The organism is Comamonas granuli NBRC 101663 (assembly GCF_000739995.1).
Lineage (GTDB): Bacteria > Pseudomonadota > Gammaproteobacteria > Burkholderiales > Burkholderiaceae_C > Simplicispira > Simplicispira granuli.
In genome coordinates, this window is the sequence record NZ_BBJX01000001.1 from 53,032 (window position 1) to 165,432 (window position 112,401).

Below are 112,401 nucleotides of genomic sequence, written 5' to 3' on the forward strand. Positions count from 1 at the left end.
CGAGGATGGGCTGGTGCAGCTCCAGGCGCATGGGCGGGTTGACCTGGTTGATGTCCAGCAGGTTGGGCTTGGGGCCCACGAAGGACACTAGGCTCATGACGATGGCCTCGCGGATCGGGTCGATCGGCGGGTTGGTCACCTGCGCGAACATCTGGCGGAAGTAGTTGTACAGCGGCTTGTTCTTGTCCGAGAGCACGGCCAGCGGGCTGTCGTTGCCCATGGAGCCCACGCCCTCCTCGCCGTTCTTCGCCATGGGCGCGAGCAGGAACTTGATGTCCTCCTGCGTGAAGCCGAAGGCCTGCTGGCGGTCCAGCAGCGGCAGCTCGGATGCCGCCGGCGGCACAGCCGGCTCGCCCACCTTCACGTCGTCGAGCTTGATGCGCAGGTTCTCGATCCACTGCTTGTAGGGCTTGGTGTTGACGATGTTGGCCTTGAGCTCGTCGTCCTCGATCAAGCGGCCCTGCTCCAGGTCGATGAGCAGCATCTTGCCCGGCTGCAGGCGCCATTTGCGCACGATCTTGCCGTCCGGCACGGGCAGCACGCCGGCCTCGGAGGCCAGGATCACCAGGTCATCGTCCGTCACCACGTAGCGCGAGGGGCGCAGGCCGTTGCGGTCCAGCGTGGCGCCGATCTGGCGGCCGTCGGTGAACACTATTGAAGCGGGCCCGTCCCAGGGCTCGATCATGGCGGCGTGGTATTCGTAGAACGCACGGCGGCGCTCGTCCATGGCCTCGTGCTGCTCCCAGGGCTCGGGGATCATCATCATCACCGCCTGGCTGATGGGGTAGCCGGCCATGGTGAGCAGCTCCAGGCAGTTGTCGAAGGTAGCCGTGTCGGACTGGCCGGCGAAGCTGATGGGGTAGAGCTTCTTGAGGTCCTCGCCCAGCACGGGCGAGGCCATCACGCCCTCGCGCGCCAGCATCCAGTTGTAGTTGCCGCGCACGGTGTTGATCTCGCCGTTGTGCGCCACGTAGCGGTAGGGGTGGGCGAGCGGCCACTCGGGGAAGGTGTTGGTCGAGAAGCGCTGGTGCACCAGACCAATGGCCGAGACGCAGCGCTCGTCCGCCAGGTCCTTGTAGTACACACCGACCTGGTTGGCCAGCAGCAGCCCCTTGTAGACCACGGTGCGGCTGCTCATGCTGGGCACGTAATACTCTTTGCTGTGCTTGAGCTTGAGCGCCTGGATGGCGGCGCTGGCGGTCTTGCGGATCACGTAGAGCTTGCGCTCGAGCGCATCCTGCACGATCACGTCGGTGCCGCGGCCGATGAACACCTGGCGCAGGATGGGCTCCTTCTCGCGCACGGTGGGCGACATGGGCATGTCGCGGTTCACCGGCACGTCGCGCCAGCCCAGCAGCACCTGGCCTTCGGCCTTGATGGCGCGCTCCATCTCCTGCTCGCAAGCCAGGCGGCTGGCGTGCTCCTTGGGCAGGAAGATCATGCCCACACCGTATTCGCCGGCCGGAGGCAGCTCCACGCCTTGGCGGGCCATCTCCTCGCGGTAGAGCTGGTCGGGGATCTGGATCAGGATGCCCGCGCCGTCGCCCATGAGCTTGTCGGCGCCCACGGCGCCGCGGTGGTCCAGGTTCTCCAGGATCTTGAGCGCGCCGGTGACGATGTCGTGCCGCTTCAGGCCCTTGATATGGGCCACGAAGCCCAGGCCACAGGCGTCGTGTTCATGGCTGGATGCATACAGGCCGTGCTGTTGCAGGTGCTGGATTTCGGCTGCCTGGGTCATGGCGCGCTTCCTCAAAAATTCGCAGGGAAGCGAAGATTAATGCATTACGTCATGCACCGCAAGCATAGCTACATGTTTTTAATTGGGGTCAGATACAAATTTCAATCTCTATTTTTCACAAATTCATTAATTAGGGACATATTAAATTGATAGCTGCTGACGCTTGTCGGACTGCGCCTGGAGCGCTATTTCATTCGGCTTTTTCAACCTGCGCGGTGACAGATGGCCTGCCAGGGCGCCCCCGGCTCATGCGGCGGCCGGTACGCGCCTGCAGCGCGGCGATGAAGTCCGGCTCGCCCAGCGCCCAGCCGGTGTGGGTGTGGTGGCCCAGTTGCACGCTCTCCTGGGTACCTATGCCGGCCTGAACCAGCGCGGCATAGGCCGACTCGCGTGCAAACGGGGTATTGCCCAGGGCCCAGTACAGCGCATGCGGGGTCACCAGCGCATCGGCCTGCTGCCCCACGCTGCACAGATGGCTGGACCAGCGGTACTGCGCCGGCAGCGCCACCATGCCCGCACGCACGGGGTTGAGGTCGATGTAGACCATGCAGGCCAGCAGATAGCGCTCGGACTGCACGATGGCCGAGCGGTAGCGCCCCTCCCACAGCGTGCCCGTGCGCCCATGGCGCCGGTTGAAGTAGCGCACATAGGCGCGCCCCACGGCCTGCATCATCTGCGGCAGGCCGGTTTCTGTCTCGGGCGTGACCAGCAGGTGGAAGTGGTTGTCCATCAGCACGTAGGCATGGACGGCAACCCGCTGTGCCCGCGCATGCTCGGCCAGCAGCTCCCGCATGCGCTCGAAATCCTGCGCATCGATAAAGATACGCTGCCGGTTGGTGCCGCGCTGGATCACATGGTGCGGAAAACCGGGGATCGTGAGGCGCGGCAGGCGGGCCATGGTCAAGCTCCTTGGGGTGCAGGCGGCCGACGGGCCGGGCCCTCATTCTGTGGGACAGGGTCCCACGCGGGCCGGGTCGCATTATGGTGCACGCCTGTCCACAGGCGCCGCAGCGGATGCTATGCTGCAGACCTTTCCAACCCGTTCGACCGGACTCCTTTATGCCCTCCTCTCGCATCTTGTTGGCCGCCGGTATGCTGGCCTTGACCGGGCTCACCGCATGCACCAGCCATGGCATGTATGGCACGACCCAACACCGCCAGCACCAGGCGTTCAAGATCGACGGAGATACGGCGGCCCGGGTGCAGGCGCGCATACAGGCGGACAACCGCCTGCCACTGCGCTACACCGTCGCAGTGAACGCGAAAGACGGCATGGTCGAATTGCTCGGTGAGGCGCGCAGCGCCGAAGAACGCCAGCAGGCGGAGGCCATCGCCTCCAGCACATATGGCGTCACCCAGGTCAAGAACCTGATGACCCTGCGCCGCTAGAGGCGCTTTCGGGTTCCGCGCGCAGGCCAAAGCGCTGGCCCAGCGCCTGCTCCAGGCCGAACTCGCGCAGGATGGCCTGCAGGCGCTCTGCGGCGCTGCGCTTTTTCTGGCCGGTGTAGCGCGCGAGGATCAGCTCGTTCTTCAGGCTGTGCTCCCAGCCCACGAGTTCGGTCACCGTCACCTGGTAGCCCTGGGCCTCCAGATAAAGGCAGCGCAGCACATTGGTGATCTGGCTGCCCAGTTCGCGCGTGTGGATAGGATGGCGCCACAGCTCGGCCAGCGGCGTGCGCGCCAGTTGCAGGGCCTTGTTCTGGCGCAGGCAGGCCGCCACTTCGGCCTGGCAGCAGGGCACCAGCACCATGGCCCGGGCCTGCTTTTGCAGACCAAAGGCAATGGCATCGTCCGTGGCCGTGTCGCAGGCGTGCAGGGCCGTGACCATGTCAAAGCGCTCCGGCAGCTCCTGGGCCTGGGCGGCCTGGGCGGCCGAGAGGTGGAGAAAGCTCATCCGCTCAAACTGCAGTTGCCGGGCCAGCGCACGCGAGCGTTCCACCAGTTCCGCCCGGGTCTCGATGCCGTAGATATGCCCGCGCCCCAGGTCTTTGAAGAACAGGTCGTAGAGGATGAAGCCCAGGTACGACTTGCCCGCCCCATGGTCTGCCAGCAGCGGCGCATGGCCCTGGGCGGCAAATTCCTGCAGCAGGGGTTCGATGAACTGGTAAAGGTGGTAGACCTGCTTGAGCTTGCGGCGCGAATCCTGGTTCAGGCGCCCATCGCGGGTCAGGATGTGCAGCTCCTGGAGCAAAGGCACCGATTGCCCGGGCCGCAGTTGCGGCAGTTGTTCGTGCAGGTCCGGCCGGGCGGTGTCGCCGGTGGCGGGTGAATGCTTGCGCAGCGCTTTTTTCATGGTGGTGGGTCCTGGCGGGAGGTCTTCAGCCCGCGCCCAGCAGACGCTGGCCGGTGAGCGCCTCGTGCTCCTTGGCGGCGAAGCGGTCGGTCATGCCCGCAATGAAGTCTGCCACGGCGCGGGCGCGCGCCTCCTGGCTGGGGGCTTGCGCCCAGCGCTCGGCGAACTCCGGTTTCATGCTCTGCGGCTGCTGCATGTAGGCCGCAAACAATTCCTGCACCACCTGGCGCGCGCCGTCGGTGGTCTGCACCACCTGCGGGTGGCGGTAGAGGTTGGCAAAGAGAAAACGCTTGAGCCCCTGGGACTGCTGCTGCATCTGCGGGCTGAAGCGCACGAGCACGGGCATCTGGCGCACCGCGTCCACATGCGCTGGCGCGTGCTCGTCCAGGGCCTGCCGGGTGGCATCGATCACGTCATAGACCTGGTCGCTGAGCATGCGCCGTATGGTCTCGTAGAGCAGGCGGCGCCGCTCCCCGGCTCCCGCCAGCGCCGGATACTCGGCCAGCGCCTGGACCCGGTAGCGCTCGAACAGGGGCACGTCCTGCAACTGCTCCAGGCGCAGCAGACCGGAGCGCACGCCGTCGTCGATGTCGTGCGCGTTGTAGGCAATCTCGTCGGCCAGATTGCACAACTGTGCCTCCAGGCTGGGTTGGCGGCGCTGCAGAAAGCGCGCGCCCACCCCGCCGGGCTCCTGCGCCTCCAGCTGCGCGGCGTGGGCGGCGGAGCAGTGCTTGAGTATGCCCTCGCGCGTTTCGAAGCAGAGGTTCAAGCCGTCGTACTGCGGATAGCGCTGCTCCAGGTGGTCCACCACCCGCAGGCTTTGCAGGTTGTGCTCGAAGCCGCCGTACCCAGCCATGCAGGCGTTCAGGGCGTCCTGCCCGGCATGGCCAAACGGGGTATGCCCCAGGTCATGGGCCAGGGCGATGGTCTCGACCAGGTCCTCGTTCAGGCGCAAGGAGCGCGCCACGGAGCGCGCCAACTGCGCCACTTCCAGCGAGTGCGTGAGCCGGGTACGGAACAGGTCGCCCTCATGGTTGAGGAACACCTGGGTCTTGTACACCAGCCGCCGAAACGCCGTGGAATGCACGATGCGGTCGCGGTCGCGCTGGAACGGCGTGCGTGTGGGCGCAGGAGGCTCGGCAAAGCGGCGCCCGCGCGAGCGCTCTGGGGCGCAGGCGTAGGGCGCGAAACAGCTTTCAGACATCAAAAACGCAGCGAACAAGCATCTGACAATCGCCAGTAGCTATATTTTAGATAGCAATCAGGCGCAACACGCATCGATGACCTCGCGCACCAGGGCATCGGCCACCGGCCTGAGCACGGCCTTGCCCGGACCGTCGATGAGCACGAAGCGGATCTCGCCCGCCTCGGCTTTCTTGTCCACACGCATGAGCTCCAGGTAGCGCCCGGCGTTGTCCCGGGCGTCGAGCACGGCGCCGCGTACCGGCAGCCCGGCGCGCGCGATCAGGCGGCGCAGGCGCTGCACCAAGGCGGCATCGGCCATGCCCAGCCGCTGCGACAGTTCGGCGGCCATGACCATGCCCGCCCCGACAGCCTCGCCGTGCAGCCAGGCACCGTAGCCCAAACCCGCCTCGATCGCGTGCCCGAAGGTGTGGCCGAAGTTCAGGATCGCACGCAGCCCCGCTTCGCGCTCGTCTTGGCTCACCACCCAGGCCTTGATCTCGCAACTGCGCCGCACGGCATGCGCCAGGGCGCCGTGCTCACGCGCCAGCAGCGCGTCCATGGAGGCCTCAAGCCAGGCCATGAATTCCATGTCGGCGATCGGACCGTACTTGATGACCTCGGCCAAACCCGCCGACAGCTCCCGCTGCGGCAGGGTATCGAGCGTCGCCAGATCACAGACCACCAGGCGCGGCTGGTAGAACGCGCCAATCATGTTCTTGCCCAGCGGATGGTTGATGCCCGTCTTGCCCCCCACGCTGGAATCCACCTGCGATAGCAGCGTGGTCGGCACCTGCACAAACGGGACGCCGCGCATGTAGCACGCCGCGGCAAACCCCGTCATGTCGCCCACCACGCCGCCGCCCAGGGCAAACAGCACCGTCTTGCGATCACAGCCGTGCTGCAGCAGGGCATCGAAGATGAGGTTCAGGGTTTGCCAGTTTTTGTGCTCTTCGCCGTCGGGGAGTTCAAGAACATGCACCTTGGGGTAGCGCTTGGCTAAACCGCGCACCCAGTTCTCCGCATAGAGTGGTCCGACCACCCGGTTGGTGACGATCAGCGCGCTGGATGCCTCTGGCAACGCAGGATGGCTGTGCACGACCTCCAACATCCGGGGAAGAACCAGAATGTCATAAGAACGTGCACCAAGATCAATGGAAACAGTATCTGGATGATTCATTGCTCAGACGGGTGATGGCATGACATGGCTTCACAGAAAACAGCAAACCCCGGTATCCCGGGGTTTGCTGCTCAGATACCAGCACTGCAGCGGCAGTGCTGGTGGGTCACCTGACCGTGACCGTCACATCGGCAGAGAGGGTGGGGTTATTGGCATCCCGCACCGTCACCGTGACTGTGACCGGCGCTCCCAGCGGAGCTGCCACTGTACCACCCTTGATCGTCAAGACATTGCCAGCGACCGTGGCCGTTGCAAGCTGCGGATCGGAAGATGTCACGACATACGTGCCAGAGCCGCCCGTGATCACCACGTTGTTGGACGTCGCTGTGTTCACGCCATCCTCGACATTGACTGCAACCGCCGCCGGAGTGACTGCCAAACCCGCATTGCCACAAGCCGGACCGTTGTCCTTGATGACGACTTGAGCCGTGCCCGTGGAGCGCATGGAGTCGACGACCGTCACCGTGATCTCTGTGTCACCCGGCACGCAGCGTGTCCCACCCGTTCCAGTGACGAGGCGCACCTTGGGGTTGGTAGTGCATCCGGCCGTTTCGGGGCGCAGGTATGTTGGATCAGATGTAAAGATACACACTTCCCCGACCGCACCAAAAATAGTGAAATCGATGGGCTGCGTGTCATTCTCCGAAATGACGATGGCGCTGGGCGAGAAACGGATACCCGTGGTCGCCGTATTGACTTCCACTTCAATCTTCACCGTCTGCCCCGTAGCGTCTGCCACTGTGACATCCAGTTTCGATGCCAGCAGCCCCTCAATTTCCAACTCATCGCCGCGAATCGTCGCTTTGATAGCCGCAGGTATTCCACCCGCGACCTTGTAAGGAGGCTGGCCACCGGAAATCTTTCCAATCGCTTTGAGCCCAACAGGAACCGTCAGCTTATCCGGAGATATTCTCAACTCTGGGGCACCCACATTCACGGCAATACCTTTGGTCCTCCCAGCCGCATCGCGAATGACGACAGCAGTTTCCCCGATCGCGACACCGGTGATCTTCCATTGCTTGGCAGAGACCATTTCTACACGGGCCACGTTGGTGTCCGCTATGGTCACCGTATAAGGTGCACTGCCACCGCCAAGGTCAAAAGTACGCGCCGCATCTGCACCAACGCCAAGGGTCAGCGCATCGGGAGCCGATGTGTACAAATCGACAGGTTCAGGCGGATCTGTCCGGACGTAGAAAGTGATCTGCTTGTCATCTGCGTCGCGGACCGTGATTTTCGTTTGCTTGGGCCCGTCAACCCAAGAAACCACGAAGAGATCCGAAGCCTCCGTGTCACCCACCTTGGCCCAAGTCAACCCCACGACACCTGTTTCTTCCACATTCACCAGATAGCTGCGTTTCTCCGTGCCGCTGGCACCGCCTTGAGTACGCCCCCCAGTGATCTTGAAGAGCCGCCCCTGATTGGCCCGGATTCTCACCGGATTGGCGAGAGTGCCTTCGCCCGCCGGCACGTCCACACTGAACGGTAGCGTCCCTATGGGCTCGCCACCCGAGCCGCCCCCGCCACCGCAAGCGGTAAGAAATGCCACCATCAGCAGCGTCAGAAATTTGAATAGTATCCGCATTGCTTTTCCTATCACTATCTAAAAATCATCGCACGGATACACGGTCCGTGATCACCTTGGGGGTAATAAAAACCAGCATTTCCCTCTTCTTGCTTTCCTTGTTGGTGGTCTTAAACAAATTTCCTAGAACAGGCACATCTCCCAGAAATGGCACTTTTGTTTCTCCGTCGGTCTCTTCAATTTCAAAAATACCACCAATCACCACCGTACCGCCATTCTCTACCAACACCTGTGTTTTCACTCGCTTGGTATTAATGGCACGAACGTTCTGCAATATCTCTCCCGGACTATCCTTATTTACCGTCAAATCCATGATGATATTTCCCTCAGGTGTAATCTGGGGAAGAACTTCCAATTTCAACACGGCTTTCTTGAATGCAATGACCGTGGCCCCGTTGGGCGCAGTCACCGGATACGGAAACTCCGTTCCTTGCTCGATCTCTGCCTTGGTTTGATCGGCAGTCACCACCCGTGGGCTCGATACCACCTTGCCTTTGCCATCCGCCTCCAAAGCAGAAATTTCCAGATTCAAAAATCGATTGGCTGCGGAATTAAAAATGGAAATCGCAAAACTTCCCGGGTCATAGCCTCCGATAGCCTGGGCCGGCATATTGATAAAATTGCCCAGCGGATTAACCGCACCTCCAGCGCCAGTGCTTGCCACTACATTGCTGTAGCTGGTTCCAAAGCCGATCCGATTTCCACCGGTGGCACCATATCCACCATCACCCCCGCGATTGGCACGCAAGTCCGTCGCACCCAGCCTGACCCCCAGCGACCGCCCGAACGTATCCGAGGCCTCCACGATACGCGCCTCGATCATCACCTGGCGCACCGCCACGTCCAGCGACGCAAGCAGTTTGGTAACCTCTTCCAGCTTGCTGGGCGTATCGGTCACGAAAATCTGGTTGGTGCGGGGCTCGGCAATCGCCGTGCCGCGCTCGGAGAGAAAGCGGTTGCTGGTACTGCCCGTGCCACCGCTGCTGGTGGTGAGCTGGGTCACCATGTCCACTGCCTTGGCATAGTTGAGCTGGAAGGCCTGCGTACGCAGGGGCTCCAGCTTCTGGATGGTCTGCGCCGCTTCGAAATCCTTCTTGGTGCGCTCGTCGATTTCATCCTTGGGGGCGATCCAGAGCACGTTGCCCGTCTTGCGCATGCCCAGGCCTTTGGCATCCATGATGATTTGCAGGGCCTGGTCCCAGGGCACGTCCTGCAGGCGCAGGGTCATGGCACCGGTGACCGTGTCGGAGGTCACGATATTGGTGTTGGTGAAATCGGCGAACACCGCCAGCAGCGAGCGCAGCTCGATGCTCTGGAAGTTGAGCGACAGCTTCTCGGTGCTGTAGCCTGGCCCCTGGCTGAGCTTGTTCAGATCCACCTTCTTCTGACGCACCTCGACCACGAACTGGTTGTCGCTCTGGTAGGCGCTGTGCTCCCATTCACCCACAGGCTCGATGACCATGCGCACCTTGTCGCCCTGCTGGGTGGTGGTCACCATCTGTACCGGGGTGCCGAAATCGGCCACGTCAAGTTTGCGGCGCAACCCCTCGGGCAGCGAAGAGCGGATGAACTCCACCGTCAGGCCCTTGCCCTGCTGGCGCAGGTCCACGCCGACCTGGTTGCTGGCCAGGCCCACCACGATGCGCCCGGCGCCATCGGGCCCGCGTCGGAAATCCACATCCTTGATCGGCATGATGTCGGTAGTGCCGCTCTCAGCAAACACCGCGGGCTGAGCTGCCTGTGCGGCCGCAACCGCCGCCACGGGGTCGAGCTGGATGAGCACGGATTTGCCTTGCAGCTCCGCGCGGTAGGAGGTCGGCTGCTTGAGATTGAGCACCACACGCGACCGCCCACCCGCCTGCACCACATTGATGGACTTCAGGTTGCCCTGGTTCACCTCCACCGCCGACCGGCCCATGGCATTGGTCGCTCCAGGGAAATCCAGGGCGATGCGTGCAGGGGCCTGGGTGGCAAAACCGTTGGGAACGGCAGCCAGGGGCTCGGACAAATCGATGCGCACCACTTCAGCGCCCGCCTGCAGCGAGCCCATGACGGACTGGATGGCCGTCTCTGCCCAGGCCGCCGTGGCGTGCAGGGTACAGGCGGCCACCAGGGCGCCGCCTTTCATCCATTGCATGATTGCCATTTTGTTGTGCTTCATTTCTTCGCCTCCTCCTGCAACTCGAGCGATGTGGTGCGTTCAATCCAGTCCCCCGAAGGGTCCTGCACAATTTCGCGCAGTTGGATGGACGTTTCAGTGATGGCGGTGATCCGCCCAAAATTCTGGCCGAGGTAATTCCCCGCCTGGACCTGGTAAAGCAGCTTGTCCACCTTGAGCAGCGCCGTGGGCTTGCCCTCCTTGTTCAGGCTGCCCACCATGGCCATGGCGTCGAGCGGAAAGGCTTCCAGCGGCTCCTTGCGCCGTGCCAGTTCGGGAGCGATGAGCGCGGCGTTCGACGCCATCTGCGTCGATTCACGGCGCAACGCCTGCGTCAAACGCTGCGGGTCAAAAGGGTCCATGGCCGAATCCACGCCATAGCCCACCGGCTCGAAGGGCTTGGGCTCGGTCAGCGGCGTGACGCGGGGCCGGGCTTCGGCACGCTCACTGGCCATCCATTGCCGCAGGTCGTCCTGGTCGGAGGCGCCGCAGCCCCAAAGTGGCAATGCCGCGAGCGCAACCCATGCGATGTGGCGCATCCTCATTTCTTCGCTCCCTTCGCTGCGTCGCGCTGTGCCTGGATTTCTTCGTTATCCAGGTAGCGGAAGGTGCGCGCCGTCACGTCCATGACCAGGCCGCCGCCGCCCGCCTTGTCCTTGGACGGAACCGTAATGGCAATATCATTGAGCGTGACGATGCGCGAGAGGTGCGCGACGTCGGAGGCAAAGGCGCCCATGTCGTGGTAACGGCCCGTGACGCGGATGGCAATGGGCAGCTCGGCGTAGTATTCGCGCACCACCACCTGGCCGGGTCGGAACAAGTCGAACTGCAGGCTGCGGCCCAGGCCCGCCTGGTTGATGTCCGACAGCAGCGCCGACATTTCCGCCTTGCTGGGGAGCTGCTTTTCCATCTGCAGCACATACTGCTGCACCTGCTCGCGCTGCTTCTTCAGCAGGTCCAGGCTCACGGCCTTCTGCAGCTTCTTCTTGTAGTCCTCTTTCAGCGTCAGCTCCTGGGCGCGCGCTGCCTCCAGCTCGGCCTCGTAATCAGTGAGTTTGACATACCACAGCGCCACGGCCACGGCCGCCGCGATGAAGAGGCACAGCAGGACGCGCGGCAGCAGCGGCCACAGCGAGGGATCCTTGGTGTCGAGGTTGCTGAACTGGCGCTGGAGCTGCTGCTGCAGTTGCACCATGTCGATCTTGGGGGCTTTTTTCTTGGCCATCGCTTACTTCCCTGCTGCGCTGGCGGCTTCCAGGGCCTTCTTGGCCTGGCTCGAACGAACCAGTTGAAAGCGCAGGTTGAACTCCGAGGCGCGGCGCTGGTCGCGCGGCGACAGGGCCACGTTCTTGGCGACGATTTCCACGAGCTCGGGTTTGGACAGCCAGGGCGTGTTGTTCGACAGGTTGCGCAACAACTCCGAGACACGCTCGTTCGATTGCGCCATGCCCTGCATCACCACCGTCTGGTTGGTCTGCTTGAGGGTGGTGATGAAGACGCCATCGGGCAACTGCGCCACCAGTTCGCTCAGCAGGTGCACGGGCAGGTTGCGGTCGGCCTGCAGATCTTCCACGGCCTTTTGCCGCGCACGCAAGGCGGCGATTTCTTCCTCAATCGTGGCGATTTCCTTGATCTGGTTTTCCAGTACCTTGATTTCGCTGCCGAGGAAGGCATTCTTGGCCTGCTGATTCTCGATCATGGCCTGGAACCAGAAATAAATCGCGGCCGCGATCAGCAAACCCGCCATGGCCGACCCCAGCATGGCCGCCTGATAGACCTCACGGCGGCGTTTGCGGGCAGCCTCCCGGTGGGGGAGAAGGTTGATGAGTATCACTGCAGGAACCTCCGCATCGCCAGACCGCAGGATGTGAGATACGACGGTGCCTCACGCGCCATTTTTTTCATCCGCACGGAACTTCCGATTTCCATGCCCTCAAACGGATTGACCACGCTGCAGGCAAACCCCGTGTGCTGCGTGACGGCTTCCGTCAAGCCCGGCAGGGGCGCCGAGCCGCCGGCGAGCATGATGTGGTCGACCTTGTTGTGCGGCGTGCTGGTGAAGAAAAATTGCAATGCCCTGCCGATTTCCTGCGAGAGACTGTCCACGAAAGGCCGCAGCACGGCCGATGTGTAGTCGTCGGGCAGATCGCCGCTGCGTTTCTTGCTCTCGGCCTCCTCGGGCGAGAAGCCGTACTGGCGCACGATCAGTTGCGTCAACTGCGCCCCGCCAAAGGCCTGGTCGCGGTCGTAAAGCACTTCCTCGTTGCGTATGACCTGCATGCTGGTGGTGAGCGCACCCACCTCGAAAAGGGCCACCATGGTGTCCACCCCCTTGTTGGGCAGCCCCTCGATGAGCCGGCTGGCGGCCAGCCGCGAGGCATAGGACTCCACGTCGATGATGGTGGCCTTGAGGCCCGCAGCCTCCGCCAGGCCCTGGCGGTCCTGCACTTTTTCGCGGCGTGAGGCGGCGATCAGCACATCCACGTCGCCGGGCGAAGTCTTGCACGGGCCGATCACGCAGAAGTCCAGGCTGACTTCGTCCAGTGAGAAGGGGATGTACTGGTTGGCCTCGGACTCGACCTGGACTTCGAGCTCCTGGTCGGTCATGCCGGCGGGCAGAACGATTTTCTTGGTGATGACAGCCGAGGGCGGCAGGGCCATGGCCACGTTCTTGGTCTTGGCCCCGCTTTTCTTGACCACCCGGCGCACGGCCTCGGCGACCTCATCGAATTTCTCGATGTTGCCGTCCGTGATCCAACCACGCTCCAGCGGTTCGATGGCGCAGCGCTCCAGCACCAGCGCTCCCGCCTTGTCACGCCCGAGTTCGACCAGCTTGACACTAGAGGAACTGATGTCGATTCCCAGCAGCGGCGCAGGCTGGCGACTGAACAGAGATCCCGTGGAGATCAAGATAGCCCCCTGAAAATTGTCATTCCGATACAACAATACTTAACATTTCACATGAATGCTATCAGTAAGATACTTCTCCAGCAAAGGCTTTTCCGGCTTTGCGCAATGCCGAACGTTGTCAAAAGCAGACGTTTGCGCTGCCTTTCCCATGCCCCATCGGCGCTCTTGCGCTGAGCGTCCCCGGATGCCGCGGACAGGCCATCCCGCTGCGGTTTGCGCCCTGTCGGCATTTTTATAATCGGTCCCTTTGCCCGCCCCGGAGCGATATGCCGCGTCCCGCTTCCCCCCCACCTGCCCACAACCCGCCCGCGGCTACCGCGCCGGGCTCCTCCTGGCTGCGCTGGCCGCTGCGCCTGCTGGGCTGGGCCCTGGGCCTGGCCGTCGCCGGTGCGCTGGCGCTGGCGCTGGTCATCGGCATGGCGCTGGCCATGGCCTATCCCAATCTGCCGGACATCTCGGACCTGGCCGACTACCGCCCCAAGCTGCCGCTGCGCGTGTACTCGGCCGAGGGCGCCCTGCTGGGCGAGTTCGGCGAAGAGCGCCGCAACCTCACGCCCATCGCCGAGATCCCCAAGGTGATGAAGGACGCGGTGCTGGCCATCGAGGACGCACGCTTTTTCCAGCATGGCGGCGTGGACTACAAGGGCATGCTGCGCGCGGGCCTCGCCAACCTGGGCAAGGTCAAGAGCCAGGGCGCATCGACGATCACCATGCAGGTGGCGCGCAATGTTTATCTTTCTTCCGAGAAAACATATACGCGCAAAATTTACGAAATATTACTAACTTTCAAGCTCGAGCATTATTTGACCAAGGATCAGATTCTGGAGATTTACATGAATCAGATCTTCCTGGGTAATCGTGCCTACGGGTTTGCCGCCGCCTCGGAAATCTATTTTGGCAAGCCGCTGAAAAGCATCACCGTGGCCGAGGCGGCGATGCTCGCCGGCCTGCCCAAGGCGCCGTCGGCCTACAACCCGATCAGCAACTACAAGCGCGCACGGGCGCGGCAGATGCACATCATCGATCGCATGGAGGAGAACGGCTTCATCACCGCCGCGCAGGCCGAGGAGGCGCGGCAGGAAAAGCTGCGGCTGCGCACCCATTCGGACAGCAGCCGCATCCACGCCGAGTACCTTGCCGAGATGGCGCGCCAACTCGTGTTTGCCCAGTACGGCAACGAGGCCTACACCCGCGGGCTCAACGTCTACACCACGGTCAATGCCGCCGAGCAGGACGCCGCCTACCAGGCCCTGCGCCAGGGCATCATGACCTACGAGCGGCGGCAGCACTACCGCGGCCCGGAGAAGTTCGTCACCCTGCCGGGCAACCCGGCCGAGCTGGAGGAGAACATCGACGACCTGCTGGCCGACCACCCCGACAACGGCGACGTGCTCGCGGCCATGGTGCTCGAAGCCAGCGCCAAGAAGATCGTGGCCATGCGCCCCAGCGGCGAGACGATAGAAATCACGGGCGATGGCCTCAAGCCCGTGCAGTCGGGTCTCTCGGACAAGGCCCCGCCCAACATCAAGATCCGGCGCGGCGCCATCATCCGCGTGGTCGCCACGCCCAAGAAGACCTGGGAAGCCACCCAGCTGCCCGAGGTGGAGGGCGCCTTCGTGGCCATAGACCCGCGCAACGGAGCCATCCGGGCGCTGGTGGGGGGCTTCGACTTCGACAAGAACAAGTTCAACCATGCCACCCAGGCCTGGCGCCAGCCGGGCTCCAGCTTCAAGCCCTTCATCTATTCCGCGGCGCTGGAGAAGGGCTTCACCCCCGCCACCATCGTCAACGACGCGCCGCTGTTCTTCGACGCCGGCTTCACCGGCGGCAAGCCCTGGGAGCCCAAGAACTACGACGGCAAGTTCGACGGCCCCATGACGCTGCGCACGGCGCTGGCCAAGTCCAAGAACATGGTCTCCATCCGCGTGCTGCAGGCCGTGGGTGCGCGCAACGGGCAGGAGTGGGCCACGCGCTTTGGCTTCGAGGCCGACAAGCACCCGGCCTACCTCACCATGGCGCTGGGCGCAGGCTCCGTCACGCCCATGCAGATGGCGGTCGGCTACTCGGTGTTCGCCAATGGGGGCTACCGCGTCAACCCCTGGCTGATCGCGCGCGTGACCGACCACAAGGGCAAGGTGCTGACCGAGTTCACCCCGCCGCCGACTGAAGAGAACGAGCGCGCCATCGACGCGCGCAACGCCTTCGTGATGGACAGCCTGCTCAACGAGGTGACGCGCTCGGGCACGGCCGCGCGCGCGCAGGCAACCCTGAAGCGCCCCGACCTGTACGGCAAGACCGGCACCACCAACGACGCCTGGGACGCCTGGTTCTGCGGCTTCCAGCCGACCATCGCCGCCGTCACCTGGATAGGCTACGACACGCCGCGCAACCTGGGCAGCCGCGAAACGGGCGGCGGCCTGAGCCTGCCGGTGTGGATCAGCTTCATGGAAAAGGCCCTCAAGGGCGTGCCGGTGATGGAGCCTACCGTGCCCCCGGGCGTGGTCAACGTGGCTGGCGAGTGGTACTACGAAGAGTACGCACGCAACGCCGGCGTCTCCAGCCTGGGCATGGAGGCGGGCCGCCCGGACGCTCCCGCCCAGGCCCCGGCGCCCGAGGAGCGCAGCAAGATCCTGGATCTGTTCCGCAATTGAATCAGGGCGCGAACACCAGCGCCTGCCCGGCCTGGGCGCTGGCCTCGCGGCTCAGGCAGGCGAAGAACTCGCCCGCGCCCTTGCTGTCCTGCCAGGCCTGCCCGTCGAAACGGTAGTGGTAGCCGCCCGAGCGCGCCGCCATCCAGACTTCGTGCAGGGGTTTTTGCAGGTTGATGATGATCTGGCTGCGGTTGGCAAACACCAGGGTGACCATGCCGCCCGAGCGCTGGTTGTCCACGTCGGCGTCGGTCTCGTCGTTGATGCGGTCACAACTGCGCTCCACGGCCAGCAGCAGTTGCTCGGCTCGGTCCAGGAATTCAAGGTCGGTCATTACAATTTCCGCATGTCACAAGCGCTCAGCATTCTAGTGAGGACGGCCGTCCTTGCCGCCGGTGTGGCCAGCCTCGGGGCCTGCGGCCAGCGCGGCCCCCTGTACCTGCCCGAGGCCCGCCCCCCCGCAACCGCCGCCCCCGCGCCCACTCCCCCCGCAGCCCCGGCCTCCGCCGCTACACCCTCCCGACCATGACCCTTGCCCCCTTGCCCGGACACCCCCACATCGCCTACCGGGATGGCGAACTTTGCGTTGAAGGCGTGCGCGTGCGCGACCTGGCGCAGCAGCACGGCACGCCGCTGTTCGTGTATTCGCAGGCCGCCATGCGCGACGCACTGGCCGCCTACCAGCGCGGCCTGGCCGGGCGCAGGCACCAGATCTGCTACGCCATGAAGGCCAACTCCACGCTGGCGGTGCTGCAGTTCTTTGCGCGCCAGGGCTGCGGGTTCGACATCGTCTCGGGCGGCGAGCTCGAGCGCGTGCTCGCCGCCGGCGGCGACCCGGCCAAGGTGATCTTCTCTGGCGTCGGCAAGACGCGCGCGGAGATGCGCCGCGCCCTGCAGGCCGGCATTGGCTGCTTCAACGTCGAGAGCGAGGCCGAGCTGGAGGTGCTGGACGCCGTGGCCGTGGAGCTGGGCGTGCAGGCGCCCGTGAGCATCCGCGTGAACCCCAACGTCGATGCCAAGACCCACCCCTACATCTCCACCGGCCTCAAGGGCAACAAGTTCGGCGTGGCGCACGAGCGCACGCTCGCCACGTACCAGCGCGCCGCCCAACTGCCGGGGCTGCGCGTGGTGGGCATCGACTGCCACATCGGCTCGCAGATCACCGAGGTGGCGCCCTACCTGGACGCCGTGGACCGCGTGCTCGACCTGGTGCAGGAGATCGAGGCCCACGGCATCGCCATCGACCATGTGGACTTTGGCGGCGGCCTGGGCATCAACTACCAGGGCGACACCCCGCCCGCCGCCGACGCCCTGTGGCAGCAGCTGCTCGCGCGCATGGACGCGCGCGGCCATGGGCAGCGCAAGATCCTCATCGAGCCCGGACGCTCGCTCGTGGGCAACGCGGGCCTGTGCGTGACCGAGGTGCTGTACCTCAAGCCGGGCGAGCAGAAGAACTTCTGCATCGTCGATGCCGCCATGAACGACCTGCCCCGGCCCGCGATGTACCAGGCCTACCATGCCATCGTGCCGGTGCAGGGACGCGCGGGCGCGGCCACGCAGGTCTACGACGTGGTCGGCCCGGTGTGCGAGAGCGGCGACTGGCTGGGCCGCGAGCGCGCCCTGGCGGTGCAGCCCGGCGAGCACCTGGCGGTGCTCTCGGCCGGGGCGTACTGCATGTCCATGTCGAGCAACTACAACACCCGCGGCCGGGCGGCCGAGGTGCTGGTCGATGGCACGCGCGCCACCCTCATCCGCCAGCGCGAGAGCGCGGCCGACACCTTTCGCGCCGAAATTCTGCCCAAATAAGCCTGCAGCGCTTGCCCGGCAAGCGCCAACAGCTATCAAATTCAGAGCGCCTGAGCGCTCTGCCGCGTGCGCTGGGCGCGCTGCAGCGCGCGCACCAGGCGCCAGGCAAGCAAAGCGCCCAGCACCAGGGCGTACCACAGCACCTCGGCAAAATTGTTCTTGCCCGCGCGCAGCCAGGCGAAATGCAGCAGGGCCAGCAGGGCCGCGGCGTAGACGCTGCGGTGCAGGGCCTGCCAGCGCCGCCCGCCCAGCCAGCGCACGGCGCGCTGCGGGGAGGTGGCGGCCAGCACCGCAAGCACCAGGCCCGTGAGCATGCCCACGGTGATGAAGGGGCGCTTGACCACGTCGCGCACCAGGGCGGCGCCGTCCAGGCCCTGATCGAGCCAGGCATAGGCCAGCAGGTGCAGCAGGGCGTAAAACGCCGCAAACAGGCCCAGCATGCGCCGGTAGCGCGCCAGCGCCGTCAGGCCCGCCGACACGCGCAGCGGCGTGAGCGCCAGCGTGGCGCACAGCAGGCGCAGGGCCCAGTCGCCCAGGCCGCGGATCAGCGCCTCGGCCGGGTTGGCGCCCAGGCCGTCCAGCACGGCCAGCGCCACCAGCCAGCCCAGGGGCAGCAGCGCCAGGCAGAACACCAGGGGCTTGGCGGCCGGGTGCAGCAGCCCGGCGTTCACGCCGGAACGCAGAGGAAGCATGGCGGCGTCAGAAGTATTTCTTCAGGTCCATGCCGGCATACAACTGGCCGACCTGCGCCTCGTAGCCGTTGAACGGCAGCGTCTTGCGCTTCTTGGCGAACAGCCCGTCCTCGCCGATGCGCCGCTCGGTCGCCTGGCTCCAGCGCGGGTGGTCCACCAGGGGATTGACGTTGGAATAAAAGCCGTACTCCTGCGGCACGGCCTTGGCCCAGGCCGTGGCGGGCTCGTGCTCCACGAAGCGGATGCGCACAATGCTCTTGGCGCTCTTGAAACCGTACTTCCAGGGCACGACCAGACGCACGGGTGCGCCGTTCTGGTTGGGCAGCACCTGCCCGTACATGCCCAGGCCCAGCAGGGTCAGCGGGTGCAGGGCTTCGTCCAGGCGCAGGCCCTCCACGTAGGGCCAGTCGAGCACGCCCGCGGACAGGCCCGGCATGCGCGCCTTGTCGGCCAGGGTGGTGAACTCCACGTACTTGGCGCTGCCCAGCGGCTCCACGCGCCGCACCAGCTCGGCCAGCGAATAGCCCACCCAGGGGATGACCATGGACCAGCCCTCGACGCAGCGCAGGCGGTAGATGCGCTCCTCCAGCGGCGCCAGGCGCAGCAGCTCGTCGAGGTCGAAGCGCCGGGGCTTGCGCACCAGGCCATCGACTTCCACCGTCCAGGGGCGCGGGGCCAGGGTCTGGGCGCGGCGCGCGGGGTCGGCCTTGTCGGTGCCGAATTCGTAGAAATTGTTGTAGCTGGTGGCGTCCTGGTAGGCCGTGGGCTTTTCCAGGGTCACGGCGCCGGGCACGGTCGAGCGCGCCGCCGCCAGGGCCGCCAGGCCGGGGGCCGCGGCGGCGTGTGCGCCACCGGCGGGCAGCGCCAGCGCCGTGGCGCCAGCGCCGGCCAGGCGCAGGATGTCGCGCCGCCGGGCATAGACGGCGAGCGGGGTGATGTCACTGGCATGCGGATGTTGGAATCCGCTGCCCTGCGTACGAATGAGCATGGCGAACCTCCATGGAATGGGCTGGCCGAAGTCTGCACCAGGCACGCCGCCCGCGCAGGGACGAGGTTATTTTTTGCTTCAAAAAGAATAGCGCCTTGCGCTTGATACGCGCCACTCTCAAACAAAAAAAGGAACTGGAAGCGCCTGAAACCAAGCGCCATCAGCTCCTTCTTTTAGAGCACCGGCGGCTGCCGGGGCCCAGGGCTCAATACATGGGGACGCGCTCAGAGCGCGCCGTAGCTGTGCAGGCCCGAGAGGAACATGTTCACGCCCAGGAAGGCGAAGGTAGTGACCACCAGCCCCACCAGCGCCCACCAGGCCGAGACGGTGCCGCGCAGGCCCTTCATCAGGCGCATGTGCAGCCAGGCGGCGTAGTTGAGCCAGACGATGAGCGCCCAGGTCTCCTTGGGGTCCCAGCTCCAGTAGCCGCCCCAGGCCTCGGCCGCCCACAGCGCGCCCAGCACCGTGGCAATGGTGAAAAAGGCAAAGCCCACGGCGATGGACTTGTACATCACGTCGTCCAGCACCTCCAGGGCGGGCAGGCGCGCGCCAATGCGCCGGCGCCCGAACAGAATGCCGCCCACGATCAGCGCCGAAATGCCGAAGTACACCATCCAGTAGCTGCTGCCGCCCTGCACGCCCCCCTGGCGGAATACCAGCGGCTCGAAGCACAGCACCACGCCCAGCAGCCACAGCGGCGCGAGCTTGTACCAGCGCGTCTCCTGCGCCTGCTGCTTGATGAGATAGGCGAACGCCACCATGGCGGCCAGGGCGAAGGTGCCGTAGCCGATGAAGTTGGCCGGCACGTGCAGCTTCATCCACCAGCTCTGCAGCGCGGGCACCAGGGGCTGGATCTCGTGCGCCCCGCGCACCACCGAGTACCACAGCAGAAAGCCCACCGCGGCGCTGACCACCAGCATCACGAAGCCGCCCAGGGCGCGGGTCTGGTACTGCTGCTCGTAGTAGAGGTAGAACACGGCCGTCATCCAGCAGAACATGACGAAGACCTCGTAGAGGTTGCTCACCGGGATGTGGCCCACGTCCGGGCCGAGCAGGTAGCTCTCGTACCAGCGCACCATGGTGCCGGTCAGCGCCATGGCGATGGCCACCCACACCAGGCGCGAGCCCAGCAGCGCGGCCACGCGGCCCTCGCCGCGCGCGAACAGCGCGGCCCAGTAGAACACCGTGCTCATGAAGAACATCACGCCCATCCAGAGGATGGCCGACTGGCTCGACAGGAAGTACTTGAGCCCGAACACCGTCTCGGCGCGCGCCAGGCTGCCCGCGCCGTCCTGCTGGTACAGGGCGATGGCCAGCAGCGACAGGCCTGCCACCACCAGCATGAGAGCGCGCAAGGGGCGCCAGAACCAGCCCAGCCCGATGAGCGCGGGCACGGCGCAGATCAGGATGCCCTTCTCGTAGCCGTCCATGTAGGCGCCGTAGCGCTGCAGGGTGAACAGCCCGCCCGCCAGCGCCATGGCGGCGAACAGCCAGTCCAGCACGTTGCGGCGGGCCAGAAAGCCCTCGTTGAGGGTGATCGTGGTGTTGTGGGCGGCAGTGGTCATGCGGAGCCTCCGGGGGTGCTGCGCGGCGCCATAGGCGCCGCGGCGATGAGTTTGTCGGCCAGGCGGGCGAACTCGCGGTCGCCGTCCATGGTCTTGCGGTTGGTGGACAGCGCCATCATCGCGTGGGTCACGCCGTCGCGCGGCGCCACCCAGACCCAGACGCGGCGCTCGCGGATGTAGAGCATGGCGAACACGCCCAGGATGAGCAAGGCGCAGCCGAGGTAGACGACGTTCTTGCCCGGCGCGCGCGCCACCTGGAACACGCTGGCCTGTACCTGCTCGAAGTCCTGCAGCCCGAGCAGCAGCGGCGCCGGGTAGAACTGCACGTCGCTGAGCGCCAGCACGGCCTGGGTCATGAAACCCAGGGTCTGCTCGTTGTTCGGCAGGGGCGGCAGTTGCGCCTGCGCGCGTGTGAGCTGCGCCAGCTCGAACAGCACGCCATTGAGCACGCGCATCAGCACCTCGCCGGCGCGGTCGCGCTCGGCCTCGGGCACGCCGGCCTCCAGGAACTGCGCCACCGCGGCCAGGCCGCCCTCGCGCTGGCCCTGCGCATTGGCGTGCCCGGCATAGAGCTGCAGCACGCGCTCGGCCGACTGGGTGAGCTGCTGCGCCAGCTCGGGGCGCGCCGGATCGACGGCGCGCGCCACGTAGCGCTGCACGGCGGCAGCGCGCTGCGCCGGGCTGGCCAGGGCGCGGTACAGGCGCATGAAGCCGTCCATGCCGCCCTGCTCGTCCACGGGGATGCGCAGGTAGCGGAAGGGCTCGGAGGGCTTGTCGCGCACGCCGTAGAGGAACATGGGCGGGCCGCCCTCGCCCAGGTCCACGGGCAGCATGTAGTTGTGGAACTCGCGCGCCTGGCCCGAGGCGTCGCGCAGCTTGTAGCCCACGCTGGGGCCCACGTTGCGCAGGCTCTTGTTCTCCACCGTCTTGTTCGCCGCGCCCAAGGCACCGTCCAGCGAGGAGCGCAGATCGACCTTGCGCACGTCCGCCCCCGAGGCGCTGGCGTCCGCACCGATGTTCTCGACGTTGATCACGCGCAGTGCGCTCAGCTCCAGGGTGAGCGGCGGCTCGCCCGCGGTGCTGGCCAGTTGCGCCTTGCCGCCGATGGTGCCCTTGACCTCGAAGGGCGCGGCGGCGTCCGTGCCCAGCGGCAGCGCCCGCAGCGTGACGGCCGAGCCGCCGTCGTCGAAGCTGGACTGGTAGATCTCAATGCCCTGGTAGTGCGCAGGCTTGTTGACCTCGATGCGCGCGGGCGTGGCGGCACCGGTGGCCAGGTCGTGGATCACGACCTCGCTGGCGAACAGCTTGGGCATGCCGGTGGAGTAGTGCTCGATGATGAACTTCTTGAGCTCCACGGCAAAGGGCAGCTCCTGCAGCAGCACGCCGTCGGACTGGCTCAGGATGGCGGTGCTCGCGCGCGCGCCCTCGGTCACCACGAGGTTGCCGCGAAACGCCGGGTTGCGTGCGCTCAGGCGGTGCTCGGGCCCCACGTCGGCAATCATGCCGCCGCCGGCAAACGGCGTCTTGCCGCCCAGCCACATCTGTGCGCGCACGATGAGGTCGCCGTCGAGCAGGCCGCCCAGGCACACCAACACGATGGCGCTGTGCGCGGCGATGTAGCCGATCTTGTGCGCCGCTCCGGCGCGCGCCGCCACCATCCAGCCTGTGCCCGGGCCGGCGGCCGTGTCGCGCTGCTGCAGTTTGACCTTCCAGCCGCCGCCCGCCAGCATCTGGCCGATGCGCTGCGCCTCGGTGGCAGCGTCCTGCGCCAGGTCGGCCTCGGCCTTGTGGTGGAAGGAGCGCAGGTTCTGCTCGCGGATGTTCTCCTTGAAGGTGCGCAGGTCCACGAGGATCTTGGGCGTGTGGCGCGCGATGCACAGCGAGGTGCTGATGACCAGGAACGCGAGGATCAGCAAGAACCACCACGCGCTGTACACCGCGTTGAGCTGCAGCCGTCCGAACAGGTCGGCCCAGAACGGCCCGAACTGGTTGACGTAGTTGACCGCCGGTTCGCTCTGCTTGACTACGGTGCCGATCACCGAGGCGATGCAGATCACCGTGAGCAGGGCGATGGCAAAGCGCATCGAGGAGAGCAGCTCGACGCCGGCACGCAGCGCCTGCGAGCCGGAACGTATGCGCATGCCGTGGGTGGATTCGGACATGGAGGTGGAGTATGCAGCGCGAAAAGGAAACGGGCGGGGCCATCGTTCGATGGGCCCGCCCGCGTTGGGGTTAGTTTCTGGCCAAGGGTTCCCGTCCGTGGCCTTCACTGGAGGCCGCGCCGTGCGATCAGCGCAGGCCGGCGATGTAGTCGGCCACCGCCTTGATCTCGCGGTCGTTCATCTTGGCGGCCACGCCGGCCATTTGCAGGTTGTTCTTGCGCGTGCCGTCGCGGAAGGCCTTGAGCTGCAGCTCGGTGTAGGCGGCGTGCTGGCCCGACAGGCGCGGGTACTGCGCCGGGATGCCGGCGCCATTGGGGCTGTGGCAGGCCGCGCAGGCGGCGATGTTGCGGTCGGCGATGCCGCCGCGGTAGATCTTCTCGCCCAGCGCCACGAGGGCCTTGTCGGTGGCCTCGCCGGGCTTGGCGGGCTTGGAGTGCAGCCAGGCGGCGATGTTCTTCATGTCCTGCTCTTCGAGCATGGCGGCAAAGCCCTGCATCACGGGGCTTTCGCGCTTGCCGCTCTTGAACTCCAGCAACTGCTTGACCAGGTACTCGGGGTGCTGCTGGGCCAGCTTGGGGTTCTCGACGATGGCGGAGTTGCCATCCTCGGCATGGCAGGCCACGCAGACGGTCGCGTAGCTGGCGCCGCCTTTTTCCAGATCAGGCTTGGCCTGTGCGGGTGCCGGACCAGCAGCCTGGGCCACGGTGACGGACGCTGCCAACGCGGCAGCCATGAGCAGGGGAGCGAGCAACTTCATAGCGAGGGTCTTGTGGATGTTGGCGCAAAACCCCGCGATTCTACAATGAGGCTCCGCGCCCACCATTTGATCCATGACACGCTCTGTAACCGCGCCCCCACCCGAACCCAGCCCCAGCGGCACCGACGCCCGCACCGCCCTGGGCTGGATGCACACGGCGCGCTTTCTCACCACGGCCGCACAACTGCACCAGTTGCCAGCGGTCGAGGTGCCCGAAATCGCCTTCGTGGGCCGCTCCAACGCGGGCAAATCCACCTGCATCAACACGCTCACGCAGCAAAAGCAGCTCGCCTTTGCCTCCAAGAAACCCGGGCGCACGCAGCACATCAACCTGTTCGCCCTGGGCCGCCAGGGCAGCACCGACGCCGTGCTGGCCGACCTGCCCGGCTACGGCTACGCCGCTGTCTCGCGCTCGGACAAGGTGCGCTGGCAGCAGGTCATGGTGAACTACCTCGTCAGCCGCACCAGCCTCACGGGCATCGTGCTGTTGTGCGACCCGCGCCTGGGCCTGACCGAACTCGACGAGGCCCTGCTCGAAGTGGTGCGCCCGCGTGTGGAGCAGGGCCTCAAATTCCTGGTGCTGCTGACCAAGGCCGACAAGCTCACGCGCTCGGAGCAGGCCAGGGCGCTGTCGATTGCGCGACTGCAGGCGGGCGGCGGAGAGGTCAAGATGTTCTCCGCGCTCAAGAAACAGGGCGTGGAGGAAACCGCCCAGCTCCTGTGGCACTGGGCGCACGCCGAGCCCGCCAGCCCGGCCAGCGCCGACGCAGACCCCGCGGCCAGCCCCGTGCCCGAGGCCGGCGCGGACTGAGCCCACGCCCCGGCGGGTGCCGCGGTTTCATAGTCAAACCGGCCTCCAGCGCTCATGAAGCAAGCGCTGGCAGCTATTACTTTTGAAGCACCATGATCGCCCGCACCGACATCACCCTGCCGCACGGCATCACCCTGCACTGCCACACCGCCGGCGAGCGCGGCCGCCCCGTGCTGCTGTTCCTGCACGGTTTTCCGGAAGGCGCCTTCATCTGGGAGGGCCTGCTGGAGCATTTCGCCCAGCCCGCGCACGGCGGCTACCGCTGCGTGGCACCGTACCTGCGCGGTTTTGGCGCCTCCAGCAGCCCGGCCGAGGCGGCGGCCTACCGCCCCAAATTCCTGGTGCAGGACCTGGTGGCGCTGATCGCCGCCGAATGCGGCGCTGGCGGCGCGCTGGAATGCCTGGTGGCGCACGACTGGGGCGGCGCCGTGGCCTGGAACCTGGCCAACCAGCACCCCGAACTGCTGCGCCGCCTGGCCATCGTCAACTCGCCGCACCCCGGCGCCTTCGTGCGCGAGCTGCAGCACAGCCCGGCACAGCAGGCGGCCAGCCAGTACATGCACTTCCTCTGCCGCCCCGACGCCGAGGCGCTGCTCGCCGAGGATGATTTCCGCCGCCTGTTCGCCTTCTTCCACGCGCCCGACGGCACGCCGCCCGCCTGGCTGAGCGCGCAGGTGCGCCAGCAGTACCGCGCCCTGTGGCAGCAGGGCCTCACGGGCGCCTGCAACTACTACCGCGCCAGCCCGCTGCGCCCGCCGCGCGACGGCGACCCTGGCGCCAGCGCGGTGACCCTGCCCGCCTCCATGCTCACCGTGAGCGTGCCCACACTGGTGCTCTGGGGCCTGGAGGACCCGGCCCTGCTGCCCGGCCTGCTCGACGGGCTGGCGGACTGGGTGCCGCGGCTGCAACTGCAGCGCGTGCCGGGCGCCTCGCACTGGCTGGTGCACGAGATGCCCGAGCGCCTGCAGCAGGCGCTGGGGTCATTTTTGCTATCCGATTGATAGCTGCTTGCGCTTGACTGGCAAGCGCCGCAGGCCGTTTTTACTGATACACCGAAGGCGTACCCTCGGGCCGCGTCTTGAAACGCCTGTGCACCCAGTAGTACTGCCCGGGCATGGTGGCAATGGCGGCCTCGAGCTCGCGGTTCATGCGCGCGGTGTCGGCGGGTACGTCGTCGGTGGGGAAGTGCTGCCACGCCGGAGTGATCTCGGCGACATAGCCCGTGGGCGTCATGCGCGTGTACATGCCCAGCACTTTGGCGCGGCCCAGGCGGGCAAAGCGCGAGAGCGAGGGCACAGTGGCCGCCGGCACGCCGAAAAAGGGCACGAAGATGGACTCGCCCGGGCCGAAATCCATGTCCGACAGCAGGTACAGCAGGCCGCCCTTGCGCAGGTTGGAGAGGATGGGCTTGACGCCGTCGGCGCGGTTGAGCATGCGCACGTCACCAAAGCGCTGGCGCCCGGCCATGAACCAGGCATCGACCACCGGGTCGGGGTGCGTCGAGAAAATGGACGTGAACGCCCGCGCCGTGCGCAGCGGCAGCGCCAGGCCGCCGGCGTCCATGCCGTAGAAATGCGGCGCGAAGATGATGGTGGGCGTATCGCCTTCGAGCTCGTGCAGCGCACCGGTGAGCTGCACGCGCCGCTCGACCACTGCGCGCGGCGCGGCCCACAGCCAGCCACGGTCCAGCCAGGCCTGGCAGAACACCACGAAGGTCTCGCGCGCCCAGGCGCGGCGCTGGGCCGGCGTGGCCTGCGGAAAGCACAGCGCCAGGTTGCGCAGCGCCACCTTGCGGCGCGGTGCCGCCAGCACGTAGAGCACCTGGCCCAGGCCCCAGCCCAGGGCGCGCAGCACGCGCAGCGGCAGGCGTGCCAGCACCTGCTGCATGAACCAGACTCCCAGGCGCGCGCTCATGCCGCGCCCTCCGCCTGCGGCAAGGAGCGCGGTTGCTTGTAGCGCGCATAGCCCCACAGGTACTGCTGTGGAGCCTGGCGGATCAAGCCCTCCATGGCGGCGTTGAGCCGGGCCACGGCGGCATCCAGCGCCTGCGGCAAGGGCTGGGCCAGCGGCTCCAGGTGCAGGGTATAGCCCCGGCCCCAGGGCTCCCGGGTGCAGCGCGCCAGCACCACGGCCGCGCCCGTCTGTTGCGCCAAGCGCGCCGCCAGCGTCATGGTGTAGGCCGGACGGCCGAAAAACGGCGCCCACAGGCCCTGCCCCTCGGGCGGCACCTGGTCCGGCAGCAGGCCCACGGCCTGACCGCGGCGCAGGGCCTTGATCATCTGGCGCACGCCCTGCAGTTCCGTGGGCACGGCCTGCACCCCCGGACGGTTGCGCGCGGTGCGCATCACCTCGGCCAGCCAGCGCTGGCGCGCCGGGCGGTACAGAATGGTGATGGGGCCATGCGCCGCGCTCCAGCGCTGCGCCGCGGCCTGCACCGACATCTCGAAGCAGCCCAGGTGCGGCGTGAGGAACACGATGCCCCGGCCCGCGGCCCAGGCGCGCTCCACGCACTCGGCGTTCTCCAGGCGGCAGGCGGGCAGTGCCCCCAGCCACAGCCGCGGCAGCTCGGCCACCATGCGCCCGGCATGGGCCACGGCGGCGCGCACCTGGGCAAAGCCGTAGCCCGCCAGCTGCGCGTTGGCCAGAAAGCGGCGCCGGTAGGTGGCCGACAGCACAAACGCCGCCCAGCCCAGGAGCGCGCCCAGGCCGTGGAGCAGCCACAAGGGCCACAGGGAAAAAAACCGGAAGATCAAAGGCATTAAAATACAGGCACGGTCGCCGAGTTAAATGAGCAACTTGCAGGGCGACGGTAAACAAGACTGCTAAAGCGTTCGCCAGGCTCCCAGAGCGCGGGCAACGCCCAAAATGCTGCAACCTGTGGAGTTTATTCAAATGGCGAACGACTTTCTCTTCACCTCCGAATCGGTCTCTGAGGGCCACCCCGACAAGGTGGCCGACCAGATCTCGGACGCCATCCTGGACGCAATTTTCGAACAGGACCCGCGCTCGCGCGTGGCCGCCGAGACGCTGTGCAACACCGGCCTGGTGGTGCTGGCCGGCGAGATCACGACCAACGCCCATGTGGACTACATCCAGGTGGCGCGCGACACCATCAAGCGCATCGGTTATGACAACACCGAATACGGCATCGACTACAAGGGCTGCGCCGTGCTCGTCGCCTACGACAAGCAGAGCAACGACATCGCCCAGGGCGTGGACCACGCCTCCGACGACCACCTCAACACCGGCGCCGGCGACCAGGGCCTGATGTTCGGCTACGCCTGCGACGAGACGCCCGAGCTCATGCCCGCGCCCATCTACTACGCGCACCGCCTCGTCGAGCGCCAGGCGCAGTTGCGCAAGGACGGCCGCCTGCCCTTCCTGCGCCCCGACGCCAAGAGCCAGGTGACCATGCGCTACGTGGACGGCAAGCCCCACAGCATCGACACCGTGGTGCTCTCCAGCCAGCACAGCCCCGAAATGAGCGACGGCCACCACATGAAGAGCGCCTTCGTCGAGGCCGTGATCGAGGACATCATCAAGCCCGTGCTGCCCAAGGAGTGGATCACGGCCGACACCAAGTACCTGATCAACCCCACGGGCCGCTTCGTCATCGGCGGCCCGCAGGGCGACTGCGGCCTCACGGGCCGCAAGATCATCGTGGACACCTACGGCGGCGCCTGCCCGCACGGCGGCGGTGCCTTCTCGGGCAAGGACCCGACCAAGGTGGACCGCAGCGCCGCCTACGCCGCGCGCTACGTGGCCAAGAACATCGTCGCCGCGGGCCTGGCGCGCCAGTGCCAGATCCAGGTGGCCTACGCCATCGGCGTGGCCCGACCGATGAACGTGACGGTCTACACCGAAGGCACGGGCGTGATCCCCGACCACGAAATCGCCAAGCTGGTGCAGGAACACTTCGACCTGCGCCCCAAGGGCATCATCCAGATGCTCGACCTGCTGCGCCCCATCTACGCCAAGACCGCCGCCTACGGCCACTTCGGCCGCGAAGAACCCGAGTTCACCTGGGAACGCACGGACAAGGCGGCGACGCTGCGTGCAGCGGCGGGGCGGTAAGCCCATGGGGACGCGCAGCGACCACATGCAGCCTTGCGCTACAAGGCGGCGGCGCTGCGTGCAGCGGCGGGGCGCTAAGCCCATGGGGACGCGCAGCGACCACATGCAGCCTTGCGCCACAAGGCGGCGGCGCTGCGTGCAGCGGCGGGGCGGTAAGCCCATGGGGATGCGCCCATGCTCGACGCTGCCGTCCTGATCGGGCGCTTTCAGCCCGTGCACCAGGGCCACCTGGCCCTGCTGCACCATGCGCTGGCACAGGCACGGCAGGTGGTCGTGGTGGTGGGCTCGGCCCACCAGGCGCGCAGCGCGAAAAACCCCTTCACCTGGCAGGAGCGCGCCGACCTGCTGCGTGCCGTGCTGCCCGCCGCCGAGCGCGCGCGCCTGACGGTGCTGCCCATGCGCGACCACTACGACGAGCCCGCCTGGGCGCGCGCCGTGCAGCAGGCCGTGACCGCGCACACCGCAGCGCAGGCGCGCATCGGCCTGGTCGGCCACTTCAAGGATGCAAGCAGCAGCTACCTGGCCGCGTTCCCCGACTGGCCGCTGCTGCGCATGCCGCGCCAGGGCAGCATAGATGCCAGCAGCATCCGGGACGCCTATTTCGGCGCCACGCCCGCCACGCTGGATGCCGCGCTCGCTCCGCTGGCACCTGCTATCCCCCACGCCACGCGCCGCCTGCTCGAACAATTCGCCCGCACGCCGCACTACCCGGCGCTGCAGGAGGAGTGGCGCATGCTGCGCGCCTACCGCGCCGCCTGGGCGGCCGCGCCCTACCCGCCGGTGTTCGTCACCGTCGACGCCGTGCTGCTGTGCCAGGGCCGGGTGCTGCTGATCCGCCGCGGCCACGCCCCGGGCAAGGGGCTGTGGGCCCTGCCCGGGGGGTTCCTGGAGCCGCGCGACACGCTGTGGCAGTCGTGCCTGCGCGAGCTGGCCGAGGAAACCGGCTGCGCCCTGCCCGAGGCGCAGTGGCGCGCCGCCCTGCGGCAGGTGCGCGTGTTCGACCACCCGGACCGCAGCCAGCGCGGGCGCACCCTCACGCACGTGCATTGCTTCGACCTGGGCGCTGCCCCCCTGCCCGCCGTGCGAGCGGGCGACGACGCCGCGCACGCGGCCTGGCTGCCGCTGCAGGAGCTGGGCGCACTGGAGGAAGCGTTCTTTGAAGACCACTTCCACGTGCTCACGCAGGTGCTCGGTCCGCAGGCGCTCCACCCTGCCCCGCACCCTGGCATTGCCGCAGCCTCTTGAAACCGGGGCAAAAGCCCTTATCATTGGCACTCGTCAGCGGAGAGTGCTAACAACACCCGCCGCGGGCTCGAATCCAGTGCGCCGCCGTGCTTGGCGCCTTGAGAGAACCTTCTTTTTGCATTCAGGAGAAACGCACATGAAACTTCGCCCCCTGCACGATCGCGTGATCGTCAAGCGTCTGGAAAACGAAACCAAGACCGCCTCCGGCATCGTGATCCCCGACAACGCCGCCGAGAAGCCCGACCAGGGCGAGGTGCTGGCCGTCGGCCCGGGCAAGAAGAACGACAAGGGCGAGACCATCGCCCTGAACGTCAAGGTGGGTGACCGCGTGCTGTTCGGCAAGTACAGCGGCCAGACCGTCAAGGTCGATGGCGACGAACTGCTGGTGATGAAGGAAGACGACCTGTTCGCGGTCATCGAGAAGTAATTCAATCGCTATTTCATTGATAGCTATCGGCGCTTGCTGGACGGGCGCTGAGACCGTGTTTGATTCAAATTCGTAGGAGCCAAAAATGGCAGCAAAAGACGTGATTTTCGGCGGCGAAGCCCGCGCTCGCATGGTGGAAGGCGTGAACATCCTGGCCAACGCGGTCAAGGTGACCCTGGGCCCCAAGGGCCGCAATGTGGTGCTCGAGCGCTCGTTCGGCGCCCCCACCGTGACCAAGGACGGCGTGTCCGTGGCCAAGGAAATCGAGCTCAAGGACAAGCTGCAGAACATGGGCGCGCAAATGGTCAAGGAAGTCGCTTCCAAGACCAGCGACAACGCCGGTGACGGCACCACCACCGCCACCGTGCTGGCCCAGTCCATCGTGCGCGAAGGCATGAAGTACGTGGCCGCCGGCATGAACCCCATGGACTTGAAGCGCGGCATCGACCGTGCCGTCGAGTCCCTGATCGCCGAACTCAAGAAGGCCTCCAAGCCCACCACGACCAGCAAGGAAATCGCCCAGGTGGGCTCCATTTCCGCCAACTCTGACTCCAGCATCGGCGAGATCATCGCCAACGCCATGGACAAGGTCGGCAAGGAAGGCGTGATCACCGTGGAAGACGGCAAGAGCCTGCAGAACGAACTCGACGTCGTCGAGGGCATGCAGTTCGACCGCGGCTACCTGTCGCCCTACTTCATCAACAACCCCGAGAAGCAGGCCGCCATCCTGGAAAACCCCTTCGTGCTGCTGTTCGACAAGAAGATCAGCAACATCCGCGACCTGCTGCCCACGCTGGAAGCCGTGGCCAAGGCCGGCCGCCCGCTGCTGATCATCGCCGAAGAAGTCGAAGGCGAAGCCCTGGCCACCCTGGTGGTCAACACCATCCGCGGCATCCTGAAGGTCGTGGCCGTCAAGGCCCCCGGCTTTGGCGACCGCCGCAAGGCCATGCTGGAAGACATCGCCATCCTGACGGGCGGCAAGGTGATCGCCGAGGAAGTGGGCCTGTCGCTGGAGAAGGTGACCCTGGCCGACCTGGGCCAGGCCAAGCGCGTGGAAGTGGCCAAGGAAAACACCACCATCATCGACGGCGCCGGTTCCGCTGCCGACATTGAAGCCCGCGTCAAGCAGATCCGCATCCAGATCGAAGAAGCCACCAGCGACTACGACCGCGAGAAGCTGCAGGAGCGCGTGGCCAAGCTGGCTGGCGGCGTGGCCGTGATCAAGGTCGGCGCAGCCACCGAAGTCGAAATGAAGGAAAAGAAGGCGCGCGTGGAAGACGCCCTGCACGCCACCCGCGCTGCCGTGGAAGAAGGCATCGTGGCCGGCGGTGGCGTGGCCCTGCTGCGTGCCCGCCAGTCGGCCGGCGACATCAAGGGTGACAACCCCGACCAGCAGGCCGGTGTGAACCTGGTGCTCAAGGCCATCGAAGCGCCGCTGCGCGAAATCGTGGCCAACGCCGGTGGCGAGCCCTCGGTCGTGGTCAACAACGTGCTGGCCGGCAAGGGCAACTACGGCTTCAACGCCGCCAACGACACCTACGGCGACATGATCGAGATGGGCATTCTGGACCCCACCAAGGTGACCCGCACCGCGCTGCAGAACGCTGCTTCCGTGGCCTCGCTGATGCTGACCACCGAGTGCATGGTCGCCGAAGCGCCGAAGGAAGAAGCCGCTGCCCCGGCCATGCCCGGCGGCATGGGCGGCATGGGCATGGACATGTAAGTCCTGCCTGGAGACTGCTCCACTGAAAGGGCCGCGCAAGCGGCCCTTTTTTTCTGCACGCTTGCCTGCACGCCTGGGTGCGCGGCAGCGGCCGCACCGCCATGGCGCGCGCCCGGTTCAGGCGAGTTTTTTCAGCAGCCCCGCGGTCGAGGCATCGAGCCCGCTGGCGTCGCCCGTGCGCAGGCGCTGCTGCAGGTCCTGGGCGAGCTGCTTGCCCAGCTCCACGCCCCACTGGTCGAAGCTGTTGATGCCCCACAGGCTGCCGCTGGTGAAGACCCGGTGCTCCTGCAAGGCCATGAGCGCGCCCAGGGATTGCGGCGTGAGCGCCTCGAGCAGCAGAAAGCTGCTGGGCCGGTTGCCCGGGAAATGGCGGTGGCCATCGGCGCTGGCGCGGCCCAGCATCAGCGCCTGCGCCTGCGCCAGGGCATTGGCCAGCAGCATCTCGTGGTGCTCCGGCAGGCCGTGCGTGTGCTGGCGCACGGCCACGATTTCGAGCGGCAGCACGTCCGTGCCCTGGTGCAGCATCTGGAAGAAGGCATGCTGGCCATTGCAGCCCGGCTCGCCCCACAGCACCGGGGCCGTGGCCAGGGGCAGCACGCGGGCGGCCTTGTCCACGCGCTTGCCGTTGCTCTCCATTTCCACCTGCTGCCAGTGCGCGGCCAGCCGGCGCAGGCCGGCGTGGTAGGGCGCGATGCAGCGGCTGGAAAAGCCGTGGAAGTTGCGGTACCAAATGTCGAGCAGCGCCAGGCGCACCGGCAGGTTGGCGTGCAGCGGCGCGGTGCGGAAATGCTCGTCCATGGCATGCGCGCCCGCCAGCAGCGCGCGAAAGCCCTCGCGGCCGATGGCGATGGCAATGGGCAGGCCTATGGCCGACCACAGCGAATAGCGGCCGCCCACCCAGTCCCAGAATCCGAAGCTGGTGGTGATGCCCCAGGCGCGCGCGGCCTCGACGTTGCAGGTCAGGGCGGTGAAGTGGCGTGCCACGTCGCTCCCGCCCTGGGCCTTGAACCAGGCCAGCGCCGAGCGGGCATTGGTCATGGTCTCCTGGGTGGTGAAGGTCTTGGACGCCACCAGGAACAGCGTGCGCTCGGGCTGCACCTGGCGCAGCACGCGGTGCAGCTCGTGGCCGTCGATGTTCGAGACGAAATGAAAGCGCTTGCCCGGCACGCGCTGCGCCTCCAGGGCCAGCACGGCCATCTGCGGGCCCAGGTCGGAGCCGCCGATGCCGATGTTCACCACATCGGTGATGGCTTCGTCGGCACGCACCGCCTCGGCATAGGCCAGCATGGCATCGAGCGTGGCATGCACCTGCGCGAGCGCAGCGGCCACCCAGGGCTCATCGCCCGGCAGGTGCCGCCCGGCCGGGCGGCGCAGCAGGGTGTGCATGGCGGCACGGCCCTCGGTGGTGTTGACGGCCTGGCCGCCCAGCAGGGCGTCGCGCTGGCGCTCCAGCTGGCAGGCCTGCGCCATCTGCAGCAGCAAGGCCTCGGTCTGCCGGTCCCACAGGTTCTTGGACAGGTCGGCAAACACCTGCGGCGCCTGCATGCTGAAATGCGCAAAGCGATCGGCATCCTCGGCAAAGGACCGGCGCAGGTCCAAGCTGCGTCCCTGCGCGCTGAAATGCGCCTGCAGCGCCACCCACTGCGGGGTCTCGTCACATCGCAAGGCCATTTCAGGTGGGGGGAGGTGCATATCCGTGATCCATGGCGCTGCGCGCCACCCGCAACCCATGGCACGGGCGCGGCCTATGCCAGGGCTCCCGCGCAAGGGCCGCCCCGCTGCGCTGGGAGCGTCCCCCTGCCCGCGGCGCGCAGCGCTGCGAGAGCGGGGGGAAGGCGCGAAGCGACTCAGGGGGGTGTCGTTTCATTTCAGCGCTTGCGCACCACCACGCTGCCCACCGAGTAACCGGCCCCGAAGGAGCAGATCACGCCGATGTCGCCGCGCATCAGGTCGGCATGGTGCTTGTGGAAGGCGATGATGGAGCCGGCCGACGCGGTGTTGGCGAACTCGTCGAGGATCAGCGGCGCGCGGTCGCGGCTGGCCTCGCCCACGAGCTTTTTGATGACGAGCTGGTTCATGCCTTCGTTCGCCTGGTGCAGCCAGAAGCGGCGCACGGCGGCGGGCGCCTGGCCCAGGTCGGCCAGGTGGCCCTCGATGTGCGCGGCGGCAATGGGCACCACCTCCTTGAACACCTTGCGGCCTTCCTGGCGGAAAGTCTTGTCGCGCGCATCCGGGTCGCTGTCTTCGCTGCGGTTCAGGAAGCCGAAGTTGTTGCGGATGTTGTTGGAGAACTGCGTGGCCAGGCGCGTGCCCAGCACGTCCCACTGGTCGGCGCCGACGGCGTCCTCGGCGCGCTCGACCAGGATGGCGGTGCACACGTCGCCGAAGATGAAGTGGCAGTCGCGGTCGTTCCAGGCCTGGTGGCCGGAAGTGATCTCGGGGTTGACCACGAGCACGCAGCGCGCGCTGCCGGTGCGCACGGCGTTGACGGCCTGCTCGATGCCGAAGGTGGCCGAGGAGCAGGCCACGTTCATGTCGAAGCCATAGCCCCCGGCGCCCAGCGCCTGCTGGATCTCAATGGCCATGGCCGGGTAGGCGCGCTGCATGTTGGAGGCGGCGCAGAGCACGGCGTCCACGTCGGCGCCGCTGCGGCCCGCCTGCGCCAGCGCCTGCTGCGCCGCCGCCACGGCGATCTCCGCCATCATGGAGAGTTCGCTGTCGGCGCGCTCGGCGTAATGCGGGTACATGCGCGCGGGATCGAGGATGCCGCTCTTGTCGAACACGTAGCGCTGCTGGATGCCCGAGGCTTTCTCGATGAACTCGACACTCGAATACTGCAGCGCCGGGCGCGTGCCGGCAGCGATCTCGGCGGCGTGGCGCGTGTTTTCCCGGTCCACATAGCGGTTGAAGGCCTCCACCAGCTCGGCGTTGGTGATGGTGTGGGGCGGCTGGCAGAGGCCCGTGCCGCTGATGACGACTGAATGCATAAATCGGTGTCCTGTACCCGCGCTGCGGGCGGGATGCGCAAGTGTAACGAGCCGGCGTCAGGCGGCCTGGATGAGCTGTTCGAGCCGGACGGTGTCGGCCGCGAAGGCGCGTATGCCCTCGGCGAGCTTCTCCGTGGCCATGGCATCTTCGTTGAGCGCGTAGCGAAAGGCCGCTTCGTCGTACTGCACGAAAGGCAGGTCCAGGGCGCGTGCGGCCTGGGCATCGAGCGCACGCGCGACGGGCGCCTCGGACTGGGCGAGCTGGGCCAGCAGTTCGGGGGCGATGGTCAGCAGATCGCAGCCCGCGAGCGCGACGATCTGGCCCACATTGCGAAAGCTCGCGCCCATGACCTCGGTGGCGATGCCAAAGCGCTTGTAGTGCTCGAAGATGCGGCGCACCGAGCGCACGCCCGGGTCGTTGGCGCCGGCCATGGCTGCCTCGTCCCAGGCAGCGCCCGCCTGCTTCTTGTACCAGTCGTAGATGCGGCCGACGAACGGCGAGATGAGCTGCACCTTGGCCTGGCCGCAGGCCACCGCCTGGCTGAACGAGAACAGCAGCGTGAGGTTGGTGTGGATGCCTTGGCTTTCCAACTGGCGCGCCGCCTCTATGCCCTCCCAGGTCGCGGCAATCTTGATGAGCACGCGGTCGATGTGGATCCCCTCGGCCTGGTAGAGCTCGATGAGGCGCTCGGCGCGCGAAACCGTGGCGCTGGTGTCAAAGCTCAGGCGCGCGTCGACCTCGGTGGACACGCGCCCCGGGATGAGGGAGAGAATCTCGCGGCCAAAGCGCACCAGCAGGCGGTCGATGATTTCGTCCATCGGCCGGTCCTTCCAGCGCGCCACGGTGGCCTGCAGCAGCGGCGCGTAATCCGGCTTTTGCACCGCCTTGAGAATGAGCGAAGGGTTGGTCGTGGCGTCCTGCGGCTGAAACTGCGCCAGTTGCTTGAAGTCGCCGGTATCGGCCACCACGGTGGTGAACTGGCGGAGTGCGTCGAGCTGGTTCATGCAAATCCTCGGGGATCGGTGGGGGCGGGCCCGCGGCGCCGCAAACCTGCAAGTGTATGCGGCAGCGCCCTGGCCGCCGTGCATGAAACCGCGTTACATTCTGGGCCACCGCCCCTTTGCACCCCGCCATGCTGGACCGCATCACCGCCTCCCTGCCCTCCCTGGCGCCTGCCGAGCAGCGCGTCGCCAAGCTCGTGCTGCAGGATGCGCGCGCCTTCGCCCGCCTGCCCGTGCGCGAGCTGGCCGAGCGCGCCCATGTGAGCAAGCCCACCGTGGTGCGCTTTTGCCGCAGCATGGGCTACGACGGGCTGGCCGACTTCAAGCTCAAGCTCGCCGGCAGCGTGAGCGAGGGCGTGCCCTTCATCCACCGCAGCGTGGACGCCGACGACAAGACCGGCGACGTGCTCGTCAAGGTGGTGGACAACGCCGTGGCCGCCTTGCTGCAGTACCGCAACGCCGCCAGCACGGTGGCCATAGAGCGCGCGGCCAGCGCCATGGCCGCGGCCTGCAAGGCGGGCCGGCGCATCGACTTCTACGGGGCGGGCAACTCCGGCATCGTGGCGCAGGACGCGCAGCACAAGTTCTTCCGCCTGGGCGTGACCTGCAACGCCGCCAGCGACGGCCACATGCAGGTCATGAGCGCCACCCTGCTGGGCCCGGGCGACTGCCTGGTGATCATCTCGAACTCGGGGCGCACACGCGACCTCATGGACGCCGCCGACATCGCGCGCAAGAACGGCGCAACGACCATCGCCCTCACCGCCAGCGGCTCGCCGCTGGCCAGCGCCTGCGCCATCCACCTGGCGGCCGACCACCCCGAGGGCTACGACCGCTACAGCCCCATGGTCTCGCGCCTGCTGCACCTGCTCATCATCGACGTGCTGGTGACCTGTGTGGCCTTGCGCATCGGCAGCTCGCTGCAGCCCCTGCTGCAGCAGATGAAGGAAAACCTGCGCAACAAGCGCTATACCTGATTTTCAAGCCAAAACCGGCTCCAGCGCTTGCGCAGCAAGCGCCATCAGCTATCCATTCAATAGCAATCAGGGGCGCCCGTAGGTGGCGGTGAAGCTGGCCTTGGCCAGGGTGTGGGCGTTGACCATGAAGCCCGCCAGCGCCGCCGTGGCGTCGTCCGGGATGTCCAGCCGCGGCACCGACAGCGCATGCACGGTAAAGATGTAGCGGTGCGGCTTGTCGCCCGGCGGCGGGCAGACGCCGCCCCAGGCCGGCACGCCGTAGTCGTTGCGGATCTGGCGGGCGCCGGCGGGCAGGCCCGCACCGCCGCGGGCGCCGGCGTTGGGCGCCAGGGCCTGGGTGCCGGCCGGCAGGTCCACCACGAACCAGTGCCACCAGCCCGAGCCCGTGGGGGCATCGGGGTCGTACACGGTGACGGCAAAGCTCTGCGCTTCGAGCGGCGCGCCGCGCCACTGCAGCGCGGGCGACTCGTTGCGCCCCGCGCAGCCGAAGCCGTCGAACTCGAACTGCGGCGGCACCGTGCCGCCGCTGGGAATGTCGGGACTGGAAAGCGTGAACGGATCCATGGGGCGTCTCCTGTGGGGCAAAGGGATTTGATATCAAAACCGACTGTAGCGCTTGCTGAGCAAGCGCCACCAGCTACTCCATTGATAGCAAAACTCAAATCCGCCCTTCCTCCACGGCATGGCAGGCGATGCGTATGCCACCGATGGTGTGCAGGTGCGGACGCTCGGCGCGGCAGCGCTCGTTGGCGTGCGGGCAGCGCGGGTTGAAGGCGCAGCCGGGCGGCGGGTTGAGCGGGTTGGGCACCTCGCCCTGCACGGGCGTGCGTGCGCGGCCAGTGTCGTGCATCTTCGGGATGGCGTCGAGCAGCATGCGCGTGTAGGGGTGGCGCGGGGCCGCGAACAGCGTCTTCTTGTCGGCCAGCTCCACCAGGCGGCCCAGGTACATCACGCCCACCTGGTCGCTCACGTGGCGCACCACGGCCAGGTTGTGGCTGATGAACAGGTAGGTGAGCTGCCGCTGGCGCTGCAGGTCCTTCATGATGTTGAGCACCTGCGCCTGCACCGAGACGTCGAGCGCGCTGGTGGGCTCGTCGCACACCAGGAATTCGGGCTCGGTGGCCAGGGCGCGCGCGATGGAGATGCGCTGGCGCTGCCCGCCCGAGAACTGGTGCGGGTACTTCGCCATGTCGAGCGGCGACAGGCCCACGGACTGCAGCAGTTCGCCCACGCGCGCCTTGAGCTGCGCCTTGTCGGTGATGAGTCCGTGCTCGCGCAGCGGCTCGCCGATGATGTCCTCGACCAGCCAGCGCGGGTTCAGGCTGGCATACGGGTCCTGGAAGATCATCTGGATGCGCCGGCGCATGGCCTTGGCGTTGCCGCCCTTGAAGGCGGCGTGCGCGTCCTGGCCGTCGAAGGTGAAGCCGCCGCGCGTGGGCTCGTACAGGCCCACGAGCAGGCGCGCCACGGTGCTCTTGCCACAGCCCGATTCGCCCACCAGGGCCAGGGTCTGGCCTTTTTCGATCTCGAAGCTCACGCCGTCCACGGCGTGCAAGAGCAGGCGCGGCTTGCCCTCCAGCACGCGGTTGAGCCAGGGTGGCGAGACGTCGAAGGTGCGCGCCAGGTCATGCGCCTGCACCAGCGGCGGGGCAGCGGTGTGCACGTCGGCCGGGCTCATGCGCGCACCTCGCTGGGGACGGCGTGCAGCCAGCAGGCGGCACGCGTGGCGCCGGCGTCCAGCAGCTCGGGGCGCTCGTGCAGGCAGCGCTCGAAGGCGCGCGCGCAGCGCGGGTTGAAGGCACAGCCCGGGGGAATGGCGTTGAGGCGCGGCATGGCTCCGTCGATCTGGTTGAGGCGCTCGCGGTCCTGCTCCATGTCGGGGATGGAGGCCATGAGGCCGGCGGTGTAGGGATGGGCGGGGTGATTGATGACCTGGTGCACGGGGCCGATCTCGGCGATGCGGCCCGCGTACAGCACGGCCACGCGGTCGCAGGTCTCGGCGATCACGCCCATGTCGTGCGTGATGAGCATGACGGCGGCGCCGCGCGATTTGCAGATGTTCTTGAGCAACTGGATGATCTGTGCCTGGATGGACACGTCCAGCGCCGTCGTCGGCTCGTCGGCCACGATGAGCTGCGGCTCGGCCGCCAGCGCCAGGGCGATGACCACGCGCTGGCGCATGCCACCGGAGAACTGGTGCGGGTAGTGGTCGATGCGCTGCTCGGCCGCCGGGATGCCCGTGTCCTTGAGCAACTGGATGGCGCGCGTGCGCGCCTCGGCCGGCGAGACGGGCAGGTGCGTGAGGATGGTCTCGGTGAGCTGCCGGCCCACGGTGTAGAGCGGGTTGAGCGAGGTCAGCGGGTCCTGGAAGATGGCGCCGATGCGCCGCCCGCGGATGTGGCGCATCTGCTCGTGGCCGAGGTGGTCGATGCGCTGGCCTTCGAGCAGGATCTGGCCCGCCGCCACGCGGCCCGGCGGCTCCAGCAGGCCGATGATGGCCGCCCCCGTGAGCGACTTGCCCGCGCCCGATTCGCCCACCACGCCGAGGATCTCGCCCGGCGCGATGGAGAAGGAAATGTCGTCCAGCGCGCGCAGCGTGCCGCGGCGGTGCGGGAATTCGACAACGAGGTTTTGGACTTCGAGTAATGACATATCAGTGATCTATGGCATGGCGCTGCGCGCCACCCACAGCGCGTGAAACTGGCACGCCCCCAGCGAGGGCAGCCGAGCAAGGGCCGCCCCGCAGCGAAGGCTGCGTCCTCCTGCCCGCATTGCGCAGCAATGCGAGAGCGGGGGGAAGACGCGAAGCGGCTCAGGGGGGTGTTCCATCTCAACGCAACCGGGGATTCAGGGCATCGCGCAGCCAATCGCCCAGCAGGTTGACCGACAGGGCGATGAGCACCAGCATCACGCCCGGAAACACCGTGATCCACCACTCGCCCGAGAACAGGTAGTCGTTGCCCACGCGGATCAGCGTGCCCAGCGAGGGCGAGGTGGGCGGCGCGCCCACGCCCAGGAAGGACAGCGTGGCCTCGGTGATGATGGCCGTGGCCACCTGGATGGTAGCCAGCACCAGCACCGGCCCGAGCACGTTGGGCAGCACATGCTTGCGCATGATGGAGAGCGGCGCCACGCCCGTGACGCGCGCGGCCTGCACGTATTCCTTGTTGCGCTCGACCAGGGTGGAGCCGCGCACCGTGCGCGCGTACTGCACCCAGCCGGTGAGCGAGATGGACAGGATCAGCACGCCGAAGGCCAGGGACTCGTGCGCATTGGGGAACAGCGCCCGCCCCACGCCCGCGATCAGCAGCGCCACGAGGATGGCGGGGAAGGACAGCATCACGTCGCACAGGCGCATGAGCACGGCGTCGATCCAGCCGCCGCGAAAGCCCGCCAGCAGGCCCAGGGTGACGCCCACGAGCACCGACAGCACGACCGACGCCAGGCCCACGATGAGCGAGATGCGCGCGCCGTAGATGAGCGCCGAGAGGATGTCGCGCCCCTGGTCGTCGGTGCCCAGCAGGTACTTGGTGCTGCCCTCGGCGCTCCAGGCGGGCGGCAGGCGCGCGTCGCCCAGCTCCAGGGTGGACAGGTCGAAGGGATTGTGCGGCGCCACCCAGCCGGCAAAGGCGGCGCAGAACACGCAGATGAATGCGATCAAGGCCGCCGCCATGGCCATGGGGGAGCTGCGGAAACTGTGGCCGACGTCGCTGTCGAGCCAGCGGGCAAGAGTGGTTTTCATGGGGGAAATTCGTGTCCGGGCGCTGCGCACCGCCAGCGGTGGCGGGCGGTGCGCAGGCCCTGCGGGAGACCTCGGTCAGGGGCGCAGCCTCACTGGATGCTCATCCACTTGAAGGGCATGAAGTTGTCCGCCAGTTGCACCAGCTTGACCTTCTTGCTCACGCCCCAGGCCAGGGCCTGCTGGTGCAGCGGCAGGTGGCCCACGTCGGCGGCGTGGATCTCGAAGGCCTCGCGGATCATGGCGTTGCGCTTGGTCTTGTCGGTCTCGGACTGGATCTTGCGCGTGAGCTCATCGACCTTGGCGTTGCAGTACGAGCCCAAGTTGAACTGGCCCGTGCCCTTGTCGTCGGGGCAGGCCATGAGGGCATTGAGCGCGTTGTGCGCGTCGTAGGTGCCCGGCGTCCAGCCCAGCATGTAGAAGCTGGTGTTGCGGCTCAGGATCTTGGGGAAGTACGTGCCCTTGGTCTCGGCCTGCAGGTTCACCTTGACGTTGATGCGCGAGAGGTTGGCGGCCACCGTCTGGCAGATGCGCCCGTCGTTCACGTAGCGGTCGTTGGGGCAGTTCATGGTGACCTCGAAGCCGCCCGCATAGCCGGCGTCGGCCAGGAGCTTCTTGGCGGCCTCCACGTCGTAGGGCAGGCGCTTCATGTCGGCCTGGAAGCCGTTGATGCCCGGCCCCACCATGAGCGCCGAGGGGTTGGAGGCGCCGCGCATCACGGTCTTCTTGATGCCCTCGATGTCGATGGCCTGGTAGAAGGCCTGGCGCACGCGCTTGTCCTTGAACGGGTTCTTGCCCTTGACGCTGGAGTACAGCAGCTCGTCGCGCTTCTGGTCCATGCCCAGGAAGATGGTGCGCAGCTCGGGGCCGGTGACGGCGCGCGTCGTGCTGTTGTTGTTCACGCGCTCGATGTCCTGCACGGGCACGGGCTCCATCACGTCCACCTCGCCCGAGAGCAGGGCCGCCACGCGCGTGGCGTCGTTGCCGATGGGGGTGAAGATGATGTCCGCCGCGTTGCCCTCGATCTTGTCCCAGTAGTTGCCGTTGCGCGTGAACGTGGTGCGCACGCCGGGCTGGCGCTCGCGCAGGCGGTACGGGCCCGTGCCGTTGGCCTTGAACGAGGCCGTGTTCTCTATGCCCTTGCGCCGATCGACCGGGGCAGTGGCCTGGTTGGCCTCGCACCACTTCTTGCTCATGATGAACACCAGCGAGATCACGTCGGGCAGGATGGGGAACGGCGCCTTGGTCTCGATCTCGACCGTGTGGCTGTCGATCTTGCGCACTTCCTTGATGTCGTTGGTGTAGCTCTTCATGTCCGAGCCCTCGACCTGGGTGCGCGCGAAGCTGAACAGCACGTCGTCGGCCGTGAACGGCGTGCCGTCATGGAATTGCACGCCCTTGCGCAGCTCGAAGCGCCACACCGTGGGCGCGGTCTGCTTCCAGGCCGTGGCCAGCGCGGGCGCCAGGCTCAGGTCCTTGTTGCGGCCCACCAGGGGCTCGTACACATTGCCCGTGACGCTCAGTTGCAGCGATTCGTTGAGCGAATGCGGGTCCATGGACAGGGCGTCACCCTGGTTGGCGATGCGGATGGTTTGCGCATTTGCTACAACTACCGTAGCGCTTAGCGCCGCCAGCACGGCGCTGGCGAGCATTTTCTTATGGAATTTCATGGTCGGTCTCCTCGTGGTGGTAAACCCAGAATTCATGCCACGGGCAGGGGCATGGACTGTTCGATCAGGCTCGCGTGCAACGCCGCGCCCAGCGGCAGGATGTCGTCGTTGAAGTCGTAGCGGCTGTTGTGCAGCGCGCTGCCGCTGGCGCCCGTGCCCTGGCCGATGCGCAGGTAGGCGCCGGGCTTGGTCTGCAGCATGAAGGAAAAATCCTCGGCGCCCATGCTGGGCTCGAGGTCGCGCACCACCTGCTCGGCCCCCACCAGGCTCTCGGCCACGTCGCCCGCAAAGCGCGCCTCGGCCTCGGAGTTGATGGTGGCCGGGTAGATGCGCTCGTAGTGCACGGTGACCGTGGCGCCAAAGCCCAGGGCGATGGCATTGCACATCTCCTTGAGGCGCCGTTCCACCAGTTCCTGCACCTGCGGATCGAAGGTGCGCACCGTGCCCACGATGCGCGCCGTGCCGGGCAGCACGCTGAAGGCGCCCATGTCGCCCGCGTGCACGGCGCACAGGCTCAGGACGGCGCTCTCGATGGGCCGCACATTGCGCGAGACGATGCTCTGCGCCGCGGTGATGATGTGCGCCGCCACCAGCACCACGTCCACCGTCTGGTAGGCGTGCGCGCCGTGGCCGCCGCGGCCCTTGATCTCGATGGTGACGCGGTCGGCCGCCGCCATCATGGGGCCGGAGTTGATGCCCACCATGCCCGGTTTGAGCTGGGGCCAGTTGTGCATGGCGTAGATGGCCTGCACGGGAAAGCGCTCGAACAGGCCTTCCTCGATCATCACGCGCGCCCCGCCGTAGCCCTCTTCGCCCGGCTGGAACACCAGCACCGCCGTGCCGTCGAACTGGCGCGTCTGCGCCAGGTAGCGCGCCGCGCCCACCAGCATGGCGGTGTGCCCGTCGTGCCCGCAGCCGTGCATCAGGCCGCTCTTGCACGACTTCCAGGCAAACTCGTTGTCCTCGGTGATGGGCAGCGCGTCCATGTCGGCGCGCAGGCCCACCATGGCGCCGCTGGCACGCGTCTGGCCATGGATCACGGCCACCAGGCCCGTGCGGCCCAGGCCTTCGTGGATGGCGTCCACGCCGCAGACCTGGAGGGCCTCCTTCACGCGGGCCGCCGTATACACCTCTTCGAAGCCCAGCTCCGGGTGGGCGTGCAGGTCGCGGCGCAAGGCGGTCAGCTCGGGGTGGTACTGCGCGATGTGCGCAAAGGCGCGCCCCCCGGCTTTCAGGCGCTGCGTCTGCATCTCAGTGTCCTCCCGCCTTGACCGCGCGCAGGCGCGGGTCCACGGCAAAGTAAAGCAGGTCCACCACCAGATTGATGACCACGAAGATCAGTGCAATGAGGCACAGGTAGGCCGCCATGACCGGAATGTCGGCGAACGTGACGGCCTGGATGAACAGCAGGCCCATGCCGGGCCACTGGAACACCGTCTCGGTGATGATGGCAAAGGCGATCAGCCCGCCGAGCTGCAGGCCCGTGATGGTCATCACCGGCACCAGCGTGTTCTTGAGCGCATGGCCGAAGTGGATGGCACGGTCCGTCAGGCCGCGGGCGCGCGCGAACTTGATGTAGTCGGTGCGCAGCACCTCCAGCATCTCGGCGCGCACCAGGCGCATGATCAGCGTGAGCTGGAAGATCGCCAGCGTGATGGCCGGCAGCGTGATGTGGTGCCAGCCCTTGGGCGTGAGCAGGCCGGAGGACCACCAGCCGACCTGCACCACCGGGCCGCGGCCGAAGCTCGGGAACCAGCCCAGCGTGACCGAGAACACCAGGATCAGCAGGATGCCGATCAGGAAGGTGGGCAGCGAGACACCCAGCAGCGAGAACGTCATGAACACCTGGCTGGTGAACGTGCCGCGCTTCAAGGCCGCATACACCCCCATGGGCACGCCCACGGCCAGCGCCAGCACGGCCGCCACCAGCGCCAGCTCCAGCGTGGCGGGAAAGCGCTCGGCGATCAGGCGCGAGACCTTGGCGCCCTGGCGCAGCGACAGGCCGAACTCCCCCTGCGCGGCGTTGACCAGGAAATGCCAGAACTGCACGAAGAAGGGCTGGTCCAGCCCCAGGCTGGCGCGCAGCTCGCGGATCTGCTCGGGCGTGGCATCCTGCCCCAGCAGAAAGACCACGGGGTCGCCCACATACTGGAACAGCATGAAGGAAATGAAGGCCACCGTGACCATGACGATCAGGGCCTGGATCAGGCGGCGCAGGATGAACGCAAGCATCGGGCAGAAAATCGAGTGAGTGTTCGACGGCGGGCAGCGCCCGCTCGTGGCGGGCGATGCCGCTGATTATCATGCCCCGCAGGGCGGTGAAACCCCGCGGAATACCCGGAGCCTGCGGGGAGCGCGTGCCGCGGCGCGGTCAGTTGACCTTCACCAGGCGCATGTCCACGCGGTTGTCCGCGCGGTGCACCAGCTCGATGTTCTTCTTCATCGCCCAGGGGATCACCTGGTCGTGCAGCGGAATATGCGAGACGGTGTCGTTGGACAGCTGCAGCGCCTCGGTCAGCATGCGCGCACGCACCGGGGCGTCGGTTTCGCCCTTGATGCGGTCCACGAGGTAGTCCATGCGCTGGTTGCTGTAGCGGCCCACGTTGTAGTTGCCGTCGCCGCCCTGGCCCACGCTGCGCACCAGCGACTGCAGGCTGTAGAGCGCATCGAACGTGGGCACGCCCCAGCCCAGCATGTAAATGCTGGCCTCATAGCGCTGCACCATGGGGAAGTAGGTGGCCATGGGCATGGTGCGCAGCTTGGCCTTGACGCCGATGCGCGACCACATGGCCGTGACGGCCTGGCAGATGGCTTCGTCGTTGATGTAGCGGTTGTTCGGGCAGGCGAAGTCCACCTCGAAGCCATCGGCGTAGCCCGCCTCGGCCATGAGCTTCTTGGCCGCCTCCACGTCGTAGGGGAAGCGCTTGGCCACCCCCTCGGTCCAGCCCGCCACCTGCGGCGCCACCAGCGCGCCCGTGGGTTTGCCCAGGCCGCGCATGGTGCTCCTGGCGATGGTGTTCACGTCGATGGCCTGGTACATGGCCTTGCGCACGCGCAGGTCCTTGAGCGGGTTCTTGCCCTTGATGTTGGAGCCCGGCAGTTCGTCGCGGAACTGGTCCATGCCCAGGAAGATGGTGCGGTTCTCCACGCCGTCGACCACCTTGAGGTCGGCGCTCGCGCGCAGGCGGCCCAGGTCCTGGGGCGTGGGGTCCAGCACCATGTCGACCTCACCCGAGAGCAGCGCGGCGATGCGCGTGGCCGAGGACTTGATCGGCGTGTAGACGATCTCGGTCACGTTGCCGTCCATCTTGCCCCACCAGTGGGGGTTGCGCTTGAAGACCATCTTCACGTCGGGCTGCCAGGATTCCAGCGTGTAGGGCCCCGTGCCCAGGGCATTGCGGTGGGCAAAGTTCTCGTCCTTGCCCTTCATGTCCATGGGTTCGACGGATTTGTTCTTCTCGGCCCAGGCCTTGCTCATCATGCGCAGCTCGGTCATCTGGCGCAGCAGCACGGGGTTGGGTGCCGCCAGGAAGACGTCGATGGTGCCGCCATCGACCTTGGCAACCTTGGTGATGCCCTGCACATAGGGCGTGAAGTTGGAGGTCTTGGCCATGGCGCGCTGGATGGAGTACACGGCGTCGTCGGCCGTGAAGGGCGAGCCATCACTGAACTTCACCCCCTGGCGCAGGCTGAAGCGGATCTGCGTGGGGCTGATTTCCTTCCAGGACGTGGCCAGCACGGGCTCCACGTCGAACGTCTTGCTGTTGTAGTAGACCAGGCTCTCGTACACATTGGCGTGCAGGCCGTTCTGCAGGGCGTTGTTCTGCGAGTGGATGTCCCAGGTGGAGATTTCCCCCTGGCTGGCCCATTTGAACGGCTTGGCTTGCACCGCTGGTGCCACGAGCATCGCGGCCGCAGCCGCCATGGACAGAAGACTGAACTGGAACTTCATGGATCCCTCTTCAATAAAAAGCGCTACTATACAACACGAAGCATAGGGATCGCTATGGGTTTTCCCTGAATTCCCGGTGGTCCAGTGGGTTTTGGCAGGGCCAGCGATCGCCCTGCTCCAGACGCAAAAAAGCCAGCCCGAAGGCTGGCTTTTGCACTTCATGCAACGCTGGCTCAGGCCAGCCAGGCATTAGAAGTTGTGACGCAGGCCAACGCCGAAGTGGTTCTTGGCGCCGGTAGCGTAGCCGCCGGGCAGAGCGCCGTTGGCGTCGCCGTCCTTGTAGTACACAGCGTAAGCGAAGGTGCGCTTGGACAGGGCGTACTTGCCTTCCAGCACGAAGTCGGTGTTCTTCATGCCGGTGCCGTTTTCACGAGCGATGTCCAGGGTCACAGCAAATGCGCCCAGGGGAACGGTACCACCGATGGTGAAGCCCTTGGAAGGACCGCCGGCGTTTTGCAGCGAGCCGGCCAGCACGAAGCTGCCGAAGTCGTACTTGGCGCCCAGGGCCATGTTGCCCTTGAGGGTCTGGGTCTTGTTGTAGGACAGAGCCACTGCCAGAGGACCTTGAGCGTAGATGGCGTTCAGGTCGTACTTGCTGTTGCCGCCGTTGTCGGGCTTGGCGATGTAACCCAGGGTACCTTGGAAGCCGTTGGCAGCGAAGGTGTACTGGAACACGCTGTCGTTACGCGTAGGACCGCCAGCAAAACCGAACTGGTTGGCCACAGCCGAGTAGTTGGCGGTGCCGGTCAGTTCCCAGGCAGCAACGCCGAAGAAGCTGGGGGTCAGGGTACGGCCGAACTGGAAGCGGCCGAAGTTGCCTTGCAGAGCCATCCAGGCGTTACGCTGCCAGGTGTTGGCGTCGGTCTTGCCGTTTTCGGCGTTGATGCCCTGCTCGAAGTTGAAGGAAGCCTTCAGGCCGCCACCCAGATCTTCCACGCCACGCACGCCCAGACGGCTGTTGCCGTTGTTCAGCACGCCGTTGCCGCTCATCTGAGCGGAAACGCCGTTGGACTTGGCCAGAGACAGGTCAGCCACGCCGTACAGGGTCACGGACGATTGAGCCATGGCGACGCCGGAAGCAGCCAGTGCAGCCAGGGCAATCAGAGATTTTTTCATTGCGAGTTACTCCAAGGTTAAACATAGGGCGCCGGTACGGGGGGTCTGGGTTGGTTTGCACCTTGGCAATCCCGCCGGTTCCCCGGGCCAACCTCCTGGTGGGGAAGTTAGCGCTATTGCACCAGACGTCGGCGGGTTTCGCAAAGGAAATCACCCAGAAGCCGCCCTAAAACCCCATTTCGTTGCCTACCTGCAACACCCCGGCCGGGAACGGCGCCAGGCTCTGGCCAGACCCGGTTTTCCCCGCCGCAACCCCGGGGTGTTTGTATGGGAATGCAAAACCTGTCACACCCATGAAACACCTCGGACGACATGCTTCAGGCCGCCACCAGGTCAAAGCTGGTGCTGATGGCCGCCGTCTTGCCCAGCATGATGCTGGCCGAGCAGTATTTTTCGTGGCTCAGGGCGATGGCACGCTCCACGGCCGCGGGCGGGATGTCGCGCCCCGTGATGGTGAAGTGCATGTGGATGCGCGTGAACACCTTGGGGTCGGTGGCGGCGCGCTCGGAGCTGAGCTTGACGCTGCACCCGCGCACGTCGTGCCGGCCGCGCCGCAGGATCAGCACCACGTCGTAGGCCGTGCAGCCGCCCGTGCCGGCCAGCACGGCCTCCATGGGCCGGGGGGCGAGATTCTGGCCGCCATGGGCAGGATGGGCCTCATCGGGCGCTCCGTCCATGGCCAGGATGTGGCCGCTGCCCGTCTCGGCGACAAAGCCCATGCCCGAGCGCGTGCCTGCGGCGCCCGTCCAGCTCACTGTGCATTCCATACATGACTCCGGCAATTTCTGTGGTGAATGGGGCACGCAATGTAGCGTAGAAATACTTATCCTGCGATGCAGGCTGTTGCAATGCAGCAAATTGACCTTAGACTTGCGGACAGTGTGAATCTTTTGCTGCCATGCGGGCAAAAGGCTCCCCGGGCGCCTTCGCTGCGCTGGCCCCGGAACGGTTGTCTCCTCCACCTCCCTTGGTGGATTCCACCCCGGACCTTGCGGTCCGGGGTTTTTTTGTGCCCGGCGCCGCCGCGGCGCGCCATCCACGGGCCGGACGCACGCCCTATGATGTGGGCCCCGCCGCCCGCGTTGCGGCAGTGCAGCATCCGCAGCCATGACCCAGCCCCTCACCCCCCTCGATTACCTGAAGAAGATCCTGACCGCGCGCGTCTACGACGTGGCGCTGGAGTCCGACCTGGAGCCCGCGCGCAACCTCAGCCGGCGCCTGCACAACAAGGTGCTGCTCAAGCGCGAGGACCAGCAGCCGGTGTTCAGCTTCAAGCTGCGCGGCGCCTACAACAAGATGGCGCAGCTTGCGCCCGAGCAGCTCGCGCGCGGGGTGATCTGCGCCTCGGCCGGCAACCACGCCCAGGGCGTGGCCATGAGCGCGCACAAGCTGGGCACGCGCGCCGTGGTCGTCATGCCCACGACGACGCCGCAGGTCAAGATCGACGCCGTGCGCGCCCTGGGCGGCGAGGTGGTGCTGCACGGCGACAGCTACTCCGACGCCTATGGCCACGCGGTGGAGCTGCAGCAGGCGCAGGGCCTGACCTTCGTGCATCCCTTCGACGACCCGGACGTGATCGCGGGCCAGGGGACGATTGCCATGGAGATCCTGCGCCAGCTGCAAAAGCTCGGCAGCAACCGGCTGGACGCGGTATTCGTGGCCATCGGCGGGGGCGGGCTGGTGTCCGGCGTGGCCAATTACATCAAGGCCGTGCGGCCCGAGATCAAGGTGATCGGCGTGCAGATGAACGACTCGGACGCCATGATGCAGTCGGTGCGCGCGGGCGAGCGCGTCACGCTGCCCGACGTGGGCCTGTTCTCCGACGGCACGGCCGTCAAGCTCGTGGGCGAGGAGACCTTCCGCGTCGCCAGCGGCCTGGTGGACGGGTTCATCACCGTCGATACCGATGCGGTGTGCGCGGCGATCAAGGACATCTTCGTGGACACGCGCAGCATCGTCGAACCCGCGGGCGCCCTGGCAGTGGCGGCCATCAAGCAGTACGTGGCCACGCACAAGACCAAGGGCGAGACCTACGCCGCCATCCTGTGCGGCGCGAACATGAACTTCGACCGCCTGCGTTTCGTGGCCGAGCGCGCCGAAATGGGCGAGGAGCGCGAGGCGCTGCTGGCCGTGACCATCCCCGAGGAGCGCGGCAGCTTCCGGCGCTTTTGCGAGATCATCGGCGCCCTGCCCGGCGGTCCGCGCAGCGTGACGGAGTTCAACTACCGCATCAGCGACGCGGCGCGCGCGCATGTGTTCGTGGGCCTGAGCACGCATGGCAAGGGCGAATCGGAAAAACTCGCGCGCAGCTTTGCGCGCCAGGGCTACGAGGCGCTGGACCTGACGCAGGACGAACTCGCCAAGGAGCACCTGCGCCACCTGGTGGGCGGGCGCTCGAGCCTGGCGCACAACGAGCGCTTGCTGCGCTTTGTCTTCCCCGAGCGGCCCGGGGCGCTGTTCAAGTTCCTGAGCCTGATGCAGCCGACCTGGAACATCAGCCTGTTCCACTACCGCAACCAGGGCGCGGACTATGGGCGCATCCTCGTGGGCATGCAGGTGCCCGCGGAAGACGCCGCCGCCTTTGACGCCTTTCTGGCCACGCTGGGCTACCCCTATGTGGAGGAAACGCAGAACCCGGCCTACCGCCTGTTCCTGCAATGAGCCGCCCCTGGGTTTTAGATAAAAAACGGCTCCAGCGCTTATCCAGCAAGCGCAAGCAGCTCTCTTTTCAATAGCATGATGCAGGCGCTGCGCCACTACCTGCTGGCCTTGCAGTTCTTCACGCGCATCCCCGTCACCGGGCGCCTGGCGCAGTGGGTGGGCTACAGCCCGGCCATGCTCAACGCCAGCAGCGCGCATTTCCCCGGCGTGGGCTGGCCCGTGGCGGCCGTGGCGGCGGCCAGCTATGCCGCGCTGCACCAGGGCCTGGGCAGCGGGCCCCTGGCGCCGCTGGTGGCGGCCGTGCTCAGCACGGCGGCCACGGTGCTGCTCACCGGCGGCTTCCACGAGGATGGGCTGGCCGACGTGGCCGACGGCCTGGGCGGCAGCCTGCAGCGCGAGCGCGCCCTGGAGATCATGAAGGACTCGCGCATCGGCGCGTTCGGCGCCATGGCGCTGGTGCTCGCCCTGCTGGCCAAGACCAGCCTGCTGGCGCACCTGGGCACGCACAGCCTGGGCGCGGCGCTCGCGGCCCTGGGCGGCGCGCATGTGCTCTCGCGCTGGTGGCCGCTGCTGCTCATCCATGGCATGGCGTATGCGGGCGATGCCGACCGCTCCAAGAGCAAGCCGCTGGCCCAGCACATCACCGGGCGCGCCCTGGGCGCCGGATTCTTATGGTGCATTGTGCCGCTGGCGCTTGTCTGGCAAGCGCAAACAGCTCTCTTTTTAATAGCATCCTGCACGGTGAGCGCACTTGCGGCAGCCGTCCTGCGGCAGCGCTTTGCCCAGCGCCTGCAGGGCTTCACCGGGGACTGCCTGGGCGCCGTGCAGCAGGTCAGCGAGATCGGCTTCTACCTCGGCGGCGCCCTGGCGCTGGGCCTGGCGGGCCGTGCCTGAGGCCGCCGCCCCGCCCCGGCTGTGGCTGGCCCGCCATGCCGCACCGCAGGTAGCGGCCGGCACCTGCTATGGCCGCCTGGATGTTCCGGCCCAGGCGCCGGCCACGGCGGACTGCGCCCAGCGCCTGGCCGCCGCCCTGCCCGCACGGGTGCTGCTGCGCCATTCACCGCGGCAGCGCTGCGCCCAACTGGCGCAGGCCCTGCAGGGCCTGCGGCCCGGCCTGGCGGCGCAGGCCGACGCACGGCTCGCGGAAATGGACTTTGGCGCCTGGGAAGGCCGCGCCTGGAGCGCCATCGCGCGCGCCGACATCGATGCCTGGACGGCCGATTTCACCCACTACCGGCCGGGCGGCGGCGAGTGCCTGGCGCAGATGCTCGAACGCGTGCACCACGCCCTGCAGGAGGCGCGGCACCTGGCCCGGGCGCAGCGCTGTGACGTGCTCTGGATCAGCCACGCAGGCGTGGCGCGCTGCCTGCAGTGGCTGCAGCAGGCGGCGCCAGGGCCGGGCGCACCGGTGCGCGCCGACCAGTGGCCCCGGCAGGCGCCCGCGCCGGGGCAGTGGACCTGCCTGCCGCTTACCTGATGCGCAAGGCGCCCGTGGCGCGCGCCAATGCCGACGGCCGTTCCGGCGGCGCCACCGCGGGCGCACTGCGCGGCGCAGCCGGGGCGGCTGCCGGGGCTGCGCCCGCGCTGCCGTTCAGCCGGAAACGGCTGACGGCGCTGAGCAGCCCCATGGCCTGCTCGCGCAGGGATTGCGAGGCCGCGGCAGACTGCTCGACCAGCGCAGCGTTCTGCTGCGTCATCTGGTCGAGCTGGCGCACGGCCTGGCCGACCTGGGAGATGTTCTCGCGCTGCTCGGAGGCCGATGCCGAGATCTCGCTGATGATGTCCGAGACGCGGCGCACGCCATCGACGATTTCGGTCATGGTCTGACCGGCCTGGCCGACCAGGGCGGAGCCGGCCTCGACGCGCTCCACGCTGGAGCCGATCAGGGCCTTGATCTCCTTGGCCGCCTCGGCCGAACGCTGGGCCAGGCTGCGCACTTCGGAGGCCACGACGGCAAAGCCGCGCCCCTGCTCGCCCGCGCGCGCCGCCTCGACGGCGGCATTGAGCGCGAGGATGTTGGTCTGGAAGGCGATGCCGTCGATCACGCCGGTGATGTCGCCGATCTTGCGCGAGCTCATGGTGATCTGCTCCATGGTCTGGACGACCTGGGACACCACCTCGCCGCCGCGGCCCGCCACCTGGGCGGCCGAGCTGGCCAGATCGCTCGCGTGGCGCGACGACTCGGTGCTTTGCTGCACGGTGCCGGTGAGCATCTCCATGGAGGCGGAGGTTTCCTCCAGGTTGGAAGCCGTCTGCTCGGTGCGCTGGCTCAGGTCCTGGTTGCCGTTGGCGATCTCGCTGCTGGCCGTGGAGATGTTGGACGCCGCCTCCTGCACCTGGTGCACCAGGGCGCGCAGCGCCTCCTGCATGCGCCCCATGGCGCCTATCAGTTGGCCCACCTCGTCCTGCTGCTGCACCTGCACGTCCTCGGTCAGGTCGCCCGTGGCGATGCGCTCGGCCAGGCGGCTGGCCGTGGCCAGCGACTGCGTGATGGAGCGCACGCTGAAGAAGGTGAGCGGGATGAGCACCACCAGGCCCAGCAGCAGGGCCACGCCGATGAGCACCGCCATGGTGGCCGTGCGCGCCTGCACGCCGTCGCGCGCCTCGTCCATCTGGGTGCGCGCGCTGGCGGCCAGGTCGGCGAGCAGCTTGTCGGCATCGACCGTGTGCTTGCGGAAGCGGTTGGCGTAGGCACCGCCGCCGGCGCCGTCGAGCAGAGCGTCCTCGATCTGCTGCAGGATGGGCTTGATGCCGGTCTCGTACTGCCGGATTTCCTCCAGCGCCTTGTCCACGGTGGCCGCGAACGGCGCGTCCTGCGCCTGGCGCTGGCGCACCTCGCCCAGGCTCTTGCGCAGCGCATCGAGCGTGGCCGCCCAGGACTCGCGCAGCTTGGCCACTTCCACCGTGTTGTTGTAGTTGATGATGATTTCCTTCTCGGCCAGGGTCAGATTGCCCAGCGTGGTGCGCAGCTCGGACATGTCCGTGAGCGTCTGCACGCGCTGGTCAAACAGTTCCTGCAGCGTGCCGCGGGTGCGCTCGAGCGCCACATAGCCCATGGCGCCGATCAGGACGAGCAAGAGCAGGGAGAAGGCCGTGCCGAAGTACAAGCGGGCACGGATGGACAGTCGGCCAAGCAAATTCATGGCAGCCTTTCATCAGCATGGAGTCACGGCAGGCGGTACTTTGCACCGCCCGCCCCAATAGCAGCTTCGTGGGCTGCTGTGCCGCACGAATATATGCGAGACCGGCCGTCCGTGACGAGAGGGTTACTACCGCCAGGCCGCCGCCATCACCCTTGGGGGTGCAGCGGCACGTAGAAGCGCCCGCCCGCGCGCTGGAACTCCCCGGCCTTTTCCGCCATGCCCTGGTGCAGGGCATCGGCTTCGGCTAGCCCTTTCTGCGCGGCGAAGTCGCGCACTTCCTGCGTGATCTTCATGGAACAGAACTTGGGCCCGCACATGGAGCAGAAATGCGCGACCTTGGCGCTGTCCTTCGGGAGCGTCTCGTCGTGGTATTCCTGGGCGGTCTCCGGGTCCAGGCCCAGGTTGAACTGGTCCTGCCAGCGGAAGTCGAAGCGCGCCTGGCTGAGCGCGTCGTCGCGCGCGCGCGCGCCGGGGTGGCCCTTGGCGACGTCGGCGGCGTGCGCCGCGATCTTGTAGGCGATGATGCCCTGCTTGACGTCGTCGCGGTCGGGCAGGCCCAGGTGCTCCTTGGGCGTGACGTAGCACAGCATGGCCGTGCCCATCCAGCCGATCATGGCGGCGCCGATGGCGCTGGCGATGTGGTCGTAGCCTGGGGCGATGTCGATGGTCAGCGGGCCCAGGGTGTAGAACGGCGCCTCGTGGCAGGTCTTGAGCTGCTCGGTCATGTTGGCCTGGATCATGTGCATGGGCACGTGGCCGGGGCCTTCGATCATGGTCTGCACATCGTGCTTCCAGGCGATCTGGGTCAGCTCGCCCAGCGTGTGCAGCTCGGCGAACTGGGCCTCGTCGTTGGCGTCGGACGCGCAGCCGGGGCGCAGGCCGTCGCCCAGGCTGAAGGACACGTCGTACTGCTTCATGATGTCGCAGATGTCCTCGAAGTGCTCGTACAGGAAGCTCTCGCGGTGGTGCGCCATGCACCACTTGGCCATGATGGAGCCACCGCGCGAGACGATGCCGGTGCGCCGCTGCGCCGTGAGGTGGATGTAGGCCAGGCGCACGCCGGCGTGGATGGTGAAGTAGTCCACGCCCTGCTCGGCCTGCTCGATCAGCGTGTCGCGGAAGATTTCCCAGGTGAGGTCCTCGGCAATGCCGCCCACTTTTTCGAGCGCCTGGTAGATCGGCACGGTGCCAATGGGCACGGGCGAGTTGCGCACGATCCAGTCGCGCGTGGTGTGGATGTTCTTGCCAGTGGACAGGTCCATCACATTGTCGGCGCCCCAGCGGATGGCCCAGACGAGTTTTTCCACCTCTTCCTCGATGCTCGAGGTGACGGCCGAGTTGCCGATGTTGGCGTTGATCTTCACGAGGAAGTTGCGCCCGATGGCCATGGGCTCGACTTCGGGGTGGTTGATGTTGGCCGGGATGATGGCGCGGCCGCGCGCCACCTCGTCGCGCACGAATTCGGGCGTGATGATCTTGGGGATGCTGGCGCCGAGCGGATTGCCCATCAGGCGCTGCTCGCGCGCGGCGTCCTGCTGGTACTGCGCCATCCACTCGCGTTTGCCGTTTTCGCGCAGGGCCACAAATTCCATCTCGGGCGTGATGATGCCCTTGCGCGCGTAGTGCATCTGCGTGACGTTGGCGCCGCTGCGGGCGCGGCGCGGCCGGCGCTGCAGGGCGGCGGCCTCGGCGCGCAGCTGGGCCAGGCGGGCAGCGTCCTCGCTCTTGCTGCCATCGTCCAGGGCCAGGGGCTTGCGGCCTTCGTAGAGCTCGCTGTCGCCCCGCTCCGCGATCCAGGCGCCGCGCACGCTGCCCAGCCCTTGGCGCACGTCGATGAGGGCCTGCGGATCGGTATAGGGGCCGGAGGTGTCATACACGCTCACGACCTCGCCATTGGTCAGGGCGATGTCGCGCACGGGCACGCGCAGGTCGGCGCGCGTGCCGATGAGGTAGCTTTTGCAGGAGGCGGGGAAAGGCTCGCGCGTGCGGGCCAGGAGGTGGGAAAACGAGTCGGGGGCGTTCATCGCGGACATTCCTCTGAAGGCAGGTGGATGGAATGCTCCGCAATCGCCGGGGGCGCACACGCATGGCTGGAATGCCCACGCACAAATCCCCGACTGCAGCTCTTCTTACGCTGGTACTAACCAGATCAAGTTCGCGGTTTTGGCGGCTCGGGCCGCCATCTCAGCACGCCAATACGTGCACCCCGGAGCAGGCGCGAGTATAGGGCAGCCGCCCGGAACCTGCTCACGCCTCTCAGATGCCGCGCTCGAGGATGAGCACGGCGAAGAACACGCCGGCGGCGATCAGGGTCCACTTGAGCACCACAAACCCCAGGCGCTTGTAGCGCGCCTGGCCCGTGCCCGCATAAAAGGCGAAGCACAGCGCCGCCGCAAACAGCAGCAGCATGACGAGCCAGCGGAACACCAGCATGCCGCCCTACCAGGCACGCGCGGGCTGCGCGAACCCGGCCGGCGCCAGGCGCTCGTTGTCGAACGTGACGATCTCCCAGGCCTCGGGATGCGCCAGCAGTTCGCGCAGCAACAGGTTGTTGAGCGCGTGGCCCGAGCGGAAGGCGCCGTAGGCCGCCAGCAGGGGCTTGCCCACGAGGTACAGGTCGCCCATGGCGTCGAGGATCTTGTGCTTGACGAACTCGTCGTCATAGCGCAGCCCATCGGCGTTGAGCACGCGGTAGTCGTCCATGACGATGGCGTTGTCCAGCCCGCCGCCCAGGGCCAGGCCGCTGGCGCGCATCATCTCCACGTCCTTGGTGAAGCCGAAGGTGCGCGCGCGCGCGATGTCGCGGCTGTAGTTGCCCGTGCCCAGGTCGAACTCGACGCATTGCCCCGTGGAATCGACCGCGGGATGGGCAAAGTCGATCTCGAAGCGCAGCTTGAAGCCGTGGTACGGGTCCAGGCGCGCCCACTTGGCCTGCGCGCCTTCGCCCTGGCGCACCTCGACGGGCTGGGTCACGCGGATGAAGCGCCGCGGCGCATTCTGCAGCACGATGCCCGCGCTCTGCAGCAGAAAGACGAAGGAGGCCGAGGAGCCGTCGAGGATGGGGACCTCCTCGGCCGTGATGTCCACGTAGAGGTTGTCCACCCCCAGGCCGGCGCAGGCCGACATGAGGTGCTCCACCGTGTGCACGCGGGCCGCTCCCGTGCCGATGGTCGAGGCCATGCGCGTGTCGCTCACGGCCTGGGCCGAGACCGGAATGTCCACGGGCTCGGGCAGGTCCACGCGGCGGAACACGATGCCGGTATCCGGCTGGGCCGGGCGCAGGGTCAGCTCCACGCGCTGCCCGCTGTGCAGGCCCACGCCCACCGCGCGGGTGAGGGTCTTGAGGGTGCGTTGCTGGAGCATCCTGCAATTCTAGTGGGCGAACCCGCTCTCGGCCCCCCCGCCCCGCCTATGGCCTCGATAGAAAAGAGGCCCGTCGCTGCGGGCGCGATCCAGGCCCGCGACCGCCGCGCTGGCGGTGCCCCCTTCCCGCGCTGCGCAGCAGCGCGAGAGAAGGGGGGAGCGGCAAAGCCGCTCGGGGGGTTGCCTTCTATCAATCCGCCTGCTTGCGCAGGAAAGCCGGGATCTCCAGGTCGTCCATGCCGCCCGAGACCAGCGCATCGACGCGCGCCGCCGCGCTGGTGCGGTCGCCAGGGCGGCGCCACACGCTGGGCACAGCCATGTTGCCGTAGTCGCCCTGTGCGGCCGGGGTCGCCATGGCCGCGGGCGCACCGTTGCCGACCATGGGGTAGGCCAGGTTGTCGGTGCCGGTGCGCAGGCCGCCCTGCACCACCGAGATGGGCTGGCGGCGGGCATTCACCCGTGCCAGGCCCGTGGCCACCACGGTCACGCGGATCTCGTCGCCCAGGCTGTCGTCGTAGGCGGCGCCGTAGATCACATGGGCGTCGTCCGAAGCGTAGGCATTGATGGTGCTCATGGCCAGGCGCGACTCGGAGAGCTTGAGGCTGCCCTTGGCCGCGGTCACCAACACCAGCACGCCCTTGGCGCCCGAGAGGTCGATGCCTTCGAGCAACGGGCAGGCAATGGCCTGCTCGGCGGCGATGCGCGCGCGGTCGGGGCCGCTGGCCGTGGCCGTGCCCATCATGGCGCGGCCGGGCTCGCCCATCACGGTCTTGACGTCGGCAAAGTCCACGTTCACCTGGCCGTACTCGTTGATGATCTCGGCGATGCCGCCGACGGCGTTCTTGAGCACGTCGTTGGCGTGGCCGAAGGCCTCTTCCTGGGTGATGTCGTCGCCCAGCACTTCCAGCAGCTTCTCGTTGAGTACGACGATGAGCGAATCGACGTTCGCCTCCAGCTCGGCCAGGCCGTCGTCGGCGTTCTTCATGCGGCGGTTGCCCTCCCAGGCGAAGGGCTTGGTCACCACCCCCACGGTGAGAATGCCCATCTCCTTGGCCACGCGCGCGATCACGGGCGCGGCGCCCGTGCCCGTGCCGCCGCCCATGCCCGCGGTGATGAACAGCATGTTCGCGCCCTGGATGGCCTGGCGGATGTCGGCCTCGGCCGCCTCGGCGGCCTCGCGCGCGATCTCCGGCTTGCTGCCCGCGCCCAGGCCGTTGTGCCCGAGCTGGATGACGCGGTGCGCGCAACTGCGCGTGAGCGCCTGGGCATCGGTGTTGGCGCTGATGAACTCCACGCCCTGCACGCTGCGCGCAATCATGTGCTCGACGGCATTGCCGCCGCCGCCGCCCACGCCAATCACCTTGATCTGCGTGCCCTGGTTGAAATCTTCGGTTTCGATCATTTCGATGGTCATCTGGGAGCTCCTTTTTCTTCAATCTTGTCTGTGCGGTTCGCCGCAGGCCCGGGCCTGCGCGGGGGGATGGAGGGTGGGGGGCCGGGCGGGCGGCGGGCGACCAAGGCCCTGCCGCCCGCCCGGCATTCGGTGCGGGCTGGCGCGGGCCAGCCAGAGCAGCGCGTCCATGTTCAGAAGTTCCCCACGATGAAATCCTTGAAGCGGCCGAAGACCGATTGCACCGCCCCCGTCTTGTGCGCCACCTTGAAGCCGCGCAGGCGTGCCATGCGCGCCTCCTCGAGCAGGCCCATGACGGTGGCGGCGCGCGGCTGGGCGACCATGTCGGCCAGGGCACTGGAATACTTCGGGATGCCGCGGCGCACGGGCTTGAGGAAGATGTCCTCGCCCAGTTCGACCATGCCCGGCATGACCACGCTGCCGCCCGTGAGCACCACGCCCGAGGAGAGCACCTCCTCGTAGCCGGACTCGCGGATGACCTGCTGCACGAGCGCGAAGATCTCCTCCACGCGCGGCTCGATCACACCGGCCAGCGCCTGCTTGGAGAGCATGCGCGGGCCGCGGTCACCCAGGCCCGGCACCTCGACCTGGGCCTCGGGGTCGGCCAGCAGTTGCTTGGCGTAGCCGCTCTCGACCTTGATGTCCTCGGCGTCCTTGGTGGGCGTGCGCAGCGCCATGGCGATGTCGCTGGTGATCAGGTCGCCGGCGATGGGAATGACGGCCGTGTGCCGGATGGCGCCGCCGGTGAAGATGGCCACGTCCGTGGTGCCCGCGCCCACGTCCACCAGCGCCACGCCGAGCTCGCGCTCGTCGTCGGTCAGCACGGCCTGGCTGGAGGCCAGCGGGTTGAGCATGAGCTGCTCGACCTCCAACCCGCAGCGACGTACGCACTTGAGGATGTTCTCGGCCGCACTCTGCGCGCCGGTGACGATGTGCACCTTGGCCTCCAGGCGGATGCCGCTCATGCCGATGGGCTCCTTCACGTCCTGCCCGTCGATCACGAACTCCTGCGGCTCCACGAGCAGCAGGCGCTGGTCGCTGGAGATGTTGATGGCCTTGGCCGTCTCGACCACGCGCGCGACGTCGGCGGCCGTGACTTCCTTGTCCTTGACGGCCACCATGCCGCTCGAATTGATGCCGCGGATATGGCTGCCCGTGATGCCGGTGTAGACGCGCTGGATCTTGCAGTCGGCCATGAGCTCGGCCTCTTTGAGCGCCTGCTGGATGCTCTGCACCGTGGCGTCGATGTTCACCACCCCGCCGCGCTTGAGCCCATTGCTCGGCGCCACCCCCAGGCCGGCGAGCTTGAGCTCGCCGCCTGCCAGGACTTCGGCGACCACGACCATGATCTTGGCCGTGCCGATGTCCAGCCCCACCACCACATCCTTGTACTCTCTTGCCATAGCCTTGTATGCCTCGTATCTCTTGCTGCCTGCCTCAGCGGCGCGTGCCCGCGCCCGCCCCCTGCGCCACCGTGGTCACGCCGCGCAGGCGCAGCGCATAGCCGTTGCCGTGGCGCAGGTCTGCCGACTCCAGGGCATCCACGCGCCGCCCGTACTTGGCCGCCACCTGGGTGAGCGTGCGCACGAAGCGCTGCAGGCGCGCCAGCAGCTCTGCATCGCTGCCCGCGCCCAGTTCGATGTTGGCGCCGCTGTCGAGCACCAGGCGCCAGCTGCCGCGGCGGTTCAGCTCGAGCACCTGGATGTCCAGGCCCAGCGGCTCCAGGGCCTGCTGGAGCTGCCCCTGCATGTGCAGCATGTGCGCGGAGCTGCCCTCGGGCCCCAGCAGGCGCGGCAGCAGGTCGTATTCGGGTTCGTCGGCGCTGGCGTCGAAGACCTCGCCGAAGTCGTTCACCATGGCCGTGCCGGACTCGGCGCCCCAGTGCGCGACCGCGCGGTGCTCCTCCAGCACCACGCGCAGGGCGCCCGGGAACGCGCGCTGCACCTGCGCCTTGCGCACCCAGGGCACCTGCTCGAAGGCCTGGCGCGCGGCCTGCAGGTCCAGCGTGAAGAAGTTGCCCGCCAGGCGCGGCGCCACATTGGCGCGCAGGGTCACGGCGCTGTGGTGGGCGACGTCGCCCTCGACCACCAGGCGCGCAATGGCAAAGGCCGGGTGGCGCAGCACCCAGTGGCCGCAGGCCGCCAGCACGAGCATGCCGCAGCCCAGGAACAGGGCCGTGGCGGTCCAGTTCATGAGGCGTACGTCCAGCGGTGCGGGCAGCGCGGGGTTCATCCCGAGGCTCCTGGGGCGGGTGCGGGGTGGGCAGGGCTGTCCAGGGCCGCGCTGGCGAGCAGGCGCAGGCACAGGTCCTCGTAGCTGATGCCGGCGGCGCGCGCCGACATGGGCACCAGCGAATGGCCGGTCATGCCGGGGGAGGTGTTCATCTCCAGCAGGAAGGGCTTGCGGTCGCTGGCGCGGATCATCAGGTCGGCCCGGCCCCAGCCGCGGCAGCCCAGGGTGCGGTAGGCCGCGAGCACGATGCGCTGGATCTCGCGCTCCTCGGCCTCGGGCAGGCCGCTGGGGCACTGGTATTTCACGTCGTCGGTGAAGTACTTGTTCTGGTAGTCGTAGGCGCCCTCGGGGGCATTGATGCGGATCACCGGCAGGGCCACGGCGTGCGCCCCCTCGCCCAGCACGGGGCAGGTCACCTCTTCGCCCTCGATGAATTCCTCGCACAGCACATCCGGGTCGTAGCGCGCGGACAGTCGCACCGCGTCCTGCATCTCCGAGTAGCCGCGCACCTTGGTCACGCCGATGGACGAACCCTCGCGCGGGGGCTTGACGATGAGCGGCAGGCCCAGCTCGTCGGGCACGGTGCGCACCACCTCCGGCTGCTGGCGCTCGGGCGCCAGCCACACATAGCGCGGCGTGGGCAGACCCTCGGCCAGCCAGACGCGCTTGGTCATGACCTTGTCCATGGCGATGCTCGACGCCATGACGCCCGAGCCGGTGTAGGGAATGCCCAGCAACTCCAGTGCGCCCTGCACCGAGCCGTCCTCGCCGTGGCGGCCGTGCAGGGCGATGAAGCAGCGCGCATAGCCCGCCCGCTTGAGCTCGCACAGCTCGCTCTGCGCCGGGTCGAAGGCATCGGCATCGACACCGCGCGCGCGCAGCGCCTGCAGCACGCCCGCGCCGGACATGAGCGAGACCTCGCGCTCGGCCGAGTTGCCGCCCATGAGCACGGCCACCTTGCCCAGGGCGGCGGCGCTGATCTTTGGATCGTTTTGGCTCATGGGGCGCTTCCCTCCTGCGCAACGTGCTCTGTATTTTGTAGCATATCGACCAGTCGTGCCGGCACGCCGCCGATGGAGCCGGCGCCCATGCACAGCACCACGTCGCCAGCGCGCGCGACCTGGGCGATGGCGTGCGGCAGCTCGGCCACGTCCTCGACGAACACCGGCTCCACCCGCCCGGCCACGCGCAGCGCACGCGCCAGCGAGCGCCCGTCGGCGGCCACGATGGGCGCCTCGCCCGCGGCGTAGACCTCGGTGAGCAGCACGGCGTCGGCCTGGCCGATGACCTTGATGAAATCCTCGAAGCAGTCGCGCGTGCGCGTGTAGCGGTGCGGCTGGAAGGCCAGCACCAGGCGCCGCCCGGCAAAGGCCCCGCGCGCGGCGGCCAGCGTGGCGGCCATCTCCACGGGGTGGTGGCCGTAGTCGTCGATGACGGTGAACTGCCCGCCGCCCTGCGCGGGCAGCTCGCCGTAGCTCTGGAAGCGCCGCCCCACGCCGCGGAAGTTCGCCAGCGCGCGCTGCACGGCAGCGTCGGGAATGTTCAGCTCCACCGCCACGGCGATGGCCGAGAGGGCATTGAGCACGTTGTGCTCGCCCGCGAGGTTGAGCACCACGTCCATGTCGGGCAGCGTCACGCCGTTGCGCCGCTGCACCGTGAAATGCATTTGCCCGCCCACGGCGCGCACGTTGACGGCGCGCACCTGGGCATCCTCGGCAAAGCCGTAGCTCGTGATCGGGCAAGACACCTCGGGCACGATGGAGCGCACGGCCGGGTTGTCGATGCACAGAATGGCCGTGCCGTAGAACGGCATGCGGTGCAGAAAATCAACAAACGCCTTCTTCAGCCGGCCGAAGTCGTGGCCGTAGGTCTCCATGTGGTCGGCGTCGATGTTGGTGACCACGGCCATCACGGGCAGCAGGTTGAGGAAGGAGGCGTCGGACTCGTCGGCCTCGGCGACGATGTAGTCGCCGCTGCCCAGGCGTGCATTGGCCCCGGCGCTGTTGAGGCGCCCGCCGATGACGAAGGTCGGGTCCAGGCCGCCCTCGGCCAGCACGCTGGTGACCAGGCTGGTGGTGGTGGTCTTGCCATGCGTGCCGGCGATGGCAATGCCCTGCTTGAGGCGCATGAGCTCGGCCAGCATGAGCGCGCGCGGCACCACCGGGATCTTGCGCGCACGCGCGGCGAGCACCTCGGGGTTGTCGTTCTTGACGGCCGTGGAGATGACCACGGCGTCGGCCCCGGCGATGTGCGCGGCATCGTGCCCCAGGTGCGTGGCAATGCCCAGCGACTGCAGGCGCTGCAGCGTGCTGCTGTCGGCCAGGTCGGAACCCGAGACGCGGTAGCCCAGGTTGAGCAGCACCTCGGCGATGCCGCTCATGCCCGCGCCGCCCACGCCGACGAAATGGATGTGGTGGATGGCGTGCTTCATCAGGCCAGCTCCTCGCAGGCAGTGACCACCTCGCGGGTAGCCTGGGTTTTTTGCATGGTTTTGGCCTTCAGGGCGCGTTCCAAAAGCGCGGAACGCTCCGTATTTTGTAGCATTTCAGCGAGCCACTGGGGCGAGAGCTCGGCCTGCGGCACCAGCCAGCCGCCGCCGGCCTGCACGAGGAACTGCGCATTGGTCGTCTGGTGGTCGTCCACGGCCGCCGGGAAGGGCACGAACACGGCGGCCGCACCCACGGCGGCGATCTCGGTGACCGTGCTGGCCCCGGCGCGGCAGACGATGAGGTCGGCAGCGGCAAAGGCGCTGGCCGTGTCCTCGATGAAGGGCGTGAGCTCGGCCTGCACCCCGGCCGCCTGGTAGTTCGCGCGCAACTGCTCGATCTGCGCCGTGCCGCTCTGGTGCGTGACCTGCGGGCGCCGGTCCGGCGGGATCAGGGCCAGCGCCTGGGGCACGATCTCGTTGAGCGCCCGCGCCCCCAGGCTGCCACCCACGACCAGCAGGCGCAAGGGGCCGCTGCGCCCGGCAAAGCGCGCCGCCGGCTCGGCCTGCTGCGTGAACGCGCTGCGCAGGGGATTGCCCACCCACTGGCCCTTGCGCAGCACCTCCGGGAAGGCGGTGAACACCCGGTCGGCCACGCGGGCCAGCAGTTGGTTGGCCATGCCGGCCACGGAGTTCTGCTCGTGCAGCACCAGGGGCTTGCCCGCCAGCACGGCCATCAGGCCGCCGGGAAAGCTGATGTAGCCGCCCAGGCCCACCACCACGTCGGGCTGCACGCGGCGCATCACCTGCCAGGCCTGCCAGAAGGCGCGCAACAGGCGCAGGGGCAGCAGCGCCAGCGTGGCCAGGCCCTTGCCGCGCACGCCGGAGAAGTCAATGGTCTCCAGCGCAAAGCCCTGCGGCGGCACGATGCGCGCCTCCATGCTGGCGGGCGCGCCCAGCCAGTGCACGCGCCAGCCGCGCGCGCGCAGCGCCTCGGCCACCGCCAGCCCGGGGAAGATGTGGCCGCCGGTGCCGCCGGCCATGATGAGGGCGGTTTTCTGCGTCATACGCGGCCTCCGCGCATCAGGCGCTTCGCGCCCGGCATTGCATGCGCAATGCGCAGCTCATTTTGATAAGACAAGCTGCTCATACGCGGCCTCCGCGCATGGAATGCTGCGCATTCCGCAGCGCTGACGCGCTGCAGCAACTCGTTGTGACGAAACAAGCTGCTCATACGCGGCCTCCGCGCATGAGCAGCTTGTTTTCATAATCCACGCGCAGCACCACGGCCAGGGCCACGAGGTTCATGAGGATGGCCGAGCCGCCGTAGCTCATGAGCGGCAGCGTGAGGCCCTTGGTGGGCAGGGCGCCGAGGTTCACGCCCATGTTGATGAAGGCCTGGAAGCCGATCCAGATGGCCACGCCCTGCGCCACCAGGCCGGCGAACACGCGGTCCAGGGCGATGGCCTGGCGGCCAATGTGCATGATGCGGCGCACCACCCAGAGGAACAGCACGATGAGCGCGAGCACGCCCACGAGGCCGAACTCCTCGCCGATGACGGCGAGCAGGAAGTCGGTGTGCGCCTCGGGCAGCCAGTGGAGTTTTTCCACGCTGCCGCCCAGCCCCACGCCCCAGACCTCGCCGCGGCCGATGGCGATGAGCGCGTGCGAGAGCTGGTAGCCCTTGCCCAGCGCATGCTGCTCGCTGAACGGGTCCAGGTAGGCGAACACGCGCTCGCGCCGCCAGGGCGAGCTGGCGATCATGAGCGCGAACGCCCCCACCAGAATGGCCGCAATGAGGAAGAACATGCGCGCATTCACGCCGCCCAGGAACAGAATGGCCATGGCGATCACGGCCACCACCATGAAGGCGCCCATGTCGGGCTCGGCCAGCAGCAGCATGCCCACCACGGCCACGGCAGCGGCCATGGGCAGCACGGCGCGGAAGAAGCGCTCCTTGACCTCCATGCGCCGCACCATGTAGTCGGCGGCGTAGACGAGCACGGCGAACTTGGCCAGCTCCGAGGGCTGGAAGCCAATGGGCCCGACCGAGAGCCAGCGGCGCGCGCCGTTGACCACCTTGCCCACGCCCGGCACCAGCACCACCGCCAGCAGCAGCAGCGAGACGACGAACATCCAGGGCGCGGCGCGCTCCCACGTGCGCATGGGAATCTGGAACGCCAGCAGCGCGGCCACAAAACCCATGACCAGGTACAGCGCATGGCGCGTGAGGAAATGCGTGGGCGCATAGCCCGCAAAGCGCGGGTTGTCGGGCATGGCGATGGAGGCCGAATACACCATCACCAGCCCCCAGGACAGCAGGGCCACCACGGCCCACAGCAGCGCCTGGTCAAAGCCCAGCACGCTGGCGGGCGTGGCCGTGGTCTGGCGGTACTCGGTGCCGCCCACGCGCACGGGCAGCACATCGGCCGCACGGCCCTGCGCGGCGCCCAGCCAGGGCATCAGACGCTGCCACAGGCGGGCCGGGGTGCGGACGGCGGCGCTCATGCCACCCCCCCCAGTTCCTGGCCCGCGTCCTGCGCCAGGGCGCGCACGGTATCGACGAACACTTCTGCGCGGTGCGCGTAGTCGCGGAACATGTCCAGGCTGGCGCAGGCGGGCGAGAGCAGCACCGCGTCCCCCGCGTGCGCACGCTCGGCCGCCCAGCGCACGGCCTCGGGCAGCGTGGCCGCGTCGTGCAGCAGCAGGCCCGTCTCCTGCAGCGCCGCGCGGAGGGCGGGCGCGTCGCGCCCGATGAGCACGGCCGCGCGCGCGTGGCGCAGCAGGGGCGCAGCCAGGGGAGAAAAGTCCTGGCCCTTGCCGTCGCCGCCCAGGATCACGACCAGGCGGCGCTCGGCCCCCAGGCCGCTGAGCGCGGCCACGGTGGCGCCCACGTTGGTGCCCTTGCTGTCGTCGAAGAACTCCACCCCGTTGACGATGCCCACCGGCTCCACGCGGTGCGGCTCGCCGCGGTATTCGCGCAGGCCGTAGAGCATGGCCGACAGCGCACAGCCCGCCGCCTGCGCCAGGGCCAGGGCGGCCAGGGCGTTGGTGGCGTTGTGGCGCCCGCGGATGCGCAGCGCATCGGCCGGCATGAGGCGCTGGATGTGCAGCTCCTCGTCCGCGCCCTTGCTGCGGCGGACGGTTTCGTCGGCCTCCTGGGCGCGCACCAGCCAGGCCATGCCGTTGACGAGCTCGATGCCGTAGTCCCCCGGGCGCTGGGGCATGCCCGCCCCGAAGGTGAGGTGGGCGCGCTGCTGCAGCTTCTGCGGCCTGCCCTTGGCGGACACGGGCACGGCCGGCGGCAGCATGTCCATGACGCGCGCGTCGTCGCGGTTGAGCACCATCAGCGCCTGGGTGCCGAAGATGCGCGCCTTGGCGGCGGCGTAGGCCGCCATGTCGCCATGCCAGTCCAGGTGGTCCTGCGTGAGGTTGAGCACCGTGGCCGCCGTGGGCTCGAAGCCGCACACGCCGTCGAGCTGGAAGCTCGAGAGCTCCAGCACCCAGACCTCGGGCAGTTGCGCGCTGTCGATGCGCCCGGCCAGCGTATCGAGCAGCGTGGGGCCGATATTGCCCGCCACCGCCACCGTGCGCCCCGCGTGCGCGACCAGCTTGCCGGTGAGCGCGGTCACGGTGGTCTTGCCGTTGGTGCCCGTGATGGCAAGCACGGCGGGCGCATAGCCATGCGCCGCGCGCAGCGCGTGCAGGGCCTGGGCATACAGGTCCAATTCGCCGCCAACGCTGATTCCGCGGGCGCTGGCAGCATCCAAAACAGGAGCAATGGCCTGCGGACTGAGGCCCGGTGAGCGGTACACCGCCGTCACCGCACCCGACTCCAGCAGGGCGCCATCCAGGGCCCCGGCCACGAAGCGCACCTGCGGCAGCTCGGCGCGCAGCAGCGCCAGTTGCGGCGGCGCGTCGCGCGTGTCGGCCACGGTGACCTGGGCGCCGCAGCGCACGCACCAGCGCGCCATGGCCAGGCCCGAGGCCCCCAGGCCCAGGACCAGCACCTGCTGATCCCGCAGGGGGGACGGGTCCTGCGCCTGCGGCCAGCCGGAGGGCACGGGCTGCCAGTCGGGCGCCTGCGCCTCCGGCTGCGCCGGGGCCGGGGCGTCGGCGGGCGCGGCCTGCGCCTCGTCCGCCGGGGCGTCGGCGAAGATGCGCGCGACGAAGGCGGCGGCCTCGCGCGCGGCGTCGAGCGTGCGCGGCGGCTCGGGCGCAGGCGCCGCCGGCGCGGGCGGCGTGCCGGCCTGCGGTGCGGGGAGGTGCTCGTCCAGCGGGTTCATCGCAGCTTCAGGGTGGACAGGCCGACCAGGCACAGCAGCATGGTGATGATCCAGAAACGCACGACCACCTGCGTCTCCTTCCAGCCGCTTTTCTCGAAATGGTGGTGCAGCGGCGCCATCTTCAGCAGGCGCCGGCCCTCGCCGTATTTGCGCTTGGTGTACTTGAACCAGCTCACCTGCAGCATGACCGACAGCGCCTCGACGACGAAGATGCCGCCCATGATGGCGAGCACGATCTCCTGGCGCACGATGACGGCGATGGTGCCCAGGGCGCCGCCCAGCGCCAGCGCGCCCACGTCGCCCATGAACACCTGGGCCGGGTGGGTGTTGAACCACAGAAAGGCCAGGCCCGCGCCGGCCATGGCGGCGCAGAAGATGAGCAGCTCGCCCGAGCCCGGGATGTGCGGAAACAGCAGGTACTTGGAGTACACGGCGCTACCGGTGACATAGGCAAACACGCCCAGCGCCGAACCCACCATGACCACCGGCATGATGGCCAGGCCGTCCAGGCCGTCGGTGAGGTTCACGGCATTGCTCGAACCCACGATCACCAGGTAGGTGAGGATGACGAAGCCCAGCACGCCCAGCGGGTAGCTCACCTCCTTGAAGAAGGGCAGCAGCAGCCCGGCCTGGGGCGGCAGATTCACGTCCAGACCCGAGCGCACCCACGAGACGAACAGCTCCAGCACCTTGAGGTTGGAGCTCTCGGAAATGCTGAACACGAGGTACAGCGCGGCCATCAGGCCGATGAGCGACTGCCAGAAATACTTCTCGCGCGAGGGCATGCCGTTGGGGTCCTTGTTGACCACCTTGCGCCAGTCGTCGGCCCAGCCGATGGCGCCAAAGCCCAGCATGACGATGAGCACGATCCAGACGAAGCGGTTGGACAGGTCGGCCCACAGCAGCGTGGAGACGCTGATCGCCAGCAGGATGAGCACGCCCCCCATGGTGGGCGTGCCGCTCTTGACGTGGTGCGTCTCCATGCCGTTGGTGCGGATGGGCTGGCCGATCTTGAGCGCCGTGAGCCGGCGGATGACCGCCGGCCCGGCGAACAGGCCGATGAGCAGCGCCGTGAGCGCGCCCAGCACCGCGCGCAGCGTGAGGTACTGGAACACGCGCAAAAAGCCGAGCTCCGGCGACAGGCCTTGCAGCCACTGGGCGAGCCACATCAGCATGGTGCCCCCCCGGTCATCCTGTGCTCACCGCGTCGTGCCATGGTGTGCCTCCTGCGCTGCAGCGGGTTGTTCTGCGGCGGCGGCCAGCGCCTCCACCACCTGTTCCATCTTCATGAATCGCGATCCCTTCACCAGCACGCTGCCCACCGTGGGCAGGGCCTGTTGCACCGCTGCCTGCAGCGCTGCCATGTCCTGAAAATGCCGCGCCCCGGCGCAGGCGGCCGCGGCGTGCGCGGCCAGAGGGCCCAGGGCGAACACCTGCTCGATGCCGCGCGCCTGGGCGTGCGCGCCGGCCTCGGCATGGAACTGCGGCCCCTGCGTGCCCACCTCGCCCATGTCGCCCAGCACCAGCAGGCGCGGGCCGGGCAGTTCGGCCAGCACCTCGATGGCCGCGTGCATGGAGTCGGGGTTGGCGTTGTAGCTGTCGTCCACCACGGTGACGGTGCGCGCGCCATAGCGCAGGCCCAGGGCGCGCGAGCGGCCCTTGACGGGCGCGAAGGCGGCCAGCCCCTGGGCGATGGCGGGCAGCGGCACACCCGCCGCCAGGGCGCAGGCCGTGGCCGCCAGGGCATTGGTGACGTTGTGCCGGCCGGCGATGTGGAGCAGGCAGTCCAGTGCGCCTTGCGGCGTGGCCATGTGCACCTGCCAGGCGCCGTCCCGCCACTGGGCCTGCGTGCAGCGCACGTCGGCCCCTGCCCCGCCGAAGGTGAGGCAGCGGCGCGCCCCCGCCAGGGCCTGCCACAGCGGCGTGTACGTGTCGCCCGCGGGGAAGACCGCCACGCCGTTCGCGGGCAGGACCGCGAACACCGAGCCGTTCTCTTCGGCCACGGCCTGCACGGTGTGCATGAACTCCAGGTGCTCGCGCTGCGCGTTGTTCACCAGGGCCACCGTGGGCTGGACGATGCCGGCGAGGTAGGCGATCTCGCCCGGGTGGTTCATGCCCAGTTCGACCACGCCCACGCGGTGCTGCGCCCCCAGGCGCAGCAGGGTCTGCGGCACGCCCACGGCATTGTTGAGGTTGCCCTGCGTGGCGAAGGCGGCCTCCTGCACATGGGCGCGCAGGATGGCGGCGATCATCTGCGTGACCGTGGTCTTGCCATTGCTGCCGGTGACGGCGATGAGCGGCAGCGCCCATTGCGCGCGCCAGCCCGCCGCCAAGTGCCCCAGGGCCTGCAGGCTGTCGGGCACCTCAATGCCCGGCAGGCCCGCGGCCTGCAGGCCGCGTTCGGCCAGGGCGGCGGCCGCGCCGGCGGCGCGCGCCTGGGGCAGGAAGTCGTGGGCATCGAAGCGCTCGCCGCGCAGGGCGACGAACAGGTCGCCCGGCTGCAGGCTGCGGGTGTCGGTGTGCACGCGCCCTATGGCCACGGCGCCGTCGCCCACGAGGTGCGCGCGCGGCTCGCGCTGCTGGATCCAGGCCAGTGCCTGCTGCAGGTCCATCATGCTCATGCGCCTGCCTCCCGGCGCTGCAGGGCGGCCTGCGCCTGCGCCATGTCGGAGAACGGCTGGCGCACGCCCGCCGTCTCCTGGTAGTCCTCGTGGCCCTTGCCGGCGATGAGCACCACGTCCTGCGCCGCGGCCTCGCGCAGCGCCAGGGCGATGGCGGCGGCGCGGTCGGGTTCGGCGCGCACGGTGCCGCCGGCAATGGTGCCCAGCAGGATCTGGTGGATGATGCCGGCCGGGTTCTCGCTGCGCGGGTTGTCGCAGGTCACCACCACGCGGTCGGCCTCGCGCTGGGCGATGCCGCCCATGAGCGGGCGCTTGCCCGCGTCGCGGTCGCCGCCGCAGCCGAACACGCACCACAACTGGCCGCCGCGCTCGCGCGCCAGGGGCTGCAGGGCGCGCAGCGCCTGCTCCAGCGCATCGGGTGTGTGGGCGTAGTCCACGGCCACCAGCGGCTGGCCCGGCAGTGCGATGCGCTCCATGCGCCCGGGCACCGGCACCAGCGCCGCGCAGGCCTGCACCGCCTGCGCCAGCGGCACGCCCAGGGCGCGCAGCGCGGCGATCACGCCCAGCAGGTTGGCCACGTTGTAGCTGCCAATGACCTGGGTCTGCAGTTCGCGGCGCTCCGCGCCTTCGAGCACGCCAAAGCGCAGGCCGCCCGCGCCCAGGGCCACGTCCACGGCGCGCAGGCATGCCGGGCCGTGCATGGACACGCTCCACAGGTCCAGCGCGGGGCGCGCGGCCAGCTCCTGGTGCAGCGCCGCGCCGCGCGGGTCGTCGATGTTGACCACGGCAGCGGCCAGGCCCGGCCAGTCGAACAGCACGCGCTTGGCATCCCAGTAGGCCTGCATGTCGGCGTGGTAGTCGAGGTGGTCCTGGGTGAAATTGGTGAACAGGGCCACGCGGATGCGCGTGCCCGCGAGGCGGTGCTCGGCCAGGCCGATGGAGGAGGCCTCGATGGCGCAGCTGTGCGCGCCCGCGTCCAGGAACGCGCGGAAAGCGCGCTGCAGGCGCACGGGGTCGGGGGTGGTCATGCCGGTGGCTTCCAGGCTCCCCGGCATTCCTACCCCCAAAGTACCCACAATGGCGCATGGAGCCTGCGCAAACAGCTCTTGATTCGATAGCGCATGCGCGAGCCACCAGGCGGTGCTGGTCTTGCCGTTGGTGCCGGTGACGGCGAGCACGTCCAGGCCCTGGCTGGGGTGGCCGAACCAGGCGGCGGCGATCTCGCCCGTGGCCTGCTTGAGGCGCGGCAGGGCAGCGATGTCCTCGCCGGCGAAGCCAAAGGGCTCCACGCCGTCGTGCTCGACCAGGCAGGCCGCCGCCCCGCGCACCAGGGCGTCGCCCACGTGGGCACGCCCGTCGGTGGCCGCGCCGGGCCAGGCGATGAAGCCATCGCCGGGCTGCACGCGCCGGCTGTCGGTCTGCAGCGTGCCCGTGACGCGCGCACGCAGCCACTGCACGGCCTGGGAGGCATCGGTCAGGATGTGCATCACAGCGGCTCCTCCACGTCGGCGACGATCTGCGGCTTGACGTCCATGTCGGGCTGCACGCCCATCATGCGCAGCGTCTGCTGCACCACCTCGCTGAACACGGGCGCGGCCACGGCGCCGCCGTAGTACACGCCGTTGCTGGGCTCGTCGATCATCACGGCGACGATGATGCGCGGCTTGTCGATGGGCGCCATGCCGGTGAACCAGGCGCGGTACTTGCCGGACGAATAGCTCTTGCCCACCTGCTTGCGCGCCGTGCCCGACTTGCCGCCCACGGAGTAGCCCAGGGTCTGCGCCTTCTGGCCCGTGCCGCCGGGGCCGGCCGCCATTTGCAGCATCTTGCGCACGGCGGCGGCCGTCTGCGGCGAAATCACGGGCACGCCCGCGGCGGGCTGGTCCGTCTTGAGCATGGTGGCGGGGATGATCTGGCCGTCGTGCGCGAACACGGTGTAGGAGCGCGCCATCTGGAACAGGCTGGCCGAGAGGCCGTAGCCATACGACATGGTGGCCTGCTCGATGGGCCGCCAGGTCTTGTAGGGCCGCAGGCGCCCGCTCACGCTGCCGGGAAAGTCGATCTGCGGCTTCTGCCCGAAGCCCGCGGCCGAGAAGGTCTCCCACATCTCGCGCGCGGGCATTTGCATGGCGATCTTGGTGGTGCCCACGTTGCTCGATTTCTGGATCACGCCCTCGACCGTGAGCACGCCGTAGTTGTGCGTGTCGGAGATCGTCGAGCCCGTGATGGTGAGCCGCCCCGGCGTGGTGTCGATCACGGTGTTCGGCTTGACGCGCCCCGTCTCCAGCGCCAGGGCGATGGTGAAGGGCTTCATGGTCGAGCCGGGCTCGAAGGTGTCGGTCAGCGCGCGGTTGCGCAACTGCTCGCCCGAGAGGTTTTGCCGCTTGTCGGGCACATAGCTGGGGTAGTTGGCCAGCGCCAGGATTTCGCCCGTGATGGCGTCGAGCACCACCACGCTGCCCGCCTTGGCCTTGTGCGCGGCGACCTGGTCGCGCAGCTTCTGGTAGGCGAAGAACTGCACCTTGCTGTCGATGGACAGCTGCATGTCGCGCCCATCCACGGGCGGCACGACCTCGCCCACGCCCTCGACCACGCGGCCCAGGCGGTCCTTGATGACGCGGCGCGAGCCGGGCTTGCCGGCCAGCAGGCGGTTGAAGGCCAGCTCCATGCCCTCCTGGCCCTGGTCCTCTACGTTGGTGAAGCCGACGACGTGCGCGGCCGACTCGCCCTCGGGGTACTGGCGCTTGTACTCCTTGCGCTGGTAAATGCCCTTGATGTTCAGGGCCGCGATCTTCTGGCCCAGATCCCAGTCGAGCTGGCGCTTGATCCAGACGAAGGTCTTGTCCTCGTCGGCCAGGCGCGCCTGCAGGTCGGCCAGCGGCATGGACAGCAGCTTGGCCAGCTCCTTGAGCTTGGCACGCACCTCGGCGTCGTCCTGGTCCACGTCCTCGGGAATGGCCCAGATGCTCGCGGCGGGCACGCTGGAGGCGAGGATCAGGCCGTTGCGGTCGAGCAGGCGCCCGCGGTTGGCCGGCAGCTCCAGGGTGCGGGCAAAGCGCACCTCGCCCTGGCGCTGAAAGAAGTCATTGCCCACCACCTGCACGTAGGCGGCGCGCAGCGCCAGTACCGCAAAGCCCAGGGCGAACATGGCGACGATGAAGCGGCTGCGCCACACCGGCGTCTTGCTCGCCAGCAGCGGGCTCGTCGCGTACTGCACGCTGCGGCTCATGGGCGCGGCTCCTGGACGGCGCCCGGTGCAGGCAGGGGGGTGGTCACGTACTGCGTGATGGCCGGGGTGGCCGTGTGCATCTGCAGGCGCGCGCGCGCGAGCTGCTCCACGCGCAGCGGCGTGGCCTGGGCGCGCTTTTGCACCTGCAGGCGCTGGTATTCGATCTGCAGACGGCGCGCCTCGGCATTGGCCTGGTCCAGCTCGGTGTACAGGCGGCGCGAGGCGTACTGCGTCTGCACCAGATAGAGCGCGCTGGCGATGAGCGCAAGCAGCAGCACGGCGTTCAGGCGGGTCATGCCGGCACCTCCGTGCGCTCGGCCACGCGCATCACGGCGCTGCGCGCGCGCGGGTTGGCCGCCACTTCGGCGGCGCCCGGCTTGATGCGGCCCAGCGCCTTGAGCCGCATGGGCTGGGGCGCGGCGAAGGGCGCGCGGCGGTCGAACACCTCCTTGGAATGCTGGGCGATAAACTGCTTGACGATGCGGTCCTCCAGCGAGTGGAAGCTGATGACCACCAGCCGCCCGCCGGGCGCGAGCACCGTCAGGCAGGCCTCTAGCGCCTGTTGCAGTTCTTCAAGTTCGGCGTTGATGAAAATCCGTAGAGCCTGAAATGTGCGCGTTGCAGGGTTCTGGCCTGGCTCGCGGGTCTTGACCGCGCCAGCCACGAGATCGGCCAGCTCTGCGGTGCGCTCGAGAGGGCCTCTCTCCTGCCGCCGAGCAACAATCGCCTTTGCAATGGGGCCAGCAAACCGTTCTTCACCGTATTCACGTATCACCTCCGCAATCTGTGCCACGTCGGCATGGGCCAGCCAGTCGGCCGCGCTCTGGCCGCGCGTGGTGTCCATGCGCATGTCCAGCGGTCCGTCAAACCGGAAACTGAAACCCCGCTCCGGGGCGTCGATCTGGGGCGAGCTCACGCCCAGGTCCATGAGCACACCCGCCACGCTGCCCGCGGGCAGTTCGGTCAGGTGGCGGAAACCCGCGTGCCGGATGCAAAAGCGCGCATCCTGGATGCGCGCTGCTTCTTCGATGGCCTGGGGGTCCTTGTCGAATGCCAGCAAGCGCCCCTGCGGTGACAGCCGGGAGAGAATGCGCCGCGTGTGCCCGCCGCGCCCGAAGGTGGCATCCACCCACAGGCCCGCGGGCGCCTCGCCCGCCCGCTCCAGCAGGGCATCGACTGCCTCGTCCAGCAGCACGGTGCGGTGTTCTCCAGCGTGTGCCACGGGCGCCTCAGAAAGAGAAGTCCTTGAACACATCGGGCATCTCGGCCTGCATGGCCTGGGCCTCCTGTGCCTCGTAGGTGGCCTTGTCCCAGAGCTCGAAGTGCCGGCCCATGCCGAGCAGCATGGCGTCCTTGGTGATGCCGGCGGCCTGGCGCAGTTCGGGGGCGATGAGCACGCGGCCCGTGGCGTCCATGTCCACATCCATGGCATTGCCCAGGAAGATGCGCTTCCACCACTGGGCGGACATGGGCAGCTCGGCGATGCGCTCGCGGAAGGTCTCCCACTCGGGGCGCGGAAAGACCATCAGGCAGCCATGCGGGTGCTTGGTGATGGTGAGCTGGCCTGCCGCTGCCTGGCTCAGGGCGTCACGATGCCGGGTCGGCACGGAAAGCCGACCCTTCGCATCCAGACTGAGCGAAGACGCCCCTTGAAACACTGCGCGGACCCCTCATAGACCGGCCACGGCGCCCGCGTGCGGTACGCGGGCTGTCATGGCACTTTTCACCACTTAATTGCACTTTTTTGCACTGTAGCAGGAAAAGCCACCACTGCAAGGAGGATTGCTACAACTTCTTGCAATGAAATCAAGGACTTAGGCACGACAGGGCCGGCCTGCAAACGGCAAAAACCGTTGTGCAGGAAGCAGTTAGGTGCGTCAATGAAAGTAACACCTGAGGGGGTGCGCACCCCCAGGACCGCCCGCCCGCCAGGGCGGCGCGGGCCTGGCGGTGCGGGGGGCGGGCTCAGAGGATGAAGCGCGAGAGGTCTTCGTCCTGCGCGAGCGCCTGCAGGCGCTCGTCCACGTAGGCAGCGTCTATGGCCACGGTCTGGCCGCTGCGGTGGGCCGCATCGAAGCTGATGTCGTCGAGCAGGCGTTCCATCACGGTGGCGAGGCGGCGTGCGCCGATGTTCTCCGTGCGTTCGTTGACCTCGTAGGCGATGCGCGCCAGGCGCGTGATGCCTTCGGGGGTGAATTGCAGCGTGACGCCTTCGGTTTCCAGCAGCGCCTGGTACTGCTTGACCAGGCTGGCGTGGGTCTGCGTGAGAATGGCCTCGAAGTCCTGCACCGAGAGCGAGCCCAGCTCCACGCGGATGGGAAAACGCCCCTGCAGCTCGGGAATCAGGTCGCTGGGCTTGGCAAGGTGGAAGGCGCCCGAGGCGATGAACAGGATGTGGTCGGTCTTGACCATGCCGTACTTGGTGTTCACCGTGGTGCCCTCGACCAGCGGCAGCAGGTCGCGCTGCACGCCCTGGCGCGAGACGTCGGCGCCGCCCGTTTCCTGGCGCGCGGCGACCTTGTCGATCTCGTCGATGAAGACGATGCCGTTCTGCTCGGCGCTGTGCACGGCGCGCTGCTTGATTTCTTCCTCGTTCACCAGCTTGGCGGCCTCCTCTTCGATGAGCAGGCGGCGCGCCTCGGCGATGGCGAGTTTGCGCGTCTTGCGCTTGCCCTGGCCGATCTGGCTGAACATGCCGCGCAGCTGCTCGGCCATGTCCTCCATGCCCGCGGGGCCCATGATCTCCAGTTGCGGGCGGGCGTCGGCCACGTCGATTTCTATTTCCTTGTCGTCGAGCTGGCCCTCGCGCAGCTTCTTGCGGAACACCTGGCGTGCCGTGCTGTCGGGCGCGGGCTCGCTGCCCGGGGTGCGCGCGGTGGGGATGAGCACGTCGAGGATGCGCTCCTCGGCCGCGTCCTCGGCGCGCGTGCGCACCAGGCGCATCTGCGCCTCGCGCTCCTGCTTGACGGCCACTTCCAGCAGGTCGCGGATGATGGCGTCCACGTCCTTGCCCACATAGCCCACCTCGGTGAACTTGGTGGCCTCGACCTTGATGAAGGGCGCGTCGGCCAGGCGCGCCAGGCGGCGCGCGATCTCGGTCTTGCCCACGCCCGTGGGGCCGATCATGAGGATGTTCTTGGGCGTGATCTCGCGGCGCAGGGGCTCGCTCACCTGCTGGCGGCGCCAGCGGTTGCGCAGGGCGATGGCCACGGCACGCTTGGCTCCGGCCTGGCCGACGATGTGGCGGTCGAGTTCGGAGACGATTTCCTGGGGGGTCATGGAGGACATATTCAAAGCAGAATCAGGCTCCAGCCCTTATGTAGTAAGCGCTGGCAGCTATCAAAAACAAAGTAGCCGAAACGCTCAGAGCGTCTCGACCGTGTGGTGCATGTTGGTGTAGATGCACAGCTCGCCGGCAATCGCCAGCGACTTGCGCACGATGTCCTCGGCACCCAGGTCGGTGTTGGCCAGCAGCGCCTGGGCGGCCGCCTGCGCGTAGGCGCCGCCGGAACCGATGGCGACGATGCCCTGCTCGGGTTCCAGCACGTCGCCGTTGCCCGTGATGATGAGCGAGGCGCTGGCGTCGGCCACGGCGAGCATGGCCTCCAGGCGGCGCAGCACGCGGTCGGTGCGCCAGTCCTTGGTGAGCTCGATGGCGGCGCGCGTGAGGTGGCCCTGGTGCTTTTCCAGCTTGGCCTCGAAGCGCTCGAACAGCGTGAAGGCGTCGGCCGTGGCGCCGGCAAAGCCGGCCAGCACCTTGCCATGGTGGAGCTTGCGCACCTTGCGCGCCGTGCCCTTGACGACGATGTGGCCCAGTGTGACCTGGCCGTCGCCGCCCAGGGCGACCTGCACGCCTGCCGCGGTCTGGCGACGCACGCTGAGGATGGTGGTGCCGTGGAACACCGGGGATTCGTTGGATGCGGTCATAGGGCGTCTAGGTGGGGGCGCCAACCGCCATTGCAAGTGCGTTCGCCATGGCGCATCGAGCGACCCAGCACGCAGGAAACTGTCACGGCCCAGGCCAGGGCTCCCGCGCAAGGCCCGCAGGGCCTCAGGGGGGGAGCATGCTAGTTCTTGCGCGGCAGCACCCAGGCGTGTTCGTTCACGCCCAGCACGTTGAAGAGCACGGCCACGAGCCGGTGCAGGTTGTGGAACTGCACCTCGCGGCCCTGGGCCTGCTGGTGCGCGGCCCAGTTGAGCACCGAACCGGCCGCCGTGAAGTCGATGCGGATGAGCTTGTCGCAGGCAATGGCCAGCGGCTGGCCCGCAGGCACCTGGTCCTGCACGCCCTCGAGCAGGTGCGCGGCATCGCCCTCGATGTGGCCGGACAGGCCGGCCATGGCGGGCACGGAGTCGCCAAAGCCGGTGAGCGTGCTGTGGGTGATGCTGTCCTTCCAGGGCGGCCGGGCCACGAGGTCCTGCACAGGCGCGGGAGCGCTGGGCGGCGGTTCGCCTGCAGCATCGCTGCTGTAGCCGCAGCGCGGCGTCGCCCAGGAGGGCGGGGAGACCTCGTAGGTGACGCAGTAGTCCAGGGCCACCATCTCGAACTCGTCGGGCTGGCCCATGAGGCGCAGCAGCGCCATGCGCAGGCGCCACCACTCGGGGTTGCTCTCGCGCACGCCGGACTGGGTGTGCTCCTGCAAGAGCGCCTGCAGGGCCTGCGCGCCGGCAAACACGAACTGGCCGGGCAGGTCGGCCCAGCGGGAAAACTCGTTCGCCAGCGCGGTGAGGGCGGCGTCCTCGATGGACTTCAGGCGCGTCCAGGTCAGCGTCCAGGGGGAGGCCGAGCGGTTGATGGACGCCTGCAGCGCTGCCACCGACTGCAGGGTGACGGCCGCCGGGGCGTTCCAGCTGAATTCGCGCCGGGGCACGGCCGGCTCTTCCTGCACGGTCGCCTGCAGGCCCAGTTGCTCGGGCAGGGAGAACCACAGCGGCGCCGAGCGCGAGAAGCGGGCGGCGAAGTCGATGGCCAGGGCGTCGAAGCGGTCCTGCTGGCCCGTGGCGCGGTACAGGTCGAACAGCGTCATCCAGATCTCGAACTGCGCATCGGGGTCGTCCGCGCTGTGGCGTTCGAGCACCTCCAGCAGCCCGGCTTCGGCGCCCGCGTAATCGCCGTTGGCAAAGCGGATGGCAGCTTCTTCGAGGTCGGGTTCGTGCACGAATCTCTCCATGGCTGGTGCGGCCTGCGCCACGGGGGCCGCGCCCAGGCTCCAGGGCGCGCCGCCCGGCTCCTCGGGGGGCAGCATGCCCGGCCCGTCCGGGGCACTGAGGCTTTCGCCGGAAAACAGCGGCTCGGGCGCGCCCTGCGTGCCCGGCAGCGCCGCCCCCAGAGGCAGGGGCGCCGTGGGCGCGTAGGCGTCGGGAGCGGCAGGGGCCGTCTGGACCTGCGTGGGGACATCGGGAGGCGGCAGGGTTTCGGCTGCGTCAGCGCCCTGCTTGCCCTTCCACCACTGCATGGACATCTGCGCCTCGATCTCGTCGATCTTCTTGATCGTGACGGCGCGTTCGCCGGGCGAGGTGAGGCTGCTCTGGAAGAACGAGGGCCGTGCGGCGGGGTCGGCGGTGCGCTGGCCGCTCAGGGCGTCGCGCTGGCGCAGCTTGCGCAACTGATCGAACTCGCGACGGCGCACGAAGTCGTTGCGCCGCTTGCGCTCGATCATTTCCTTGAGCATCTGCTTGCTGTACTGGCTCTCCTTGTCCTCCTGGATGGAGTCGAGTTCGGACCAGTTGACCGTGGGGTTGCGCACGAACCGCACCACCTTGGAGAGGAGGCCTCCGCCGGAGGAGGGGGTATCGTCGTCCTTGCTCATGGTCGCCAGGGTGCGCTGCAGCGGCTGCGGCCAGGGCCCTCAGTCGCCGAACATCTTCTGCTTGAGCTCGCGGCGCTGCTGCGCTTCGAGCGAGAGCGTGGCCGTGGGGCGCGCCAGCAGGCGGCCCACGCCGATGGGCTCGCCCGTCTCGTCGCAGTAGCCGTAGTCGCCGGCGTCGATGCGCGCGATGGACTGCTCGATCTTCTTGAGGAGCTTCCTCTCGCGGTCGCGCGTGCGCAGCTCCAGGGCGTGCTCCTCTTCGATGGTGGCGCGGTCGGCCGGATCGGGCACGACCACGGTGTCCTCGCGCAGGTGCTCGGTGGTTTCGCCCGCGTTGTTCAGCATGTCCTGCTTGAGCTGCACCAGCTTGCGGCGGAAGAAGGCCATCTGCACGTCGTTCATGTATTCGCTGTCGGGCATGGCCAGCATGTCGGCGTCGATCAGCTCCTCCAGGGGCCGGGTCTTCCAGTGGTTGGCCCGCTTGGGGTCTTTCTTGGGGGCCGTAGCGGGCGAGGCTTGCAGGGTCGTGGACATGGTATTCGTATAGCTCGCTTTGGCGGCCGTGGATGCGACGGCCTGTTCCATGGATGGTACGGTCAATTGCTCCCGTCGGGAAGAAGACCGTGCGCCGCGTGCGGTACCCGGCGCGGCAGTCTGGCCAGCACGGGTCCCGCCGGGTGCGGCCGGGGCTGGCGCCTGGGGTTTGCGCGGTGCAGCGTTCATCTCCTGTCTCCTCGCTTGGGGGGGCGGCCCGCTGCCGCAGGGGATGGGAGTCACCGGCAGAAGCGGGGGAAGGGGTCCCGAGGGCACCCCGGTCTTTTACCGGGGCGCGATTGTATAGATACCTGCTGACTTGGGGGGTGCGTTGTGCTTTCCCCACAAACCCGGTGCCGGATCAGGCCGCCAGGCACTGGTCCAGGCCCTGCTGGAAGATGTCCTGCGGCAGGTCGATGCCGATGAACACCATGCGGCTCTGGCGCGGCTCGCCCTCGGCCCACTGCGGCCCCAGGTCGCTGCCCATGAGCTGGTGCACGCCCTGGAAGATCACCTTGCGGTCGGTGCCCTGCATGTGCAGCACGCCCTTGTAGCGCAGCATGCGCGGGCCGTAGATGTTGACGATGGCGCCCAGGAAGTCCTCCAGCCTGGCCGGGTCGAAGGCGCGCTCGGCGCGGTAGACGAAGCTCTTGACGTCGTCGTCATGGTGGTGGTGGCGGCCGTGCTGGTGCGAGGGGTGGTCGCAGTGCGCGCCGTGCTCATGGCCATGGTGGTGGTGTCCGTGGTCGTGCTCGCCATGCCCGTGGTCATGGTCGCAGTGGCTATGGTCGTCCTCGTCCTGGAGGAAGTCGGGGTCGATGTCCAGCTTGGCGTTGAGATTGAAGCCGCGCAGGTCCAGCACCTCGGAGAGCGGCACCTCGCCGAAGTGCACGGCCTTGATGGGCGCGCGCGGGTTCATGTGCTTGAGGCGATGGGTGAGCGCGTCCACGTCGTCTGCGCTGACCAGATCGGTCTTGGAGAGGAAGATCTGGTCCGCAAAGCCCACCTGGCGGCGCGCCTCCTGGCGGTCGTCGAGTTGCTGCTGGGCGTGCTTGGCGTCCACCAGGGTGAGGATGGAGTCCACCAGGTAGGTCTCGGCGATCTCGTCGTCCATGAAGAAGGTCTGCACCACGGGGCCGGGGTCGGCCAGGCCCGTGGTCTCGATGACCACGCGCTCGAAATCGAGCAGGCCCTTGCGGCGCTTGGCGGCCAGCAGTTGCAGCGTCTCGCGCAGGTCCTCGCGGATGGTGCAGCAGATGCAGCCGTTGCTCATCTGCACGATCTGCTCCTGGCTGTCGGTGACGAGGATGTCGTTGTCGATGTTCTCCTCGCCGAATTCGTTTTCGATCACGGCGATCTTCTGGCCATGGGCCTCGGAGAGCACGCGCTTGAGCAAGGTGGTCTTGCCCGCGCCCAGGAAGCCGGTGAGGATGGTGGTGGGAATCAGAGACATGGGAATACCTTGGAACCGGCGCCGCTACCGCAGCCCCGGCACAGGGACTGCAGCACGGGCGCCACAGACATGGGGCGACTGTACCGGAGGCCGCATGCTCGGGATTGCCGCATGTGTATTTGATGCATTTTTGGCATCTAGCGCCGATGGAACAAGCGCAAGCAGCTCTGTTATTTGTAGCTTGATCCTGCCATTCCAGGCAGCGGGGTCAGGGGAGCAGGGGAACGGGAAGCAGCGCGCCGCGGATCGGAAGGTGCTTGACGCGCGGCCCTGCATACCTAAAATCTATTACGTTTGTTTACACAATTGCCGTGTCCTGGCGTTCACGCCAGCCAGCCCCGTTCCCGCTGCGCACACTGCACCACCCATCGCGGCCCGCCGCGCCTGCCCTCCATGCAGGCCCGTCCATTGGCCCGCGTCGCCTTCATTGCGCAGCCCTGGCCCCTCCCCCGCCCATGGCTGAAAGAAGTTTCGCACCGGCCCCTTGCGCGCCGGTGTACAGCGCTTTCGTCAAGGACTCGACAAATGAATCAGTGGTTGAACCAAATTTCCATGCGGGCCAAGCTCGGTCTGCTGGCCCTGGCCGGCATGGTGGGCCTGCTGCTCATCGCCATGTTCCTGGTGCATGAGCAATACCAGTACAGCCTGCTGCAGCGCCAGGCGCAGGTGCGCCAGGCGGTGGAAACGGCCAGCGGCGTGCTGGCCTGGGCCCAGCAGCAGGAGGCCAGCGGCGCCCTGCCGCGCGAGCAGGCACAGGCCATGGCCCAGGCGGCCATCGCCAAGATGCGCTACGGCAACAACGAGTACTTCTGGATCAACGACCTGCAGGGAACCATGCTCATGCACCCCATCAAGCCGGAGCTGCAGGGCAAAGGGGGCGACACCATCCGCGACCCCAATGGCCTGCTGGTCACCATGGAGGCGGCCAGGCTGGGACGCAATGGTGGCCATGGGTTTTTCCACTACCTCTGGCCCAAGCCGGGCAAGGACCAGCCGGTCGGCAAGATTTCCTACGTGCAGGGGTTCCAGCCCTGGGGCTGGGTGGTGGCGTCCGGCCTGTACATCGATGACTTGCGCGAGGACTTCCTGGCCAATGTGGGCAAGGTGGCCGCGGGCATCGGTGTGCTGCTGCTGATCGTGGGCTGGATGGCCTACGCCATCTCCACCTCCATCGTGCGGGGTGTGCATCGCGCCGTGAAGGCGCTGGACGCCATGGCCCAGGGCGACCTGTCCGTTCCCATCCGCATTAATGGCAAGGACGAAATCAGCGTGCTGCTGCAGACCCTGAGCCGCATGCAGGCGCAACTGGCGTCGGTGGTGTCCTCCGTGCGCCAGGGCTCGGAGAGCGTGGCGCTGGCCAGCGCCGAGATCGCCCAGGGCAACCAGGACCTCTCGGCGCGCACCGAGAGCCAGGCCAGCGCCCTGGAAGAGACCGCCGCCTCCATGGAGCAGCTCAATTCCACCGTGCGCCAGAACGCCGACAACGCCCGCCAGGCCAATCAGCTCGCCCAAAGCGCCTCTTCCGTCGCCTCCCAGGGCGGCGAGGTGGTGCAGGACGTGGTGCGCACCATGAAGGAGATCAACGAGAGCTCAACACGCATCGCCGACATCATCGGGGTCATTGACTCCATTGCCTTCCAGACCAATATCCTGGCCCTCAACGCAGCCGTGGAGGCCGCGCGTGCCGGCGAGCAGGGCCGGGGCTTTGCCGTCGTCGCCTCCGAGGTGCGCGCCCTGGCCGGCCGTTCGGCCGAGGCCGCGCGCGAGATCAAGGGCCTGATCGGCGCCAGCGTCGAGCGTGTGGAGGCGGGCACGGTTCTGGCGGACCGCGCCGGCCAGACCATGGTCGAGGTGGTGCAGTCCATCCAGCGCGTGACCGACATCATGGGCGAGATCAGCGCAGCCAGCAGCGAGCAAAGCCGCGGCGTCGATCAGGTGAACGAGGCCGTCACGCAGATGGACCAGACCACGCAGCAGAACGCCGCCCTGGTCGAAGAGATGGCCGCTGCCGCCTCCAGCCTCAACGCCCAGGCGCAGGAGCTGGTCAGCACGGTGGCCGTGTTCCAGCTCGGCGCGCAGGGCGCCGGGGCGGGCAGCCGCCCGCCCGCGCCCAGGCCCCCGGCGGCGGCGCCCAAGGTGTCCGCCACCCAACCCGTGCCCCAGGCCGCACCCCGGCCCGCCGCCCCACCCGCGCTGCGCCGCCCGGCGCTGACGCCCCAGACGCCGCCCGCCAGGCCCGCGACCCGCGCCCCCGAGAACGACGACTGGGAGAGTCTCTGACCGTCCCGGCGCGGACGCGCCGGGACGCACGCTCAGGTGCGCCAGTAATTGTTCGCCGCAGCCACGGTCTGGAAGTTCAGGGCGATGACCTGCGAGGCGGCGGTGAGCGCCTGGTGGTCGTTGGCGTACTCGGGGCGCAGCTTGTGCAGCACCTCGGAGTCCGGCTGGGTGTACTTGACGCCGCGCCGGCTCAGCGTGATGGCGAGCTCAAAGCCCTCCTGGGGCGTTGCCGTGATGAGGGTGGGAAGCCAGGTATCGGCCATGCGGTACTCCTTGCATCGAGAAGGGAACGGCCATTCTGCCGAACAGGCCAATGCCCTGATGGCAGTGCCGTTTCCATCCCCGCCTGGCGGAGCGCACACGCCCCCTGCGGCCCCGCCCGCGGCTAGGGCCGCGCAGCAGCGCCGCCGTCCGGAGCCTCGGGCACGTAGACCATGCTGCCATCCTTCATGCGGTAGGCCACCCCGGCCTTCATGCCCTGGCCTTCGCCAATCTGGCCCGAGGACTGGTACTGCTTGAGCTCGTTGCCCTCCTTGACCAGCATTTCCATGTTGGGCTTGCCCGCGTTCTTGATGACCACCACGTCCTGCGAGGCGAAGGGGTTGAGCGGGTTCTCGGCCACGGCGATGAGCAGCACGGCAATCACCACCAGGAACACGTCGATGATGTTGACCACGCTGAGGATGGGATCGTCCTCGTCGGAGTCGCCCAGGATGTCGATGCGCATGCGGCGGGATTCAGCCATGGGCCAGCTCCCGGGTGGCGCGCGAGGGCACCGCATCGTGTGCATGGCCGTGCGCAGGCGTTGGCACGGCCACGGGCGCAGCGTCCAGGCCGATGAGCAGCACATTGAGCTCCTCCATGAGCCAGCGCTTGCGCAGCGTCTGCACCACAAAGGTAATGGCGGCCGCCAGCAGCGCCACGATCACGGCGGCAAAGGCCACCACCAGGTTCTGCGCCATGCCCTGCGTGTTGCCTGCAGCCACGGCCACCAGGGCCGGGCCCATGGGGATCATGGTGGCCACCAGCCCCAGCAGCGGCGCCACGCGGCTGACGATGCGCTGGAGTTCGAGCTGCTTGAGCACGTACAGTTCCAGCCCGTCGCTGCCCAGGTGGGCATGGCGCTGCCAGTAGCGGTGCAGGGGCTGCAGGCCCAGCGGCTGGCGCGCACGCACCAGGGCCTCGACCAGGACCTGGCCCAGGCTGAACAGCGCATAGACAAACATCAGGCACAACAGCACCAGCACCGGGGTGAGAAAGAACTTGGAGATCTCGTAAAGGAAGCTTTCAAGGGCGTTCATGCGGAGGCTTTCAAAGAAAGGGACGAAGGAATGCGGTTGCGGCGCACGCGCCAGGCCTGCCAGGCCATGCCCGCCAACACGACGGCGCCCAGCAGCCAGGCGTAGGCCCAGATGAGCTGCTGCACGGGGGTGTCGCGCAGCACTTCGCGCAGCTCCTGGCCGCGCACCACCGGGGGCGGCGCGGGCGGCTCTGGTTCCGGTGCGGGCGGTTGCTGCTGCAGTGCTGTCTGGGGCGGCGCAGCAGCGGCGCTGGGCGCGGCCTGGGCAGGCGCGGGCTGCGGGCCAATGCCAAAGCCTTGCGCCAGCTCGGCCACGTAGGCCTTGAAGGTTTCGTTGCTGGTGTGCACATCGTGGCGCGCGGCCAGGTCCTGGTAGGTGGCCACCAGCTCACGCTTCGTACGCTCATCGGCCTGCCAGTAGTCCTTGCGGATGGCTTCGAGCATGCGCTCGGCCACCTGCGCCAGGGCCGTGGGGTTGTTCTTCTCAAACCACGCGCGCGTGCCCAGCTTGTGGCGGTCATTCACATAGGCCTCATGGAACTCCTGCCACTGGTCGTCGCGCACCACGTTGCGGTCCATCACCTGCCAGCCCCAGAAGTTGTTGACGGTGTTGAGCATCTGCAGCGTGCCGCTGTAGCCCTCCTGCATCATCTCCTTCATCCAGTTCGGGTGCTGGTAGACGCTGCGCAGCTCGGTGGCCATGAACTTCTCGGCCGTCTGCAGGCGCGCGCGGTTCGGGTCGCGCATGTTGGAGATGTAGAGCTGCGGGTTCTTGCCATCCAGGTGTTTGACGGCCAGCGAGATGCCGCCGAGGTATTCAAACGGGTGGTCGGTATCGAGCAGGCCGCGCAGGTTGGACGAGCGCGAGAACACGGCCGCACTGGTGCCGCGCAGGTGCTCGGCGTAGGTGTTGATCTCGCGCCCCGTGGGGTCGGCCAGCTTGCGGCTCCAGTGCGCGGTGTTGGGGCCATAGGCCCAGGACATGCGCGAGAGGTAGAGCTTTTCAAGCTTGCCGTCGCCCTCTTCCCACATGTCGGAGGCGAGCGAGGCGTCGGTCAGCTTGGTGCTGTAGTCGCCGCTTTCGTTGCCGAAGATGCGTGTCAGGGCAAACTCGCGCGCCTCCTGCGCGGGCACGCCCTGCGCCCGCAGCGCGGCCTCGATGCGCTCGGTATTGGCGCGCACGAAATTCTTCTCACGCGGCTCGGGCTGCGCGGCGAGCAACTGGATGGCCTCGTTGAAGCGCTCCATCACGTTGGGGAACTGGTCGCGGTACAGGCCGGTGAGCGAGATCACCGTGTCGATGCGCGGGCGCCCCAGCTCCTGCAGGGGAATCACCTCCATGCCCACCACGCGCCCGCCCTCGTCCCAGCGCGGTTTCACGCCCATGGCGTAGAGGATCTGCGCCTCCAGCATGCCCAGGTGGCGCAGGGTTTCGGTGCTCCACATGCTGAAAGCCAGCTTCTCGGGGAATTTGCCATGCTCGGCCTGGTAGGACTGGATCAGCGTCTGCACCGCCTCCTTGCCCGCCTCGTAGGCGGCGCGCGTGGGGATGCGCGCAGGGTCGAAGCCGTACATGTTGCGCCCGGTGTGCAGCGCGTCCGGGTTGCGGATCGGGTCGCCGCTGTAGGACGGGTCGATCCAGCGCGCCGACAGGCCCTGCAGCACGCCCTCCACCTCCCAGGCAGCGCGCAGCATAACCAGGAAGCGCCGCCCCTTCTCGGCCAGCACGCGCAGTTGCGGATCGTCGAGCTCACGCAGCGGGCGTTCGCTGAAGACCCAGTCGTCCACAAAGCGGTAGGGCGCGGTCTGGGGCAAATCCTTGTAGTCGCCCTTGAACGCGGCCTTGGCGCTCTTCACGCCCGTGGCCTCGTAGAGCGGCTGGCCCAGCATCTGCATCACGTTGCTGACGAGGTGAGCGCGCTCGGCGTCCAGGCCCAGAGTGTGCAGGCCCAGCGGCTGCTGGGCCGCACCCAGGTCTTCGAGGTAGTCCTCCAGGTCACGCAGGAACTTGTCGAAATCACGCTCCAGCTCGGCCACCTTCCACTTCAGGTCCTTGTGGATGTTCATCTTCACCGCCTGCGCCACGATGAGCTTGCGGTTGTTGTCCTTGACCAGGCCAGAATCGAGCGACTGGTATTCGCGGATCAGGTCGTTGATGCGCACGAAGTCTTCCGACAGGCCCGCGGGAGCGAACGCCGGGGTCTGGTGGCTCACGATCACGCCGCGCCCGCGCCGCTTGACGTGCAGCGCCTCGCCGATGTTGTCCACGATGTACGGGTACACCACCGGCGTGTTGCCCACCAGCAGGTTGGGCTCGTCGTAGGCCCACAGGCCGCGCTCCTTGCCGGGCGTCCACTCCTGCGTGCCGTGCGTGCCGAAGTGCACGATGGCGTGCGCGGCATGCTGCTCGCGCGCCCACAGGTAGGTGGCCAGGTAGAAGTGGTTGAGCGGCACCTTGGTGTCGTGGAACAGCTTTTTCTCGTCGTGGTGGCTCGCCGCCGTTTCGCTGCGCATGGGCTGGGGCAGCACCACGAGCTGGCCCAGTTTCATGCGCGGGATGACAAAGCCCTGCTGCCCCTGGTGGCGCACCACCCAGGGGCTCTTGGTGGGCTCGCCCCAGAAGGTGGTGATGCGCTGGCGCACCTCGGCGGGCAGGCCCTGAAGCCAGCGCTCGTAGCGCGCCAGGGGTAGAAAGTCCCAGTGCGGCGTCTTCATGAGTTCGCCCAGCGTGCCGGGTCGGTACGACGGGCGCAGCAGGGTAGCCACGGTGGCGATGATGTCCTGCTCGGTGGTGGCGTCTATGCGGTAGCCTTCGGCGCGCAGGCGCTGCACCAGGTGCTCCAGCGAGCGCGGCACATTGAGGTTGGAGGCCCCCTGGTTCTTCTCGCCCGGCGGGTGGTTCCAGAAGAACAGCGCCAGGCGCTTGTCGGCATTGGGCGTGGACTGCAGGCGCGCCAGGTTCACGGCCTTGCCCACGAGCAGGTCCATCTGCTCGGGCATGGGCACCAGCTCGCCGCCCTCGTTGGCGCTGACGACCACCGGGTCCTGCAGGCCGATGTATTCGGCATTGGTCAGCGCAAACGGCAGGTTGAAACTGCTCACGCCCACGGTGTCGCGCAGGTAGTCGGCGCGCGTGCCCTGGCGGTAGGACAGCATGTTGATGACCGGCACGCCCATGGCGCGGTGCCAGGCCTTGCGCGCATCGGGGTTGATGCCCAGGAAGGTGTTGACCAGCAGCACCTGGGGCAGCACCTTGCCGTCCAACGTGATGATGGGTTCGTCCACCTCCACCGGCGCCAGCTCCTGGGGGTTGGGAAAGCCCGGCCCCGCGTACACCCCGGCAGCAATGTCGGCCGTCTGCACCGGTCGCCCGCCAGGGGCAGCCATGGCGCCTGCGGGCGCACCACCCCGGCCCGACGGCGCTCCCCCTGCCCCGGCCGGAGGTCCACCCCCCCCCGGCCGGGTCGCTGCCGTTGCAGCTTGCGCATCGGCGGCCGCACGGGCCACACGGCTGCTGCGGTAGAACACCAGCGGCAGCGCACCGCGTGCTTCCAGCGCGGCAATGGTTTCGTCGAGCACACGGGTCTGCCCGTCGGACAGGTAACTGGACGACATCTCCATGCCCACCACCGGCGCGCCCTGGGCCGCACTGCCCTGGCGCGCCTGCCACCAGGCCAGGTAGCTGCGCAGGTCGGCAAACACGCCCTTGTCGTAGGCCGGGTGGTAGATGCCGCCATTGGGCAGTGCCACCGGCGCGGGCACGGTGGCGGGGTCGGTGCCCTGCAGCACGGCACGCAGGTACTGGAACAGGCGCTCGTGGTTCACGCGCATGCCGCCCACGTAGTAGTCGAACACGCGCTGGGCCTGCGCCGACGACAGGCCCATGGGGCGCAGGCGCACGGGCGGGCTCATCACATGGATGCCCACGCCCGGCAGCCGGGCGGCGCGGATTTGCGCCCCGGCCACACGCTCGATCAGCGCCTGGTCGTCGGAGCGCGGCGCATCCACCAGCACCAGGCGTGCGCCATCGAGCACACGCGCCACGCCTTTTTCACCCTCGGCATCGACCTGCGTCCAGGCCAGCTCCACGCCCTGGGCGCGCGCGGCCTCCTGCATGAGCTTGAACTTGCGCTCCAGCACCATGGTGCTGCTGATCAGGGCCACCTTGTCCGCCGCTGCGGCGGGAGCCACCAGCGCGCAGCACAGGGCTGCCACCATCCATATCCAGCGTGCCATTTCAGGATTCCGTGAGTTCATAAACAATGGGGATGCGCAGATCAGCCGCGCGGCCCGGCGCCATCTGTGCAGCCAGTGCCTGGGCCACGCTGCGCACCAGTTGCTCGGCAGCGTGGTCGAGCGCCTTGAAGCCCGAGGAGTGGTGCAGCGTGCAGTGCTGCAGGCTGCCGTCGGCACCTACGCGCAGGTGCACCACCACGGTGCCGCTCTGGCCCATGCGGCGCGCGCTGGCCGGGTAGCGCTTGCCCTGCTGCAAGGCCTGCTCCAGCCGGGCGCGCCACTGCTGGTAGCTCTGGTCGTCCTGCGGTGCAGGGGGTGCGGCGGCGCTCGGGGGCGCTGGCGGGGCCACCGCCGCCACTGCGCGCGGCGCTTCGGCGGCCGCGGCAGCGGCGACCGGCGTGGCCACGGTGGACTCGGAGCGCAGGGGCTCGGCCTGGGGCTGCGGCGCCTGCACCGGCACCTGGGGAACCGGGGTGGGACGGGGCGCAGCCACGGCGCGCGGGCGCGGGGCCGGTGCGGGCTGCGGCGCGGGGGGCGCGGGCGCCACCTGCGGGGGCTGCGGCGCGGGCGCTGGGGGCGCAGCCCAGCGCACGGCCACCTCCAGGCGCTCCACGGCAGGCGCCTGTTCCAGGCCCCACCACAGCGCCAAGCCCAGCAGGCCTGCGTGCAAAAGAAGCGATGGCCCCCAGTCGCGCGCAGCCATGCGCGCAGGGGCGCTCATCGTGAGGGTGGGCGCGCTCATGTGCGACGCACCTCCAGCGCCACCTTCTCGAAGCCCAGCGCCTTCACGCGGTCCACCAGGTCCACAAAGTCGGTCAGCGCCAGGGCGCCGTCGGCGCGCACGGTGACGGGCTGGGCGCGCTCGAAGCGGGCCAGGGCGGGCGCCAGATCGTCCACACGCACGTCGTTGAGGTACAGCACCTTGTGGCTGGTGAGCGTGAGCACCACGGGCGCAGGCTGGGTGGGTGCCGCCTGCGCGGCCTGCGCCAGATCCACAGGGATGCGCCCGGTGACCACGAAGGTGGCCGTGGTGAGCACGATGGTGAGCAGCACCAGCATCACATCGACCAGCGGCACGACGTTGATGGAGTCGATGTCCTCGTCCATGCTCAACCTCCCTGGGCTTCGTCAAACTCGGCCAGCTTGACGCGCACCACGCGGCGCAGCGCGTTGTTCAGCCCCACACAGGGAATGGCCACGCCAATGCCCACGGCCGTGGCCTTGAGCGCCAGGGCCAGGCCAACCATGATGGTTTTCACATCCATGGCGCCGCTGTGGCCCAGGGCCTCGAAGGTCAGCATGATGCCCAGCACCGTGCCCAGCAGGCCGATGTAGGGCGCGTTGGCCGCCACCGAGCCGATCACGCCCAGGCGCTGGGTGAGTTCGGTCTCCAGCCGCACGCGGCTGCGGTAGCTTTGCACCTGCACCTGGCGGTAGAAGCGCCAGCGTTCCAGCGCCACGGCCACGGCCCAGGCGCTCAGGGACAGGAGCAGGCCGATCACGCCCCACTCCACGACGGATTTGAAGTCCTGCATGGCGTGCTCCGGTGCTCAGAACTGCAGGCTCAGGCCCAGGCGCCAGGTGCGGCCGGGGTCCACCACGATGGAGGGGTCCTGGCTGTTGTAGCGGCCGTCCATGTTGGAGTCGCCTGCGCCGCGCGCCGTGAGGTAGTAGCGCTTGTCGAACAGGTTTTCCACGCGCACGTAGGCGCTCAGGCGCGCGCCGGGCCAGGCCGGGAGCTTGGTGCTGTACTGCGCCGTGAGGTGCAGCAGGGTGCGGCCGGGGAGCTTTTCCTGGTTGACCTCATCGGCCCAGGCGGCGGCCTTGGCGTCGATCTCGCCGCTGAGCGTCCAGCCCGGTGCGGGCAGGTAGTTGGCGCGCAGGTTGAACTGGTGCGGCGGGGTGCGCGGGATCTTCTTGCCCGTGTTGTCGTAGCGCTGCACCGTGAAGTTGCTTTGCCAGAAACCGGGGTTGGCACGCTGCGCCGCCGTGGGGCTGGCGACATAGGTGCCGTTGGCGTTGCCATAGGTCTGGTAGTAGCTGTCATAGCGCGTGAACCAGGAATCCAGGTAGGTGTAGGCGGCATCGAACGACCACTGGCGGTGCGGCTGGGTGCGCAGCTCCAGCTCCAGGCCGCGGCTGCGCGCGCCGCCGATGTTGCGGAACTGCGAGCCCCCGCCCGCCGGGTTGTTGCTGCCCGCGTACTGGCCATTGCTGTCCAGGATGAAGTCCTTGCGGTCCACCTGGAACAGCGCCGCGTTCAGGCTGGACGGCCAGCCCGCCAGTTGCAGCTGGCGCTTGAGGCCGATCTCGAAGCTGGTGGCCTTTTCCGGCTGGAGGTCGGGGTTGCCCTGCACCAGGGTGTTGGTGGTGGTCTGCCCGCGGTAGAGCTGCTCGGCCGTGGGCGCGCGGAAGCCCGTGGACACGGCGGCGTGCAGTGTGGTGTCCTTGTCCAGCGCATGGGTCAGCCCCAGGCGGTAGCTGTTCACGTCGAAGTCCTTGCGCTCGGCCACCGTGCGGTTGCCGTTGCCCGCCACCGGCAGGGCGTTGAAGCGCACGCCCAGGCGGTCGTGGCGCAGGTTGAAGGTGGCCGCCGTCTTGTCGCTCAGGCCGAGCTTGGCCTCGCCGTACAGCGCCTGGTTGGTTTCCACGGTGTCGTCGTCGCTCATCACCATGCCCGCCGGGGTGACCGGGCCGGTGGGGCGCGCACGGTAGCTGTTGAGCGTGGAGACGCGGTTGTCGAAGCTGTTGCGCTTGACCTCCAGCCCGCCCATCAGCGCCAGGCGGTCGCGGTGGGTGCGGTACTCGGTCTTGAAGCCGCGCTGCACCTGCGTGTAGTCGTTGAGCAGGCTGTAGTGGTCGATGCCCGTGGTGGGCGCACCCGTGGCCGTGAAGCGCATGGGGTTGGCCCAGAAGGTGGTGTCGTCCTGGTACTGGTACACCACGGCCAGCAGGTTGCTGCGTTCGTCCAGGTCGTTGGAGTAGGTCAGGTTGATGCGCGCGAGGTCCACGTCGAAATTGCGGCTGTAACCGCGCCCGCCGTTGATGCCCTGGGGGTCGGTCAGGGCGTTGTCCACCCCGGTGACGCTGCCCTCGCGGTCACGAAAGCGCTGGGACTTCTCGAACCCCAGGCTCAGGTCGCTGCCGGCCGTGAGCGCGTACTTCAGGTTGCCCGACAAGGTCTTGCTGTAGGTGCGCGAGAGGAAGTAGTAGCCATCCTGGTCGCGGTCGCTGTACTGGATGTGGCCCGAGAGCTCATCGAGCGCAAAGCCCGCGCGCACCATGGCGCGGCGGTAGCCGAAAGCGCCCGCATCCGCCTCGGCCTTGGCGCCGCGCTGGCTGGCGCCGCGCTTGGTGGTGATGACCACCGCCCCGGCCAGCGCATCCTCGCCATAGAGGTAGGAGGCGCCGCCCTTGATGACCTTGATGGACTCGATGTTGTCGATGTCGATGTTGACCTTGCCCGTGCGCTCGTACACGGGCACACCGTCGATGATGATGGCCACGCCGGGCTTCTCGCCCATGTAGCGCTGGTTCTCCACGCCGCGCAGCTTGATCTTGACGGTTTCGCCGTCGCCCTGCAGGTCGGCCGTGATGCCGCTGACGGCGCGCAGCACTTCGATCAGGTTCTTGGCGTGCTGCTCCTCGATCTGCTGGCGGCCGATGGTGACGGACGACACCGGATCGGTGGCGCTGGACAGGAAGCGGTCGTCAATGGCCGAGCCGGTGATGGTGATGGGGGCCAGCGCATCGCTGGTCTGTGCCCAGCCCGGGGCAGCAACGCCACAGGCCAGCAGACAGGCCAGGGCAACGGTGGAGTGACGCAACATCGTGTTTCCTCTTGGGTGATTTCGAGACGGAGCGCTGCAACGCACGGCCGGGCCGTGGGCAGTGCAGGCAAACCGGCGCGCGCGCAGGGCGGCGCAAACCGGTCAACAGGCAGAAAAAAGCGAAGGGAGCGAACGGCGCGGGCCGCCTGACAGCGTCAGGCGCGCGCGGGCACGATCAGCCGCGCAGGGCGGGCGGGGCGCGCGTGAGGGCGCCCAGCCAGACGGCGGGCCGGGGTCCGGCGCGGTAGAACGCAACCGGCATGTCCTGCGCGCAGCGCAGCAAGGGCAGCGCCGCTTGCGTGGCAGGCGGTGCGGCCACGGCGTGCATGCTGCACCAGGTACAGGGTTTCTTGAGATCGGCCAGGGTGCTGCTGCCCTCGTCGGGCAGCACATCGCCATCGGCCTGCACCCACAGCATGCCCGATGCGGTACAGACCATCACAGCGCCCTCGGGGGCTGCGCCCCCGGACACCACGGCCTGCGCCAGGGTGGGCGCCAGTGCACCAAATGCCACAGCCAGCATGGCCAGCAAGGCAATGCAGCGGCGGTACAGGCGCAGGGTGAACATCGCGGCAGTGTAACCAAACGCTCGGCACCCACCTTTGCGCCAGCGCAAGAGCCTGCGGTGCTATTTGCGCCGCGCCCGCGGGTGTGCCTGGTCGTACACCTTGGCCAGATGCTGGTAGTCGAGCCGGGTATAGACCTGCGTGGTGGTGATGCTGGCATGCCCCAGCAGCTCCTGCACGGCGCGCAGGTCGCCGCTGGACTGCAGCAGGTGGCTGGCAAACGAGTGGCGCAGCATGTGCGGGTGCACCGGCGTGGTCAGCCCCGCCCGCTGGCTGCGCTGGCGCAGGCGCAGCCAGATGGACTGGGCCGACAGGCGCGCGCCGCGCTGGCCCACGAACAGCGCGGCGTCCAGCCGGCCGGGCGCAAACGGCGTGGCGCGCTGCGCCAGCCAGGCCTGCAGCGCCTGCAGCGCCGCCGCACCCAGCGGCAGGCTGCGGCGCTTGCTGCCCTTGCCGCGCACATGCACTTCGGCGGCCTGCAGATCGATCCAGCCGCGCCCCAGGCGCTCGGTGTCGGGGCCAGGGGCGACGTCCAGGCCGGCCAGCTCGCCCACGCGCAGGCCGCAGCCGTAGAGCAGCTCGACCATGGCGGCGTCGCGCGCCTCCAGCCAGGGGTCGGCGCCCTCCGCGGCATGCTCGGCCAGGCGCACGGCGTCGTCCACGCCCAGGGCCTTGGGCAGGGGCTTGGGTGCCTTGGGCGCGCGCACGCCCTGCACGGGGTTGTGCCCGGTCAGCCCCTGGCGCGCCGCCCACAGGTAAAAGCCGCGCCATCCCGAGAGGATGAGCGCAATGCCCCGCCCGCTGCGCCCCGCGGCGTGCATCTGCGCCACGGCGCGGCGGATGTGCGCCGCCTGCAGTTGCAGCAGGGGCAGGCCCGCCTGCGCGGCCACCTGCTGCAGGCGCTGCAGGTCCAGCGTGTAGAGGGTGACGGTGCGCGCGGCCAGGCGCTTTTCCACGCGCACATGCTCCAGGTAGCGCAGGGCTTCGGGGGGCAGCGGCGCGGGGGCGGTCATGCGTGGACCGCTTTGCGCGCCACCCACAGCCCATGAAACCGGCGCTGCCCAAACCAGCGGCCACCGCGCAAGGGCCGCCCCGCCGCGCTGGTGGCGTCCCCCTGCCCGCATCGCGCAGCGATGCGAGAGCGGGGGGAAGGCGCAAAGCGCCACAGGGGGGTGGTCACATCACCTCAAGCGCAGCAGCGCTGCGCTCGCCAGTTCGGCCATGCGCGCCAGGAAGTCGGTGCCCATGGTGGCGTCGAAGCGCTGCGGGTCGGGCGAGCCCAGCACCAGCAGGCCGAAGGCCGGTGTGGCGCTGTCGATGGGGCCTTCACGCAGCGGCAGCAGGGCCACGGACTGCGCACCCTGCGCCACGCTCTCGCCTCCGTCCTCGGGCAGGACCAGGGCCGGGGGCAGCCACTGCGCGGGCTCGAAGCCCAGGTTGGGGCCGCAAAAAGGCATGGTCAGCGAGCTGGCGAAGGCCTGCGCGTCTTCGCTGGCATCGAGCGCAAAGTCGCAGTCGATGTAGGGCCCCGCCACGCCCCACACGCGCACGGCGGCCTGGGGCACGTCGAACAGGGCGCAGATGCTGTCGGTCAGCGCCAGCGGCAGGTCGATGGGGTCGCGCACGGCGAGCAGGCGGCCCGTCCACTGGTGCACCTTCTGCGCGATGGCGGCATTCTCGGTGCCGTGGCGCACCATCTCGATGATGCGCTGCTCCAGGCCCTTGATCTTCTCGCGCAGCATCTCAGCCTGGCGCTCCTGCAGGCTCACGGCGCGCTGGCCGTGCGGGCTGGTGAGCTGCACGCCGGCCAGCACCTCGGCGTGGCGCTCGAAGAAGCCGGGCGTGGCGAGCAGGTAGTCGGCGATGTCGTCTTCGGTGATGGGGGGGATGTGGGTGCTGGAGCTCATGGTGCGTCGGGGAGGTCGATCTGGCCTTCGAACACGGTGGTGGCCGGGCCGGTCAGGAACACGGAGTCGGCCTCCTGGCCGCTCCAGGCGATGGTGAGCAGGCCGCCGCGCGTCTGCACGTCCACCCGGGTGTCGAGCAGCCCCAGGCGGATGCCGGCGGCCACGGCGGCGCAGGCGCCGGTGCCGCAGGCCAGGGTTTCGCCCGCGCCGCGCTCGTACACGCGCAGGCGCACCTGGCCGCGGTCCACGATCTGCAGGTAGCCGGCGTTCACGCGCTGCGGAAAGCGTGCGTGGCGCTCGATCAGCGGGCCGGTCTGCGCCACGGGGGCGCTGTCCACCTGGTCCACCAGTTGCACGGCGTGCGGGTTGCCCATGGACACGACCGCTACCAAAACAGTAGCTGCTGGCGCTTGCCCATCCAGCGCTAGAGGCCATTTTTGCCCAAAACCCTGGGCCACGGGCACCAGGCCCGCGGCGTCGAAAGGCACGCGCGCCGGGTCGAACTGCGGCCTGCCCATGTCCACGGTGACGCGGCCGTCGGGCGTGAGCTGGGGCTCGATGACGCCCGCGAGCGTCTGCACGCGCAGGCGGTCTTTCGCCGTCAGGCCCTTGTCGCGCACGTAGCGCGCAAAGCAGCGCGCGCCGTTGCCGCACTGCTCCACCTCGCCGCCGTCGGCGTTGTGGATCACGTACTCGAAGTCCAGGCCCGGCGCGGGCGCAGGCCGCACGCTCAGGATCTGGTCCGCGCCCACGCCGAAGTGGCGGTCGGCCAGGAAGCGGTACTGCGCGGCCGTGAGCCCGAGGCGGCCCTGGGTCTCGTCGAGCACGACGAAGTCATTGCCCGCACCCTGCATCTTGGTAAAGCGGATCTGCATGGCTTGGATTATCGTCGCAGGCACCGCGCACCGCGCATCCCCTGCAAGGAGTTCCTGCCATGTCCGACCTGAGCCATTTCCCCATCACGCGCAAATGGCCCGCGCACCACCCCGAGCGCATCCAGCTCTATTCCCTGCCCACGCCCAACGGCGTGAAGGTGTCCATCCTGCTGGAGGAAACCGGCCTGCCTTACGAGCCGCACCTGGTGAGCTTCGAGACCAACGACCAGCTCTCGCCCGAGTTCCTCTCGCTCAACCCGAACAACAAGATCCCCGCGATCATCGACCCCGACGGACCGGGCGGCGCGCCGCTGGCGCTGTTCGAGTCCGGCGCCATCCTCTGGTACCTGGCCGAGAAGACCGGGCGCTTTCTGCCGCTGGACGCCAGCGCGCGCTACGAGACGCTGCAATGGCTGATGTGGCAGATGGGCGGCCTGGGGCCCATGTTCGGCCAGCTCGGCTTCTTCCACAAGTTCGCGGGCAAAGACTACGAAGACAAGCGCCCGCGTGACCGTTACGTGGCCGAATCGAAGCGCCTGCTCGGCGTGCTCGAGCAGCGCCTGACGGGCCGCCGCTGGGTGATGGGCGAGGAGTACACCATCGCCGACATCGCCATCTTCCCCTGGGTGCGCAACCTCGTGGGCTTCTATGGCGCGGGCGCACTGGTCGAATTCGACCACTTCCCGCAGGTGCAGCGCGCGCTGGCGGCCTTCGTGGAGCGCCCCGCCGTGCAGCGCGGGCTGGCGATTCCCGCACGAGACTGAATCCGCCCGTCGACACGCATCGTCCACGACGCATGCAACCGGCGCGCGCCCCAGGCCAGGGCCGCCGTGCAAGGGCCGCCCCGCCGCACTGGCGGCGTCCCCCTGCCCGCCTCGCAACGCGAGGCGAGAGCGGGGGGAAGCGGCGCAGCCGCTCAGGGGGGTGCTCATAATGCAGGCATGACACGCCCCAGCCAGCTCCTGCACCCGCCCCGCCCACCCGTCCCCGCCCTGCCCGCCGCCACCGTGCTGCTGCTGCGCGATGGCGCGCAGGGGCTGGAGGTGCTGATGACGCGCCGCTCGACGCAAGCCAGTTTCGCGCCCGGTGCCTATGTGTTCCCTGGCGGCGGCATCGACGCGCTGGACGCGCAATCGCACGGTGCCGCCGCGCGCCGCGCCACGCAAAGCGACACGCAGCTCACCCAGGCCATCGCCGCCATCCGCGAGAGCTTCGAGGAGCTGGGCGTGCTGCTGGCGCGCCATGCCGATGGCCGCTGGGCCGGTGCCGACGACATCGCCCAGCTCGACCGCCAAGCCCCCTTCGCCGCACAGTGCCAGGCGCGGGGCCTGCAGCTGGCGGCCGACGGCGTATTCACGCTCGCGCGCTGGATCACCGACCGCGACCTGCCCAAGCGCTTCGACGTGCCCTTTCTCGTGGCGCGCATGCCCGAGGGCCAGACGCCCGTGGCCGACGAGGCCGAGCAGTTCGAGCCCCAGTGGGTGCGCCCGCAGGAGGCCCTGGAGCGCCATGCGGCTGGCGGCTTCTTCATGATCTTCCCGACCATCCGCACGCTGCAGCGCCTGGCGCCCTTTGCGCGCGTGGACGATGTGCTGGCCGCCTGCGCCAGCGAAGCGCCGCTGTGGACGAGCTGCCCGCGCGCCGGCCTGCTGGCCGGCAAGGAGGCGCGCTACATGGAGGACGAAATGCCCTTCGGCGAGCTGGCCCTGGTCTGCCCCGACGGGCAGATCGCCCACCCGCTCGATTGGCAGAGCGAGCGCGCCGTGCCGCTGCTGAAGAACGTGCAGCGCCTCACCGCTCCCAACCCCGGCGTGATGACCGGCCCTGGCACCAACAGCTACCTCGTGGGCGACCCGGCCACGGGCTACATCGCCATCGACCCCGGCCCGGCGGACACCGAGCACCTGGAGCGCCTGTGGCGCGCGGCGGGCGGCGACATCCGCATGATCGTCTGCACGCACTCGCACCCCGACCATTCCCCCGGCGCCGCGCCGCTGCAGCAGATGTGCGCGCGCGCAGGGCGCGCCGCGCCGCCCGTGCTGGGCCTGCCCTCGGCCCCCACGGCGCGCGCCGACAGCCAGTTCACGCCCGACCGGTCGCTATCGAATGATGAGCTGCTCACGCTCACCGGCAAAGGGCTGGATGGCGAAATCACCCATACCCTGCAGGTGGTGCACACGCCCGGCCACGCGGCCAACCATGTGTGCCTGCTGCTGGTGGAAGACGGCCTGCTGTTCTCCGGCGACCACATCCTCAACGGCAGCACCACCATCATCAACCCGCCCGACGGCAACATGGCCGACTACCTCGACGCGCTCGACCGGCTCGATGCGCTGTGCGCCGAACACGGCGTGGCGTTCATCCTGCCCGCGCACGGCCATGTGCTGGGCGAGGCGCGCGCCGCCATCGCCCAGCTCAAGGGCCACCGCCTGGCGCGCGAGGCCAAGGTCATCGCCGCCATGCAGGCACTGCCCGAGGGCACGGTGGAGCAATGGGTGGAGCTGGCCTACGCCGACGTGCCGCCACGCATGTGGCCGCTGGCGCAGCGCTCGCTGATCGCGCACGTCGAGCGCATCCGCGCCCAAGGCCCGGGCAATGACTGAATTGAAGTACAACCCCCTGTGGCGCTGCGCGCCTTCCCCCTTCTCTGGCATTGCTGCGCAATGCGGAAGGGGGACACCCCCAGCGCGGCGGGGCGGCCCTTGCGCGGGGGCCGCTGACCAGAGTCACGCCCCTCTTTCACACCATGGATAGTGCGCAGCACGGTGCACCTCCTATGCAAAAACACCCCCACCCCCCCGAAACGACGATCCGCCTGGCCAAGCGCCTGGCGGCCGAGCACGGCCTCTCGCGCAGCACCGCCGAGCAGTACATCGAGGGCGGCTGGGTCAGCGTGGACGGCCAGGTGGTCGAGCTGCCCGGCGCGCGCGTCGCGCCGCAGCAGCGCGTGACACTGGCGCCGGACGCCAGCCTGCTGGAGCTCACCCCCGTCACCCTGCTGCTGCACAAGCCGCCGGGCTACGAGGCCGGACTGGGGCTGGAAGCCGGCGCGGCCGCGCACGGCAGCCGCAGCCAGGGCGCGCCCTCGGCGCTCACGCTGCTGAACGCGCAAAGCCACCTGCCCGAGGACGCCGCCGGCATCCGTGTGCTGCTGCGCCACTTCAAGCAACTGGAATGCTTCACGCCGCTGCCCACGCCGGCCAGCGGTCTCGTGGTCTACACGCAGGACCGGCGCATCGCGCGCAAGCTGCAAGAGGACATCGAGACGCTGGAGCAGGAATGCATCGTCGAGGTGGCGGGCCAGATCGCCGAGGGCGGTCTGCAAAAGCTTTGCCACGGCCTGAGCTTCAACGGCCGGCCGCTGCCGCCCATCAAGGTGAGCTGGCAGAACGAAACGCGCCTGCGCTTCGCGCTCAAGGGCATACGCCCCGGCCAGATCCCGGCCATGTGCGAGGCCGTGGGCCTGCAGGTGCGGGCCCTCAAGCGCATCCGCATCGGCCGCGTGCCGCTGGCCAAGGTGCCCGAGGGGCAGTGGCGCTACCTGCAGCCCTGGGAGAGGTTTTGAGAATCGCTTGCACCATCAAAAATGATAGCTGCCAGCGCTTTATCTACGGGCGCCAGAGCCATTTTTGACCTAAAAAAAGTGTGAAGCGTGCCGATAAGCCGGATTCTGTGCACTGCGGTTGCCCGCAGCGTGACCGCCATTACTCTGGGCCGGGGGTCGCCCACCCGGCTCGGTGCTACCTACCCGCCAGCTCTGCGGAACCACATCAACGCTGGCCTACTTGGTATTGCTGCGCGTAGAGATTGCCCGTTTCACCCCCAGTGGTCTACCTTGCGGCACTCCCCCGGGACTCGTCTCTGTTGCTCTGATCCTCACCTCACGGTGGGCAGCCGTTAGCTGCTACGCTGTCCTGTGCAGTCCGGACGTTCCTCCAGTGCCTGGTTTCCCAGATTGCACCAGCGGCGGTCTGGCATGCTTCACGGGCGTGATTATCCCAGACCCCGGCCCTTCGCTGTTTTGCCATGCAGACACCATGACCACCGCCTCCACCGCGCATTTCGACAGCGCCGCCCGCGACTGGGACCAGCGCCCCCTGTCGCAGCAACTGGCCGCCCTGCCCCCCCTTGTGCTCGCCCGGCTGCCGCTGGCGGCGACCGACCAGGTGCTGGACTTCGGCGCGGGCACCGGCCTGCTGGCCACCGCCATCGCGCCGCACGTGGCGCAGGTCACGGCGCTGGACATGTCCGCGGCCATGCTGCAGGTGCTCGACGCCAAGGGCTTTGCCAACATCGTCACGCGCCAGGGCGACATCTTCGACGGCCTGCCCGGGCGCTACCACGCCATCGTGAGCTGCATGGCCCTGCACCATGTGGCGGACACCGCCGCGCTGCTGCGCACCTTCGCCGCGGCGCTGCACCCGGGCGGGCGCATCGCGCTGGTGGACCTGTACGCCGAGGACGGGAGCTTTCACGGCGACAACGCCGCCAAGGGCGTGCAGCATTTCGGCTTTGCCCCCGCGGCCCTGCAGGCGCTGGCACAGGCAGCGGGCCTGACCGACATCGGGTGCAGCGACATCCTGCGCCTGCGCCACCGCAACGGCCGGGACTACCCGCTGTTCCTCCTGACGGGCCGCAAGCCTTGAGCGCGGTGCGCCGGCATAACCATATGGCCGATGCTGTAGAACAGCTGGTTCAGAATGCCAGCTACCGTTTTTCTTCGGCCCTACAGGAGAAGCCATGAAAGTTGACAACGTTCTGCAGACCATAGGCAATACGCCGCACATCCGCATCAACCGCCTGTTCGGCGCGCAGGCCCAGGTGTGGATCAAGTCCGAGCGCAGCAACCCCGGCGGCTCGATCAAGGACCGCATCGCGCTGTCCATGGTGGAAGACGCCGAGAAGTCCGGCGCGCTCAAGCCCGGCGGCACCATCATCGAGCCCACCAGCGGCAACACTGGCATCGGCCTGGCGCTGGTGGCCGCCGTCAAGGGCTACAAGCTCATCCTCGTGATGCCCGACAGCATGAGCCTGGAGCGCCGCCGCCTGATGCTCGCCTACGGCGCGCAGTTCGACCTCACGCCGCGCGAGAAAGGCATGAAGGGCGCCATCGCCCGCGCCGAGGAGCTGGCCGCGCAGACGCCCGGCGCCTGGATTCCGCAGCAGTTCGAGAACCCCGCCAACGCCGACGTGCACGCGCGCACCACGGCGCAGGAAATCCTGGCCGACTTCCCCGACGGGCTGGACGCGCTCATCACCGGCGTGGGCACGGGCGGGCACCTCACGGGTTGCGCGCGCGTGCTCAAGCAGCATTTCCCGCAGCTCAAGGTCTACGCCGTGGAGCCCACGCTCTCGCCGGTGATCTCGGGCGGCCAGCCCGGCCCCCACCCCATCCAGGGCCTGGGCGCGGGCTTCATCCCCAAGAACCTCGACACCCGCCTGCTCGACGGCGTGATCACCATCGACGCCGAGCCCGCGCGCGAATACGCCCGCCGCGCCGCGCGCGAGGAAGGCCTGCTCGTGGGCATCTCCTCGGGCGCCACGCTGGCGGCCATTGCGCACAAGCTGCCCGAGCTGCCCGCAGGCGCGCGCGTGCTGGGCTTCAACTACGACACGGGCGAGCGCTACCTGTCGGTCGAGGGCTTCCTGCCCACCGCTTGAGAGCGCGCCGGGCTCACGCCAGCACGGCGTGCGCCGGCACGCAGTCCAGCCCCAGGGCGTGCGCCACGGCCGCGTGGGTGATGTGCCCGCGGGCCACCTGCAGGCCCTGGCGCAGGTGCGGGTCGTCGCGCATGGCCTGCTGCCAGCCTTGGTCGGCCAGGGCCAGAACATGCCGCAGCGTGGCGTGGTTCAGCGCCTGGGTGGCGGTGCGCGCCACCGCCCCCGGCATATTGGCCACGCAGTAGTGCAGCACGCCATCGACCAGGAAGGTGGGCTCGGCATGCGTGGTCGGGCGCGAAGTCTCGAAGCAGCCGCCCTGGTCTATGGCCACATCGACCAGCACTGCGCCCTTCTTCATGCGCGCCACCAGCGCGCGCGACACCAGCCGGGGCGCGCGCGCTCCGGGGACCAGCACGCTGCCGATCACCAGGTCGGCGCCCAGGACGGCCTCCTCGATGTTCTGGGCATGCGAGAACAGCGTGTGCACGCGGTTGCCCCACACCAGGTCGAGCTGGCGCAGGCGGTCCACGCGGGTGTCGAGCACCGTGACCAGCGCGCCCAGGCCCGCGGCCATCTGCGCCGCCTGGGTTCCCACGGTGCCGGCCCCCAGGATGACCACCTGCGCCGGCGCAACCCCGGGGACGCCGCCCAGCAGCACGCCCATGCCGCCCTGGGACTTCTGCAGGTAGAAGGCACCGGCCTGGACGGCCAGACGCCCGGCAACCTCGCTCATGGGAGCGAGCAGGGGCAGCTCACCGCCCGGGCCGGTGACGGTCTCGTAGGCAATGCCTATGGTGCCCGCTTGCTGCAGTGCAGCGGCCAGCGCCGGATCGGCCGCCAGGTGCAGGTAGGTGAAGAGGATCTGCCCCGCGCGCAGCAGCGCCTGCTCGGACGGCTGGGGTTCCTTGACCTTGACGAGCAGGTCGCAGGCGGCAAAGACCTCGGCCGCGTCCGGCACGATCTGCGCGCCGGCCGCCTGGTACTGGCCGTCGCCCAGGCCTGCGGCCTCGCCCGCGCCCGCCTGTACCCGCACCGTGTGCCCGCGCGCCGTGAGCTCGCGCACGCTGGCGGGCGTGAGCCCCACGCGGTATTCGTGGTTCTTGATTTCCTTGGGTACACCGATGCGCATACATCCCCCGCTGGAGCAGTCAGGCCAGTGCACAGTGTGCGCAGCTTGGCCGGCGGGGGCAAGCGGCGCCTGGCCGGCCGGCATGCCGCCCCGGGGGCCGCTGGCTACGCCACCCAGCAGCCGCTGAGCAGCCCGGCGGGGCGCTCGCTGGCGCACACCTGGGCGCTGGCCTCCCAGGCGTCGCGCTGCACGTTCAGGCCCGCGTAGACGCCGTAGCCCTGGCCCGCGCGGATCACGCCGCCGGCCACCAGGCTCTCGCCCGCCTTGATCGCGCCCTGGGCGACGATGTCGTGCGCGGCACGTATGCCCCAGCCCGCCTCGATGTGGCCCGCGCCCGTGAGCGCCCCCCCGGCGACGATGCCGTGGCCCGCGCGCAGGTCGCCGCCGCAGTCGATCTGGCCGCCCACCCGCAGGCCCTTGCCGCAGGCCACGCCCGCGTGCGCCCACAGGTCCTGGCCCACCAGGGCGTGGCCTGCCAGCACCAGAGGACCATGGCACAGTAGGTCCCAGGCCACGCGCGCATCGCCGCCGCCCGTGCAGGCGCCGTGCACCTCTGCGCCCCAGGCGCAGCGCAGGTCGCCGCCCACCTGCAGCGCGCCCTGGCAGACCAGGGCGCCTTCTGCGCGCAGGTCCTCGCCCACGCCCAAGGGGCCGTGCACGCGCAGGCCCGCACCGGCGCGCACCGAGCGGCCCACGCGCAGCCGGCCTGCCTCGATGGGGCCGCGCACCACCAGCGTGCCGGCAAACACCAGGGCCTCGGCGTCGAGCGCCTCCAGCGTGAGCACCTCGTTGGTGGGGCCGAACTGCTCCAGCAGCCAGCAGGCATCGTCCACCCGCCCGGCGGCCACCAGGGTGTCGAGCGCCTGCTGGTAGCCGCCGCCGTCCTGCACGTGGCGCGAGAACCAGCGGAAGCCGTCGGCGCAGGGGCTCTTGGCCCGCAGAAAACGCTTGGTGAACTCCATTGCCATACCTCTCTATGCCCGGCATGCGTGCCAGGCCCGGCGTGGCCTGCTGTGCCGGGCCGCGCCAAGAAACCAGGCCGCTGCCGGGCGGGCAGGCGGCCACCATCGCGCGGGGCATGGGGCCCGGCGATGCAAGTGACTGCGCGAATCAGAGGGAGGGGTGGGATCGCCGGGCCGAGGAATGTGCAACCGGCTTGTGCAGCCAGCGCGCCGCGCACCCGGCCGGCGGGCGGCGGCACGCCCCGGGGGGGCAGACAATGGTCAAGATGGGCACGGGCGCAGCGATGGGGGTTGGACGTCCAGGGCGCGCATGGTAGCCGCAGGGCCTTGTCGCACGCAAGCGCGGGGCCATCGCGGCCAGGCGACGCCCTAAAATCGGCATCCCCCCGCACTGATTGCCCGATGACCACGGGCCTGCATGCCATGATCCGCCTGTCCGAACTGCGGCTGCCGCTGTCTGCGCTGCCCACCGACCCCGAGCAACACCCCGTCGACGCGCTGCGCGCCCTGGCCGCGCAGACCCTGGGTACGCCCCCCGAGGCGATCGCGCAGGTGCATGTGCACAAGCGCAGCTTCGATGCGCGCAAGGCCGATCTGCTGGCCGTGTACATCGTCGATCTGACGCTGACTGGCCCCGCCCAGGAAAGCGCCCTGCTCGCACGGCACGCGGGCCAGCCGCACATCCAGCCCACGCCCGACATGGCCTGGCGCCCCGTGGGCCAGGCCCCGGCCGGCCTGCGCGAACGCCCGGTGGTGGTGGGCTTTGGCCCCTGCGGCATCTTCGCGGCGCTGGTGCTCGCGCAGATGGGCCTGCGGCCCATCGTGCTCGAGCGCGGCAAGGCGGTGCGCGAGCGCACCCAGGACACCTGGGGCCTGTGGCGCAAGCGCGAGTTGAACCCCGAGAGCAATGTGCAGTTCGGCGAGGGCGGCGCGGGCACCTTCTCCGACGGCAAGCTCTACAGCCAGATCAAGGACCCGCGCCACCTGGGCCGCAAGGTGATGGAGGAGTTCGTGCAGGCCGGCGCGCCGCCCGAGATCCTGTACGTGGCGCACCCGCACATCGGCACCTTCAAGCTCGTCAAGGTGGTGGAAACCTTGCGCGAGCAGATCATCGCGCTGGGCGGCGAGGTGCGCTTCCAGCAGCGCGTGACCGACGTGCTCATCGAGCAGGACGGCGCCGGCCAGCGCCGGCTGCACGGCCTGCGCGTGCTCGACCAGGCCACGGGCGAGACCCACGAGCTGGAGGCGCGCCACGTGGTGATGGCCCTGGGCCACAGCGCGCGCGACACCTTCGCCATGCTGCACGAGCGCGGCGTGCACATGCAGGCCAAGCCGTTCTCGGTGGGCTTTCGCATCGAGCACCCGCAGGGCGTGATCGACCGCGCGCGCTGGGGCCGCCACGCCGGCCACCCGCTGCTGGGTGCGGCCGACTACAAGCTGGTGCACCACGCCAGCAACGGCCGCACGGCCTACAGCTTCTGCATGTGCCCCGGCGGCACCGTGGTGGCGGCGACCAGCGAGAGCGGCCGCGTGGTGACCAACGGCATGAGCCAGTATTCGCGCAACGAGCGCAATGCCAACGCCGGCATGGTGGTAGGCATAGACCCGCAGGACTACCCCACCGACCCGGCCGCGTTCGAGGCCCAGCTCGGCGCCACCTACGGCGTGGAAGCGCTGAAGGACGGCGCACACCACCCCCTGTCGGGCATCGTGCTGCAGCGCCAGTTGGAGTCCAACGCCTACCTGCTGGGCGGCAGCAACTACAACGCGCCGGCCCAGCTCGTGGGCGATTTTCTGGCGGGCCGGGCCTCGCAGGCGCTGGGCAGCGTGGAGCCCTCGTACAAGCCCGGCGTGACGCCCTGCGACCTGCGCGCGGCCCTGCCCGGCTACGCCACCGAGGCGCTGCGCGAGGCCCTGCCCGCCTTCGGCCGCAAGATCAAGGGCTTCGACATGCACGACGCCGTGCTCACCGGCGTGGAGACGCGCACCTCCTCACCGCTCAAGATCGGCCGGGGCGAGGACTTCCAGAGCCTCAACACTTCGGGCCTGTACCCGGCGGGCGAAGGAGCGAGCTACGCCGGCGGCATTCTCTCGGCCGGCGTGGACGGCATCAAGGTGGGCGAGGCCGTGGCACGAACAATGCTCACAACCCCCTGAGGCGCTGTGCGCCTTCCCCCTTCTCTCGGCTTCGCCGGGAAGGGGGACGCCACCAGCGCGGCGGGGCGGCCCTTGCGCGGTGGCTGCTGGCCTGGGCCGCGCCAGCAGCATTCACCGCAGAGGGTGCAGAGCCCCGTGAAAAAAGCGCCAGAGGCCGAAGCCACCTGGCGCTTGTGAGGTTACCGGAGCGGCCGGGCCGCGATCAGCCCTGGCTTTGCATGTTTTGCAGCGCAGCAATGCGCTCTTCGATGGGCGGATGGGTGCTGAACAGCTTGCCGATGCCCCCGGCAATGCCCATGGCCGCCATGCTCTTGGGCAGTTCGGCCGGGTGCACGCCGCCCAGGCGCGCCAGGGCATTGATCATGGGCTGGCGGCGCCCCATGAGCTGGGCAGCACCGGCGTCGGCGCGGAACTCGCGCTGGCGCGAAAACCAGGCCACGATGATGGCGGCCAGGAAGCCCAACACGATGTCGAGCACCACGGTGGTGACCATGTAGCCGATGCCGGGGCCGCTGTCGCGGTCGTCGCCCTTGCGCAGGAAGCTGTCCACGGCGTAGCCGATGACGCGCGAGAGGAAGACCACGAAGGTGTTCATCACGCCCTGGATCAGCGTCATGGTCACCATGTCGCCGTTGGCGATGTGCGCGACCTCGTGGCCGATCACGGCCTCGACCTCCTCGTGCGTCATGCTCTGCAGCAGGCCGGTGGAGACGGCCACCAGGGCCGAGTTCTTGAACGCGCCGGTGGCGAAGGCATTGGGGTCGCCCTCGAAGATGCCGACCTCGGGCATGCCGATGCCGGCCTTGTCGGCGAACTTGCGCACGGTCTCGACGATCCAGGCCTCATCGGCACTGCGCGGCTGGTCGATGATTTGCACGCCCGCGCTCCACTTGGCCATGGGCTTGCTGATGAGCAGCGAGATGATGGCGCCGCCAAAGCCCATGACGAAGGCGAAGCCCAGCAGCGCGCCCAGGTTCAGCCCGTTGGCGGTGAGATAGCGGTTCACGCCGAGCAGGCTGGCAACAATGCCCAGCACGGCCACCACGGCGATGTTGGTCAACAGGAACAGAACGATGCGTTTCATGGCTCTCCACGGAAAAGTGGTGGGTTGTCAGAACGGGAAGCGACTACATGGGGACGCCCAGGCGCTCCTTCAAGCCGCGCCCGGCCAAAGCCGGGGGGCGGACTGCGAGAGAGTCATCATAGAAGCAAAAGGTTCGCCGCGGGCACGCCCGGTCTTGGCCTGCGCTATCTATTCAATAGCTTGCAGCGCTTTATGCATGCGCCTTGCAGCCCTATTTTGCTCAAACTCCGGGCACCAGCCGCCACGGCAGCGCCTCGCCCGCGCGCAGCGGCTTGAGCTCGGCCGCGCCAAAGGCAAAGCTGTCGGGCGGCGTCCAGGCCTCGCGGCGCAGGGTGATGGTGCCGCGGTTGCGCGGCAGGCCGTAGAAGGCCGGGCCGTGGAAGCTGGCGAAGGCTTCGAGCTTGTCGAGCGCCCCGGCCTTGTCGAAGGCCTCGGCATACATCTCCATGGCTGCGTGCGCGGTGTAGCAGCCGGCACAGCCGCTGGCATGCTCCTTGAGGTGCGCGGGGTGCGGCGCGCTGTCGGTGCCGAGGAAGAACTTGGGGCTGCCGCTGGTGGCCGCCTGCACCAGCGCCTGGCGGTGCACTTCGCGCTTCAGGACCGGCAGGCAGTAGTAATGCGGGCGGATGCCGCCGGTGAAGATGGCGTTGCGGTTGTAGAGCAGGTGGTGCGCGGTGAGCGTGGCGGCGGTGAAGCGGTCGGCCTCCTGCACGTACTGCGCGGCTTCCCGGGTGGTGATGTGCTCGAACACGATCTTCAGCTCGGGGAAGTCGCGGCGCAGCGGAATGAGCTGCTGCTCGATGAACACGGCCTCGCGGTCGAACAGGTCGATGTCGGGGCTGGTCACCTCGCCGTGCACCAGCAGCAGCAGGCCGGCCTTCTGCATGGCCTCCAGGGTCGGGTAGATCTTGCGGATGTCGGTCACGCCGGCGTCGCTGTTGGTCGTGGCGCCCGCGGGGTAGAGCTTGCAGGCGACCACGCCGGCTTCCTGGGCCCGGGCGATTTCCTCGGGCGGCAGCCTGTCGGTGAGGTACAGCGTCATCAGCGGCTCGAACGCCAGGCCGGCGGGCACGGCGGCGAGGATGCGCTGCTTGTACTCCAGCGCCTGCTGCGCCGTGGTCACGGGCGGGCGCAGGTTGGGCATGATGATGGCGCGGCCGAACTGCGCGGCGGTGTGCGGCACGACGGTGTGCAGAGGCTCGCCGTCGCGCACGTGCAGGTGCCAGTCGTCCGGGCGGGTGAGCGTGAGGGTGTCGGGGGTGGCGGTCATGGGCTGCATTGTCCCATCCACCCGCCGACTTCCAAAACCATAGCGTCTAGCGCTTGCTGCATGGACATTGCAGGCCAAAAAGGCATGAAAAAAGCGCCCGAAAGCGCTTTGGATAGCTGGCGGCCTCATTGATCGCGCGGCCCAGACCAAGGCCACCGCGCAAGGGCCGCCCCGCCGCGCTGGTGGCGTCCCCCTTCCCGGCGATAGCCGAGAGAAGGGGGAAGCGGCGCAGCCGCTCAGGGGGTTGCCCCTATCAATGCTGCAGGATCTTGTTCAGGAAATCCTTGGTGCGCGGCTGGCGCGCGTCGGGGTTGCCGAAGAACTCGTCCTTGGAGCAGTCCTCCAGGATCTTGCCGCCCACGTCCATGAAGATCACTCGGTTGCTCACGCGCTTGGCAAAGCCCATTTCGTGCGTCACGCACATCATGGTCATGCCCTCGTGGGCCAGGCCCACCATCACGTCCAGCACCTCGCCCACCATTTCGGGGTCGAGCGCCGAGGTGGGTTCGTCGAACAGCATGACGATGGGGTCCATGGAGAGCGCGCGCGCAATGGCCACGCGCTGCTGCTGGCCGCCCGAGAGCTGGCCGGGGAACTTGTCCTTGTGCGCCGTCAGGCCCACGCGGTCGAGCATTTTCAGGCCGCGCACGCGGGCGTCGTCGGGGCTGCGGCCCAGCACCTTGATCTGCGCGATGGTGAGGTTCTCGGTCACCGACAGGTGCGGGAACAGCTCGAAGTGCTGGAACACCATGCCCACGCGCGAGCGCAGCTTGGGCAGGTCGGTCCTGGGGTCGTGCACGGCCGTGCCATCGACCCAGATCTCGCCCTTCTGGATGGGTTCGAGCGCGTTGATGGTCTTGATGAGCGTGGACTTGCCCGAACCCGAGGGGCCGCAGACGACCACCACCTCGCCCTTGCGGATGCTGGTGGAGCAGTCGTTCAGCACCTGGAAGGAGCCGTACCACTTGGAAACGTTCTTGAGTTCAATCATGGTTCACATTCCTCTGGCGCGCGCCATCAGCGGATGATGGCAATTTTCTGGTGCAGGCGTTTGACGGCATACGACAGCGCATAGCACAGCACGAAATAGACGACGGCGGCCGCAAGATAGGCCTCGATGGGGCGGCCGAAGTTCTTGCCCGCGACCTCGAAGCCCTTGAGCATGTCGTAGGCGCCGATGGCGTAGACCAGCGAGGTGTCCTGGAACAGGATGATGGTCTGCGTGAGCAGCACAGGCAGCATGTTGCGGAAGGCCTGCGGCAGGATCACGAGCTTCATGTTCTGGCCATAGGTCATGCCCAGGGCCTGGCCCGCGAACACCTGCCCGCGCGGGATGGACTGAATGCCCGCGCGCATGATCTCGCTGAAGTAGGCCGCCTCGAAGGCAACGAAGGTGATCACGGCCGAACTCTCGGCGCCAATGGGCCGGCCGATGAGCACCGGCACCAGCAGGAAGAACCACAGGATCACCATCACCAGCGGAATGGAGCGCATGCCGTTGACGTAGACGGTGGCCGGCAGCTCCAGCCAGCGCTTGCCCGACAGGCGCATGAGCGCCAGCAGGGTGCCAAAGAACACGCCGCCCAGCGTGGCCACCAGCGTGAGCAGCAGGCTGAAGACCAGGCCCTTGGCAACGAAGTTGCTGATCAGGTCCCAGTTGTAGAAGGAAAAATCGAGCGCGAGATTCATGTCAGTGCCCTCCCGCGCCACCGGCGGCGACCATGCCCGGCACGCGCAGGCGCTTCTCGATGAAGGCCATGATGCGGTTGATGGCGAAGGCCGAGACGATGTACAGGCCGGTGACGGCCAGGTACACCTCGACGCCGCGTGCCGTCTCCTCCTGCGCCTGCATGGCGAACATGGTCAGCTCGGCCACCGACACGGCGAAGGCCACCGACGAGTTCTTGAAGATGTTCATGGTCTCGCTGGTGAGCGGCGGAATGATGATGCGAAACGCCATGGGCAGGAGCACGTAGCGGTAGGTCTGGAAGGTGGTGAACCCCACAGCCATGCCCGCGTAGCGCTGCCCGCGCGGCAGCGCCTGGATGCCCGAGCGCACCTGCTCGGCAATGCGCGCCGAGGTGAAGAAGCCCAGGGCGAACACCACCAGCACGAAACCCGGCAGCGACTTGAGCGCCGGGAAGATGGCGGGGATCACGTGGTACCACAGGAAAATGTGGACCAGCAGCGGAATATTGCGGAAGAACTCCACCCAGGCATTGCCCAGACGCACCACCCAGGGGCGGTCCGGCAAGGTGCGCAAGGTGCCGATGATGGAGCCCACCACCAGCGCGATCAGGAGCGACAGCAGGGAGACGGACACCGTCCAACCCCAGGCCGACAGCAGCCAGTCGAGGTAGGTGATGTCGCCGTTCTTGCCGAAGCACCCGGCAACGGCTTGCTGTTCTATGGTGTCCTGGCAGAACACCTGCCAATCCCAGGTCATGGGCTCACCTCTCAAAATAAGGAATACCGGGCTGCGCGGGCAACCCACAAAAAAGCCCCTTCAAACCCCGGGTCTGAAGGGGCGCAAGTCATACCGGCTTACTTGGCCTGGTAGTCTTCCATGGGCTTGTCGTTGGGGTGTTCCCAAGCGTTCTTGGTGGCCTCGGACAGAGGCAGACCGACCTTCTGGTTGGCCGGCGGGATGGGCTGCATGAACCACTTGTCATAGGACTTGGCGAGCGTGCCGTCCTTGATCTGGCGCACGATGGAGTCGTCCACGGCCTTCTTGAAGGCAGCGTCGTCCTTGCGCAGCATGCAGGCGATGGGTTCGACCGACAGCACTTCGCCCACGATCTTGAAATCGCTGGGGTTCTTGGACTTGGAGATATTGCCCGCGAGGATGGAGCCGTCCATGATGAAGGCGTCGGCGCGGCCCGTCTCCAGCATCAGGAAGCTGTCGGCGTGGTCCTTGCCCATGACTTCCTTGAAGGTCAGGCCCTCGGCGCGCTTGTTCTTGCGCAGGGTCTGCACCGAGGTCGTGCCGGTGGTGGTTACCAGGGTCCGGCCGTTCAGGTCCTTGATGCCGGTAATGCCCGAGTTGGCCTTGGTGGCGATGCGCACCTCTTCCACGTAGGTGGTGACGGCAAAGCTCACTTCCTTCTGGCGTGCCAGGTTGTTGGTGGTGGAGCCGCACTCCAGGTCCACGGTGCCGTTGGTCACCAGCGGAATGCGGTTCTGCGAGGTCACGGGCTGGTACTTGACTTCCATCTTGGCCAGGCCCAGCTGCTTCTGGATGTCGTGCGCGATGCGCTCGGCCATTTCGGTGTGGAAACCCACGTACTTGCCGTCGCCCAGGGTGTAGGCCAGCGCGCCCGAGGATTCGCGCACGCCCAGCGTGATGGTGCCGGAGGACTTGATCTTGGCCAGGGTGTCGTTCGCCTGGGCCATGGCGGTGCCTGCAGCCAGAACGGTGATGGCGGCTGCCAGCAGTGTTTTCTTCATACTTGTCTCCTTGTGGTCAACGAAAAAGAAGGGATGGATAGCAACGGCACGCCCCGAGTACGGCTTGCACGGCTCGCGCGATGGTAACCGCTGTTGCGTGGGGCTTGCAGTGGGGAATGCTCACAGCGGCACGAAGTCGGTCGGGTACTTCCAGAAATCGCGCAGCAGATAGCTCGCGGGCATGTTCAGCGCCGTGCCCTTGGGGGCGATGGGGCGCAGAAACCATTTGTCGTAGATGTCGTAGATCTCGCGGCTGGCGATCAGGCGACGCATCTCCTCGTCCACGAGCTTCTTGAAAGCGGCATCGCCCTTGGGCAGCATGATGGCCAGGGGCTCGGTGGTCAGGAAGCGCCCGACCACCTTGAGCGCCTTGGGATCGGCGCGGTTGGCCGCCAGCCCGAAGAGCAGCACGTCGTCCATGAGAAAGGCATCGGCCTCGCCGCGCTCGACCATCTCCACGGCCTTGGCGTGGTCCGGCGCGGTCAGGATGCTCAGGCCCAGCAGGCGCTCGCGGTTGGCCTGCTCCACCGCCTTGAGCGGGGTGGTGCCCTGGGTGGACACCAGCTTCTTGCCCGTGAGGTCTTCGATGCGCTCGACGGAACTGCCGGCCTGCACCAGCAGGCGCGCGCCGGTGATGAAGTGCGGGATGGTGAAGGCCACCTTCTGGCGGCGCTCGGCATTGTTCGTCGTGGAGCCGCACTCCAGATCGGCCTGGCCCTGCTCCACCACCTGCACCCGGTTGGCCGGCGTGACCTGCAGGAACTCCACGGCCAGGTCCTTCTGCCCGGTCTTCCGGCGCACGGCATCGGCCAGGCGCAGGCACAGGTCCACCGCATAGCCCATGGGCTTGCCGTCCACCACGTAGGAGAACGGCACGGACGATTCGCGGTGCGCCACCACCAGCTTGCCGCCGGCGGCGATGCGCTCGAGCACCGTCTGCGCCCACGGGGCAGCGGCGCTGCACAGCAGCGCCAGACACACGGCGAGGTTTCTCAATGCGGTCATGCGGGTCTCCAGGCAGGGCGCCGGCACGGTCAGGCATGCACGATGCCGTGGCGCAGTGCGGGGTTGCTTTCCACAAGATGGAAAGCGATCGCCAAGGCGCGGAATGTTAGCCGCCGCGGCACGGCATTTCCAATGCC

98 protein-coding genes, 1 other RNA gene and 1 riboswitch (1 of these 100 only partly in view) are annotated in these 112,401 nt (G+C 68.2%); of the genes, 21 read left to right on the forward strand and 78 right to left on the reverse strand.

Annotated features, from left to right (window positions below):
• Together CGR01S_RS00295 and CGR01S_RS00300 are read right to left on the reverse strand one after the other, a co-directional pair.
• Positions 1-1,738 carry the beginning of a glutamate synthase-related protein gene (locus tag CGR01S_RS00295; protein WP_042421191.1) on the reverse strand. 2,996 nt of this gene lie to the left of the window's left edge, so the window shows 1,738 of its 4,734 coding nt (coding positions 1-1,738); the start codon lies at positions 1,736-1,738; the stop codon falls past the left edge of the window.
• 190 nt (positions 1,739-1,928) lie between these two features.
• Positions 1,929-2,636 (reverse strand): transposase, encoded by a 708-nt coding sequence (locus CGR01S_RS00300; protein WP_042421193.1) that lies wholly within the window; start codon positions 2,634-2,636, stop codon positions 1,929-1,931.
• A 161-nt stretch (positions 2,637-2,797) separates the two neighbouring features.
• Between CGR01S_RS00300 and CGR01S_RS00305 the strand changes: the two genes are divergently transcribed.
• Entirely contained in the window at positions 2,798-3,127 is a 330-nt protein-coding gene (locus CGR01S_RS00305) for a BON domain-containing protein (protein ID WP_169742438.1), read from the forward strand.
• Here CGR01S_RS00305 and CGR01S_RS00310 read toward each other — a convergent pair.
• From CGR01S_RS00310 to CGR01S_RS00345, 9 genes are all read right to left on the reverse strand, one after another.
• Entirely contained in the window at positions 3,099-4,031 is a 933-nt protein-coding gene (locus CGR01S_RS00310) for a class I SAM-dependent methyltransferase (RefSeq protein ID WP_042421199.1), read from the reverse strand. The two genes, CGR01S_RS00305 and CGR01S_RS00310, sit on opposite strands and share 29 nt — an antisense overlap.
• A gap of 25 nt (positions 4,032-4,056) precedes the next feature.
• Entirely contained in the window at positions 4,057-5,235 is a 1,179-nt protein-coding gene (locus tag CGR01S_RS00315) for a deoxyguanosinetriphosphate triphosphohydrolase (RefSeq protein WP_042421202.1), read from the reverse strand.
• Positions 5,236-5,292: 57 nt separating this feature from the next.
• A complete protein-coding gene (gene aroB, locus CGR01S_RS00320; RefSeq protein WP_042421205.1) occupies positions 5,293-6,393 on the reverse strand; it encodes a 3-dehydroquinate synthase in 1,101 nt (366 codons plus the stop codon).
• Positions 6,394-6,499: 106 nt separating this feature from the next.
• On the reverse strand, positions 6,500-7,978 hold the full coding sequence (locus CGR01S_RS16255; RefSeq protein ID WP_084690496.1) for a pilus assembly protein N-terminal domain-containing protein: 1,479 nt from the start codon (positions 7,976-7,978) through the stop codon (positions 6,500-6,502).
• Between the two features lie 25 nt (positions 7,979-8,003).
• A complete protein-coding gene (locus CGR01S_RS00325; protein ID WP_439644715.1) occupies positions 8,004-10,106 on the reverse strand; it encodes a type IV pilus secretin PilQ in 2,103 nt (700 codons plus the stop codon).
• Between the two features lie 29 nt (positions 10,107-10,135).
• A complete protein-coding gene (locus CGR01S_RS00330; protein ID WP_174435675.1) occupies positions 10,136-10,681 on the reverse strand; it encodes a pilus assembly protein PilP in 546 nt (181 codons plus the stop codon).
• Complete coding sequence (locus CGR01S_RS00335; RefSeq protein ID WP_042421213.1) at positions 10,678-11,361, reverse strand: type IV pilus inner membrane component PilO; 684 nt, start codon at positions 11,359-11,361, stop codon at positions 10,678-10,680. Before CGR01S_RS00335 ends, CGR01S_RS00330 begins: the two co-directional genes overlap by 4 nt.
• 3 nt (positions 11,362-11,364) lie before the next feature.
• Positions 11,365-11,970 carry a PilN domain-containing protein gene (locus CGR01S_RS00340; RefSeq protein WP_042421217.1) on the reverse strand — a complete coding sequence of 202 codons (606 nt, stop codon included), beginning with the start codon at positions 11,968-11,970 and terminating at the stop codon, positions 11,365-11,367.
• Entirely contained in the window at positions 11,967-13,046 is a 1,080-nt protein-coding gene (locus CGR01S_RS00345; RefSeq protein ID WP_042421220.1) for a pilus assembly protein PilM, read from the reverse strand. The genes CGR01S_RS00340 and CGR01S_RS00345 overlap by 4 nt, the downstream gene beginning before the upstream one ends.
• Before the next feature lie 266 nt (positions 13,047-13,312).
• On the opposite strand from CGR01S_RS00345, the gene CGR01S_RS00350 reads away from it, so the two are divergent.
• Positions 13,313-15,697, forward strand: a complete 2,385-nt coding sequence (locus CGR01S_RS00350) for a penicillin-binding protein 1A (RefSeq protein WP_156967470.1) — start codon at positions 13,313-13,315, stop codon at positions 15,695-15,697.
• A gap of 1 nt (position 15,698) precedes the next feature.
• Here the strand turns inward: CGR01S_RS00350 and cyaY are convergent, their stop codons facing one another.
• Positions 15,699-16,028: an iron donor protein CyaY gene (cyaY, locus tag CGR01S_RS00355; protein WP_042421223.1), complete on the reverse strand. Its 330-nt coding sequence runs from the start codon at positions 16,026-16,028 to the stop codon at positions 15,699-15,701.
• Positions 16,029-16,040: 12 nt separating this feature from the next.
• On the opposite strand from cyaY, the gene lptM reads away from it, so the two are divergent.
• Together lptM and lysA are read left to right on the forward strand one after the other, a co-directional pair.
• Positions 16,041-16,223 carry an LPS translocon maturation chaperone LptM gene (lptM, locus tag CGR01S_RS16260; RefSeq protein ID WP_084690497.1) on the forward strand — a complete coding sequence of 61 codons (183 nt, stop codon included), beginning with the start codon at positions 16,041-16,043 and terminating at the stop codon, positions 16,221-16,223.
• On the forward strand, positions 16,220-17,500 hold the full coding sequence (gene lysA / locus CGR01S_RS00360; RefSeq protein WP_042421225.1) for a diaminopimelate decarboxylase: 1,281 nt from the start codon (positions 16,220-16,222) through the stop codon (positions 17,498-17,500). Before lptM ends, lysA begins: the two co-directional genes overlap by 4 nt.
• A gap of 41 nt (positions 17,501-17,541) precedes the next feature.
• On the opposite strand, the gene msrQ is transcribed toward lysA, so the two are convergent.
• The 5 genes from msrQ to CGR01S_RS00385 form a co-directional block, all read right to left on the reverse strand.
• Positions 17,542-18,192, reverse strand: coding sequence for a protein-methionine-sulfoxide reductase heme-binding subunit MsrQ (gene msrQ, locus CGR01S_RS00365; protein ID WP_042421227.1), 651 nt, complete (start codon positions 18,190-18,192; stop codon positions 17,542-17,544).
• A gap of 7 nt (positions 18,193-18,199) precedes the next feature.
• Positions 18,200-19,180: a protein-methionine-sulfoxide reductase catalytic subunit MsrP gene (gene msrP, locus CGR01S_RS00370; RefSeq protein ID WP_042421230.1), complete on the reverse strand. Its 981-nt coding sequence runs from the start codon at positions 19,178-19,180 to the stop codon at positions 18,200-18,202.
• A gap of 224 nt (positions 19,181-19,404) precedes the next feature.
• Entirely contained in the window at positions 19,405-20,745 is a 1,341-nt protein-coding gene (gene ccsB / locus CGR01S_RS00375) for a c-type cytochrome biogenesis protein CcsB (RefSeq protein ID WP_042421233.1), read from the reverse strand.
• Positions 20,742-22,907 (reverse strand): cytochrome c biogenesis protein ResB, encoded by a 2,166-nt coding sequence (locus CGR01S_RS00380; protein WP_042421236.1) that lies wholly within the window; start codon positions 22,905-22,907, stop codon positions 20,742-20,744. Before CGR01S_RS00380 ends, ccsB begins: the two co-directional genes overlap by 4 nt.
• A gap of 127 nt (positions 22,908-23,034) precedes the next feature.
• A complete protein-coding gene (locus CGR01S_RS00385) occupies positions 23,035-23,664 on the reverse strand; it encodes a c-type cytochrome (RefSeq protein ID WP_042421239.1) in 630 nt (209 codons plus the stop codon).
• A 73-nt stretch (positions 23,665-23,737) separates the two neighbouring features.
• Here CGR01S_RS00385 and yihA point away from each other — a divergent pair, with 73 nt between their 5' ends.
• Positions 23,738-24,475: a ribosome biogenesis GTP-binding protein YihA/YsxC gene (gene yihA, locus CGR01S_RS00390; protein ID WP_042421243.1), complete on the forward strand. Its 738-nt coding sequence runs from the start codon at positions 23,738-23,740 to the stop codon at positions 24,473-24,475.
• A 92-nt stretch (positions 24,476-24,567) separates the two neighbouring features.
• Positions 24,568-25,476: an alpha/beta fold hydrolase gene (locus CGR01S_RS00395; RefSeq protein ID WP_042421246.1), complete on the forward strand. Its 909-nt coding sequence runs from the start codon at positions 24,568-24,570 to the stop codon at positions 25,474-25,476.
• Positions 25,477-25,516: 40 nt separating this feature from the next.
• Here CGR01S_RS00395 and CGR01S_RS00400 read toward each other — a convergent pair whose 3' ends face one another.
• Together CGR01S_RS00400 and CGR01S_RS00405 are read right to left on the reverse strand one after the other, a co-directional pair.
• Entirely contained in the window at positions 25,517-26,389 is an 873-nt protein-coding gene (locus CGR01S_RS00400; RefSeq protein WP_042421249.1) for a lysophospholipid acyltransferase family protein, read from the reverse strand.
• Entirely contained in the window at positions 26,386-27,234 is an 849-nt protein-coding gene (locus CGR01S_RS00405) for a lysophospholipid acyltransferase family protein (RefSeq protein ID WP_042421252.1), read from the reverse strand. The genes CGR01S_RS00400 and CGR01S_RS00405 overlap by 4 nt, the downstream gene beginning before the upstream one ends.
• A 133-nt stretch (positions 27,235-27,367) precedes the next feature.
• Here CGR01S_RS00405 and metK point away from each other — a divergent pair, with 133 nt between their 5' ends.
• From metK to groL, 4 genes are all read left to right on the forward strand, one after another.
• A complete protein-coding gene (gene metK / locus CGR01S_RS00410) occupies positions 27,368-28,549 on the forward strand; it encodes a methionine adenosyltransferase (RefSeq protein WP_042421256.1) in 1,182 nt (393 codons plus the stop codon).
• Positions 28,550-28,723: 174 nt separating this feature from the next.
• Complete coding sequence (locus tag CGR01S_RS00415) at positions 28,724-29,794, forward strand: NUDIX domain-containing protein (protein ID WP_042421259.1); 1,071 nt, start codon at positions 28,724-28,726, stop codon at positions 29,792-29,794.
• A gap of 136 nt (positions 29,795-29,930) precedes the next feature.
• The gene (gene groES / locus CGR01S_RS00420) at positions 29,931-30,221 is read left to right on the forward strand and encodes a co-chaperone GroES (protein WP_042421262.1); all 291 of its coding nucleotides are present in this window, start codon (positions 29,931-29,933) and stop codon (positions 30,219-30,221) included.
• 85 nt (positions 30,222-30,306) lie between these two features.
• Entirely contained in the window at positions 30,307-31,944 is a 1,638-nt protein-coding gene (gene groL, locus CGR01S_RS00425) for a chaperonin GroEL (RefSeq protein WP_042421264.1), read from the forward strand.
• Positions 31,945-32,061: 117 nt separating this feature from the next.
• Here groL and pgi read toward each other — a convergent pair whose 3' ends face one another.
• From pgi to tal, 3 genes are all read right to left on the reverse strand, one after another.
• The gene (gene pgi / locus CGR01S_RS00430) at positions 32,062-33,615 is read right to left on the reverse strand and encodes a glucose-6-phosphate isomerase (RefSeq protein WP_042421268.1); all 1,554 of its coding nucleotides are present in this window, start codon (positions 33,613-33,615) and stop codon (positions 32,062-32,064) included.
• 197 nt (positions 33,616-33,812) lie between these two features.
• Positions 33,813-34,931: a beta-ketoacyl-ACP synthase III gene (locus CGR01S_RS00435; RefSeq protein WP_042421271.1), complete on the reverse strand. Its 1,119-nt coding sequence runs from the start codon at positions 34,929-34,931 to the stop codon at positions 33,813-33,815.
• Positions 34,932-34,988: 57 nt separating this feature from the next.
• Positions 34,989-35,936, reverse strand: coding sequence for a transaldolase (tal, locus tag CGR01S_RS00440; RefSeq protein ID WP_042421274.1), 948 nt, complete (start codon positions 35,934-35,936; stop codon positions 34,989-34,991).
• A gap of 128 nt (positions 35,937-36,064) precedes the next feature.
• Between tal and CGR01S_RS00445 the strand changes: the two genes are divergently transcribed.
• Entirely contained in the window at positions 36,065-36,910 is an 846-nt protein-coding gene (locus tag CGR01S_RS00445; RefSeq protein WP_042421276.1) for a MurR/RpiR family transcriptional regulator, read from the forward strand.
• Positions 36,911-36,976: 66 nt separating this feature from the next.
• On the opposite strand, the gene CGR01S_RS00450 is transcribed toward CGR01S_RS00445, so the two are convergent.
• The 10 genes from CGR01S_RS00450 to CGR01S_RS00495 form a co-directional block, all read right to left on the reverse strand.
• Positions 36,977-37,474, reverse strand: a complete 498-nt coding sequence (locus CGR01S_RS00450; protein WP_042421279.1) for a YbhB/YbcL family Raf kinase inhibitor-like protein — start codon at positions 37,472-37,474, stop codon at positions 36,977-36,979.
• A 94-nt stretch (positions 37,475-37,568) separates the two neighbouring features.
• Positions 37,569-38,588, reverse strand: coding sequence for an ABC transporter ATP-binding protein (locus CGR01S_RS00455; RefSeq protein WP_042421282.1), 1,020 nt, complete (start codon positions 38,586-38,588; stop codon positions 37,569-37,571).
• Positions 38,585-39,562: an ABC transporter ATP-binding protein gene (locus tag CGR01S_RS00460; protein WP_042421285.1), complete on the reverse strand. Its 978-nt coding sequence runs from the start codon at positions 39,560-39,562 to the stop codon at positions 38,585-38,587. Before CGR01S_RS00460 ends, CGR01S_RS00455 begins: the two co-directional genes overlap by 4 nt.
• A 178-nt stretch (positions 39,563-39,740) precedes the next feature.
• Positions 39,741-40,652 (reverse strand): ABC transporter permease, encoded by a 912-nt coding sequence (locus CGR01S_RS00465; RefSeq protein WP_042421287.1) that lies wholly within the window; start codon positions 40,650-40,652, stop codon positions 39,741-39,743.
• A gap of 89 nt (positions 40,653-40,741) precedes the next feature.
• A complete protein-coding gene (locus tag CGR01S_RS00470) occupies positions 40,742-42,319 on the reverse strand; it encodes an ABC transporter substrate-binding protein (RefSeq protein WP_042421288.1) in 1,578 nt (525 codons plus the stop codon).
• 32 nt (positions 42,320-42,351) lie between these two features.
• Positions 42,352-43,569, reverse strand: a complete 1,218-nt coding sequence (locus CGR01S_RS00475; protein ID WP_042421290.1) for a M20 aminoacylase family protein — start codon at positions 43,567-43,569, stop codon at positions 42,352-42,354.
• A 1-nt stretch (position 43,570) separates the two neighbouring features.
• Positions 43,571-44,551, reverse strand: a complete 981-nt coding sequence (locus tag CGR01S_RS00480; RefSeq protein WP_042421294.1) for an ABC transporter permease — start codon at positions 44,549-44,551, stop codon at positions 43,571-43,573.
• 139 nt (positions 44,552-44,690) lie between these two features.
• The gene (locus tag CGR01S_RS00485) at positions 44,691-46,271 is read right to left on the reverse strand and encodes an ABC transporter substrate-binding protein (RefSeq protein ID WP_042421297.1); all 1,581 of its coding nucleotides are present in this window, start codon (positions 46,269-46,271) and stop codon (positions 44,691-44,693) included.
• Between the two features lie 189 nt (positions 46,272-46,460).
• The gene (locus CGR01S_RS16080; RefSeq protein WP_052382461.1) at positions 46,461-47,387 is read right to left on the reverse strand and encodes a porin; all 927 of its coding nucleotides are present in this window, start codon (positions 47,385-47,387) and stop codon (positions 46,461-46,463) included.
• A gap of 317 nt (positions 47,388-47,704) precedes the next feature.
• A complete protein-coding gene (locus tag CGR01S_RS00495; RefSeq protein WP_042421300.1) occupies positions 47,705-48,154 on the reverse strand; it encodes an OsmC family protein in 450 nt (149 codons plus the stop codon).
• A 340-nt stretch (positions 48,155-48,494) separates the two neighbouring features.
• Between CGR01S_RS00495 and ilvA the strand changes: the two genes are divergently transcribed.
• From ilvA to CGR01S_RS00510, 3 genes are all read left to right on the forward strand, one after another.
• Positions 48,495-50,048: a threonine ammonia-lyase, biosynthetic gene (gene ilvA, locus CGR01S_RS00500; protein ID WP_042421303.1), complete on the forward strand. Its 1,554-nt coding sequence runs from the start codon at positions 48,495-48,497 to the stop codon at positions 50,046-50,048.
• 78 nt (positions 50,049-50,126) lie between these two features.
• Positions 50,127-50,942 (forward strand): adenosylcobinamide-GDP ribazoletransferase, encoded by an 816-nt coding sequence (locus tag CGR01S_RS00505; RefSeq protein WP_042421742.1) that lies wholly within the window; start codon positions 50,127-50,129, stop codon positions 50,940-50,942.
• On the forward strand, positions 50,935-51,525 hold the full coding sequence (locus CGR01S_RS00510) for a histidine phosphatase family protein (protein ID WP_042421307.1): 591 nt from the start codon (positions 50,935-50,937) through the stop codon (positions 51,523-51,525). Before CGR01S_RS00505 ends, CGR01S_RS00510 begins: the two co-directional genes overlap by 8 nt.
• Here CGR01S_RS00510 and CGR01S_RS00515 read toward each other — a convergent pair.
• The 24 genes from CGR01S_RS00515 to CGR01S_RS00625 form a co-directional block, all read right to left on the reverse strand.
• The gene (locus tag CGR01S_RS00515) at positions 51,518-53,191 is read right to left on the reverse strand and encodes a methyl-accepting chemotaxis protein (RefSeq protein WP_042421310.1); all 1,674 of its coding nucleotides are present in this window, start codon (positions 53,189-53,191) and stop codon (positions 51,518-51,520) included. The genes CGR01S_RS00510 and CGR01S_RS00515 overlap by 8 nt on opposite strands.
• Positions 53,192-53,337: 146 nt before the next feature.
• Entirely contained in the window at positions 53,338-55,215 is a 1,878-nt protein-coding gene (thiC, locus tag CGR01S_RS00520; RefSeq protein WP_042421312.1) for a phosphomethylpyrimidine synthase ThiC, read from the reverse strand.
• An 85-nt stretch (positions 55,216-55,300) separates the two neighbouring features.
• Positions 55,301-55,410, reverse strand: a riboswitch (TPP riboswitch).
• A gap of 37 nt (positions 55,411-55,447) precedes the next feature.
• Positions 55,448-55,624: a hypothetical protein gene (locus tag CGR01S_RS16820; RefSeq protein ID WP_169742439.1), complete on the reverse strand. Its 177-nt coding sequence runs from the start codon at positions 55,622-55,624 to the stop codon at positions 55,448-55,450.
• Between the two features lie 6 nt (positions 55,625-55,630).
• Entirely contained in the window at positions 55,631-56,554 is a 924-nt protein-coding gene (gene lpxC / locus CGR01S_RS00525) for a UDP-3-O-acyl-N-acetylglucosamine deacetylase (protein WP_042421315.1), read from the reverse strand.
• Between the two features lie 190 nt (positions 56,555-56,744).
• Positions 56,745-57,968, reverse strand: a complete 1,224-nt coding sequence (gene ftsZ, locus CGR01S_RS00530; RefSeq protein WP_042421317.1) for a cell division protein FtsZ — start codon at positions 57,966-57,968, stop codon at positions 56,745-56,747.
• 170 nt (positions 57,969-58,138) lie between these two features.
• On the reverse strand, positions 58,139-59,368 hold the full coding sequence (ftsA, locus tag CGR01S_RS00535; RefSeq protein ID WP_042421320.1) for a cell division protein FtsA: 1,230 nt from the start codon (positions 59,366-59,368) through the stop codon (positions 58,139-58,141).
• 34 nt (positions 59,369-59,402) lie between these two features.
• The gene (locus CGR01S_RS00540) at positions 59,403-60,197 is read right to left on the reverse strand and encodes a cell division protein FtsQ/DivIB (RefSeq protein WP_042421323.1); all 795 of its coding nucleotides are present in this window, start codon (positions 60,195-60,197) and stop codon (positions 59,403-59,405) included.
• On the reverse strand, positions 60,194-61,198 hold the full coding sequence (locus tag CGR01S_RS00545; protein WP_042421325.1) for a D-alanine--D-alanine ligase: 1,005 nt from the start codon (positions 61,196-61,198) through the stop codon (positions 60,194-60,196). The genes CGR01S_RS00540 and CGR01S_RS00545 overlap by 4 nt, the downstream gene beginning before the upstream one ends.
• Positions 61,195-62,628, reverse strand: coding sequence for a UDP-N-acetylmuramate--L-alanine ligase (gene murC / locus CGR01S_RS00550; RefSeq protein WP_042421328.1), 1,434 nt, complete (start codon positions 62,626-62,628; stop codon positions 61,195-61,197). Before murC ends, CGR01S_RS00545 begins: the two co-directional genes overlap by 4 nt.
• Positions 62,628-63,689, reverse strand: a complete 1,062-nt coding sequence (gene murG, locus CGR01S_RS00555) for an undecaprenyldiphospho-muramoylpentapeptide beta-N-acetylglucosaminyltransferase (protein WP_042421331.1) — start codon at positions 63,687-63,689, stop codon at positions 62,628-62,630. Before murG ends, murC begins: the two co-directional genes overlap by 1 nt.
• Positions 63,690-63,852: 163 nt before the next feature.
• Positions 63,853-65,130 (reverse strand): putative lipid II flippase FtsW, encoded by a 1,278-nt coding sequence (ftsW, locus tag CGR01S_RS00560; RefSeq protein WP_042421333.1) that lies wholly within the window; start codon positions 65,128-65,130, stop codon positions 63,853-63,855.
• Positions 65,127-66,908 (reverse strand): UDP-N-acetylmuramoyl-L-alanine--D-glutamate ligase, encoded by a 1,782-nt coding sequence (gene murD, locus CGR01S_RS00565; RefSeq protein WP_042421335.1) that lies wholly within the window; start codon positions 66,906-66,908, stop codon positions 65,127-65,129. Before murD ends, ftsW begins: the two co-directional genes overlap by 4 nt.
• On the reverse strand, positions 66,905-68,083 hold the full coding sequence (gene mraY, locus CGR01S_RS00570) for a phospho-N-acetylmuramoyl-pentapeptide-transferase (RefSeq protein WP_042421337.1): 1,179 nt from the start codon (positions 68,081-68,083) through the stop codon (positions 66,905-66,907). Before mraY ends, murD begins: the two co-directional genes overlap by 4 nt.
• A gap of 24 nt (positions 68,084-68,107) precedes the next feature.
• Positions 68,108-69,529, reverse strand: coding sequence for a UDP-N-acetylmuramoyl-tripeptide--D-alanyl-D-alanine ligase (locus CGR01S_RS00575; protein WP_042421339.1), 1,422 nt, complete (start codon positions 69,527-69,529; stop codon positions 68,108-68,110).
• Positions 69,526-71,016, reverse strand: coding sequence for a UDP-N-acetylmuramoyl-L-alanyl-D-glutamate--2,6-diaminopimelate ligase (locus CGR01S_RS00580; RefSeq protein ID WP_042421342.1), 1,491 nt, complete (start codon positions 71,014-71,016; stop codon positions 69,526-69,528). Before CGR01S_RS00580 ends, CGR01S_RS00575 begins: the two co-directional genes overlap by 4 nt.
• Entirely contained in the window at positions 71,016-72,758 is a 1,743-nt protein-coding gene (locus CGR01S_RS00585) for a peptidoglycan D,D-transpeptidase FtsI family protein (RefSeq protein ID WP_042421345.1), read from the reverse strand. The genes CGR01S_RS00580 and CGR01S_RS00585 overlap by 1 nt, the downstream gene beginning before the upstream one ends.
• Positions 72,755-73,054 (reverse strand): cell division protein FtsL, encoded by a 300-nt coding sequence (gene ftsL / locus CGR01S_RS00590; RefSeq protein ID WP_042421347.1) that lies wholly within the window; start codon positions 73,052-73,054, stop codon positions 72,755-72,757. Before ftsL ends, CGR01S_RS00585 begins: the two co-directional genes overlap by 4 nt.
• Complete coding sequence (gene rsmH, locus CGR01S_RS00595) at positions 73,051-73,980, reverse strand: 16S rRNA (cytosine(1402)-N(4))-methyltransferase RsmH (protein WP_245616711.1); 930 nt, start codon at positions 73,978-73,980, stop codon at positions 73,051-73,053. Before rsmH ends, ftsL begins: the two co-directional genes overlap by 4 nt.
• Before the next feature lie 7 nt (positions 73,981-73,987).
• Positions 73,988-74,416: a division/cell wall cluster transcriptional repressor MraZ gene (gene mraZ / locus CGR01S_RS00600; RefSeq protein ID WP_042421350.1), complete on the reverse strand. Its 429-nt coding sequence runs from the start codon at positions 74,414-74,416 to the stop codon at positions 73,988-73,990.
• A 307-nt stretch (positions 74,417-74,723) separates the two neighbouring features.
• Positions 74,724-76,046, reverse strand: a complete 1,323-nt coding sequence (gene hslU / locus CGR01S_RS00605) for an ATP-dependent protease ATPase subunit HslU (protein WP_042421352.1) — start codon at positions 76,044-76,046, stop codon at positions 74,724-74,726.
• A 75-nt stretch (positions 76,047-76,121) separates the two neighbouring features.
• Positions 76,122-76,685 carry an ATP-dependent protease subunit HslV gene (gene hslV / locus CGR01S_RS00610; protein ID WP_042421353.1) on the reverse strand — a complete coding sequence of 188 codons (564 nt, stop codon included), beginning with the start codon at positions 76,683-76,685 and terminating at the stop codon, positions 76,122-76,124.
• Positions 76,686-76,825: 140 nt separating this feature from the next.
• Positions 76,826-78,568, reverse strand: coding sequence for an STAS domain-containing protein (locus tag CGR01S_RS00615; protein ID WP_042421354.1), 1,743 nt, complete (start codon positions 78,566-78,568; stop codon positions 76,826-76,828).
• 39 nt (positions 78,569-78,607) lie between these two features.
• A complete protein-coding gene (gene dksA / locus CGR01S_RS00620; RefSeq protein WP_084690498.1) occupies positions 78,608-79,291 on the reverse strand; it encodes an RNA polymerase-binding protein DksA in 684 nt (227 codons plus the stop codon).
• Positions 79,292-79,463: 172 nt separating this feature from the next.
• Positions 79,464-80,555 (reverse strand): CobW family GTP-binding protein, encoded by a 1,092-nt coding sequence (locus tag CGR01S_RS00625; RefSeq protein WP_042421356.1) that lies wholly within the window; start codon positions 80,553-80,555, stop codon positions 79,464-79,466.
• A gap of 525 nt (positions 80,556-81,080) precedes the next feature.
• Here CGR01S_RS00625 and CGR01S_RS17155 point away from each other — a divergent pair.
• Positions 81,081-82,835 (forward strand): methyl-accepting chemotaxis protein, encoded by a 1,755-nt coding sequence (locus tag CGR01S_RS17155; RefSeq protein WP_042421357.1) that lies wholly within the window; start codon positions 81,081-81,083, stop codon positions 82,833-82,835.
• 32 nt (positions 82,836-82,867) lie between these two features.
• Here CGR01S_RS17155 and CGR01S_RS00635 read toward each other — a convergent pair whose 3' ends face one another.
• The 12 genes from CGR01S_RS00635 to dapF form a co-directional block, all read right to left on the reverse strand.
• Positions 82,868-83,098 carry a hexameric tyrosine-coordinated heme protein gene (locus CGR01S_RS00635; RefSeq protein WP_042421359.1) on the reverse strand — a complete coding sequence of 77 codons (231 nt, stop codon included), beginning with the start codon at positions 83,096-83,098 and terminating at the stop codon, positions 82,868-82,870.
• Between the two features lie 122 nt (positions 83,099-83,220).
• The gene (locus tag CGR01S_RS00640) at positions 83,221-83,580 is read right to left on the reverse strand and encodes a DUF2149 domain-containing protein (RefSeq protein ID WP_245616712.1); all 360 of its coding nucleotides are present in this window, start codon (positions 83,578-83,580) and stop codon (positions 83,221-83,223) included.
• Positions 83,573-84,136 carry a MotA/TolQ/ExbB proton channel family protein gene (locus CGR01S_RS00645; RefSeq protein WP_156967471.1) on the reverse strand — a complete coding sequence of 188 codons (564 nt, stop codon included), beginning with the start codon at positions 84,134-84,136 and terminating at the stop codon, positions 83,573-83,575. Before CGR01S_RS00645 ends, CGR01S_RS00640 begins: the two co-directional genes overlap by 8 nt.
• Positions 84,133-88,371, reverse strand: a complete 4,239-nt coding sequence (gene cobN / locus CGR01S_RS00650) for a cobaltochelatase subunit CobN (RefSeq protein ID WP_052382462.1) — start codon at positions 88,369-88,371, stop codon at positions 84,133-84,135. The genes CGR01S_RS00645 and cobN overlap by 4 nt, the downstream gene beginning before the upstream one ends.
• Before the next feature lies 1 nt (position 88,372).
• Positions 88,373-89,113, reverse strand: coding sequence for an energy transducer TonB (locus CGR01S_RS00655; protein WP_084690499.1), 741 nt, complete (start codon positions 89,111-89,113; stop codon positions 88,373-88,375).
• Positions 89,110-89,478, reverse strand: coding sequence for an ExbD/TolR family protein (locus CGR01S_RS00660; protein WP_042421361.1), 369 nt, complete (start codon positions 89,476-89,478; stop codon positions 89,110-89,112). Before CGR01S_RS00660 ends, CGR01S_RS00655 begins: the two co-directional genes overlap by 4 nt.
• A gap of 2 nt (positions 89,479-89,480) precedes the next feature.
• Positions 89,481-89,906: a TonB-system energizer ExbB gene (exbB, locus tag CGR01S_RS00665; RefSeq protein ID WP_042421363.1), complete on the reverse strand. Its 426-nt coding sequence runs from the start codon at positions 89,904-89,906 to the stop codon at positions 89,481-89,483.
• 15 nt (positions 89,907-89,921) lie between these two features.
• Positions 89,922-92,201, reverse strand: coding sequence for a TonB-dependent receptor (locus tag CGR01S_RS00670; RefSeq protein WP_042421364.1), 2,280 nt, complete (start codon positions 92,199-92,201; stop codon positions 89,922-89,924).
• Positions 92,202-92,376: 175 nt separating this feature from the next.
• Positions 92,377-92,769: a DUF2946 domain-containing protein gene (locus tag CGR01S_RS00675; protein ID WP_042421366.1), complete on the reverse strand. Its 393-nt coding sequence runs from the start codon at positions 92,767-92,769 to the stop codon at positions 92,377-92,379.
• Between the two features lie 60 nt (positions 92,770-92,829).
• On the reverse strand, positions 92,830-93,780 hold the full coding sequence (locus CGR01S_RS00680; RefSeq protein WP_042421368.1) for a tyrosine-type recombinase/integrase: 951 nt from the start codon (positions 93,778-93,780) through the stop codon (positions 92,830-92,832).
• 168 nt (positions 93,781-93,948) lie between these two features.
• The gene (locus CGR01S_RS00685) at positions 93,949-94,674 is read right to left on the reverse strand and encodes a DUF484 family protein (protein WP_042421371.1); all 726 of its coding nucleotides are present in this window, start codon (positions 94,672-94,674) and stop codon (positions 93,949-93,951) included.
• Positions 94,671-95,549, reverse strand: a complete 879-nt coding sequence (dapF, locus tag CGR01S_RS00690; protein WP_042421373.1) for a diaminopimelate epimerase — start codon at positions 95,547-95,549, stop codon at positions 94,671-94,673. The genes CGR01S_RS00685 and dapF overlap by 4 nt, the downstream gene beginning before the upstream one ends.
• A 59-nt stretch (positions 95,550-95,608) precedes the next feature.
• Here dapF and CGR01S_RS00695 point away from each other — a divergent pair, with 59 nt between their 5' ends.
• The 3 genes from CGR01S_RS00695 (at position 95,609) to CGR01S_RS00705 (ending at position 99,114) form a co-directional block, all read left to right on the forward strand.
• Positions 95,609-96,313, forward strand: a complete 705-nt coding sequence (locus CGR01S_RS00695; protein ID WP_042421375.1) for a glutathione S-transferase N-terminal domain-containing protein — start codon at positions 95,609-95,611, stop codon at positions 96,311-96,313.
• 177 nt (positions 96,314-96,490) lie between these two features.
• Positions 96,491-98,152, forward strand: a complete 1,662-nt coding sequence (locus CGR01S_RS00700) for an MBL fold metallo-hydrolase (protein ID WP_042421376.1) — start codon at positions 96,491-96,493, stop codon at positions 98,150-98,152.
• A 173-nt stretch (positions 98,153-98,325) separates the two neighbouring features.
• Positions 98,326-99,114, forward strand: coding sequence for an rRNA pseudouridine synthase (locus CGR01S_RS00705; protein WP_042421378.1), 789 nt, complete (start codon positions 98,326-98,328; stop codon positions 99,112-99,114).
• A 78-nt stretch (positions 99,115-99,192) separates the two neighbouring features.
• On the opposite strand, the gene rnpB is transcribed toward CGR01S_RS00705, so the two are convergent.
• An RNA gene (rnpB, locus tag CGR01S_RS16110) (RNase P RNA component class A) lies at positions 99,193-99,532 on the reverse strand.
• 54 nt (positions 99,533-99,586) lie between these two features.
• Between rnpB and CGR01S_RS16085 the strand changes: the two genes are divergently transcribed.
• Positions 99,587-100,195, forward strand: a complete 609-nt coding sequence (locus tag CGR01S_RS16085) for a class I SAM-dependent methyltransferase (protein WP_052382464.1) — start codon at positions 99,587-99,589, stop codon at positions 100,193-100,195.
• A gap of 94 nt (positions 100,196-100,289) precedes the next feature.
• Positions 100,290-101,210, forward strand: a complete 921-nt coding sequence (gene cysK, locus CGR01S_RS00715) for a cysteine synthase A (RefSeq protein ID WP_042421379.1) — start codon at positions 100,290-100,292, stop codon at positions 101,208-101,210.
• Positions 101,211-101,223: 13 nt separating this feature from the next.
• Here cysK and ald read toward each other — a convergent pair whose 3' ends face one another.
• Complete coding sequence (ald, locus tag CGR01S_RS00720; RefSeq protein WP_042421381.1) at positions 101,224-102,339, reverse strand: alanine dehydrogenase; 1,116 nt, start codon at positions 102,337-102,339, stop codon at positions 101,224-101,226.
• Between the two features lie 104 nt (positions 102,340-102,443).
• Positions 102,444-103,301, reverse strand: a complete 858-nt coding sequence (locus CGR01S_RS00725; RefSeq protein ID WP_042421382.1) for a hypothetical protein — start codon at positions 103,299-103,301, stop codon at positions 102,444-102,446.
• Between the two features lie 423 nt (positions 103,302-103,724).
• Here CGR01S_RS00725 and CGR01S_RS00730 point away from each other — a divergent pair, with 423 nt between their 5' ends.
• On the forward strand, positions 103,725-105,458 hold the full coding sequence (locus CGR01S_RS00730) for an NAD(P)/FAD-dependent oxidoreductase (protein WP_042421753.1): 1,734 nt from the start codon (positions 103,725-103,727) through the stop codon (positions 105,456-105,458).
• Between the two features lie 202 nt (positions 105,459-105,660).
• Here CGR01S_RS00730 and htpX read toward each other — a convergent pair whose 3' ends face one another.
• The 7 genes from htpX to CGR01S_RS00765 form a co-directional block, all read right to left on the reverse strand.
• Positions 105,661-106,542 (reverse strand): protease HtpX, encoded by an 882-nt coding sequence (htpX, locus tag CGR01S_RS00735; RefSeq protein WP_042421384.1) that lies wholly within the window; start codon positions 106,540-106,542, stop codon positions 105,661-105,663.
• Positions 106,543-106,762: 220 nt separating this feature from the next.
• Complete coding sequence (gene pyrC, locus CGR01S_RS00740; protein ID WP_042421754.1) at positions 106,763-107,812, reverse strand: dihydroorotase; 1,050 nt, start codon at positions 107,810-107,812, stop codon at positions 106,763-106,765.
• A gap of 253 nt (positions 107,813-108,065) precedes the next feature.
• Complete coding sequence (locus CGR01S_RS00745) at positions 108,066-108,803, reverse strand: amino acid ABC transporter ATP-binding protein (protein ID WP_042421385.1); 738 nt, start codon at positions 108,801-108,803, stop codon at positions 108,066-108,068.
• A 26-nt stretch (positions 108,804-108,829) separates the two neighbouring features.
• Positions 108,830-109,501: an amino acid ABC transporter permease gene (locus CGR01S_RS00750; RefSeq protein WP_042421387.1), complete on the reverse strand. Its 672-nt coding sequence runs from the start codon at positions 109,499-109,501 to the stop codon at positions 108,830-108,832.
• A gap of 1 nt (position 109,502) precedes the next feature.
• Positions 109,503-110,258 carry an amino acid ABC transporter permease gene (locus tag CGR01S_RS00755; RefSeq protein WP_042421388.1) on the reverse strand — a complete coding sequence of 252 codons (756 nt, stop codon included), beginning with the start codon at positions 110,256-110,258 and terminating at the stop codon, positions 109,503-109,505.
• A 98-nt stretch (positions 110,259-110,356) separates the two neighbouring features.
• Positions 110,357-111,259 (reverse strand): transporter substrate-binding domain-containing protein, encoded by a 903-nt coding sequence (locus tag CGR01S_RS00760; protein ID WP_042421389.1) that lies wholly within the window; start codon positions 111,257-111,259, stop codon positions 110,357-110,359.
• A gap of 120 nt (positions 111,260-111,379) precedes the next feature.
• On the reverse strand, positions 111,380-112,264 hold the full coding sequence (locus CGR01S_RS00765; protein ID WP_042421391.1) for an amino acid ABC transporter substrate-binding protein: 885 nt from the start codon (positions 112,262-112,264) through the stop codon (positions 111,380-111,382).
• Between the last annotated feature and the right edge of the window lie 137 nt (positions 112,265-112,401).

Excerpts from the sequence above, each read along its gene's own strand:
- exbB (WP_042421363.1), bottom strand. The coding sequence starts at position 89,906 with ATGCAGGACTTCAAATCCGTCGTGGAGTGGGGCGTGATCGGCCTGCTC.
- CGR01S_RS16080 (WP_052382461.1), bottom strand. The coding sequence starts at position 47,387 with ATGAAAAAATCTCTGATTGCCCTGGCTGCACTGGCTGCTTCCGGCGTC.
- CGR01S_RS00575 (WP_042421339.1), bottom strand. The coding sequence starts at position 69,529 with ATGAGCATGATGGACCTGCAGCAGGCACTGGCCTGGATCCAGCAGCGC.
- lptM (WP_084690497.1), top strand. The coding sequence starts at position 16,041 with ATGTCACAAGCGCTCAGCATTCTAGTGAGGACGGCCGTCCTTGCCGCC.
- CGR01S_RS00415 (WP_042421259.1), top strand. The coding sequence starts at position 28,724 with ATGCTCGACGCTGCCGTCCTGATCGGGCGCTTTCAGCCCGTGCACCAG.
- cysK (WP_042421379.1), top strand. The coding sequence starts at position 100,290 with ATGAAAGTTGACAACGTTCTGCAGACCATAGGCAATACGCCGCACATC.
- aroB (WP_042421205.1), bottom strand. The coding sequence starts at position 6,393 with ATGAATCATCCAGATACTGTTTCCATTGATCTTGGTGCACGTTCTTAT.
- CGR01S_RS00385 (WP_042421239.1), bottom strand. The coding sequence starts at position 23,664 with ATGAAGTTGCTCGCTCCCCTGCTCATGGCTGCCGCGTTGGCAGCGTCC.
- groL (WP_042421264.1), top strand. The coding sequence starts at position 30,307 with ATGGCAGCAAAAGACGTGATTTTCGGCGGCGAAGCCCGCGCTCGCATG.
- groES (WP_042421262.1), top strand. The coding sequence starts at position 29,931 with ATGAAACTTCGCCCCCTGCACGATCGCGTGATCGTCAAGCGTCTGGAA.
- CGR01S_RS00325 (WP_439644715.1), bottom strand. The coding sequence starts at position 10,106 with ATGAAAGGCGGCGCCCTGGTGGCCGCCTGTACCCTGCACGCCACGGCG.
- CGR01S_RS00730 (WP_042421753.1), top strand. The coding sequence starts at position 103,725 with ATGATCCGCCTGTCCGAACTGCGGCTGCCGCTGTCTGCGCTGCCCACC.
- CGR01S_RS00455 (WP_042421282.1), bottom strand. The coding sequence starts at position 38,588 with ATGAGCCCGGCCGACGTGCACACCGCTGCCCCGCCGCTGGTGCAGGCG.
- pgi (WP_042421268.1), bottom strand. The coding sequence starts at position 33,615 with ATGGCCTTGCGATGTGACGAGACCCCGCAGTGGGTGGCGCTGCAGGCG.
- CGR01S_RS16255 (WP_084690496.1), bottom strand. The coding sequence starts at position 7,978 with ATGCGGATACTATTCAAATTTCTGACGCTGCTGATGGTGGCATTTCTT.
- hslV (WP_042421353.1), bottom strand. The coding sequence starts at position 76,685 with ATGACCGCATCCAACGAATCCCCGGTGTTCCACGGCACCACCATCCTC.
- CGR01S_RS00765 (WP_042421391.1), bottom strand. The coding sequence starts at position 112,264 with ATGACCGCATTGAGAAACCTCGCCGTGTGTCTGGCGCTGCTGTGCAGC.
- ftsZ (WP_042421317.1), bottom strand. The coding sequence starts at position 57,968 with ATGACCATCGAAATGATCGAAACCGAAGATTTCAACCAGGGCACGCAG.
- CGR01S_RS00760 (WP_042421389.1), bottom strand. The coding sequence starts at position 111,259 with ATGAAGAAAACACTGCTGGCAGCCGCCATCACCGTTCTGGCTGCAGGC.
- CGR01S_RS00585 (WP_042421345.1), bottom strand. The coding sequence starts at position 72,758 with ATGAGCCGCAGCGTGCAGTACGCGACGAGCCCGCTGCTGGCGAGCAAG.
- cyaY (WP_042421223.1), bottom strand. The coding sequence starts at position 16,028 with ATGACCGACCTTGAATTCCTGGACCGAGCCGAGCAACTGCTGCTGGCC.
- CGR01S_RS00705 (WP_042421378.1), top strand. The coding sequence starts at position 98,326 with ATGCAAAAACACCCCCACCCCCCCGAAACGACGATCCGCCTGGCCAAG.
- CGR01S_RS00750 (WP_042421387.1), bottom strand. The coding sequence starts at position 109,501 with ATGAATCTCGCGCTCGATTTTTCCTTCTACAACTGGGACCTGATCAGC.
- CGR01S_RS00640 (WP_245616712.1), bottom strand. The coding sequence starts at position 83,580 with ATGGCTGAATCCCGCCGCATGCGCATCGACATCCTGGGCGACTCCGAC.
- hslU (WP_042421352.1), bottom strand. The coding sequence starts at position 76,046 with ATGTCCTCCATGACCCCCCAGGAAATCGTCTCCGAACTCGACCGCCAC.
- CGR01S_RS00670 (WP_042421364.1), bottom strand. The coding sequence starts at position 92,201 with ATGTTGCGTCACTCCACCGTTGCCCTGGCCTGTCTGCTGGCCTGTGGC.
- CGR01S_RS00405 (WP_042421252.1), bottom strand. The coding sequence starts at position 27,234 with ATGCCTTTGATCTTCCGGTTTTTTTCCCTGTGGCCCTTGTGGCTGCTC.
- CGR01S_RS00330 (WP_174435675.1), bottom strand. The coding sequence starts at position 10,681 with ATGAGGATGCGCCACATCGCATGGGTTGCGCTCGCGGCATTGCCACTT.
- ftsA (WP_042421320.1), bottom strand. The coding sequence starts at position 59,368 with ATGGCAAGAGAGTACAAGGATGTGGTGGTGGGGCTGGACATCGGCACG.
- pyrC (WP_042421754.1), bottom strand. The coding sequence starts at position 107,812 with ATGACCGCCACCCCCGACACCCTCACGCTCACCCGCCCGGACGACTGG.
- mraY (WP_042421337.1), bottom strand. The coding sequence starts at position 68,083 with ATGCTGATGTGGCTCGCCCAGTGGCTGCAAGGCCTGTCGCCGGAGCTC.
- lpxC (WP_042421315.1), bottom strand. The coding sequence starts at position 56,554 with ATGCTCCAGCAACGCACCCTCAAGACCCTCACCCGCGCGGTGGGCGTG.
- CGR01S_RS00755 (WP_042421388.1), bottom strand. The coding sequence starts at position 110,258 with ATGACCTGGGATTGGCAGGTGTTCTGCCAGGACACCATAGAACAGCAA.
- dapF (WP_042421373.1), bottom strand. The coding sequence starts at position 95,549 with ATGCAGATCCGCTTTACCAAGATGCAGGGTGCGGGCAATGACTTCGTC.
- CGR01S_RS00625 (WP_042421356.1), bottom strand. The coding sequence starts at position 80,555 with ATGTCTCTGATTCCCACCACCATCCTCACCGGCTTCCTGGGCGCGGGC.
- CGR01S_RS00635 (WP_042421359.1), bottom strand. The coding sequence starts at position 83,098 with ATGGCCGATACCTGGCTTCCCACCCTCATCACGGCAACGCCCCAGGAG.
- CGR01S_RS00350 (WP_156967470.1), top strand. The coding sequence starts at position 13,313 with ATGCCGCGTCCCGCTTCCCCCCCACCTGCCCACAACCCGCCCGCGGCT.
- CGR01S_RS00460 (WP_042421285.1), bottom strand. The coding sequence starts at position 39,562 with ATGTCATTACTCGAAGTCCAAAACCTCGTTGTCGAATTCCCGCACCGC.
- CGR01S_RS00305 (WP_169742438.1), top strand. The coding sequence starts at position 2,798 with ATGCCCTCCTCTCGCATCTTGTTGGCCGCCGGTATGCTGGCCTTGACC.
- lysA (WP_042421225.1), top strand. The coding sequence starts at position 16,220 with ATGACCCTTGCCCCCTTGCCCGGACACCCCCACATCGCCTACCGGGAT.
- CGR01S_RS00445 (WP_042421276.1), top strand. The coding sequence starts at position 36,065 with ATGCTGGACCGCATCACCGCCTCCCTGCCCTCCCTGGCGCCTGCCGAG.
- CGR01S_RS00380 (WP_042421236.1), bottom strand. The coding sequence starts at position 22,907 with ATGTCCGAATCCACCCACGGCATGCGCATACGTTCCGGCTCGCAGGCG.
- CGR01S_RS00725 (WP_042421382.1), bottom strand. The coding sequence starts at position 103,301 with ATGGAGTTCACCAAGCGTTTTCTGCGGGCCAAGAGCCCCTGCGCCGAC.
- CGR01S_RS00580 (WP_042421342.1), bottom strand. The coding sequence starts at position 71,016 with ATGCACATCCTGACCGATGCCTCCCAGGCCGTGCAGTGGCTGCGTGCG.
- ilvA (WP_042421303.1), top strand. The coding sequence starts at position 48,495 with ATGACCCAGCCCCTCACCCCCCTCGATTACCTGAAGAAGATCCTGACC.
- CGR01S_RS17155 (WP_042421357.1), top strand. The coding sequence starts at position 81,081 with ATGAATCAGTGGTTGAACCAAATTTCCATGCGGGCCAAGCTCGGTCTG.
- CGR01S_RS00310 (WP_042421199.1), bottom strand. The coding sequence starts at position 4,031 with ATGAAAAAAGCGCTGCGCAAGCATTCACCCGCCACCGGCGACACCGCC.
- cobN (WP_052382462.1), bottom strand. The coding sequence starts at position 88,371 with ATGGCACGCTGGATATGGATGGTGGCAGCCCTGTGCTGCGCGCTGGTG.
- CGR01S_RS00315 (WP_042421202.1), bottom strand. The coding sequence starts at position 5,235 with ATGTCTGAAAGCTGTTTCGCGCCCTACGCCTGCGCCCCAGAGCGCTCG.
- ftsL (WP_042421347.1), bottom strand. The coding sequence starts at position 73,054 with ATGACCCGCCTGAACGCCGTGCTGCTGCTTGCGCTCATCGCCAGCGCG.
- CGR01S_RS00545 (WP_042421325.1), bottom strand. The coding sequence starts at position 61,198 with ATGAGCCAAAACGATCCAAAGATCAGCGCCGCCGCCCTGGGCAAGGTG.
- CGR01S_RS00485 (WP_042421297.1), bottom strand. The coding sequence starts at position 46,271 with ATGAAGTTCCAGTTCAGTCTTCTGTCCATGGCGGCTGCGGCCGCGATG.
- CGR01S_RS00655 (WP_084690499.1), bottom strand. The coding sequence starts at position 89,113 with ATGAGCGCGCCCACCCTCACGATGAGCGCCCCTGCGCGCATGGCTGCG.
- murG (WP_042421331.1), bottom strand. The coding sequence starts at position 63,689 with ATGACGCAGAAAACCGCCCTCATCATGGCCGGCGGCACCGGCGGCCAC.
- CGR01S_RS00480 (WP_042421294.1), bottom strand. The coding sequence starts at position 44,551 with ATGCTTGCGTTCATCCTGCGCCGCCTGATCCAGGCCCTGATCGTCATG.
- yihA (WP_042421243.1), top strand. The coding sequence starts at position 23,738 with ATGACACGCTCTGTAACCGCGCCCCCACCCGAACCCAGCCCCAGCGGC.
- CGR01S_RS00475 (WP_042421290.1), bottom strand. The coding sequence starts at position 43,569 with ATGCAGACGCAGCGCCTGAAAGCCGGGGGGCGCGCCTTTGCGCACATC.
- CGR01S_RS16085 (WP_052382464.1), top strand. The coding sequence starts at position 99,587 with ATGACCACCGCCTCCACCGCGCATTTCGACAGCGCCGCCCGCGACTGG.
- CGR01S_RS00695 (WP_042421375.1), top strand. The coding sequence starts at position 95,609 with ATGTCCGACCTGAGCCATTTCCCCATCACGCGCAAATGGCCCGCGCAC.
- CGR01S_RS00615 (WP_042421354.1), bottom strand. The coding sequence starts at position 78,568 with ATGAGCAAGGACGACGATACCCCCTCCTCCGGCGGAGGCCTCCTCTCC.
- CGR01S_RS00450 (WP_042421279.1), bottom strand. The coding sequence starts at position 37,474 with ATGGATCCGTTCACGCTTTCCAGTCCCGACATTCCCAGCGGCGGCACG.
- CGR01S_RS00675 (WP_042421366.1), bottom strand. The coding sequence starts at position 92,769 with ATGTTCACCCTGCGCCTGTACCGCCGCTGCATTGCCTTGCTGGCCATG.
- CGR01S_RS00335 (WP_042421213.1), bottom strand. The coding sequence starts at position 11,361 with ATGGCCAAGAAAAAAGCCCCCAAGATCGACATGGTGCAACTGCAGCAG.
- ccsB (WP_042421233.1), bottom strand. The coding sequence starts at position 20,745 with ATGACCACTGCCGCCCACAACACCACGATCACCCTCAACGAGGGCTTT.
- CGR01S_RS00435 (WP_042421271.1), bottom strand. The coding sequence starts at position 34,931 with ATGCATTCAGTCGTCATCAGCGGCACGGGCCTCTGCCAGCCGCCCCAC.
- ftsW (WP_042421333.1), bottom strand. The coding sequence starts at position 65,130 with ATGAGCGCCGCCGTCCGCACCCCGGCCCGCCTGTGGCAGCGTCTGATG.
- murC (WP_042421328.1), bottom strand. The coding sequence starts at position 62,628 with ATGAAGCACGCCATCCACCACATCCATTTCGTCGGCGTGGGCGGCGCG.
- CGR01S_RS16820 (WP_169742439.1), bottom strand. The coding sequence starts at position 55,624 with ATGCTGGTGTTCCGCTGGCTCGTCATGCTGCTGCTGTTTGCGGCGGCG.
- thiC (WP_042421312.1), bottom strand. The coding sequence starts at position 55,215 with ATGAACGCCCCCGACTCGTTTTCCCACCTCCTGGCCCGCACGCGCGAG.
- CGR01S_RS00465 (WP_042421287.1), bottom strand. The coding sequence starts at position 40,652 with ATGAAAACCACTCTTGCCCGCTGGCTCGACAGCGACGTCGGCCACAGT.
- msrP (WP_042421230.1), bottom strand. The coding sequence starts at position 19,180 with ATGCTCATTCGTACGCAGGGCAGCGGATTCCAACATCCGCATGCCAGT.
- htpX (WP_042421384.1), bottom strand. The coding sequence starts at position 106,542 with ATGAAACGCATCGTTCTGTTCCTGTTGACCAACATCGCCGTGGTGGCC.
- CGR01S_RS00470 (WP_042421288.1), bottom strand. The coding sequence starts at position 42,319 with ATGAAATTCCATAAGAAAATGCTCGCCAGCGCCGTGCTGGCGGCGCTA.
- CGR01S_RS00685 (WP_042421371.1), bottom strand. The coding sequence starts at position 94,674 with ATGAGCTCCAGCACCCACATCCCCCCCATCACCGAAGACGACATCGCC.
- CGR01S_RS00495 (WP_042421300.1), bottom strand. The coding sequence starts at position 48,154 with ATGGAATGCACAGTGAGCTGGACGGGCGCCGCAGGCACGCGCTCGGGC.
- msrQ (WP_042421227.1), bottom strand. The coding sequence starts at position 18,192 with ATGCTTCCTCTGCGTTCCGGCGTGAACGCCGGGCTGCTGCACCCGGCC.
- CGR01S_RS00680 (WP_042421368.1), bottom strand. The coding sequence starts at position 93,780 with ATGACCGCCCCCGCGCCGCTGCCCCCCGAAGCCCTGCGCTACCTGGAG.
- metK (WP_042421256.1), top strand. The coding sequence starts at position 27,368 with ATGGCGAACGACTTTCTCTTCACCTCCGAATCGGTCTCTGAGGGCCAC.
- CGR01S_RS00540 (WP_042421323.1), bottom strand. The coding sequence starts at position 60,197 with ATGAACCCCGCGCTGCCCGCACCGCTGGACGTACGCCTCATGAACTGG.
- CGR01S_RS00505 (WP_042421742.1), top strand. The coding sequence starts at position 50,127 with ATGCAGGCGCTGCGCCACTACCTGCTGGCCTTGCAGTTCTTCACGCGC.
- CGR01S_RS00515 (WP_042421310.1), bottom strand. The coding sequence starts at position 53,191 with ATGAATTTGCTTGGCCGACTGTCCATCCGTGCCCGCTTGTACTTCGGC.
- CGR01S_RS00395 (WP_042421246.1), top strand. The coding sequence starts at position 24,568 with ATGATCGCCCGCACCGACATCACCCTGCCGCACGGCATCACCCTGCAC.
- CGR01S_RS00745 (WP_042421385.1), bottom strand. The coding sequence starts at position 108,803 with ATGATTGAACTCAAGAACGTTTCCAAGTGGTACGGCTCCTTCCAGGTG.
- murD (WP_042421335.1), bottom strand. The coding sequence starts at position 66,908 with ATGAACCCGCTGGACGAGCACCTCCCCGCACCGCAGGCCGGCACGCCG.
- tal (WP_042421274.1), bottom strand. The coding sequence starts at position 35,936 with ATGAACCAGCTCGACGCACTCCGCCAGTTCACCACCGTGGTGGCCGAT.
- CGR01S_RS00645 (WP_156967471.1), bottom strand. The coding sequence starts at position 84,136 with ATGAACGCCCTTGAAAGCTTCCTTTACGAGATCTCCAAGTTCTTTCTC.
- CGR01S_RS00400 (WP_042421249.1), bottom strand. The coding sequence starts at position 26,389 with ATGAGCGCGCGCCTGGGAGTCTGGTTCATGCAGCAGGTGCTGGCACGC.
- dksA (WP_084690498.1), bottom strand. The coding sequence starts at position 79,291 with ATGAACGCTGCACCGCGCAAACCCCAGGCGCCAGCCCCGGCCGCACCC.
- CGR01S_RS00300 (WP_042421193.1), bottom strand. The coding sequence starts at position 2,636 with ATGGCCCGCCTGCCGCGCCTCACGATCCCCGGTTTTCCGCACCATGTG.
- ald (WP_042421381.1), bottom strand. The coding sequence starts at position 102,339 with ATGCGCATCGGTGTACCCAAGGAAATCAAGAACCACGAATACCGCGTG.
- CGR01S_RS00700 (WP_042421376.1), top strand. The coding sequence starts at position 96,491 with ATGACACGCCCCAGCCAGCTCCTGCACCCGCCCCGCCCACCCGTCCCC.
- CGR01S_RS00660 (WP_042421361.1), bottom strand. The coding sequence starts at position 89,478 with ATGGACGAGGACATCGACTCCATCAACGTCGTGCCGCTGGTCGATGTG.